The organism is Streptococcus sp. 27098_8_82 (assembly GCF_041431615.1).
Taxonomy (GTDB): Bacteria; Bacillota; Bacilli; order Lactobacillales; family Streptococcaceae; genus Streptococcus; species Streptococcus sanguinis_K.
In genome coordinates, this window is record NZ_JAPVYB010000002.1 from 173015 (window position 1) to 288357 (window position 115343).

Here is a 115343-nt window from a genome sequence, read left to right on the forward strand (position 1 = left end):
TCTCTTAAAACCTTAAATCTTCCAAATCGTCTAACACTAATCAAGTCTTCAAGTCCGACCTGCTGGCTGGGGTTGTCATTAACAGCATAGTTCATTTTCACATGCTTACCAGAAATCAGCTGAGCAGCCTGGTTCCTTGATAACTTAAAGGTGCTGGCTATCAACTTGTCCAAGCGAAGACTAGATGCCAAAATTTCTCTGGTGACAGCCTGCTTCTGCTCTTTCAGCAGCTCTGCAAAGGAAACTTCCTTTAGTTTGACAGGCATCTTTGCAATTTTAGAGACATGATCTATAAAATACTGGGCCAGTCTCTTATCTACAAAGAGCTGAGCACAGTCTCCAACCACAAGAATATCACCAAAGGTCCGTCTTTCAATCCCCAATTGATTGAGCAAGGTCCCCATAATCTGCGAATGACTGATTTTATAAAATTTGCTTGCATAGGAAATTTCCAGCAAGCTCAATTCAAAATCATCCATATTCAGTTGGTAATAAGAAGGCGCCACAAGAACTTTTGCCAGTTCACTTGGAAAATAATCCGAACTAGCAAAGACTTGCACATCATATTGCTTGCCAATATTCTTCAGGATTGAGACCTGATGGGGATTCAGAAAAGACGTTGTTTCAAAGGCATAGGTATCTTGAACCCGCTGAAGCAGCTCCAGACTCCTATCAATAAACTCTCGATCCTCATGCGAAAAATGTTGATATAAATCTTTCATCATAATAACATTAGTAAGACGCTTATTAAATAAAAGACCACACGATTTAAAAGGTTTAAAGCCAGAATTGCAACCCAAACGGTAAAGTCCAGCCCTGCAAACTGCAAGGGAAGACGGCGGAAAAGTTTTAAATACGGTTCTACAATTCGTGTTAGAAACTCTCCGAATTTGGTTTGATAGGCTCCTGGAAACCAAGATAGAAGTGCATAGACAATCAAGGCAATGCTATAAAGATCGAAAAGATTAGAGATGGCACGAATTACAAAATATAACATATCTCTTATCTACTGCGCTTCATATCAAAGTCGAATTCGCTGATTTCAACATCGTTTGGCAGGCGGATATCTTCCACATTTACCACTACATTAATCGGAGTCAGCAAATACATAGTGCTTGCAACTTTTTTTAAATTTCCAGCCAAGACATAACGCGCACCGTCTAAGTAGTCTAAACAGCGACGAGCCTGTACCTCAGTCATATACTGGAAGTCAATCAGGATGCTTTCATTGGCCAAAAGCAGGTCAACAATTTCAGTCGCTTCCTCATATCTCCTCGGATAACGAACATCAATCGTAATCTTCTCATCCGCATTTGCACGGTGCTGAGCCAATTCCTGCTGACGTGCATGCAGTCTGGTAATATTCTCTGTCGAAGATTTCTGTTGTGGCTGTGGTTTAGGCTGTGGCTTGGCCACAGCAACCGGACGAGGAGCTGGCTTGCTCTCTCTGACTGGCTTAGGCTGAACCAATTCAGGCTTCTGCTTAACAGGCGCTGCAGGTCTGCTGACAGTCTGCTCCTGAACCTCAGTCTCATCTCCATCTTCTGTAAAATAATCTATAAATTTATCAAATCTATCTTTTAATGACATATTTCTTTCCTATTTAAAAAATGCTGTACCAATTCTGACATAGGTCGAGCCATGGGCAATTGCTTCAGGATAATCACGGCTCATTCCCATGCTTAATTCAGAAAAGGGCATATTATTTAACTGTTTCTTTTTTAATTCTTTTTGTAGTTGATGAGCCTTTTCAAAAATTTGGTTCAGCTCCTCATGACTAGCTTCAAACGGAGCCATAGTCATCAATCCCACAATTTGAACATTTTCTAATTTTTCAAGTTCAGGCAGGACAACTTCAAGTTCTTTAATCAAAAAGCCATGCTTGCTCTCTTCTTTAGAAATATTCACCTGCAGGAAACATTTAATCACATGTTCAGCTCGTTTGTCAATCTCCTTGGCCAATTTTACAGAATCTAAAGCGTGAAAGTAATCAACATAGTTAATCACATCCTTGACTTTTCTCCTCTGCAAACTGCCGATCAGGTGCCAGGTCAGATTCTCATCTTTCAGAGCATGGTATTTATCTAGAAATTTATCTACCCGATTTTCTCCGATATGCTGAATACCTGTACGAACAAGCTCCTGAGTTGTTTCGCAGCCAACATATTTGGTAACTGCAATGATATTTACTGAATCTTTCAAACGCTGGGCTTGCTCCGCCGCTTGAGCGACGGATTGAAAGACCAACTCTTTATTATTCTGCAAATTCATGATTTAGATTAACGATTTCTGAAGAATGGAGGTGTTTCCAGCTCATCATCATCTTCATTAGTTTCTGCATAGCGCTCCACACGTGCTGACGAACTTGGTTCGGCCTGACGAACAATCGCTTCGCGGCGAAGATCCCAATCACCAAAAGCGGAACCTTTAGGTGCATCCGTTCTTTGACGGCTTGGAGCAGGAATATCAACTGTTTCGGTCATATCAAAGTTTCGTTCAAACTGTCCTGAGCGAACTTCGCGGTTTGGCTCAACTTGCTGCGGACGGCTTGGACTAGTAGGTTGTGGTGTCTGACGAATGCCGCTGACCTTTTCAACCTTGTCCTGACGAACACCAGTAGCTACAACAGTCACGCGGATTTCATCCTTCATGGACTCATCAATAGCAGTACCGAGCCAGATGTTCACACCATGACCTGCTGCTTGGTTGACAATTTCTGAAGCTTCTTCAGCTTCAATCAGTGTCATATCTAAGCCACCAGTAACATTGACAATCACGTCCTCTGCACCATCAATGGTTGTTTCCAAAAGAGGTGAGTAGATAGCTTTGCGAGCAGCTTCGATGACGCGTTCTTCACCGCTACCAACACCAATTCCCATCAAAGCATTACCCTTGTCTGCCATAACTGTTTTCACGTCGGCAAAGTCAAGGTTAATCAGTCCTGGGCTGGTAATCAAGTCAGTAATCCCTTGGACACCTTGGCGAAGAACATTATCTGCTTCACTGAGTGCTTCAAGGAGCGGAGTCTTCTTGTCTACAATTTCAAGCAGGTTGTTATTTGAGATAATCAAGAGTGTATCTACATGCTCGCGAAGTTCGTTGATTCCTTCTACTGCAAAGGTTCCACGCTTGCTTCCTTCAAAACCGAAAGGACGTGTAACTACAGCAACAGTCAGAGCACCAACATTTTTTGCGATACGAGCAATCACTGGAGCAGCTCCTGTCCCAGATCCACCACCCATACCAGCAGTGATGAAGACCATATCTGCTCCTTGCAGAGCTTCGGTCAGGACTTCTTCACTTTCTTCAGCAGCCTTACGGCCTACTTCAGGCTGACCTCCGGCACCAAGTCCGCGAGTCAGCTTTGGACCGAGCTGAATAACTGTTTCAGCTTTGGCACTGCTAAGAGCTTGAACATCTGTATTTGCTGCGATGAATTCAACACCAGCAACACCTTCATCAATCATTCGGTTGATGGCGTTACCGCCACCTCCACCGACACCAATAACTTTAATTACTGCGCCTTGTGCGGCAGCAGCGTCAAATGAAAATGTCATATTCTCTGTATTCTCCTTAATCAAACATTTTGCCAATTAGGTTGCGCATCCGATCTGTAATACCGGTTTTTGGTTCTTGGTTTGGCACATCAGCACTGGCAACTGGAACTTCTTGGACCGGCTCCTCAGGAATCTCATCAGCTGGTTGAGGTTCAAAACGTGGTACTGACTGAGCAGGACGCTCAAAGGATACAGGTCGATGGCGCAGTTGCTCATCACCATGAACAGCAACCTGAGCCAGCATATCCACATCTGTTAAGTTTCCAGCATACTCTGACAGGCTTATAACATGTGCAAAGGCTGGATTGCGAATGCCGATTTGATTTGGCACATAAAGCTTGACATTCACGCCAAACACTTCCTGAGCCAGCTCAACCACTCCTGGAAGAATAGCTGCTCCACCAATAATCACAATGCCGCCTGGCAACTCGAGGAGATGCCTTCTATCCAAATCGCGTTTGATTTGCTCAAAAATATGTTGGATACGAGCAGAAATAATTTCAGCCAGATACTTTTCAGTTACTTCAACCGGCTCAATCTCTCCAATCACTTCTACTTGGAAGGACTCTGTCCCAGCTTCAGGAACATAAGCAGAGCCATAGTTAAACTTGAGACTTTCAGCCAACTTTTGCGAAGTCTTCAAAACCTTGGAGATGTCCTTGGTTACGTAGTCGCCGCCTTCTTGGTATATATTCGTATATTGAAGTTCTTGACCTCGAACAGAAGCTACTGTAGTTTGGCCCCCGCCCATATCAATGACAGTTGCCCCAAACTCACGTTCCCCTTCGTTCAAGATTGACTTAGTCATAGCCAATGGGGAGATAATAACGTTCTCAAGCTGAACTCCCGCGCGCTCAACTGTCTTACGAAGGTTATGCAGGATAGTTCGTGGTCCAGTGTAGAGGAGACCACGCATTTCTAAGCGAATCCCCATCATACCGCGTGGGTCACGAATCCCTTGGAAACCATCCACTACAAACTCTTCTGGGATGAAAGTAATCACTTCGCGATCAGGAGTCATACTCTTAGTCAGAGCAGATCTAACAACATTCTCTACATCTGTATCTGTGATTTCCTTAGAATCACTAGTCACAGGAATCATACCCTGAGTAGGCTCAATCTGTAAGAGATTAGCCGGAAGTCCGACATTAACTAAACCAATTGAAATGCCTGCTTTTTCTTCTGCTTGAGAAATAGCTGTCTTAATGGCAGCAGCAGCAGCCTCAATATCAACAATAATTCCATCTTTAACGCCAGCACTTTTTGCGTTGCTGACTCCAATAACATTCATTTCATCGTTGATGTGCTCTGCCACCAACACTTTAATTGAGCTAGTTCCTATATCTAATCCAGTAAAAAAGCCGTCTCTAGCCATTACACCAGTCCTCTCTATCTTCCATGTTTCCGGTCTATACTAATAACGCTAAAAATTAGAGTTACCCAAGCTTTATTATAACATAAAGAAACTGAAAATGTGCAGTTTTTCTACATATAATTTAGCGATTTTCAGCAGTTCCCGGGTTTTCTGTCGAATTTTGCGGCTCTGCAGGTTCTTGTTCCTGACTTTCTGCCACCTGCTCAGCCGCTTGTTCTGTTGGCTGTCCCGTCGATTCCTCTTCTGCTTTCTGCTTTTCTTCATCAGAAGAAGACGACTCGTTTTGAACTCCTTCAACATAACTAAAAATCCCTGCTTCCATATCTACGACACTAGGTACACCCTCTTCCAGCTGCGATTGGATTCCCTTGTAATATGGCAGTTTCTTAGCAATATGCGAAATTGGTACCAAAATTTTATTGCCATCATGCATTGTCAGCGTAACCAAGTCCGGTGTCACCTTGCTCGGGGTCAGCTGAACTGTCTTAATATTTTTCTTGACCGAAGCCGGTACCTTTTCAATTTGAAGAGCAAATTCTTTAATCAATTTTTTATCTGAAAACTCTATCGAAATATGGGTTTCTGGCAAAGAATCTGCAGCAGTCGGGTCCGAAATAACCTGCCCATTTGTCAGAATAGGATAGTACTGCCCACCCTCATGCAGATAGGCCAGAACTCCGTACTCCTTGACCTTTACCTGAAAAGTAATCGGAAACTGATAAGCCATCTCCAGGTTGTTAATCCAAGGACTAGAAGCTTTCATATTGCGGATATGATTGCCGCCATTGATAAAGGTTGTTAAAGTATAGTCCTTCTCATCAATTTTACTGCTTTTGAGCAGGTCTTCCTGACTGACCATTTGATTCCCTGAAAATTCGATTGTCTTCATGGTCGCCAGTGGCGTCAAAAAATAAACTGACATGATAAAAATCAAGCCGCTGCCCAGCAAAACCGGCAGTGCTCGATAAATATGAACCCTTGAAATATGCACCTTAGCAGCTTCTTTTTCTGCCTTTTTCTGAAGTTTCTCCAGTTTTTTGCGCTCTTTCTCACTCAATTCAGTCTCTAGCTCAGATCCAGATGAGTCATCTTCCAAATATTCTGTTTCTTCCTCTTCATAGGATGAGTCATCTTCTTCCGTCTCTTCAGCTATTTCTTCGCTTTCAATTGAGTCCTCAGCTTCAGCTTCTTTTGCTTCCTCTTCTTCCAGTTTCTTTTGTTTGCTGGCCTCTTCCTGAGCCTTCTTTTCAAGATATTCTTTGTTTCGTTTCTGCCATTCAGAGAGGTGCTCATTTACCTCTTCCTTTGGCTCATCGTGGTTTTTCTTGCTCATTTCTTTCCCTTGTCAATATCCGCTTTCAATAAAGCATAAAATTCATCTACAGACTTGATTTCCTGAGAATTTTTCATAGCTTGATGATAAGAAGCCTGGTTTGCCAAAAGGTCATCAAGTGCTGCCTGTAAATTGCTCATATCCAGCTGTTCCTCTGCCAATTGCTTGGCATATCCCTTTTTCACAAAATAATCAGCATTTTCAATCTGATCGCCGCGGCTGGCTTCCCGTCCCAGAGGAACGATAATGTGCAGCTTAGCCATGGCCAAGAGCTCAAAGATTGTATTGGAACCGCCGCGTGTCACCACTACATCTGCCAAGTCCATCAAAGGCTGGTAGAGTTCGGTCACATAGGCTCTGCGAAAGAGACGTTCAGACAGAACATCCAAACTTGCATCGCCTGTCAGATTGATAACGTTATAACGCTCGGTCAGCGCAGCTTGATTCTGGCTGACAAAGTCATTAAAGACCTTAGCACCAGCAGAACCACCGACAAAAAGCAGAGTAGGCAGCTCTTTATCAAAATACTGACGGATTTCTTCTAGTTCCTGCGGTGGGACTGACTCTTGGTTACCGACCTTGGTCACAGCTCCGACATGCTCAATCTTGGTTAGACTGGAAGGTTGCTCAAAGGTTGCATACATCTTGGTCGCACACTTATAGGCGATTTTATTGGCCAAGCCAATGGATAGATCCGATTCATGAACATAGACGGGCATCCCAGACAGGCGAGCTGCAATCACAGGCGGAACGGACACAAAGCCTCCCTTAGAAAAGAGAGCCTGTGGCCGTACCTTGAGCATGATGCCCAGCGACTGGAAAATGCCCCAGACGACCTTAAAGCCATCCAGCAGATTCTGCCAAGAAAAGTAGCGGCGAAGCTTGCCCGTAGCTACCGAATGGAAGGTCACATCCAATCCTGACTTTTGGATTTCCTGGTACTCAATACCATGCTTATCGCCAATATAATGAACCTGCCAGCCTTCTTTGATAAATTTCGGAATCAGGAGAAGGTTGAGGGTTACATGCCCAACCGTTCCTCCGCCTGTAAATACAATCTTTTTCATCTTAACCTTTTAATTCTTCAAATGCAGCGAGAAACTCATCGCCACGGACTTCAAAATTACTATACATATCCCAGCTGGCATTGGCAGGACTAAGCAAGACAATGTCTCCTGGCTCCGCTTGCGCAAAGGCCTTATGAGCTGCATCCCAGACATCAGTCGCATCTAGATAAGAAACACCAGCCTGATCAGCTGCCCTCTTTACACGCGGAGCTGATTGTCCTAAGATCACCATTTTCTTGAGTCCTTTGAGGTCAGGCACTAACTCGTCAAATTCATTGCCACGGTCCAAGCCACCCACAATCAGAATCACCTTGCTATTGTCAAAACCAGATAAGGCTTTCTGTGTTGCCAAGATATTGGTTGACTTACTGTCATTGTAAAAGGCAACCTCATTTACCTGCCCCACATACTGGAGCCGGTGCTTAACACCCCCAAAAGCTGACAAGACTTCTTTGAGCGTCTGATTGTCAATGCCACGCAGTTTGGCTACTGCAATCGTAGCCAGAGCGTTTTCGACATTGTGGCTGCCAGGAACGCCGATTTCAGCCGCCTGCATAATCGCTTCTCCACGGAAGGCCAAGACATCACCCTCTAAATAGGCACCATCCACCTTTTCAGTTGTTGAAAAAGGGACAACAGTAGCCTGAGTTTGACTAGCCATTTCCTTTGCCCAATCTTGATTGAAATTCAAAACCAGATAATTATCAGCTGTCATGTTTTTCTGGATATTCCACTTGGCAGCTGCATAGTCCTCAACAGAACCGTGATAATCCAAATGAGTCGGCATGAGGTTAGTAATAACAGCTATTTGCGGATGAAAAGCCTCAATCCCCATCAATTGGAAGGAAGACAATTCCATGACCAGCGTATCTTTGCCGCTGGCTGTTTGGGCTACTTGACTAGCAGGAAAGCCGATATTACCAGACAAGAGACCATTTTGACCGCCAGCCGTCAAGACTTGCGCAATCATGGTTGTGGTCGTCGTCTTACCATTTGAACCCGTAATACCAATAATCGGTGCTTCTGAAATTAGATAAGCCAACTCTACTTCAGTGATAACAGGAATCTTCTTTTCAAGAGCTCGAACGACCATGGCATTGTCATAAGGAATACCCGGATTTTTCACCATCAATTCAAAGTCTTCGTCCAATAACTCCAAAGGATGGCCTCCTGTCACCACTTTTATACCTTCTTCTAGCAAGGATTGGGCAGCAGGATTTTCCTCGAAAGGTTTACCGTCGTTAACTGTCACGATAGCTCCTAATTTATCTAAAAGGCGAGCAGCTGACTCACCCGACTTGGCCAATCCTAGGACCAAGACCTTCTTATTGGCAAAATTTGCTATATTTTTCATAAGCAACCTCTTCCATTCATACTTCATTCTATTTTACCTTTTTTTGTGAAAATAAAAAAGACATAGGAGTCTTTTATTTTCGACTGTAAGCAAGTTTTGAAAAAAATGATATGTTTTCATCTATTTGAAATATTTTGTAACATAAACCTATTGTTTTTGTAAAGAAAAAGAGCAAAAACTCAAAAAGTCTGTCCGACTTTCTAAGCCTTTGCTCATTTATTATTCTTCATCAAAATTCTTTTTTGGTTTCTTTGGCGGCTTTAGACGGTTAATGTCCCGCAAAGCCAAGACAGTCACTACGGATAGGCCGAAACCTACAAAATATTCAGCCGGCAACTGGAAAATTTTAAAAATGCCTAAGCCAAATAAGATAATCAAAGCTACAATCAGTAGCACCATGGTCACTGCATTAACAGTCCCTTTAATACTGGATGGAACAGCAAAAATGTAGAAAAAGAGGATTAAAATCCCAATGATAAGATAAACCATTTTGCTGCTCCTTTCCTTTTTGCTTATTCAGCTGCAGCTGATTTTTTCTTTTTATTGGCTTTTTCGCGTTCTTGTTTGTTCAAAATTTGCTTGCGCAGACGAATAGATTCTGGTGTTACTTCCATGTACTCATCGTCGTTCAAGAATTCCAAAGATTCTTCCAAGGTTAAGATACGAGGTGTCTTGATTACTGCTGTCTGATCCTTGGTGGCAGAACGAACGTTGGTCATCTGCTTAGCTTTGGTGATATTAACAGTCAAGTCATTTTCACGAGAGTTTTCACCGATGATCATTCCTTCGTAAACCTCAGTACCTGGGTTAACAAAAATAGTTCCGCGCTCTTCGATAGACATGATAGAGTAGGTCGTTGCCTTACCAGCATCGATGGAAACAAGCGCACCACGGTGACGTCCACCAATTTCACCTGGAATCAATGGCAAGTATTGGTCGAAGGTATGGTTCATGATACCGTAACCACGAGTCATGGATAAGAACTCAGTTGAGTAACCAATCAAGCCACGTGCAGGGACGAGGAAGACCAAACGAGTTTGACCATTACCAGTTGAAATCATATCCAACATTTCGCCCTTACGTTCAGAAAGGCTTTGGATAACAGATCCTTGGTATTCTTCTGGAGTATCAATTTGGACACGCTCAAATGGCTCACATTTGACACCGTCAATCTCTTTCACGATAACTTCTGGACGAGATACTTGCAGCTCATATCCTTCACGGCGCATGGTTTCGATTAGGATTGACAAGTGCAATTCTCCACGACCTGAAACTGTCCACTTGTCTGGTGAATCTGTTGGGTCAACACGAAGGGATACGTCTGTCTGCAATTCTGCTTGCAAGCGTTCTTCAACCTTACGAGAAGTTACCCATTTTCCTTCACGACCAGCAAATGGTGAGTTATTCACCAAGAAGGTCATTTGAAGTGTTGGTTCATCAATGTGAAGGATTGGAAGAGGTTCAACGGCATCTGTCGGTGTAATGGTTTCACCAACAAAGATATCTTCCATACCGGATACGGCAATCAAGTCACCTGCTTTGGCTTCTTGGATCTCACGACGTTCCAAACCAAAGAAACCAAAGAGTTTTGTAACACGGAAGTTTTTCGTTGTTCCGTCTAGTTTAGAAAGGGTAACTTGGTCCCCAACCTTAACAGTCCCTCGGAAGACACGTCCAATACCGATACGACCAACGAAGTCATTGTAGTCCAAGAGTGAGACTTGAAACTGCAAAGGTTCATCAGAGTTGTCCACTGGAGCTGGGATATGGTCTATGATGGTATCAAAGATTGGTGCCATTGTTTTTTCTTGATCAGCAGGATCGTCAGAAAGTGAAGAAGTTCCGTTGATAGCTGAAGCATAAACAACTGGGAAATCAAGCTGGTCATCGTCTGCACCAAGCTCAATGAAGAGTTCCAATACTTCGTCTACTACTTCTGCTGGACGAGCTGATGGTTTGTCGATTTTGTTGACAACAACAATTGGGACAAGATCCTGTTCAAGGGCCTTTTTCAATACGAAACGAGTTTGTGGCATGGTTCCTTCGTAGGCATCTACCACCAAAACAACACCGTCAACCATTTTCATGATACGCTCAACTTCTCCACCGAAGTCCGCGTGTCCTGGTGTATCCATAATGTTGATACGAGTTCCGTTGTAAGCAACGGCTGTATTTTTAGCAAGGATTGTAATACCGCGCTCTTTTTCGATATCGTTTGAGTCCATAGCACGCTCTGCCAACTCTGTACGAGCATCAAGAGTTTCAGATTGCTTCAATAATTCGTCAACGAGGGTTGTTTTCCCATGGTCAACGTGGGCGATAATCGCAATGTTACGGATATCTTCTCTTAATTTTGTCATGATTTCCTCTGAATTTTTAAATTTTATTTCTAACTGAACAATTATACCACAGACGCAGGCAAAAAACACGGCTTTGATAAGTGTAAATGTTTTCATTAAAAAATATGGGAGCTGCATGAGGATTTGCATTTCCCATCCTGAAAATTTATGATATGATTTAGAAAAAAACAAGGAAAACAGATGCGCCTCGACCAACTGCTGGCTGCCAATCATATCAGCCGAAAAAAGATGAAACAAAGCCTTTTGCAAAAACAGATTTTAGTGGATGATAAGCCCGCCTACAAACTCAGCCAAAATGTTGATACCGGCCTGCAGCAGATTACTTTTCAAGGCAAACATGTCAGCGGCACTGCCCACCGTTACTACATGCTGAATAAACCCGCTGGCGCAGTCACAGCCAATCGTGACGCTGAAAAATTGACTGTCCTAGATTTGCTGGATAAGGAGATAGAGAAAGAAAATCTTTACTCTATCGGACGGCTGGATAGAGATACCGAAGGGCTTCTTCTGATTACCGATAATGGTCCTCTGGGATTTCAGCTGCTGCACCCTCAATACCACGTTGAAAAAACTTACTATGTAGAAGTCAATGGACCTTTAACCTCTCAGGATAAAATTACCTTTCAAGAAGGCATTCGCTTTTTAGACGACACCGTCTGTCAGCCTGCCCAGCTTTATATCCTCTCTACCACCTCCAGTCTGAGCCGTGCTAGCGTCAGGATTTCTGAGGGGAAATTCCACCAGATTAAAAAGATGTTTCTGGCAGTTGGTGTCAAGGTCACCTATCTCAAGCGAATTCAATTCGGAGATTTTACATTAGACCCAGACCTAGCAAAAGGCGATTACCGTGCTTTGAACCAAGAAGAATTAGAGATCATTAAAGAGTATTTAGAGAAAAGTCGGTAAAACAAAAAAGCTTTAAAAATAAAGCTTTTTTGTTAGTAGCCTGCTCCGTTCATAAGTACCATGACATTTAGAATCCAAACAATTACGGAAATTACAATCCCTACGATACCCAGAATTTTTTCTGTTTTATAGACTAATTTAGACTCTTTTTGATGTGAATTAGCCAACACCAAACCGATAATACCCAAAATAAGACCTACCAATGGAATGAAAAAACCAAAGATGATAGATAGGATACCTAAAACAAGTGAAGATTTTTTCTTTTCTTGCATGTTCTAAAAACTCCTTAAAATTAATATTAATTTATTATAACATAAGAAACTGGCTTTGTATATATAATGCGACAAATTTTTGATTTATGTTAACTTGCCTTCACCTTACCGTTCCAAGAATCCAACCCATAAGAAAGAATATAGATTTCTTTAAATCCTTGTTTTTTCAGATACAGAGCCGCATTGGTTACGCGCTGACCACGACTATTTTCATAGAGGAGAACAGCCTTGTCCTTGCGAAGTGCACCGACACTATCCTTGAGCTGCTGAGATGGAATATTGCGAGCGCCTAAGATATGCTTCCGGTGAAAATCTGATGGATCCCGCAGATCAACCAACTGACCTTGGCGAATCAAATCTTCAAATTCCCCGTTATCCACGATTTTTGCTGCCTGACGAAGTCGCAAATAATTAAAGCCCATCCAGCCAATTATTCCTAAAAGTACCGCCCACAAAATCCAAATTGTCATCTCAAGTCTCCTTTTTCTTTTCTAAATATTCTAACTCTAAGCGATGTTCTCGTCGCAAGACTGCCTCCGCCTCAAAATAAGCTAGCTTATCCATTAGACCGGCATCGTAAATCCTCTTCAGCTCAATTTTCATCATCTCAATATCGTAAAGGCGCTTGCCCATATAGATAATGATTCCGAAACTTTTAAGAAATTGCTGAACATCATACAGGGTTTTCATGAGCTATATTTTATCAGATTTTCCAGCGCTTTTCAAGATGAAAAAACAGAAAGGAAAGCCTGTTTCCTTTCTGTTTGGCATGGATAATTTTTTTATAAACCTGGTGCTTGACCAATTTCAGCTGTCAGCATCCAGATAGTCTTTTCAAGGTCAGCCTTGGCACCGACAAAGATATCATTGGTTACATCGTCCCCTTCTTGGTCTGTTACATCCAAAGCTTCTTGGTAAAGACCTGTCAGATAGCGGAAAATCTCAATCACACGCGCCAGACTTTCTTCTACATTCTTGCTGAATTCACCAGCTTTTTCTTCAATCTTGCTGTGTTGGATAAATTCTGTCAATGTAGAATAAGGCTTGCCTCCCAGTGTAATCAAGCGCTCGCTGACTTCATCCAAAGTTGTATCCAAAGTTTCCATGTATTCATCCATTTTTGGATGCCAAACCATGAAGCCTGCGCCACGCATATACCAGTGAACTTGGTGAAGAGCGATATGAGCTGTATAAAGATCTGCCACAACTTGATTAAGAATAGCCTTAGTCTTTGGCAAAGCCTTTTGATTGCTGAAAGTTGCTACGTCAGTTGCTGCACCATTTTTTACTTGTGTCATTGTATCTACCTCGTTTTTATTTATAATGATTCTAATCTTTTTAGATTATGGTTTAATTATAATGCTTCTAAATAAGAAAGTCAAGACAAAAGATTCAAAAAAAGACTTTATTAGAAAAGTTGCAAAATTTCAGAATTTTTCTGTTTAAATTTACGAATAAATAAGTATGATTCATCTATACTTATTTATTATTGGCACTGTCTTTGCCTCATTCCTAGGCTTGGTCATAGACCGCTTTCCAGAGCAGTCTATCATCACCCCAGCTAGTCATTGCAATGCCTGCGGGAAAAGGTTGGCACCGCGTGATTTGATTCCTATTTTTTCCCAAGTCATGAACCGGCTTCGTTGCCGCTTCTGCGGAGACAAGATTCCCTTACGCTATTTATTTTTTGAATCTATCTTGGGCGGTCTTTTTCTGGCATCCTCACTTGGCACGATTTCCATCAGTCAACTCCTACTACTCACCATGGGCTTGACCCTAGCCATCTACGATCAAAGAGAGCAGCAATATCCCCTGATGGTCTGGTTGGTTTTTCATCTCTTGCTGATAGTGACAGCGAGCATCAACCTTCTCATGCTCTTCTTTTTAGCCCTAGGACTTCTGGCCTTCTTTTGTAATCTTCGTATTGGAGCTGGCGACTTTCTATTCCTTGCTTCCTGCTCAGCCATTTTCAGTCTGACGGAAATTCTCATTCTTATCCAAATCGCTAGCTTCGCTGGTCTCGCCTGTTTTTGCTTTAAAAAGAAAAAAGACAGGCTGGCATTTGTACCCTGTCTTTTGTTTGGTGTGGTGGTGATTATTTCTTATAAATCCCTACTCTTTTACTGAACTGGAACCCAAAGCTCAACTTCTGCATCCATAGGATTCCCGTTTAAAAGTATTTCTAAGATAATTCCATCTTGGTAAAGGGAACTGCTTTCTTCCTCAAAAAAGTTATCCTCCAATTGGTCAAACAGGAGTCTTGATTTATCCCCACTGGCTGAACTTACTAAATAATCTTTCTCTGGGACGAGAATGCTTTCGTAGTCTGCCACAGCATTCTTTGCCGCAACTCCTGCGTAGTATTGAATACCATCTTTACGAGGAACAATCAAAGCATAGCCTTTTTTGTCTAGAGAATGGGGCATCAATTTCCCCAGCATTCCTTCTTTAAATAACTGAGCGTAGAACGCTGTCTTCTCTTTAGAATAGTGCTGTTCATGAACCGTAGTTCCTTCTATCAAAATACTCCTGCCAATCAGGGTAAACGATGGTTTGGTTTGATGTTTCATTATATGAACTCCTTTCTTTATGGTATAATCATAACAAAAGTAATATGACATCTATCTGTCATATTTAAGGAGAAAATCATGAAAATTGACCGTCAAATGGGAATCATTTCTCATTTAGTAAATCAACGAAAAACAACAGCTAAAGAACTATCAGAACTTTTTAAAGTCAGCACCCGAACTATTATGAGAGATATTGATGATTTATCTCTTGCAGGCATTCCTCTCTATGTAATGAAAGGAAAAAACGGAGGCATTTTTCTTATGGAAGACTTCCAAACTGATAAACCTCCCCTGACCCAATCTGAACGACTTTCAATCGAATCCGGTTTAAAAAGTCGCTATCAAGTTTTGGAAGACACCTCTACTTTCAATGCTATATTGAAATTAAATGCTACCAATACATACTCTGATTTCGAAATTGATTTGTCTCTATCTCAAGGGAACTTGGAAATACGAACTTTGATTTTTAAGTTATTGGAAGCGATCAGAGGTAGAGTAAAAATAAAATTTTCCTATATTAATTCACAAGGACTGGTGAGTCAAAAAAATTGTGAGCCTTACCGTATTGTCTATAAGGACCGGAGTTGGTATATGGATGCCTACGATACTGATAAAGCGCGTTTTTCTGTTTTTAAAGTTGCTAGAATTAGTGAACTTACTCTCTCCGATACTTTTTCAAAAAGACATTTTACACCACTTCCCTATGATGGTGGTACATGGATGAATGAAAACAAAGTACCTGTCATCCTGCATGTCCAGAAAATTGTCCTTGATCGATTTGTGGAACTCTTAGGCTATAATGCCATAAAACCTATTAATAGCGATATTTACGAGATTACTTATCCTTTAAACGACAATGATTGGGGATACAATACCTTGCTTGCTTTTGGAAAATACATCACTGTTATATCTCCTAAGCATTTCTTGAAACATTTCACCAGCTATATAGATACCATTCATAAGCAATATCCAAACTAATATTCAATCACCATCAAAAATCAAACATTTTTTAAAAATGAATTATACGAAAGTTACTTTTTTATGGTGATGAAATTCAAGAACATGGGTCAGGCTCTAGTTCTTATCCAAATCGCTAGTTTCTCTGGCCTCGCCTGCTTCTGCTTTAAAAAGAAAAAAGACAGGCTAGCATTTGTACCTTGTCTTTTGTTTGGTGTGGTGGTGATTATTTCTTATAAGCTGCTGCTTCTTGGATAAAGGCCGCTATACTGGCGTCCTTTTCATGAAGAGCTTTGACAATCTTAGATCCGACAATGACTCCGTCTGAGACTTGATTGAAGCGATCAACATCCTCTAAAGTTGAAACGCCAAAACCTGTCAGCACTGGAATCTCAGCAATATCATGGAGCTTGCTCAAATGCTGGTCCAAATCATTGCGGTAGCTTCCGCTCTTACCCGTTACACCGTTGATGGCTACAGCGTAGATAAAACCTTCTGCCTCCTTAATTAGCTCCTGCTGACGTTCTAGTCCAGTCGTAAGGCTCACTAAAGGAACTAGAGCGATATCTGAATCTTCCAGCAGAGGCAGGATAAAGTCCCTATGCTCGTAGGGCAGATCCGGAATAATCAATCCCTTAACCGGCGTCCTAGCCAAATCCTTGATAAAATCTTTGAGACCGTACTGGAAGATAGGATTGAAGTAGGTCATGATGATGAGAGGCAGCTGAGTGTCCAACTTCTGCAAGCTTGCGATTAAAGACTTGGCCGAAGTATGGTGACCCAGACTTCTCAGACCGGCTTCTTCAATAACCGGCCCATCTGCAACAGGGTCTGAAAATGGCAGGCCGATTTCAATGGCTGACACACCCAAGTTTTCCAAAAATGCGATAGTTTCTGGTAATCCGGCTAAACCTTTCTCGTGATCACCAGCCATAATATAAGGAAGGAAAATTCCCTTGCCTTCTCTTTTGATGGTTTCTAAATGCTGAGTGAGTGTTTTAGTCATGGGCACCTCCTTTTTGAGCCGTTTCTCTTTCCAAGCGTTCCTTTACCTGAACGACATCCTTGTCACCACGGCCGGATAGGCAGACAATCATTGATTTATCTGGTCCCAACTCCTTAGCCAGCTTAACTGCGTAAGCAATAGCGTGGCTAGACTCTAGAGCAGGGATAATCCCTTCAATACGAGACAAAAGCTGGAAGGCTTCCAAGGCTTCTTCATCCGTGACTGGCACATAAGTGGCGCGCTGGATAGCATTAAAATGAGAATGTTCAGGACCGATGCCCGGATAGTCCAGCCCGGCAGAGATAGAGAAAGCTTCCAGAATCTGTCCTTGCTCATCCTGCAAGACATCCATCAAGGCACCGTGCAAAACACCCGGCCGGCCCTTGGTTAAGGTCGCAGCGTGTTCATCTGTATCCACGCCCCGCCCAGCTGCTTCTGTTCCATACATAGCCACTGTACTATCATCTACAAAGGGATAAAAGAGCCCAATAGCATTGGAACCACCGCCAACGCAGGCGACTAAAGCATCTGGCAGGGCACCTGCATTTTGCTCAGCAAACTGGCGCTTAGCCTCACGACCAATCACACTCTGATAGTCGCGGACAATCTCTGGGAAGGGATGGGGTCCCAAGGCCGACCCCATAATATAGTGAGTATCATCGACCTGAGCCACCCAAGCTCGTAAAGCTGCATTGACCGCATCTTTGAGGACTCGAGAGCCATCGGTCACAGACTCCACCTTGGCTCCAAGAAGTTCCATCCGAAAGACATTGAGGGCTTGGCGCTTGACATCTTCTTCGCCCATGTAAATGGTACAGTCCATGTTGAAAAGGGCTGCAGCTGTGGCTGTGGCTACCCCGTGCTGACCCGCACCAGTCTCCGCAATAATTTTCTTCTTGCCCATTCGCTTGGCTAATAGGACCTGACCTAGGGCATTATTGATTTTATGTGCCCCGGTATGGTTGAGGTCTTCCCGCTTCAGATAAATCTTAGCACCGCCAGCATAGGCTGTCAGATTTTTAGCAAAATAGAGAGGATTTTCTCGCCCTACATACTGCTTTAGCAACTCGTCCAGCTCAGCCTGAAAGGCTGGGTCTTTTTTACTCTCACGGTAGGCTTTGTCTAGCTCCAAAACTGCTGTCATCAGCGTTTCGGGAACAAAGCGCCCACCAAACTCACCGTAAAATCCTTCTTGATTGGGTTGATTATATGCCATCTTTCACTCTTTCTATAAATTCTGTTATCTTTTCTAAGTCCTTCTGGCCGTCAGTCTCAACACCGCTTGAGACATCAACTGCGTAAGGAGCGAAGTGCTGAATAGCTTCTCGAACATTTCCTGCATTCAAACCACCGGCGATAAAGAAGGGCTGATGGATTTGACCTTTATCAAAAGCTTGCCAGTCAAAGGTCTGACCACTACCAGCAAGTGGTGCATCAAAGAGCAGGTAGTCCGCTTGTTGGCTGACTCCTTTTAACGCACCCTTGACCTGATAAGCTCGAATAACCGGCCAGCCAACCTGAGTCAGGAGCTCTTCATCAAAATCGCCATGAATCTGCACCAAATCCAGATTTGCCACTGAAATAGCTCCCTGTAGCTCTGCCAAGCTCGGAGAGACGAAAACTCCTACCTTTCGGACAGCAGGCGGCACCAAGGCAGCTAGCTCCTGAGCTTGCTCCAAACTGACCCTCCGACGGCTCTCAGCAAAGACAAATCCAATATAATCTGCACCAGCCTGGCATGCCGTTTCCACAGCGCTAGCCGTTGATAAGCCGCAAATCTTAACCTTTGTCAATTTTCAGCTCCTTGATTTTTTCTGCCACATTCTCAGCCTGCATCAGGGCTGTTCCAACTAAAATCGCATTGAAATAAGGACCTACCAGCTCAGCATCTTCCTTGCTGAAAATAGCGGACTCAGACACGTAAACCCTGTCATCTTTGAAATGGGCAGATAGCTGAAGACTTGTATTGATATCTGTCTCAAAAGTGACTAGATTGCGGTTATTGACACCGATAATCCGAGCTCCTATTCTATGGGCAATTTCCAGCTCCACCAGATTATGGGTTTCGACCAGAACTTCCAAGCCTAAACCTGTCGCAAAATCATAGAGTTCTTGTAGCCGCTTTTCAGACAAGGCAGCCACAATCAGAAGAATAACTGTCGCTCCTGCATTACGAGCGCGAACAATCTGCTTTTCATCAATAATAAAGTCCTTATTGAGGGTCGGAATGGTCACTTGACTGGAAATCTCTCTCAGGTAATCCAGATGTCCTTTGAAGAAAATCTCATCTGTCAGGACCGAAATCATGGCTGCACCGCATCGTTCATAGGTGCGAGCCTGCTCCACAATATCCACACCGAGATTAATATCTCCCAGACTTGGACTGGCTTTTTTGACTTCAGCAATCAGCTGCAGCTCTTGAGGGTGGTTTTTGAGATACTCATAGAGGGAATAGGTCGAGCGCAGGGGCTGCAGTTCTTCATAGGACATAGCTGCGACTTCCTGCTCTTTTTGCTTTAGAATGGTTGGGAGAAATGCTTTGCTCATTTCTGATACTCCTGTAGTTGCTTGAGTTTTTCATAGGCTACGCCACTAGCGATCACTTGGCGGGCCAAAGCTATTCCTTCTTCTATGCTGTCTGATTTCCCATTAGCATAGAAGCCCAATCCCGCATTCAGCACTGTCGTTTCTAGATAGGGGCTGGCTTGATTTTGCAGGACAGATAGCAGAATTTCTGCATTTTCCTTGGCATTGCCTCCACGAATCACTTCAAGAGATATTTCTTCCATGCCAATATCTGATGGCAGAAAGCTGTGCAGGCTGATTTGCCCATCTGCCAGCAGAGCGTACTGGGTTCGGCCATGAAGACCTGCCTCGTCTAGACCATCTGGCCCCGACACGACTACTGCACGCTTGCGGCCCATATTTTTCAAAACTTCTGCTGTGCTCTCTAGCATATCTGGCCGGCTGGTCCCCAAAAGCTGAGTTTCTAGACTCATGGGATGGATGAGCGGACCAGTTAGATTCATGATAGTGGGAATGCCTAAGCTAAGACGTGCTGGCATGATGTATTTCATAGCGGGATGCATATTCTTTGCAAAGAGAAAGACGATACCTGTCTGCTCAAAAACCTTGCCCAAGCTAGCAGCATCCAAGTCTAGATTGATACCCAGAGCTTCTAAGACATCAGCTGAGCCTGACTTAGAAGAAATGGAGCGATTGCCGTGCTTAGCCATCTTAATCCCGCCACCTGCCAGTACAAAAGCTGCCGTAGTCGAAATATTGAAGCTGAAAGACTTGTCTCCACCGGTACCGCAATTGTCCATGGCAGTGCGAATAGTGGTCGGAATCTGCTTAGCGTGGCCTCGCATTACCTGAGCCAAAGCAGTTCGTTCCTCAATCGTCTCCCCCTTCATCTTAAGCCCCAGCAAGAAAGCTACAATTTGGGACTCTGTCACCCGTCCGGTGACAATACGCTCAATCACATCTGTCATCTCAGCGCTGCTTAAATCCTTAAAATCAGCTAGTTTTGCAATAATTTCTTTCATACATCCTCCTTTACTTTACTAAGTCGATAAAATTCTTGATAGACGACAAGCCGTCCGGTGTGCCAATACTTTCTGGATGATACTGAAAACCATAGATAGGCAGGCTCTTGTGCTGGATAGCCATGATCGAGTTATCATCAGCCGCCCGAGCCGTCACTTCAAAGTTCTCCGGCATCTCTTCAACCAAAATCGAATGATAGCGCATGACCGGCTGTCCATCCTCTATCCCTTGATAGATAGGAGATTTTCCCTCAAAGCGCAGAATACTTTGCTTGCCGTGCATGACTTTGGGAGCCAAACCTAGCTTTCCACCAAATACTTCTGCAATGGCTTGGTGTCCCAAGCAAATCCCCAATATCGGCTTTTTACCAGTAAAATCGCGGATAAGCTCTTCCATCCGTCCTGCATCTGCCGGCCAGCCTGGGCCTGGAGACAGAACCAAAGCATCCGCTTCTTCTGCCGCTTGATAAAGGCCTGCATCATCATTTCGCAAGACTTTAACTTCTGCGAAATTGCCGATATACTGGGCTAGATTGTAAGTAAAAGAATCATAATTATCAATTAATAAAATCATTGCATCTCTCCTATCTTGGTCATTGATTTGGCCTTATTGATGGTTTCTTGGTATTCATTAGTAGGGATTGAATCATAAACAATACCCGCTCCAGCTTGAACGTAAGCTCTGCTATTTTTCAAAACCATAGTGCGTATAGCAATGGCAAAATCCATATCCCCTGTCGCAGACAGATAGCCGATAGCCCCCGCATAAACGCCACGCTTTTCCTGCTCCAGCTCATAAATCCGTTTCATGGCTCGAATCTTAGGCGCGCCCGAGACGGTACCAGCTGGCAGGGTTGACTTGAGCGCATCCATAGCTGTCAGTTGAGGCAGAAGCTGACCACGGACCACACTGGTCAGGTGCATGACATAGCGGAAATACTCTACCTCCATGTACTTAGTGACTTCCACGCTGTTATTCTGAGCAATTTTACCAATATCATTACGCCCCAAATCAACTAACATGCGGTGTTCCGCCACTTCCTTCTCGTCAGCCAGCAACTCCTCTGCCAAGGCTTTATCTTCTCTTTCATCCTTCCCACGCGGTCTGGTTCCAGCAATAGGATTGGTCGTAACCTGACCCTGCTTGACAGAGACTAGACTCTCTGGGCTGGCTCCGATAATCTGATAATCTCCGAAGTCATAAAAGTAGAGATAGTTGGAAGGATTGGTCACACGCAGATTGCGATAGTAATCCAGCGGCCTACCAGAATACTCTGCTGAAAAACGCTGACTGAGCACACATTGGAACATATCTCCCCTCCGAATCAAGCTACGCGCTTCTTCCACCATTTTTTCAAAAGCTGTCTGCTCAATGTGACTCTGGAAATTCAAACTGGACAGTTCCAGTGGTGAAAATTCATCTGCCGCAGGCTGCGCTAGCTCAGCCATGATATGCTCCAGACTAGCAGCCAAATCAGCTTCGCTTCTATTACTGTAGAGCGCCTCCTCAAGGATATAGACCTTGTCTTTTTTATGGTCAAAAACCATGTAACTCTCATAGACGAAAAAGTGCATATCCGGCGTCCCAATCACATCAGCTGGAATCTGGCCAATCTCCTCATAGAGGGAAATCATATCGTAGCCGACAAAACCGATGGCTCCGCCTCCAAAAGGCAGGTCTGAATGATGAGCTTTTTTTACTGCCAACTCATGCAGATAGTCCAATGGATCTGCCTCGATAACTTGCCCATTCTTTGTTAAACGGCCATTTTCATAGCGAACTTCAAAGACTGGGTTATAAGCTAGGATAGAAAAGCGAGCTGTCTCGCTATCTCTTGGAATACTTTCCAAAATCACCTTGTGGTCGCCCTGAATCCGCATATAAGCCAGAATCGGCGATAAAATATCAGCTGGTAAAATCTTTTGCATAATGTTTCTTTCTATTTAAATCAGAAGCGTTTAAGGAGGAGCAAGCTGCAAGCCATAACTGCATTTCACAAGAACAGATAGCACCTGTCCACGGTCATAACTTGCTCCAAAACTACAGAAAAACGCCCGCACAGTTCATCCTGTGAGGGCGTATCATCGCGGTGCCACCTCAGTTATGGAGTTTTTAGGCTCCACATCTCATTTACTTATTTACAGTCATTTAGATTCCTTTTAGCAGAAGGCAGCATACTATTTTACAGCAAAGTAAGCTAACAAAATAATAAAAGTTCAACTAAAGGACAAAATGTTGACTCCAACAGCCCATTTCATAACTTCTCCTGCCTGTTCTCAGCAACCACAGACTCTCTGAAAGGAGGGATGTTACTACTCTTCTGCTGGGTATTTTATTTTCGTTTTTCTAGATAGTCGGCAATGGCTGCCACATCCTTGTCTCCACGACCAGATACATTGATAATGATGATTTGATCAGATGACAATTTTGGAGCTCGCTTGATGGCTTCAGCAATGGCATGAGAGCTTTCGATTGCTGGCAAAATTCCTTCCTTTTGCGTCAAGAGAAGCAAAGCGTCCACAGCTTCATCATCTGTCGCTGCCACGTATTCTACTCGGCCGGAATCTTTAAAGAAAGCATGTTCAGGACCAACTCCAGGATAGTCCAAGCCTGCTGAAATCGAGTAAACCGGCGCTATCTGCCCATCTTCAGCAAAGACAGCGTAGGTCTTCATACCGTCCACTACTCCGACGCTTCCCTTGGTCATGGTCGCTGCATGCTGGTCTGTATCAAGACCCCGTCCAGCCGCTTCAACACCAACCAGCTTGACTTCTTCATCCGCCACATACTGAGAGAAAGCGCCGATAGCATTGGAGCCACCGCCTACACAGGCAATGACATAGTCTGGCAAGCGGCCTTCCTTGTCCAAAATCTGCCGGCGAGATTCTTCACTAATCACCTTTTGGAACTCATGGACAATCGTTGGATAGGGGTGAGGACCGACAGCTGAGCCCAAGACATAGAAGGCTTCCAAATCACTCATCCAAGCTCCAAAGGCTGCATCAACTGCATCCTTGAGGGTTTTGGTGCCTGTTTCCACTGCATGAACAGTCGCTCCCATCATTTCCATGCGGAAGACATTAAGGCGCTGGCGCTCTACATCCTCTGCCCCCATGTAAACATCGCACTTCATACCAAACTTAGCTGCGGCTGCTGCAGTTGCCACACCATGCTGACCAGCTCCAGTTTCAGCAATGACTCGAGTCTTGCCCATGCGCTTAGCTAGTAAAATCTGCCCCAAAACATTATTGAGCTTGTGAGAGCCCAGATGATTGAGATCTTCCCGCTTCAGATAAATCTTAGCTCCGCCCAGGTGCTGGGTCAGACTTTCTGCATAGTAGAGCGGAGTCTCCCGACCTGAATAATCCGTCAAATAATGCCGGTATTCATTTAAAAATTCTGGATCATCCTTATACTTCTCAAAAGTCGCTTCCAATTCATCCAGCAAGGCCTGGATAGGCTCTGGTACAAAGGAGCCGCCAAATTGTCCAAAATATCCTTTAGTTTCTGTCATATTAATTGCCTCATTTCTTTATTTTCAAGCAAAACAAAAGCCCACACACAGAAAAAATCTGTGTGAGGGCGTATAATCGCGGTGCCACCTCAATTATGGAGCAAAGTATAGACTGCCTCCATATCTCTGTCTTGTCTAACAACAAGTTGCACTGTAAGGTGTGCTCACCGAATTTTTATTGCTTCAAATTCATTTTTTACATCAGCCCACTTCATAATCCCCCACTACCTGTTTCCACCAACCACAGGCTCCCTGAAAGTAGAAAAATTATTACTTTTCTGATGATTTATTTTATTATAGGCCTTTCCCTTTTTCTTGTCAAGAAAAAATTTAATTTTTTCTTCTAAACCCGAACTTTTTCTTCACTAATCTGTCTTGAAAGCGTCGCCTTGGCGATTTTTCCAATTTTTTTGACCAAGCTGAAAAGCCCGCCAAGCCAGATAACCACCCAAAGTATTGGTCCAGAGATCATCAATCTCAAAGACTCGATTGGCATTGATAAGAAGGTCCAGCAGAATCTGAGTCACTTCGATAGACAGACTCATCCCAAAGCTCAGCCATACAATCTTCTTGGTCTTCCGCAATTTCGGAAAGAGGCAAAGCAATTGAAAGATTAAGGGCGACAGCAAGAAGATATTGGCTAGATTTTGGATAAAGACCTTGACCAGCTGGATCCAAGAAGTAATCTCGCCAATATTGACAAAGGAATTAAAAGGGATTAACAAAACTACTATTCGGCCAAAATACTGGATTCCAGGAGTTTCCATTCCTGGCTCTGGAACCTGAGGAATAAAGCACAGAATGCAAAGCATCAAGAAATAGAGCCAGCTTCCCCCTACCAGCAATTTCCGCCCTTTGGCTGTTAGCTCACCGTCTGAAGTCAGATAGTTCTTAAGGCTGAACATTTTCTACCAATGCTTTCTCGCGATCACGCTTCATAGTATTAGAACGCAGCTGACCGCAGGCTGCATCAATATCTGTACCATGTTCCTGACGAACCACGCAGTTGACTCCGTTTTTCTTGAGGGTATCATAGAAAGCCATCACGCGCTCTTTGGGACTGCGGCTGTATTGGTCGTGCTCGCTAACGGGGTTGTAAGGAATGAGATTGACATAAGATAGCTTCTTAATGTTCTTGAGCAGCTCAGCCAGTTCCTTGGCCTGCTCTACACCGTCATTGACTTCATTGAGCATGATATACTCAAAGGTCACTCGGCGGTTGGTCGTCTCAATATAGTATTCGATAGCTGCAAAAAGCTTTTCGATAGGGAAAGACCGGTTAATCCGCATGATGCTGGTCCGCAGGTCATTATTCGGGGCATGGAGGGATACAGCTAGATTGACCTGCACACCTTCATTGGCAAAGTCACGGATCTTATGAGCCAGGCCTGAGGTCGAAACTGTGATATGGCGGGCACCAATAGCCAAACCTTTATCATCATTGACCGTCCGGACAAACTTGAGCACATTGTCATAGTTATCAAATGGCTCGCCGATTCCCATAACCACGATATGGCTGACCCGCTCATCCTGACCACGCTCGTCAAAATACTTCTGAACCAGCATAATCTGAGCTACAATCTCACCGTTATTGAGGTCGCGTTGCTTTTTTATTAAGCCAGAGGCACAGAAGGTGCAGCCGATATTGCAGCCAACTTGGGTAGTCACACAGACAGAAAGTCCATAGTGCTGGCGCATGAGTACCGTCTCAATCAGCATACCGTCCGGCAGCTCAAAGAGGTACTTGACCGTACCATCAGCTGACTCCTGAACAATGCGCTGTTTAAGCGGATTGACGACAAACTGATCATTTAGCTTGGCAATCAAGTCCTTGGACAGATTGGTCATCTCTTCAAAAGACTGGACCCGCTTGCGGTAGAGCCACTCCCAAATCTGGGCAGCACGGAATTTCTTTTCTCCCTGAGCTTCCGCCCATTCAATCATTTCCTGGCGCGTTAAGCTATAAATAGATGGTTTCATTTTTCTCCTTTATTCTGGCGAATCACAAAATGGCGATTGCTGTCTTTTGGCTTTTTCTGCCTATCTTGCTGGGAATTGTTGCGAGAGCGTTTATTGTCTCTTTTAGAGCGGCTGTCTCGGTCTCGCTCACTTCTGCGATTGCGGTTGCTCCCAGAACGGCTATTGCGAGAACGTTTTGACCGACCTTCTGTCTCTTTCTTGCCATGCGATTTTTTATCAAAGGAAGCACGCTGAGGATTTGGATTTTCCAAGACAAAATAAGCACAGCCATAGCTGCAGTACTCCAGCAAATAGTCTTCTAAGCGGCTAATCTTCTCATCGCTTTCATTAGCCCGCTCGTCCTTGTAAAAACCGCGCAGGCGCAGCTGCTCATTGCCCCAGTCACCAACAATATAGTCAAACTTGGTGAGAATTTCTGAAAAACGCTGATGAAAGGCCGTCAAGTCAAAGCCTTCCTTATAGTTCTCAATCAATTCAAACTCGAATTTTTCTGCAACAATCTTGCTGTCAATCTGTTTAAACTCCGGTCCTGGGAATTTATTATAATTATACAATTCAGGTGAAATATCTTTACGCATACTCTTCCTTTAACAATCTTGGATAGTTTATCTACAACACCTTATTTTATCATAAATCAGCCAGTATTTCGCGGACTTTTCATCAAAAATACCTTTCTGAAAAAAGTCAGACGATTTAAAGTAGAAAAGGCCAGCTGATTTTGTCTGTCTCACAAGAAAAATCTTAGCAAAAGCTAAGATCTTACTTGTTCTTTTTCAGATAGTCAATGGCGTCCTGCAGCGTTTTAACTGGAACAATTTTCATATCCGTTTTAATCTTCTTGGCTGTCTCCAGAGCCGTTTGGTAGTTGTTTTTCCCATTAGGAGAAAGCTTTTTCTCTTCCTCTGTCAGTTCATTGTTCGGTGCAAAGAAGATGTCTGCTCCGCTTTGGGCCGCTGAAACGACTTTCTTATCGATTCCGCCGATTTCGCCAACTTCGCCTTCACGGCTGATGCTGCCGGTCCCTGCAATATCGCGGCCATCACGAAGAGTCGGATCAGCCAACTGGGTATAAATGGCGAGGCTGAACATGAGACCAGCACTGGGACCGCCGATACCCTCAGTTGAAAATGTAATCGGAATACTGCTGCTGACTTCCGTCCGGTCTATCAGACTAATCCCAATCCCGTTCTTACCGTTCTCCAACTTGATGACCTTACCGGTTGCCGATTTCTCCTGACCATCTTCTTGGAAAGTCACCTTGATTTTATCCCCAAGCTTCTGCGAGTTGACATACTTGACCAGTTCCTCAGAGCTTTCAAATGTCTTATCATTGACACCAGTTACCGTATCAGCAATATTGAGAACTCCCTTGAAGGTTGAGTTATCAGCCACCTGTAGGACATAAACTCCCAGATAGTCCATTTTGATCTCTTTACCAGCTGTCGTCAACCCTTGATATTTAGCCATATTTTGTGATGTTTCCATGTAAAACTGGTTGATCCGATTGAACTCCTCATCCGTGGATCCCCCTGTCATATCCTTGGCGGAATAAATATCTGTAAAAGGGGTCAGCCAAGCATAGACCAGATGAGCAAAGGTTGCCTGCTCTACTCCGACCGTCACAAAGTTGTAGGAACCCGCTTCCTTGTCGGCCTTATTATCAACCAGCAAGACCTGCCGAACATCCTCGGCACCACCAGGAACTTCTATATAATAAGGCAGACGAACCCAAAAAGCTGCTATAAAAAAGGCAATAGTGACGCCAATGACCGTCGGCCATAGATACTTCTTAATTCTTTTCATCGTTGATTCTTTCTAATTCTTTGATTACACTTTGGGGCACATAGGCCGCGATATCCTGCTGAAAAGCAATCAGCTCACGAATACGTGATGAACTGATATGCTGATAGACTGGTTTGCTGAGCAAGAAAATCGTCTCCATTTCTCCTGCCAATTCCTGATTGAAAAAGTTCATATTGGCTTCATAGTCTAGATCTTGACTGTTACGGAGACCGCGCACAAAGGCTTGGGTTCCTAGTCTTCTGGCCACTGTCACTGCTAGCTCATTCTGAGAAGTGATGACCTCGACATTTCGCAAATGTTGCAGAGCTTCTTTGACTATCCGTTCTCTGGCTTCAATTGTGAAAAAGCCAGACTTTTCCCGATTATAGAAAATCCCTACATAGAGCTTGTCAAAAAGCCTGCTGGCCCGCTCAATCAGGTCCACATGGCCCTTGGTCATCGGGTCAAAAGACCCTGTGAATAATCCTATCTTATCTGACATACACCGTCACCTTTGAAATTCCATATATCTTCTGCTTCCAAATGCCTAGCCCTGCAATTTCTTCCGGCAATTCCACTTCCTTGTCTGTCTCACAGACTACCAGGACATCTTGACCCAAGAGCTGGCGCTCCTCTAGCTTCTCAAGGTCCTCCACAATCTGCTCCTTGGCATAAGGCGGGTCCAAGAGAACCAAGTCAAAAGACCCTGTCAACATTTCCAAGGCTCGGCCAGACTCCATCTTGAGCAAGTCAAAACGTTCCGGCTCCTTGGTCATCTGAATATTCTCTGAAATAATAGCCTGAGCTCTGCGATCCTTTTCGACTAAGACAGCTTCCTCCATGCCTCGCGAAATAGCTTCAATGGCCAAACCCCCGCTCCCAGCATAAAAATCCAGCACCCGACCGCCGTCAAAATAGGGACCAATCATATTAAAAATCGCCCCCTTGACCTTATCAGTCGTAGGCCTAGTCGTTTTGCCGTCCAAAGTCTTGAGGGGCCTACCCCCATATTTACCTGCAACAACTCTCATAAAAAACATTATAACACACATCTTACAAGAGGCCAATTTTTTGAAAACTTGACAGATTAAAAACAGAAGCACCCCAAATTAGAGACTTCTGTTTTCTTTTAATTTCAGTAAAAAATCAATTAATTCAGGCTGGCAGTCTGCCTTATCCAAGATCAGTCCCATTGACCGACCAACCATAATATAAAAAGTTTCTGGCTTGTCTATAATCGCCATAATATCTTGGTAGTCAAATCTGGCATTGTTATTCCGATTAACGACACGAAAGTCTGTCTCATAGAAGCTAAACTCCTGCTCTATATCATGCCAGAGGGGGTTGCCTCTATAAAACTTTTTAATATGTCGATTCATGGACAGATAGTAAAGAAAAGGAAGGACAGCCACAGTAACAAGAAAAGCTACGCCTGGCAAAGGTTCCCCGATAAAAAAACAGATTGCACCGCATATCAGCACCACTATCTCAGGGAGAATCAGTGAGAAGATTCCATTCTTTTTATACCAAAAATTGGTCCAAGCGAAACGGCGATAAGCTTCTTCTGTCATGATCGTTTTTGCTGTCATAGGAAACATCTCTCTACCTCCTGATTATATTCCTTCCTACAGTTTACCACACTCTTGCTGGAAATAACAATATTCAATAAAGAACTTGCTTTTCTCGATTTCATCTGGTATACTGTGTGTAACTTTTAAAACGTTACATAGGAGGTGTGATATGTTTTCGCATGAAAAATTAAAAAAACGCCGGCTGGAACTTAATCTGACTCAGTCTTCCATTTACCAAGAGCTTGGGATTTCCAGAAAGACTTACTCTGCTTGGGAAAATGGTCTGGCAGAACCCCACGCAAAAAATCTCAGGAGGTTGGCCACCTGTCTCAAGGTCCAAGAGAGCTACTTTGTGGATGAGACCAGCGCGCTCTACACCTACCCTTTACTAACTCTACCACATAAAAAAGAAGTAGACCAACTCGCTAGTCGGCTCTTAGAGAGACAGCGTAAGATTAGCTCCCTTACAGCCTATAAGGTTCTATCCGTTGAGCTGGCTGCAGGTCTCGGTCACAGCTACTATGACAATGAAACAGACTACGAAACTGTCTACTTTGATCAAGATATCCAGCACGACTTTGCATCCTGGGTCTCTGGGGATTCTATGGAGCCTAAGTATCCCAATGGCTCTGTTGCCCTTATGAAACAGACGGGATTCGACTACGATGGGGCAGTCTATGCTCTCATGTGGAATGGCAAGACCTATATCAAAAAAGTCTACCGCGAAGCTGAAGGTCTACGTTTAGAGTCTATCAATCCTGACTACGAGGATCTCTTTGCTCCCTACGAAGACCAGCCTAGCATTGTTGGTATCGTAGTTGGACATTTTCTGCCGATTGAGGTATAAGCTATGGTCCTATTTGATTATTCACGCGAGCCCCGTTCAGATATTGCTTTTGTGGATATGAAAAGTTTTTATGCCTCTTGCGAATGCATTTCCCTCGGCCTTGACCCTTTAAAAACCTCGCTCTGTGTCATGAGCCGAATTGAAAATTCCGCTGGACTGATACTAGCTGCCACCCCTCTCTTTAAAAAGAATTTCGGCAGCCAGAATGTCAGCCGAAGCTATAATCTTCCTTTTGATGTCCACACCCGTAAGTTCAACTATGCTGCTGCCCGCAAGCAGGGACTGCCTATTACAGCAGATTATATACGCTTTATCGAAGACGCTGCTCAAAAGACCTTACTGGTCCCACCTCGGATGAACTACTACATCCAGAAAAACATGGAAATCCAAAAGATTTTCCAGGATTTTGCAGCTCCCGATGACATTTTCCCCTACTCAATCGATGAGGGCTTCCTAGATTTGACAAGCTCTATCAACTACTTCATTCCTAATCAGACGCTGGACCGCAGGACCAAACTGGACCTGCTGGCTGCCCGCATTCAGCAGGCTATATGGAAGAAGACCGGGATTTATGCCTCTATCGGTCTGAGTAACGCCAATCCCCTTCTCGCCAAGCTAGCCTTGGACATTGAAGCCAAACATACAAAAAAAATGCGGGTCAACTGGTCCTACGAGGATGTGCCAAGTAAGGTCTGGACTATTCCAAACATGACTGATTTTTGGGGTATCGGCCACCGAACGGCTACCCGTCTTAAGAAGCTAGGCATCCACTCCATTTATGATTTAGCTCACTTTAACCCCGATATTCTCAAAAAAGAAATGGGGGTTATGGGTCTGCAGCTTTGGTTTCACGCTCACGGCATTGATGAAAGTAATGTTCACAAGCCTTATCAGGTTAAGTCACATGGTCTGGGCAACTCGCAAATTCTCCCCCGAGATTACAGACAACAGGCAGAGATTGAACTCGTTTTCCGAGAAATGGCTGAGCAGGTCGCCATTCGTCTCAGACGCTCTGGTAAGAAATGCCAGCGTGTCTCCATCCATGCCCGTTATTCCAAGCAGGAGCTCCTGCCTTCCATTCATACACAGAAAAAAATTGAGCCCACTAACAACAGCGATCGATTGGCTCAAATCGTCGTTCAGCTCTTTCGTTCCAAATATCAGGGCGGGGCTATCCGACAGATTGGCGTTTTTTACAGTGACTTTGTCGATCAAGGATATGGTCTGATTTCTCTCTTTGACGATCCTCTGCAAATTCAAAAAGAAGAGGAGCTCCAACAGACGATTGACCGCATCAGAGATTGCTTCGGCTTTGCCTCTCTGCTTAAGGGAAATGCCTTGCTGGACTCCTCCCGTGCTATTGCTAGAAGCAAGCTAACCGGTGGCCATTCTGCTGGAGGTTTGGAGGGCTTATCATGACTGACCGCTCTTATCTCCCCTATCAGTCTGCTCGTGACTTTCAGGATCGGGGCATGGCTAAATGGGCTGGCTTTTTCCTCTCTGAGCATAGCACTGCTTTGGCCAAAAAAGAACTAGATATCAGTCGCCTGGCCCAGCTTGACAGACAGGAGAAATTCCAGTTACTCAACCAAGCCTACAGTCATCAAGTTCCCATCAGAATCACCTTTCTTAATCAGGGAAAGCTGACCGACATTACTGCTACCGTCTTTCATCTGGACTGCAAGCAAGTCCTCCTGCAGGAAGGTGACCATTACAAAGGCCTTGCTATCCATCAGATTCTTTCGATACAAGCTTCAGGAGGCGCAGATGACCACTCAAAATGTACATGAGGAACTTCAATTTGACTATTTTTCCCAGAATTACTATCAATTTCAAGAGGATTTTTATCAATTTTCCAATCTTCCCCAGCCTCTGATGGTCATGGAAGATGACATCCTACTCCACATGGCCAGCCGCCAGGTCACTCATTTCAAACTTTCCAAGACCAAAAGTTTGGACAAGAAAGACCATTACTTCCATTTTACCGTCAGTCGTCCAGACCAAGCAAAACGACTCTGTATCTACCACTATCAAGGCCAAACAGAAGATATAAATCAATAAGCTCCCAAACTAAGTTTGGGAGCTTATTGTAGGGAACTGGCCATCTACTAGAATCTTCTCAATTATTTATTGCTTTAAGTCAGGTAAATAACATTAAAGATTTGAGCCAGCTATATTTAAAGCCAAGAAGCGCCATTCTTTTTAGGTTATCTATTCAGTTCATTTGTATAAACTAATTTCATACTAAAAACACCCCAATCGTTAGATTTTCTGTCTAACTTTTGGGGTGAAAGTCAAAGCGAATTATCTTTTCTTTTATTTTTTATCGGTGTCAAGATTTGCAGCTTCAATAACCGGCTGCTCATCTTGTTTTAGCTTGTTAACAGTCATATTAACACCAAGAGCTCCTGCTAGGAGTTGACGAATATCGAAGCCTGCACCTTGCGACACTTGGTCAATACTCTGCATGATATCACCAACCATCTTAGAAGCATTGCCTTCACCATACATAGTGATTTTGTCCACTTTAGTAAGCGGCTCTGCTACAGCACGGGCAATTTCTGGCAGTTTGTCTACAATCATCTCAGTAATGGCTGCTTCTTGCATCTTCTTCATGGCTTCTGCTTTTTTATCCAAACCTTGAGCTTCGGCTTCTAGCTTAAGACGAATCGCTTCCGCTTCAGCACGTCCTTTAGCTTCAATAGCTTCGGCTTCTTGCAGTTGCGCAAACTTTTCAGCCTCGGCTTGAGCCTTGCGAGCTTCGGCTTCTTTTTGTGTTTCAAAGAGCTCCGCCTCAGCTTGACGTTGACGCTCAATCAATTGCGCTTCCGCTGCTTGTTGACGAGAGTATTTCTCCGCTTCAGCCTGTTTGCGGATGTTAGCATCCAGTTCTTGCTCCCGAACCTTAACTTCACGTTCCTTGACTTCAGCTTCTTTCTCTTGCTTCATGATATTAGCTTCGGCAGCCACACGTTCTTGCTCGCGACGCTGCACTTCCGCCTCAATCCCTTTAGCTGCATCAGCCTTAGCTTGCGCAATATCCGCTTCCTGCTTGAGGGCTGCTTGCTTCAGTTTCAACTCATTTTGCTTTTGAGCGATTTCTAAGTCAGCAGCTACGCGCTTATCGTTAGCCAATTTGTCTTGCTCAGCTTCTACTTCCTTGCGCTCACGTTCAGCTTTAGCCTTTGCAATTAGGGCATCTTTTTTGATGGTTTCGACATTTTCGATACCGAGATTATCAATCACACCACCTTCATCAGAGAAAGACTGAACGGTAAAGGCAATGACTTCTAATCCCATCTTAGCCAGATCCGGAGCTACGTTGTCCTGAACTTTTGAGGCAAATTCCTGACGGTCATTGACCATCTTCCGCAACTCCATCTGACCAATTACTTCCCGAAGATTTCCTTCCAAGACATCTTGAACAGAGTTAGAAATATCTGTTGTATTCCAATTAAGAAAGTTTTCTGCTGCACGAGCAATCATTTCATCGGTTGTTCCGATTTTTAGCTTAACAGCTGCATCAGCACGTACATTGATAAAGTCAAGAGTCGGTACCGCTTCGGATGTGCGAACATCTGTTGAGAACTGTTCAATATCCAAATAAGAGCGTTGCTCTACAAAAGGGATCATAAAGCCAGCTTTACCGCGAAGGTGACGCTGTTTACGAAGACCTGTAATTACAACTACTTCGTTAGGGCGTGCGTTAACATAGCCTTTCACTAAAAGTACGACAAGGACAACCAAACCAATAATTACTGGAATCAACCAGGTTGGAAAGAAAAATGTATCCATTAAATCTCCTTCTATAAGACAATTTTCATTGTCTATTTTCTTTTTATACTTAGTATAACAAATTATTTCAAATTCTCAAATTATTTTCAAAATTTTTACAAGATTTATTCATCAAATATTCCTTGCAAACCAGCGAAAGGATTGTTCTTCTCTTTTTGAGCTTCCTGGGCAGCGGCAAATTCCTCTTCCGTCATAACTTGCCAGTCCTGACCTGACAGAAAGCCTTGGCCGGCTTCTTCCTCAGCTGTTAGGATTTTCAGTGGAATATTCATCAGGATATTGTCAGCTACACTCTCGGCTACATTAATCTCGCCATTTTCAATCGGAAGCACCAAGTCCTGATCAATCATATCCTGCGATGCGGCTTGTCCTTCTTCCATGAAAATTTCGTTGACTAGATAAGACTCCTTGAACTCTACAGGCTCCATACTACGACTGGACGTCAAGGTAATGGTATAAGACAAGTCATAATCCAGAAAATAGAGGCCATCTTCATATTGAACCTTTCCTTTGGCTACAATATCCTGAACATCTAAAATCTCAGGATTGCGTTCTTTTAACTCCTCTGCCAAGTCCAGCTTTTTCTCAAAGGCTAGACCATCTGGATTCTTCCGAATTTCTTGAATATGCAACATAAGTTCCTCTTTGCTTTTTTCTTTATATTATATCATGTTTGGGCTCTTCGATGTTATTGAAAATTATTTTGTTATAATAAAATGCAAGGAGGGAAGACAATGGAACATCTAGGACAGGTTTTTAGATTTTTTCGAGAGGCAAGGCACATCTCTTTATCCGAAGCGACTGGCGGAGAATTTTCAAAATCTATGCTCTCTCGCTTTGAAAATGGGCAGAGCGAACTTTCGGCACAGAAATTTTTTAGCGCTCTCAGCGCCATTCACACGGAAACGGAAGAATTTACCGTTGCAGCCGGCATCCAGGATCATCATTCTCATAAGGAACTCTTAAGCCAAATTCAAGACCTGTTGCAAGCCAATCAGCTGGACCTCTTAGAAAAACTTTATCTGAAAAAAGAAAAAGTCACTCAAAAAAGCAAGCGCGCTAATGATTGGGTTGAACGCCTGATTGTAAAGGCCCATCTCTGTGCCCTTAAGGAGTCAGAGAAGGCCAGCCCATGCGAGCTGGATTTCCTGCATGATTACCTCTTTTCAGTTGATATTTGGGGCCGCTACGAACTCAATCTCTTCTCTATCTGTACCCCGGTTTTATCTCTAGACTTGTTTTCCCAATACACCAAAGAAATCCTCTCAAGAAAGGATTTTGCTACCTTATTTGCCAACAACCGCAACACCCTGCACACTACCTTTCTTAATGGCTATCTTCTGGCCATCAGTCAGGAAAATATCACTCAGGCAGACTATTTCCAACAAGTCATTGAGCGAAACTTTTATGAAGAAAATGAGACTTACTTCCGAATTGTCTATCTCTTTGCTCAGGGAGAGTTGATCTGTTTGAAAGGGAAAACAGAAGAGGGGCTCACTCAAATGAAGCAAGCTGTCGATATTTTCCGAATCTTGAACTGTCATCATAGCGCTGACTACTATCAAAAAGCCCTTGATACTGCTTTTCAAAAATATAGCAAATGATGCAAATTTCCACTTTTAAGCTCAGCTATTTTGAGTTGGAAAGTGGTTTTTTGTTCCTACTCGAGCTCCACCTTTCTGATTTAAAAGTTTCTACCCGAAAATCGTTGAATATATGCAATATTTCCTGCAGATTGGATTCTCTATTTTATACTAAAAGCAGAAAGAGCTAGCGCAAGTCACTTTCAGAATTTTACCACTTACTTAATGAGACCTAACCAGTTGCCGAAAAGCCCTTGTTTTTGGCTTTAAACGGTCTATAATGTTCATCAGAAAGAGAAAAAACAAAAGCCAGTTTACAGATGCACCCAATCAGCTTTCATTCATTCTTGCAGTTTAGAAAAGGAGTCTACGATGAAATTATTCTTTAAAAATGGGGTCTATGCCTCACTCAGCCTTTCCCGAATCTTCAACACCTTGGGAGCTTCTATTTTCAATATTGTTTTTGTGGTATTTGCTTCCAGCATGCCCAATCCCAAGTTTGCTATTGCTGTGGCTAATTTTATCGTCCTGGTTCCGACATTCTTTACTATCTTTGCTGGTATCAAAGCTGACAAGACTATCCGTAAAGCTCGTTGGCTGATTCATTTTGGTTATCTTCAAGCCCTGCTCTTTGTTCTTGTTGCCTTCATGACTCGCTCCAGCTCTTATCTAGCCTTTTCAGCCGTCTGCTTGATGAATATTCTTTCAGATATTATCAGCGATTACCGCAGCGGCCTGCAAATGCCGATTTTAAAAAAGAATGTTCCAGAGAAAGACCTTATGGAAGCCTTCTCCTTTACCCAGCTTATCAGCTTTCTCTGTAGCCTGGCCGGACAAGCTTTGGGAGTTTGGCTCCTGACCGTCAGCCAGCAAGACTTTTTCTTAGTTGCTTTGGTTAACGCCTTGACCTTTCTCCTATCCTCCACCATCCTCTACCTAGTCCGCCGCCGATTGACCCATGACCCCGTCGTAATTTCTGAGAAAAACGCTCCTCTGAAAGAAGAATTGAAGAAAATGTACACATCGTCTAAGCTGATCTTTGATCAGGAAGGTTCTAGCAATTTTCTCAAACTGTTGGCTCAAATCCTGATCGTCAACGCTATGGCAGGTTCTCTTATAGCTCTTTATAATCTCTACTTGCTGGATAACCCCATCTTCCAGCTATCCTTTAGTCAGTCTCTCTTGGTTCTTCAGACCACTCTTGTCCTAGCCATGATTGCAGCCAGTCTGACTCCCAACGATTACTTTAGCCGTCTCTCTCTAAATCAACTAACCCTCTGGGCTGCTCTTACAATGATTCTGCTTGCTGTCAGCAATTTCTTGCATCTGCCTGTTTTCGTCGGCATTGCTTTTGGATTTTTACTAGCTTATATCTCCGGCAAGATCAATCCCAAAATCAACACCCTCTTACTGAGCAAATTGCCTTCTGATGTTCTCGCTCAGACTTCCAGCTTTCTGAGTCTGCTCTTTTCTTTCTCTGTCCCCTTTGGTACTATGGTCTTCAGCAGCCTGGCCCTCTGGAATATGAACGCTAGCTGGCTAATCTTCAGCATTATCGGTGTGATTGCTCTGCTCCTATCTATCGAAAAAAAGAAAGATGTTAAAGAAATTTGATAGATTTAATCTTGTTTCTATATTTGTTCTCCTAGAAGACAGCTAAAAACGATAACTTCAAAATAAGAAGTTATCGTTTTTGTCTATTAGAAAGCTAAAGATTAAGTTTCATTTAGCCTATTCTATTGCTTTTAGTTCCAGCCGAAGCGTCTGCCTCTACCATTGCGGTCAAAGTACATCCAACTTCCATCTTCTAGCTGAATCCATTTATTGCGCGCCATTTCTCCTGAATTGGCATCAAAGTAACGGTTAGCACCATTGACATAGACAATCTTACCTTTGACTTGCTTGCCATTTTGGTCGAAGTAAAGGGTTTGTTGGCCAATCTGCTGTAAACCAGTCACTGCTTTGCCAGCCTGATCGAAGTAATACCATTCGTTCTTGGCACCTTCAACAAACTTGTTAGATGCCATTTCTCCTGAGTTGGCATCGAAGTAACGGATAGATTTATCAGCCAGAGTTACTAGCTGTCCTTTGACTTGCTTGCCATCTTGGTCGAAGTAAAGGGTTTGTTGACCAATCTTCTGAAGACCAGTCACTGCTTTACCAGCCTGATCAAAGTAATACCATTCGTTCTTGGCACCTTCTGCAAACTTGCCGACTGCCATTTCTCCGGAATTAGCATCGAAGTAACGGATAGATTTATCAGCCAGAGTTACTACTTTACCTTTGACTTGCTTACCATCTTGGTCGAAGTAAAGGGTTTGTTGGCCAATCTTCTGAAGACCTGTCACTGCTTTACCAGTCTGATCGAAGTAATACCATTCGTTCTTAGATCCTTCTGCAAACTTGCCGACTGCCATTTCTCCTGAGTTAGCATCGAAGTAACGGATACTCTTGTCTGCAAGTGTCACGATTTTACCCTTGACTTGCTTGCCATCTTGGTCGAAGTAAAGGGTTTGTTGGCCAAGTTTTTGAAGACCTGTTACTGCAACACCATCTGCTCCGAAATAGTACCAGTCACTTGGATTATCACCTTGGGCAAAGCGGTTAGCAGCAGCATTACCTGAATCCTTATCAAAGTAACGAAGTTTACCATCTTTGGCACGCGCAATCTTGCCCTTGACTTGGTAGCCGTTTTGGTCGAAGAATTGCTGATTGCCGCCCATGGTTACCAGACCTCTAGCCATGACACCCTTGGCATCAAAGTAACGCCAGTTTTGGCCGTCAGTAGTATAGTAACGGTTGAGAATTTGGGCGCCAGTCTTATCATAGTAGTACTGATTGCCGTTTTCATCTTCACGGAGAGAGTCACGCAGCTGAATACCATTCTTGAGGAAATAAACTTGCTTGCCATCAATTTCATGAGCACCCGTTGCTAGGTAACCTCGTTTATCGAAGTAATACCAATTTCCATTTTCATCTTGGATAAAGGAATTCTTAGCCTCATATCCACTAGTTGAATAGTACTTGAATCCAGTAGTATCTTTGACAAATCCAGTAGAAGCTTTCTTATTGACCAGTTGCTTAGGCAGTACCATCTCACCATTCTTGTTGTTGAGGTATTCGTTGCTAGCCCAATCTTTAAGAACATAGTAAGCCCCGCGACCTAAGATATTGGTACCGTTGAAGTGTTTAGCAGACCACTTGGTAATCTTCTCATCAGTCGTCATCTTTTGACCGTTGGAAATCTGTACTCGTTCAAAGATTTCTGGGTATTTAGCTTTGAGTTCATCCAAGAAGGCTCCACCATACTTGCCTTGATAGTCTGTACCATTCGTTCTAGTATTGGCAACGTAAAGTTTTTCCTTGATTTCTGCGCCTTCACGGTAGGTTCCATAGTTGTTGACACGAGTTGCCGTTACCACTTCTTTACCTGGCAGGTTGTAGATTTGGTCTGGCACCCAGTCCGCAATGGCTTGGATATTGACACTATGAAGAGCACGGAGAGCATTGAGCAGGTCATTTAAAGAACCATATTTATTGTTCTTACTCATTGCCATATCATAGCGGTCTTCAAAGGCATATCCATTCTGGATGATAGAGTCTAGGAAAGTACCGTCTTGGCTAGATACATACTGCGGCGGCAACTCAAATGAAGTCACTCCCCATTCCTTGAAGAGGTTGACATTTTTAGCAATGACTTTATTGGTATACTGGTCATCGCGGGTTGCAAAGTCTTGGAAGTTAGAGAAACCTTCGTAAATCAGCTGAGAATCAAGGGCTGCGCTAGACTCGTAAACCTGACCGCTGGCATTTTTCTGCTTGCTGGCTGCTACACGAGCATCCTGATCTGCCTTAGCACCAACTGGTACCCAAACAGCCAGATAACCAGAAACTTGGACATTGCTGTAGCCTGCGATATCATTCATATCAAAGGTCAAAATACCATTAGCATCTGTCTTCTTCCAGAGCGATTGCGGCACTTCTTCGTCAGTTAGATAGCGGGAAATACCATCTTTGGTCGTCAAGAGTACCGGACGGTAGTATTGATTCTTATGGGCTGCTCCCATATTGACTTGCAGTTTATCCCACTCGTTCAGCTTAAGATTCGGGTTATTAGAAGCAATAACTGCCATCCCTTGGGTACGGGTTTCTGCTGTTCCTTCATCTGTAGCTTCATTGGCACCAGTACCATAACGAACAGAAGTCAAAATACCGTTATAAGACCATTTATCCGCCTCACGAGGCACACCCATATAGGTGACTTTCATGTCCTGACCGCCAGCTACATACTTAATACGAGCCCGTAACAAGGCATCGATAGCGTCGTGGTAAGGAGATTTTTTCTCCATGTATTGACCGTCATCTGTGTAGAGATCACCATAGTAGACCCGAGTGATAGAGTCTTTGTTGGAGAGCATAAGTGCATGGGCAGTTGGGATATTGAACTGCGTATACTTCTTGTCCGCCTTACGCATATCTTCATTGTAAATCTTGAAGGCTTGCTTGAGCTCATCCATGGTAAAGGTCAAACCATCAGTATTTGGATTGATATTTTCCCGAATGATGTCGGCAATAACGGTTTGCACTTCACTGTCATGAGCTCGAACAAAGATATAGTTGGCCATCCGTTCGCCATTTTTCTTTTCAGTAGAACGGTCATTCAGGCTGTTGCTAATCGTTGGCTCAACTCCGCTACGGACAGAAAGCTTACGCATGAACGAATAAAGTAAGGACAGACGAAGCTTATTATCAATCGGTAATTGTGCACCCTTGGTGTCCTTGTTGTAGTCAGGGTCGTTGTCAGACCAAGCTTCCAAGATAGACAGGTGCTTAATAGCCTGCTCTTCACTTTCTCCGACCTTGTAGCGAGACTTGAAGTAATCAGAAGCAATTTGGAGCAAGTCCGCATTGACATTGTCCACCGCATCGACACGGACTCCGTCAAAGTTAGCAGTCGGATCATTGGCTACGATGCTTCCGAAGTTCATCATAAAGTGCAGCCAGTTGAGTTGCTCAGCCTGAACAGCTGGATTAGAGTTGTCAAAGTCGTTGGCTAGCAGGAATTCATAACCACCATTTGACTTGTCAATGAAGTACTTAGGTGTACCAGTTTGGCTGGTAGGTGTGCGGTTCAGGATGCGGTACTTAGAATTAGCATGAGAAGTCTTCTCACTATTGGTATAAAGCAGAGCTCCGCCTTGCAAGTGGTCCTTATTCGTACCAGTTGTTTCAGACTCTGTCTTGATATTCCAGTTTGGCTGAGTTTTGACAAATGCGCCCATCAGTGTTCTCAGCCATTTAGTATCGCCTTCTTTACCGATTCTTTCTTCAATTTTGCGCTGAACCTGCTGAGAAGCACCTGTCAGGATAGCTTGTTCCACTTTGTTTTCAAAAGCTCCTGCTCCCAAACCTTGCTGGTTCATATAGTTGAGATAGCTAACCTGCGTTTGCTTATCAGGCCACCAAGCCATTAAAAGCGGACGCAAGTCAGTCTCTGTAGACTGAGTCCATGTTTTTCCATCCTTGAGGATAGCTTTTGGACGATACCAGCTATCTGCTGTCAAATAGCCATCAACTGTTTCGATGTCCTTGTCCGTTGTACCATGGAAGGCATTCATTCTGGTAAATTCATTGTTAAGACTGCTAGTACCTTGCTGGAATTGATACTCAGCTGAATCAATCAAAGCTCCAGTCTCTGCATCGAAATAAAGAATTTTTCCATTGAGCTCAACAGCGAAATTCTTTTTAACTGTACCGTCGTCCTGAACATAGTATTTCTTACCATCAATGGTCTTGATGTGAGATAAGACATCATCATCATGCTCAGTATTAACAGGCGCCGCTTGGGCTTGAGCAGCAAGCATTCTTTCAGCTATCGCTCCCTGTCTTTGAGCTGGTTCTGGCAAGCGGTCTTTCTTTGCAACCTTTGGATTTGCAACAATTTTGTCTGTAACAGTCTTTTTTGCTTGTTTGTCAGCAGCCTGCTTTTGAACAGTTGCTGGACTTGCTTGTCTATCCTGAGCAATTGCTTCCGTTTTAGCTGATTCTGATGTTGCGTTAGCTGCTTTTGCTTCTTCAGCAACGGCTGCATTTTCTGTAGCTGCTGCTTCTACCTGCTTTGCTGGTTCTTGAGCATCGGTTTCACCTACTGCCTCTGTTGCTTCAGCTGTCTTTTCAATGCTTGCTGGACTTGCTGCGGTAGCTCTGTAAGTTGCTTGGTCCGCAGAAGCTGTTTTTTCTGCTTCCAACTGAGAAGCTGAGTTAGCTTGTACTTGAACTGGCTGCCCTGAGCCACTATCCTGAGCTGCAGTTGGTTCTTGAACTGCCACCTGCTTAACATCATCAGCGTGGACAAGACCTGCTTCGAGACCAAGTACTTTTGGTGCTACGATAAGTGCTAAGGTAGTCACACCGATGGCTACCCAGTTCTTCTTAACTTTATGCATCTTATAATGAATTTTTTTCTCCATCATAAAGCCTCCTTCTGAATTTGGTATAAAGTTATACTCTTATTCTAGTATATTTTTAGAAATGAGTCTATTTTATTTGCACATCTGCAACTGCGAAAGGCAAATTCTTTCAAACTGAGCCTTGAGCTTCTGGGCAACACCGAAGGAATCTAAAAATTCCAAGAAAGATAAGCACTCCTCAATATCACTCAGAGCATAGCTATTCCCAACCTTGTAGGAATAAAGAGCCCTATGATACTTAATCAGCATCCGATCATAAAGATCTGTCTCAGGGATTTTAGAATGGTCAAGATAATTGAGGAATCTCATAGCAACCAGCAAATGATTACTCTCTATGCAGACGCTGATAACATTAAGCAGCATCTTGATAATACGCCGGCGATTCTCCGGTAGATTATTATAAAACTGGGTGCGGTTAATCATCTCACTAGCAAAGGTCTCCAGTGTTTCCAAGGTCAATAGATCCACACTATTAGTAAAGAGCCAGAGCTCATAACGCCCCCACTCCTCAACGGAAAAGAGATAATCGGTCAGAAATTCTACATCTTTCTTGCTAATCTGAAAATCTGGACTGCAGGAAGACAATACTGCTCTAACAACAATTGTATTAAGCCTATAATTCTTCTTCTCAGGGAACTTTTCAGCCAAAGCTTCTGAGCTAGCCAATATACTTTGGAGCTTGACGACATTGTTTTCCTGATAAGCATCAGCTACTTTTTTTGAGAAAAGCGCATCATCTGCCTCAATGTAGTTATGGTAAACATACTGAAATTCGTCTAGAGAAACAGTCATATTCTTTAAGCAGCAATAGAAAGAATCAAGCGTGATACCACTGACTCCCCGCTCAAAACGAGACAGCTGAGCCACTGAAATATCTCCGGCTGCCGCCTCTTTAAGAGACATGTTTTTTGATTCTCTAATGACTTTGAAAATTTTTCCAAATGTTTTCAACATATTGAGCCCTCGGTTTCATATATGCAATAAAATTTTTTACTAATTTTAATATACTAGTAATATATTTCGAATATGTTACAAAAAATTACTTTATATTTCCAAATAATACAAATAGATTAATTTGAAAGATAGAAATACTCAATATAGTGATTTTTTCTGAAAGTTTTATGGTTTTCAAGAAAATATTGATTTTATAAGATTCTCAGAAGGGTTCAACCTGACAACTTGAAAACACTGGCTTTTTTAAATCTAGCCTCCTTACTTATACAAAAATAAACTTGGATGACCTAAGGTTTATAGATGACTGAAATAAAACTGTAACAAAATTTAAACGAATATTTTTTAGACATGAATGAAAGGAAGTAAAATGAAAAGGACTTAGTCCTGGACAATACAGAACTAAATCCATTTACTAGTTATTTGTCTAAGTTTTGGAAATAATTTATTCCCAGCTTTTACATATGTCTCAAGCGCTCCACCCGCTCTGAGATAGGAGGGTGCGTATAGAAAAGTTTCTTCAGTCCGCCTTCTTTTTTGGGATCGCTGATATAGAGAGCTGCGCTGGCATCATCGACATGATGTTCCATAGGCTCGCTGCGATCCAGCTTGAGTAGGGCATTGATCATCCCTTGCGGATTGCGGGTCAGCTCTACACTGGAAGCATCAGCCAGAAACTCCCGCTGACGAGAAATGGCCAACTGCACCAAGGTAGCTGCCAGAGGAGCTAAAACGATAGCAATCAATGATACGATAAGGAGAATAATTCCCAAACCACTATCGTTATCTCGATCATTACTACTGCGCCGTCCGCCACCAAACCACATCATACGACCAGCTAGGCTAGACAACATGGTAATAGCACTGGCCAAAGCTACAGCAATCGTTGAAATTCTGATATCGTAATTGCGAATATGACTGACTTCATGGCCAATCACTCCCTCAAGCTCCTCACGATTCATGATTTGCAAGATACCTGTAGTTGCTGCAACAGCTGCATTTTCAGGCTTAGAGCCAGTCGCAAAAGCATTGGGAGAGGGATCCTCTACGATATAGACACGTGGCATAGGAATCTGAGCGACCATGGCCATATCTTGAACAATATGATAGAGTTCAGGTGCTTCCTGCTCAGAGACCTCGCGAGCTCCGTTCATAGCCATGACCACTTCTGTAGACTGAAAAATCATCACTCCGGCATAAATCGCTCCGATGATCAAGGCTAGCAAGACACCACCAACAGCAGAGCGCAGCCAGAGATAGCCAATAGCTGCTCCAAGGAGAGCCAAGAGTCCGAAAAAAGCGATAAGGAGGAGCCAAGTCCTCCTTTTATTGCTGGCAATTTGATCAAATAGCATCTTAGTCACCTAGTCCAGTGCTGCCAAAGTCAACTTTTGGTACAGCCTTTTCTTCTTCTGGTGTCTTGAGGAAGTCAGCAGCTTTAAAGCCAAAGATTCCTGCAACAATATTGCTTGGGAATGTTTCCAACTTGACATTGTAGTTGCTAGTTACTGAATTATAAAGCTGACGAGAATAAGCAATTTTATTTTCAGTATTGGTCAGTTCTTCCTGCAACTTCAGGTAGTTAGTGTTAGCTTTCAGATCTGGATAGCTTTCAGCTACTGCAAAGATTCCAGAAATCTGACGAGAAAGGGCGTCGCTGGCTTGCATGGCTTCGGCTGGTGAAGCAGCTGAAGCTACCTGGTTGCGCAGTTGGGTTACCTTTTCCAAGGTTGCCTGCTCGTACTTGCCATAGCCTTTGACCGTTTCCAAGAGGTTAGGAATCAAGTCATTACGGCGTTTGAGCTGCACATCGATCTGACTCCAAGCTTCCTGAGTCTGCATGCGGCTTTTAACCAAGGTATTGTAAGCACCAACAACGAAGAATGCTAAAACCGCGACAATAATAAGAATAATAATAAAAGTCATGATATACTCCTTCAATTTTGATTAGACTTATTATATCAAAAAATAGAGGAACTGTCTTTATTCTTGACATTGATTTAGAAAAGATGTACGATAAAGGAAAGAATAAACCGACTGTCGGTCTAATAAAATTTTACTAATAAAAAGGATGCAAGCATGGCTAATAAAAAAGACTTTATCTTAGATACCGCACAAAAGCTTTTTATGGAGCAAGGCTTTGACCAGACCTCTATCTCCCAGATTTTAGAAGCGACTCAAATCGCCCGTGGTACTCTCTACTATTACTTTTCTTCTAAGGAAGAAATTATGGATGCCATCATTGAGCGAACTATTGAACAAGCATTTACGGCTTCTCAAGCCTTTGCCAACAATCGTGAACTAACTGTCCTAGAGCGCTTGTTTGGCAGCATGGCTGCTCTGAATCTTAATCATCAAGAGGGAGAGGAAGTGCTGCTGCATCTCAACCAGCCACAAAATGCGCTCCTGCACGAAAAGACCAATCAAATTCTTCTTGAACGAGCACCCCAGATTCTACTTCCCATCATCCAAGACGGTATCACTGCTGGAGATATGAGGACCGACTATCCCTACGAAAGCTTGGAAATGATTCTTACCTATTCCCTGCAAGCTTTTGGCAGCAGTTTTCAGGCACTACCTCCAGAAAAACAGCAGCAAAAACTACAAGCTTTTCTCTATCTTTTAGAAACTCTTTTTCACAGCCGGCAAGGCTACTTCAATCCCTTTCTATCTTTGATTCAGACTCAAAGCAGCTAGACAGCTAAGCACTAGATTCACTATTTACAATTACTTGACATTGCAAACATAAGGAGGCAACTATGAAACAATCAGGCTTTAGACTCTTTTTATTGATTTGGATTGGAAGCCTCATCTCGGAAATCGGCTCTGGTATGACTTCTTTCGCTTTAGGAGTTTATATCTTCCAGCTGACCGGTTTGGTTTCTGTTTCTTCTTTTGTTACCCTTTGTGCTTTTCTGCCTGGTCTTTTGGTTACTCCTCTAGCTGGAATTCTGGCCGATCGCTATGACCGAAGATTGCTGATGGCTCTGGGAGATGGCTTGTCAGGCTTAGGCGTTCTCTGGATTTACTTTAGTCTGAAGAATCCTGCTTTGATTTTTATCTGTATCGGAGCTGCCATTAGCTCGCTCTTTTCAGCCTTGGTCAATCCGGCCTTTCGAGCTACGATTTCCGACTTGCTGCCTGAGGACCAGTTATCAAAAGCAACTGGTTTGTCCCAGATTAATGGCATTGCCCGCTATCTGATTTCACCAGCCTTGGCTGGAATGATTTTGGCGAGCGGACATATCAGCACGATTCTGTTGCTGGATTTTTCAACTATTTTCGTGACAGTAGCCTGCACCTTGCTAGCCCGACGGGCCATTCATTCGCAAGTTTATAGCAGTGATAGTCGTTTCTGGGCGGATTTCCTTAAAGGTTTTCAAATCGTCTATAGAAAAAAAGGAATCTGGATTTTAGTCCTAGCTGGAACAGGCTTTTCCTTCTTTTTGGGAACAGTCCAAATCCTGTTTTCTCCCTTGGTACTGGCTTTCGCAGACGCTAAAACAGCCGGCTGGGTCATGACCATCTCCAGCAGCGGGATGCTGATAGGAGGCTTGGTTCTGGGGATATTTGCTATCAAAAAACACTTCCATCGTATGCTCTGCCTCTCACTATTTCTACTGGGATTCTTCATGGTTGGGCTGGGAATGAAGGAAAACTTCATCTGGATTTGCAGCTTTGGCTTTCTCCTCTTTGCTGCCCTACCTTTCGCCAATACAGCCATTGACTACCTGGTCCGCATCAATATTAACAAAGCTGACCAAGGCAAGGTCTGGGGGACCATAGGGATTATTTCTCAGCTGGGCTATGTGCTAGCTTATGCCGGCATGGGTTGGGTCGCGGACACTCTTTTCAAGCCCTCACTGACTTACTTTGGCTGGCTGGCAAATTCTGTCGGAAAAATCATCGGTGTCGGAGGAGGCAGAGGCTATGGTCTGCTCTTTATCCTATCCGGTATCTCTATCGGCATTGGTGCTTATCTGCTCTCCCGAGCACGTTCAGTAAAGGAGCTGGAATATGTTTCAACGCTTGATAAAAAATGATTTAAAAGAAAACAAAGTCAGCATGCTAGTCATTGGACTTTTCCTGCTTCTGACTCTGACTCTGAGCTTTGCAGCCACTCGCCTGACCGTTAGTCTCACTAGCTCGATTGAGCGCTTTGTGGAAACAGCTAAAAGTCCTCACCTGCTACAGATGCACAGCGGAAACGTCAACCGAGAACGCCTGCAAAACTTCGTCCAGCAGCATCCGGAAATTGCCTCTTGGCAGCTGACAGACTTTGTCAATGTGGAAGGATCAGCCATCCGCATCAATGAGAAAAACTCACTTCAGGACAGCTCCCAGGATAATGGCTTTTCCAGTCAGAACCAAAACTTTGACTTTCTGCTGGATCAGAATAACCAGCCTGCCCAGCCTCAGCCAGGGCAAGTTTATATCCCCCTTTATTATTACAATAGCGGAAAAATCAAAATCAGCGACAAAATAAGGGTCGGCAAGCTACGGCTAACTGTCCAGGGATTTATCCGAGATGCCCAGATGAATGCCGGTCTAGTCTCCTCCAAACGCTTCCTCATCTCACAGACTGATTTGCAGACTCTGAAAAAAGAAGCATTTGCATCTAATGAGAACCTGATTGCCTTTCGAGTGCATAAGCTTAGCCAGATTTCTACCATCGAGCAAGCCTATAAAAATGCAGAGCTTGAGTCCAATGGACCGCCTATGATTACCTATCCGACGATCAAGATGATTAACGGCTTCAATGATGCTCTAGTCATCCTAGTCATGGGGCTGCTGGTTGTGGCTATCATTGGCATCACCTTTCTCTGCATGCGCTTTGCCCTCTTGACCAAGATTCAAGAAGACCTGCAGCAGATTGCCGTTATGAAGGTGATGGGACTGCCCCAAAGCTTTATCAGCAGGGTCTACCTGACCAAGTATTATTTCTGTCTGGCTCTAGCAACCATCGCTGGATGGGGACTGTCCTTTCTTCTGAGTAGTCCTTTTAAAAAGCAAATGGCACTGTCTATGGGGCAAAGTCCGACGCCCTTCTATAGCTATCTTCTGGAAATGCTAGTGGCTCTACTGCTCTGTCTCTTGGTCTTTTGGCTGACTGCCCGGCCTCTCAGCTCTTTTAAGAAAAAGACCCCCGGCCAAGCTTTAAGATTAGCTTCTTCCAACAGTCTGACCGCGACTCCTTCTACTCCGAAGATGGGTTTACCGTCTATACCCTTCTTAGACAGGCCCTATTTCGCTCTGAAAACGATTCTGAATCATAAAAAACTCTATTTGACTATCTTGCTCATTGTCAGTCTGATTAGCCTGCTTATCCTGCTGCCAGCCAGTCTCTACAGTACTGTGATGGACAAGAATTTCAGTCAGTATCTGGGAGCCGGTCAGGCAGATGTGTTGGTTGATATTTCTCAGACTGAAGATATCGATACCAAGACTGCCCAGCTTCTGAAAGAACTGCAGGCAGACAAGGATATCGCAGAGATTAATCAGTACCAGAGCCAGAATTTCTCCTATCAAGACCAGCAAGGTCAGACCCAGCAGTTGCGGGTAACTCTGGGAAACCATGCGGGATTTCCAGTCAAATACAGCCAAGGCCGCTATCCTAAAAACGAGCATGAAATTGCCCTCTCCAAGCTGCAGGCAGAAGAGCTCAAGCTAAAAGTAGGAGACAGCCTGACCTTGACGGTAGACGGTCAACCCAGAAAATTAAAAGTAGTCGGTATTTACTCAGACCTGACCTACGGCGGCAAGACCGCCAAGGCTGTCTTTGTGACAAAGCAAGCGCAAACACTCAATAGTCTGACGACCATCCACCTTAAAGATGCTAGCAACAAAACTCAAAAAATCAACGAATGGAAAAAACGCTATTCCAATTATAAATTAACTGACGTAGAAGACTTTTTCCATCAGACTTTTGATGACACTCTAGCCATGCTCCGCTTGATTCAGACCAGCGTTTTCTGGACAGGACTCAGCATTGTCTTCATCCTTATGACTCTCTTTGTCTATATGATTTTCACCAAGGACCAAGCTGACTTGGCACTTTATCGGATGCTGGGATTTGGCAGTGAACGACTCAGGAGCCACTACCTGCTCGCTGTCTGCTTCATCTTGATGCTGGCTTTGGCAATAGCCGACCTGCTGCTCCTTAGTCTGGGGCAAGAAGTCTGCAGTCTGCTGCTCAGCAGCTTCGGTATCAGCAAGCTCCAGCTCATCACCAATAAGTCCTTTACTTTTCTATGGACACCGCTGGCTCTGCTTCTTAGCGGACTCACAGCAGCACACATCAGCCTCCGAGCGCTGAACAAGCTGGAAATTGGACGCTATCTCAAGGAACATTGACCTTAAGCAGATAGTTTCCGAGCGCTTAGCATTAATTCTACATCCGAGGAGAAGCCTATGTTATTAGAAGCACATAACCTCAGCAAAAGCTATCAGGAAAATCAGGAGCCCATTCTCCGTGATTTGTCGCTAGAGATTGAAAGCGGCCAATTCATCGCCATCATGGGGCCGTCTGGCTGCGGGAAATCCACTCTTCTCAATCTTCTATCCACCATTGACAAACCTGACCAAGGCCAGATTCTTTACCAGGGACAGGACTTGCTAGCTATGAAAGACAAGGACTTAGACCGCCTTCGTAGAGAGGCTTTCGGCTTTGTCTTCCAGCAGGCAACCTTCCTGAAAAATCTCAATATCCTAGACAATATCTGCCTACCAAGTATCATTGGTAAGAAAGGCAGTGAGCGAAAGGCAGCCTATGAGCGAGCCAAGGAGTTAATGGCTCTGACTGGCATTAAGGACATTGCTCACCGCTCTATCCATCAGGTATCGGGCGGCCAGCTCCAGCGAGCCGGCATCTGCCGGGCTCTCATGAACCAGCCTCGAATCATTTTTGCTGACGAGCCGACAGGAGCGCTCAACTCTCAGGCTGGCCGTCAAGCTATGGAGCTCATGCAGCACTTCCACCAGCAGGGCGCAAGTATTCTCCTAGTGACGCACGATGCCAGCGTAGCTACCTATGCAGACAAGGTCCTGCTCATTTTAGATGGCGAGATAGAGAAAGAAGTTCTCTTTGACCCAGCTGCTAATCAGGATGAGCGGCGCCAGCTGCTCTTGGCGGAGCTCAATCAGATTGGCATATAAGAAAAGAGGCCCTTTGGCAGAATGCCGGGGTCTCCTTTTTGTGATATAATAGGATGAATACAGACAAACAAGGATGAAACTATGACACCGCAAGAATTTTACCAGCTCTTAGCCCAGCAGGGGTTCGAACTGACCGACCGCCAGAAAGACCAGTTTGAGCGTTATTTTGAACTTCTGGTTGAATGGAATGAAAAAATTAATCTGACAGCTATCACCGAGAAAAATGAAGTCTATCTCAAGCATTTCTATGATTCAATAGCGCCCGTTTTGCAAGGCCTGATTAGTAATCAAGAACTTAAGCTGCTGGACATCGGAGCTGGGGCCGGCTTTCCCAGCCTCCCTATGAAAATCATCTGCCCCCAGCTGGATGTGACTATCATTGACTCGCTCAACAAACGAATCAACTTCCTCAAACTGCTGGCAGAGGAGCTCGAGCTGGACAAGGTTCATTTCTACCACGGTCGCGCAGAAGACTTTGCTCAGGACAAGGCTTTTCGAGCTCAATTTGATCTGGTCACTGCCCGTGCGGTTGCTCGGATGCAGGTCCTATCTGAACTGACCATTCCCTATCTGAAAGTTGGCGGCAAGCTCCTTGCACTCAAGGCTTCTAATGCTCCAGAAGAACTGGAAGAAGCAAAAAATGCCCTTAACTTACTCTTTAGCAAGGTTCAAGACAACCTCAGCTATGCCCTGCCAAACGGTGCCCCCCGCTTTATCACAGTGGTTGAAAAGAAGAAAGAAACGCCCAACAAATACCCCCGCAAGGCCGGTATGCCAAATAAAAGACCGTTATAAGAAAAAAATCAGGCAAGGATTGCCTGGTTTTTCTTCGCCATTAGAGAATATTATTTTTTGCTTCATTATAGATTCTAATCTGAGGGGCAACTTGATTAACCACATCTAAAAACTGTAATAGTTCAACATAATTTTGATTAGTATAGCGTCCCAGATGCAGACGAATATCTTTGTTGGCACTCATGGGACTATAATACAAATATAGATGAGGATACTTGACGTACTTGTTCTCTTGAACTTTCTCAATCTTAATAGTCAAATCAGTTAAATCAGAAAGCATAAGAAACTGAAAATAGGTATCATCTCGTATGATTGCATCCTTATAAAGATAAAGAGATAGTTTTTCACGTGAATAGCGAGACTGGTTGTAAATCTTGTAAAACTCCTTCTCTAGCTCCGGATAATGAGAATAAAGCTTCTGATAGCTCTGCAAGCTCTTTTGCCTAGTAATCCAAGCAAGCCAGGTAAAAAGTGCACTCATTAGTAGTAGCAAAGCAGCAAAAATCAAGGATGCCCAAAAGCCAAATTCGTCCGCATGTGGCATATAGAAGAGAAAAATTATACCTCCTAAACCATATAAAACAGGAAATAATAAGTCCTTACGGAATCTACTCTTTATTCTTTCTTCCACCTAGTAGTTATCCTCCTAATATATATTAAACGAAGTTCACACACTTTATCCTACCTCCACGGGTTATAAAAGCGGCCGTGATTGACTGCGAAGAGGGCAAAGCAGAGCAATAGAAAGGCGACTGCCAGTGTCAGTACCAGCATATCTCGTTTGCTTAGAGCTTGATAGGTGTACCAGGTCCGTTTTTTATTTTTTCCGAAACGGCGCAGCTCCATTGCTGTGGCAATGGTATTGATGCGCTCTAGTGAGCTAAAAATCAGCGGAATGATAATCTGCAGATTTCCTTTCACGCGCTGAGTCAGTTTGGCTTTCTTGGATAATTCCTGACCACGCGCTTCCTGAGACATCCTGATTAGGAAGAATTCTTCCTGCAAATCTGGAATATAGCGGAGCGTCAGACTGACCGCGTAAGCAATTTTATAGGAAATACCAAGCTGATGCAGGCTGGAAGCAAACTGACTGGGATGGGTTGTCATGAGGAAAATCACTGCCAGAGGTATGGTCGAAACATACTTGAGCAGGAGATTAAAGAGGTAGAACAGCTCCTGAGCTGTTAGATTATAAGATCCCCATCCGGTCCAGAGGACATCTTTAGTTCCATAGATATCGACACCATACTCAGGCGCGAAAAGATAGACCATCACTAAGTTAAGAGCAGCAAAGGATGCCGCAAAGACTAAAACAAATGAAATGTCTCGGATGCGGATATGGGACAGGCGAAAGAGGCAGAGGGACAGCAGGGCTAGCCCCAGCAAAAAGCGAGTATCATAGCTGATCATAGCTGCTACTGATACCAGAACGAAGAACAGCATCTTGCTGGCACCAGACAGACCATGAAGAAACGTCTCGCCTGCATGGTAGCCGATTAATTTTCGCTGATTAAGCATGCTTGTCCTCCTTTTCTCGCATATAAAACTCGGTCAAAGCCAGAGGATCGGCACCAATCTTCTCAGCCAGAGTAAAGATTGACGTTTCCTTTAGATGAGCCGCCGTAATCAACTCTTGATCTGTCAGCACCTGCGCAGGCGCCTTATCGGCTAAAATCTGACCATCCACCACAACCACTGCCCGATCTGAATAATCTAGCATCAGCTGCATATCGTGGGTAATCATGATAATCGTATGTCCCTGCTGGTTGAGCTCGTCTAGAAAGTCCATCATCTCGGTATAATGGCACTGGTCCTGACCGGCTGTCGGTTCATCCAAGAGGATAATCTCGGGATTCAGCACCAAGATAGACGCAATAGTCACCCGCTTCTTCTGGCCGAAAGACAGGGCCGAAATCGGCCAACTACGGAATTCATAGAGGCCGCACGTTTTAAGAGCCGCATGGATCCGCTCTTCGATTTCCGCTTCTGCCAGTCCGCGCAAGCGCAAGCCTAGAGCCACTTCATCAAAAATCATGGCTGCCGAAATCATCTGATTGGGATTCTGGAGGACATAGCCAATCCGCTCAGCTCGCTCCTTGATGGAGTCTCCTTTGATGTCCTGACCTTTCCACCTATAGCTCCCATCAGTCTCGATAAACTGACAGAGGGCCTTGGCCAGGGTTGACTTACCAGCTCCATTTTTACCAACGATAGCTATCCGCTCACCCTTGAAAATCTTCAGGCTCATATCCTGCAAAATAGGCTTGCCGCCGCTCTGGTAAGCAAAGGAAACGTGCTCCAGTTCCAGCAAGGGCTCCTGAAGCCCTTTGTCAGAGTCAGACCAATCCCTGCCCTCAAAGGTCACATCTGCCAACTGCAGCTGATCCAAGCGGGACAATCCCTCAGTCTTTTCCACATCAATACCCAGTTGGCGCAGAGTAGTAACATAGAGTGGCTCGCGAATACCATTTTCAGCTAGCAGCTGGGTTCTGAGCAGGTCATCTGGCTGTCCATTAAAGAGAATGCGTCCGTCATTGACAAGCACTATTCTGTCTACCGGTCTGTAAAGAACATCTTCCAAGCGGTGCTCGATAATCAGAGTCGTCGTTTCCGTCTCCCGATGAAGCTGGTCAATCAAATCAATGGTATCCTGACCCGACTTGGGATCCAGATTGGCCAAGGGCTCGTCAAAAAGCAGAATAGGACTCTCGTCAATCAAAACCCCAGCCAGACTGACGCGCTGCTTTTGACCGCCTGATAAATCCTGAGGCCGATGCTGCAAAAGCTCCGCTAAATCTAGCTTCTCTGACCAGGTTCGGACTTTTTCGCGCATAAGCGACAGCTCCATCACATCATTTTCCAACGCAAAGGCCAGATCTTCTGCTACACTAAGCCCAATAAACTGGCCATCCGTGTCCTGCAAGACCGTACTGACAAGATTAGACTTATCATAAATACTGGATTCAAAGGCTGGCTGTCCCTTAATCAAGATCTGTCCGCTGGCCTCTCCTTTATAAATGTTGGGGATAATCCCATTGAGACACTGGCCCAGCGTTGACTTACCAGAGCCAGATGGTCCGACAATCAGAACCTTCTCCCCCTCGTAAATAGTCAGATTAATCTGCTTCAGGGTCGGCTCAGACTGAGCCTGATATTGAAAGCTAAAGTCTTCAAATTGGATAATTGGTTTTTTCATCTTATTTCTCTATAGTGCCAGAGCGATTTGAATCGCTAGATTGGCAATCTTATCTTTTTCGTCTAAGTCTGCATGATTGGCCAGGTTGCGCATATCCCAAGCTTCCTCAGACAAGTGGTCGGCTGCATAGAAGAACTGGCAGACGGATATCTCTCGAAAGGCTGCCAAAGCAGCTACAGCTGAGCATTCCATATCCACACAGATGGCTCCCTCGGCCTTTCTCTGGCGGAGCTTAGCAGGCGTCTCACGGTAAATACCGTCTGTCGTCCAGACCTTGCCCTTGCTGTGGGAAATACCACGCTCATCCAGAAAAGCCGTCAAAAAATCTTTCAGGCCAAGATTGACTTCCTGCTCACGGCTAGCTGGCTGATAGTGATAGCTAGTCCCCTCATCTCGCAGGGCCTCCGTCGGGATAATGACGGACGTTTCCTTAATCTCCTCATCCAAGATGCCACAAGTACCGAAAAGCACCAGCTTCTTCATACCAAAAGCAATCAAGTCTTCCAGAATAGCTACACAGGCCGAAGCTCCAACCGGTGCATTGAAGAGAGCCAGTTCCCGTCCATCTGCAAAATACGGATAGATAGGAATTTCAATATTAGCCATGCTAGTTGTCGTAATCAGTTCATGCTCAAAATCAGCCAACATCCGCGCAAAAGTCTCTCTGGCAAAGCAGGAAACAGCCGTCTCCGGAAAACCTTCTATGGATTCATTCAAGTCTTCTGGGTTGATGATGGCCTTGCGACTTTGGTCAAATTCTTCAAGTATCATAGGCTTGCTCTCTTATCCCTTTCTTCCTGATGAAACAGTCAGCAGATCTCCACTGACTTCATCTTACCATTGTATCATAAAAAGGCTGTCTGCTGAACGCTGCCTGCATATTTTCTACATAGGAAAAGCCATAGGCAAGCTCTATAGCTACACGTGAAGTGAATGCTTTATCCAATGTTTTTCCAACAAAAAAGACTGGGAACAACTCCCAATCTTATCTTACATAAGGGCTGTAGCAGCAGTAATCAAGCCAAATACGATGCCCGGCATATTAGCCGCTGCCAAAGGAATATCCCGTTTCTCTTTAAATAGACCATAAATGACCCAGAGAGTACAGTTTAGAGCAGCTACTGAAGGCTGGATAAAGTCACCCTTGTTGCCAGCTAGATTATTCATAATCTGTGGGATATAGGAAACATACATCATAACAGACATAAAAGTAGCCACCCAGCCCAAGATTAGCATGTGTTTTTCTTTCATTTCGTTCTCCTTTTTATAAAACTGACCTCTATTCTATAGCTTCTCTCTGAAATTTTCAAGATATTTTCAACAATGTCATCAAAAAGAAAAGAGTCACAAAATTGTGAGAACTGCTGACAGCCCTAAAAAAGCCGCCTTTTGGCAGCTCTGTTAAGATTCAAAAAGTAGATTTTCCTAGCCTTTAAAACTTCGGTTCTCCATCGGGAAGTTGATCCAAAATGGCTTCCAGTTCCAGCCGATTGAGTGGCTGAATCCGGATCTGACTGGAATCCAGATAGGTGCGGTGAGTGTCCGGAATCTTCTCCAAAAAAGCTTTTAAGTCCTTTGTTGTCAAGTATTTATAGCCCTGCGGACTGCTAGCATCCTCTATCAGGATGTGGAGATGCCATTTCATGTCTTGACTAGCACCGCTCTCAATCATCTCTTTAATCAGGTAACCCTTGGGCATGGGCTGAGTCGGAAGGACTGTGTCCACTCCTTCTGCCAGAACATAAGAGCCCAGATATTTCCCACCCTGATCCTTATAATACTTAGGAGTAGAAAATTGACTCTGAACCTGCTGCATCTCGGCCATCTGCCTGCCAAACTCCTCCACAGGATCTTCAGCTTTGAATAGTTCCAGAAGTTTTTCCTGCGACATGTACAAATCATGAGCATAGCCTTCGAAAACATGCATAGGCGCAGCTGCAACTCTGGCATCGTTCAGGCCATAGAGAATATCCGCTTCAAAATCAATATTAAAAATCCCGTCAGCAGTGTAAGTATTGCCGTATTCATCAACAATATCCTGCTTCATCTTCTGAGCCAAACGACTCATGAAGAGAATGGCCCCTTTCCAGTCACCCACCGTTGATGGTGTCAAGACGCGGACCTGGTAGGTTTCCCGGTCTGACAGATAATAAACTTCAAACCCACGGCCTGCCCCTTCCCAGTAGACAGCCAGAAAAGTTCCGACCTGATCCAAGGATTGATAAGCCTTATCGCCCTTGAGGCCTACGACCTCAAGCCCTTCCACCAAGGAAACCAGAGATAAGGGTGTTTCGACCGCCTTATAGCTAAACAAGCCCTTTCGGTTCTGAATGTAAAAAGAAATACTCATACCATGCTCCTTTCTAACTACAAAAGCCTTTCAGAAAACGAGAAAATGCAAAAACAAAACTCAATACTGGTACAAACTAGATTTTCTCCAAGACTTTTAAAAATAAACTTCATTCGCAAAACGGACTCTGGTATTAGTATAACATTTTTGGAAGAAAAAGACGAAAAAACCTGTATCCATGAAGAGACTTTCCGATTGAAAGCTTCATCAATACAGATTCTAAGAATATATTTGAATTTCATAAAAAGGTAATGAACAAACTTCTAAGAAAGCAAAACTCATTCTGAGCACTTCTTACTTTTTATCCTGCTGCGTCAGCTCCTGATTGTAGGACAAGGCTAGCTTGATCCAGTAAGGCAGTTCCTTTTGTCCTTCGCCATCTAAATCAATATAGCCATGATAAAGCCTACCCTTCATCACTGTGACACTGGCACCATTTTTAGGCAGGACCTGCTTTTCCAGTTCCTTACCGATGCGTACCATGACAAGCTCTTGACTTCTCGAACTCACAGTAACGGTCATCTTACCTCGAACCATAAAAGCCAAGCCACCAAACATCTTCTTCTCTTCTAGCTCTTCTTCAAAAACATGAGGAGGAAGATCAGTAGCTAAAATGGCACGGACTTGCTGGGCTAAGGATTCACTATAAGCCATCCTTCTACCTCATTTCATCACATCCCAGCCGATACCAAAACGGTCAATCAAGCGGCCATAAAACTCTGCGAAAGCTTGTTCCTCTAAAGGATAGAGAATTTGCCCACCTTCAGCAAGCTTGGCAAAGAGCTCATCGGCTTCTTCTCTACTGTCTGGGCTCAGAACTAACCATTGATTGGGCTGATGATTGCTAGGAATAGATAGGTCGTTAAAAATGCCTACATCTTCACCATGCAGGGTTAAGTTTTCCGTATCTAAGGCAATCCAGGCAAGCTTATCCCGTTTTTCTGCAGGAAGGTCAGCTGGATCCATCATCTCACTGGCTCGGACAAGTCCCTTAATCTCTGTCTGAAAAAGGTCAGCATAAAAACGAAAAGCTTCTTCGGCCTGACCATTAAAACTTAAAAACACGTCTAATTTCATTATTGTTCCTCCAATTTTTTATATCTGAGAATAAATCTCTAGTATCAGTTTATCAATTAGGATAAAAATTTTCTTATTCTCAATTGCGCTTGTTTGGCTAGGGAACGCATGATTAAAACTGGAAGATTAACTGTAATAGGTGGATCACTGGGCAAGGGCCTGCGCATGCTGATTTCCTCTTGATAGATGCTATCGCCTGAAAATGTGAGAGGCTCATCACTGCCCCAGCGAAAGTTATGCTTCAAGACATAGTTTTTAGACAGGTGTAAATCCTCCAGCAATTCACAGGCCAAAAGATAGTAGTGACCATCGGGTACATTTTCAAAAGTAAACCGTCTCTCCTGACTCAATGCTACTCCGATAACTGGCTCTTCTTTGGGTATGCGGGTTTTAAAAAGCCCGACACAGCTAATGCGTGGTTCATACCCCTCAGGATAAGATAGCGCCACAGTCAAGCGATTGCCACTTTTACAGTCGGGATCCTGATGCAAGAAAGCTCCCTTCTCATCCAGCTGTTTGATCATAAAATCATAAGCCTTGGTTGATTCCTGATAATATTTTTTAGGCGAAAGTCCAGTATGCCGCTTAAAAGTATTGGAAAAACTGCCTAGACTATCATAACCAGCTTCCATAGAGGTCTCGGTCACATTTTGCCGGCCTTCCACAATTTCCTGAATCCCTTTTTCCATCTTAAGAGCTTCCACATATTGCTTGATAGAAAAGCCCATCTTTTTCTTGAAAGTTCTGGATAGATGGGAAGGACTATAATGGAAATACTGAGCCAAATCGGTCAGACTCAGCTCTTGATCTGTATGCTGACGTAGATAGGCCGCCACTTCTTCCATGATAGCTTTAGACATAGACTTGCTCCTTTCCCATTTATTTAAGCTCATTATATCACATCAAAAAGAAAGGACAAAAAATCAGAACCTGAATAAAGAAAAGCTAAGCTGCAAATAAATAATAAAAAAACTTTAGACACTTGAAACATCTAAAGTTTTTATCTTCACGATTAAATTACTGAGCTACCAGTGTTTCCAAGCTTTCTCCAATAGCAGCCAAACGCTCCACCACTTCTGCCTGGCTCAAGCCGTTTTCAGCCACATAGCGATTGCGAGGGTGAACGCGACATTCGTGAGAACAGCCACGGAGGTACTTGTCTTCATTTTCTTCTGAAGTCAGGATGCGGCGGTTACACTCTGGATTGCCACAGTTGACATAGCGCTCGCAAGGAGTCCCATCAAACCAGTCTTTCCCAATCACAACTGGATTAACATGGTTGATATCAACAGAGATACGCTCATCAAATACATACATCTTGCCGTCCCAAAGCTCCCCTTGAACTTCTGGATCCTTGCCGTAAGTCGCGATACCGCCATGAAGCTGACCGACATCCTTATATCCTTCACGCACCATCCAGCCTGAGAATTTCTCACAGCGAACACCACCAGTACAGTAAACAACCACGCGCTTGTCCATGAACTTCTCTTTGTTATCACGGACCCATTGTGGCAACTCACGGAAGTTGCGGATATCTGGACGAATGGCTCCGCGGAAGTGACCTAAATCGTATTCATAGTCGTTACGAGTGTCCAAGACAACAGTGTCTTCGTCCAAGAGTGCTTCCTTAAATTCCTTAGGTGACAGGTAAGCTCCTGTCGTCTCTAGTGGGTTGATGTCATTGTCAAAATCATTGTCTTCCAAGCCCAAGTGCACAATTTCTTTCTTGTAGCGAACAAACATTTTCTTGAAAGCTTGCTCGTTTTCTTCGTCAATCTTGAACCAAAGGTCTTCCATGCCCGGAAGGCTGTGCACATAATCCATGTATTTTTGAGTGGTTTCATAATCACCAGAAACCGTTCCGTTGATTCCCTCATCTGCCACCAAGATACGGCCTTTCAGACCGATAGATTTACAAAAGGCCAGATGATCAGCTGCAAATTTCTCAGCATTCTCAATCGGAACATATTTGTAGTAAAGTAGGACGCGAATATCTTTTGCCATAAGATTTCAACTCTCTTTTCTCTATAAAATTTTCTGAATTTTTAATTCATCTATTTATTATAACCTGATTGAAAAAACTGGGCAAAATATTTGTTTGAAAAATAGCAGAGCTGGAAAGTTTAAATGAGAAGGATAACTTATCGCTCTTCTTCCAATTGGTCCAAATACTTCTCAAAGCGCTTTTTCTGCCATTTATTTATAAACTCCAAGAAAATATTGACCAGCAGCATAAAGGGAAAGTGAATGACAAACGTAATAAAAATAACAAATAGAAACATGGGGTGAAAAACACTGTTATGATAAATAACATGATTCAAAGGACAAGTCAACGCTCTTCTTCCAACTGATCCAAATACTTCTCAAATCGCTTTTTCTGCCATTTATTTATATACTCCAAGAAAATATTGACTAGCAGCATAAAGGGAAAGTGAATGACAAACGTAATAAAAATAACAAATAGAAACATGGGGTGAAAAACACTGTTATGATAAATAACATGATTCAGTTGGAAATTCTGGCAGGCAATCAAAAGAGTTAGAGACCCCGTCCAAGCTGCTATACCCCAAATAGTCAGACTGAAACTATTGTAATAATTGGCTCCCAGATACTGAGCCCGAAAGAAGAAATATAAGCAGGCGATAATGATCAAAACCAAGAAGGGCTGATAGTTAATGGCTCTAGCATTCATAGCTACAGAACCAGCATATAAGGCTAAACCACCATACAAGAAGAGACTAAAAGCCTCCATACCAGCCTTATTAACCAGCTGCTCTTCCCGCTCGTCCAAGATCTGTCGTTTAATAAGTTTAATTTTCATGACTAGTCCTTTCTCTATTCAATCCAAAACAATTGATCCAGCGTCTTATTGAGACATTTGCAAATCGCTAAGCATAAACTGAGACTGGGATTGTACTTACCTGCCTCAATCAGGCCAATGGTCTGGCGGGTCACTCCGATAGCATCTGCCAAGTCCCCCTGGGTCATATCATGCTCAGCTCGTGCCATTTTTAGTCTAAGATTTTTTGCCATGGTCATCGTCCTTATCATTTTTCTTCTTAGTTGCTATGCCTAAAAGTGCACAACCAATTGTAATATCACTGCCAGCAAAAATAAGAAAAGTCTGATTTTGATTGTTCAGTCCTATAACCAAAAAAATGATACCCAAAACAAGCCAAATAAGTGGTGAATATATATTTTTGATGTATTTCATATCGCTTCTCCCTTCATTTTTATAAGTCTATTATACAATATATTTTAAATAATGCAATATATAAATTACATTTTGTTTTTTATTTTGTACAAAAAAAGACTGGGAATTCTCCCAATCTTTCAATTTTTGATGTAATCAATCCTTTTTCAGACTTCCTGCGCGGGTGCGGGTGCGAGCGTAAGCAGTCAGCAAGACTGTACCGATGACTGCTACTGTCGCAGAATTCACCAGAATTGCTACAATACTTTGAGCAATAACCTTATTGACCGGCTCACCAGATACAATCACGTCACCAATCGGGCCGATTAGCCAAGCGATTGCATTGGCTCCAAACTGAATCAAGTTAAAGCGGATAATATCCTTGACTTCAAATTTGCCATCTTCTACTTGGAAGAATTTTCTAAAGAAACCAACCAATAGACCAAAGACTCCGCTGCCAGCAATCCAGAACCACCAAAGTCCGCCACCACTCATAGCGTCTTTAATGGCATGGCCAATGAAGCCCATCAGGAAACCGACAATTGGTCCAAAGATGACGCTAAAAAGAGCTTGCAGAGGGTATTGGAGCTGGATACTGGTATTGGGTACAGGCGTTGGGATATTGATCATTCCGATGACCACGAATAGGGCAGCTCCAATTCCTGTTGCGACTACGTTTCTGATTGTATTATTTTTCATTTTCTTCTTCCTTAATTTTCAATTCTCTTGATTTCAATATGCCACTGGGCACCGACACCAACATTGTAGGCCTTAGCAAAGGAACCTTGGTTAATCGCTAAGCCAACCCGATAGAGGGAGTTGATATAGAGGATAGGCTGGCCGATGCGGACATCCGCAAAGGACTTGCCATAGGTTACTTGGTTTTGATAGACCAGCATGTCATTATTGTAAATAGTAACTTCAAAGCGGTCGCCAAATTCTGGTTTCAAGGTGCAGAATTCCTCGCGGGTAATAGAGGTCCAGAGAGAGCCGAAGCGAACATCCAGGATATCAATAGCTCCGCTGACATAATTCTCCGCCAGCGTGGTCTCAACTACCTGAATTTCGACAATGTCTTCAACTTTTAGCTCTGGTCCAACTTCTTCAAAGCTGATATGGCCGCTGGCTAGCTTGGCACCTGTATAGGCATAGACATCACGGCCGTGGAAAGTGTAGGAATGCTCCGTATCCTTACGGCGATTTTCCACTTCAGAAATTTCCCGAATGGCCTCAATGCCGACATGCTTCTTGATGAAAGACAGGGTGCCATTGTCAGGCGTGACGATGTACTGGCCCTTTTTAGTCTTGGCTACGACACTCTTACGCTTGGAACCAACGCCCGGATCCACTACTGACACAAAGGTCGTTCCTGCTGGCCAGTAATTAACTGTCTGAAAGAGACGATAGCTTCCCTCAAAGATATTATAAGGGGTGATATCGTGAGTCAGATGATGAATTTTCAGAGTGGGCGACTCTTCTAGCGCTACTCCTATCATGGCTGACACAGCTCCATCTACCAGACCAAAGTCCGACTGGAGTACGAGTAAATTGTTCATGTTTTCTCCTTAGTTATATTTACAATAATATTTAGACTGAAGCTGACTTGGAAAGTCTAGCTTTAAGGATTTTCCTTCCTAACAGGAATCCAAGTAAAGCGCCCAGTAAAATGCTAACTACAAACCAGAGGACTAAGCTAGGTTCTGGCTTAAGCATGACCTGCTCAATATAAGCCTGAGTCTTTCCTCTGGCAAGAAGACTAGCTTCGTACTGCTTGGGTGCCAGCCACATTAGGAAAATAGGACCCGCTGTGCTAAAGCTGAAAACCATAAAAGCCAGCAAGCTTCTAACAGTCTTTTGATAGCCGCCTGACCGAGCTATAAGATCCGCTAAAATACCACAAATCAAACCAGGTAGAAAGGCCCCAAAGCCATGTCGACTAAGCAGAAAGAAGAGACCCAGCAGACAACCTAGGCCGCTGATCAGACCGAAGGTCTTTATTTTCTCAGTATAGAAGATAAACAGAACTCCGCCAAAGAAAGCTGTAAAAGCTGGAGCGTAAAACATATTGCCTGAGCGGTCAAATAAAAGCCCAATCAAGACGCCTAAGATCATGGCTAAAAAATAAAAGAGGTAAAAGAAGCCAGCCTGCTTTAGTTTGTCTTTTCTTATAGAGTATAGCATAAGTCTTCCTTTCCCGCTAGTTAGCTTGACGGTAACTGCCAATCAAATCTTGAATGAGCTCTATATGTGTATAGTAATCAGCAATTTTCACATTCTCATCTCCGCCATGGTCTCGGCTGTTGGCATTTCCAAGTCCGAAAGCTGCCATAGGAACCTCCAAGGCTTCATAGACCGTGTGCATCGGACCAGTTCCAGCTGAAGTCGGCAGTACAGAGACGCCCTCTTGATAATAATCTTTAGCCAGCTCGATAAGATTAAGAATGGATGGTGCGCTCATGTCGCTGCGATAGCTCATCTCTCCCAAGGTATAGGTCAGTTCAACAGCCGGATAGCCATTCTTGTCCAGCTGCTGACGAATCTTGTCTAACACATCCTTTGGCTCCAGACCAGGCACCAGACGAACCTCCATCTTAGCCTGGGCCTCTGAAGGTAAAATAGTTTTAACCCCTTGGCCTTGATAGCCTGATCCGAAACCTTCAATATTTAGAGAAGGCTCAAAGTAAAAGCGACGGAGAAATGCCTTCCGCTCGTCCAATAGAACCGGCAATTTCAAGCCATAGACCTGACTCAACTCTTCAGGAGTCCGCAGGGCATATTCCTCAATTAGGGCCAGCTCTCGTTCATTTGGCTCTTGAATCTGCTCATGAATGCCTTCAACTAGAATGCGGCCGTCTGGACTGCGCAAGCTGGATAAAGCATTGAGCAAATACCAAGAAGCTGAATTGATAACACCACCGAAGCTGGAATGAATGTCTACATCTGCACTTTTGACCGTCATGTCAAAGGTAACAATTCCCTTGTTACCGCCTGAGATTTCTAGCTGTCCAAGATTGTTGCGGCTGCCTTGCTCCCAAACCAGCAAATCCGCTCCTCGCAGGCGTTTGCGATGCTTGGCCAGATATTTATCCAAATCTGTCGAAGCAGACTCTTCTGCCCCTTCCATCATAAAGATGATATTGACTGGCAAATCACCATGCTCTCGAATATACTTGCGAACAGCCGTCAGACGAGCAGTAATGTGCCCCTTGTCATCATCCACTCCTCGCCCATACATAACCCCATAATGAACAGACAATGTAAAAGGATCATTTGTCCATGGCTGGTCATCGTCTGCCGGCACTGTATCGTAGTGGTTGTAGAAAATAATAGTCTTAGCAGCAGGATTTGAAGAAAGAAACTCCGCCAAAATAAATGGAGCAGTATAGCTGTCGTCAATCATGACCTTGGCACCTGCAGCTGTAAAAATCTCTCCTAAATAATTGGCTACTTCCTGAAGACCAACCTGCTGGGCAAAGATTGATTTTTTAGAAATCAAGGTCCGCAGCACTTCAAAATAGTGCTGGGCTACCTCGTCGTTTTCAAATTTCTTGATTTGTTCAGTCTCAGTTGAGAAAGGCATGCGTTACTCCTATTAACAGCAGATAAAGGGCTGGGGAAATCAGCTTCCCCGCCCTTATCGTATTTCTTGTATCAAAGTCTAATCAGCCAAATGCAGACTGGACTTGATGGGATTTCTTACTTGATGTCTTTTGCATCTGGCAGGTAAGAGCCGCCAAAGAATTCTTGTGATAGTTTTTCAAGCGTACCGTCCTCATAGAGTTCCTTGATTCGCTTGTTGACAAATTTTTGCAGGTCTTCCTGACCGCTTGCAATAATCGGATAGACATAAGGCTGCTGGTCGCTTGGAAGTTCAATCACTTCCAGATTATCCAAGCCTTGGTCTTTGATAATAGACTCTACAGTTATGCGCTCAAAAATCTTATAGTCCGTACGGCCGTCATTGAGATTGGCCAAGATTTGCTGAATGGTGCCGTCCGTATAATTGATTTTTGTCGGATTATCGCTATGTTCCTTGTTATAGTCCTCTAGTTGCTGAGCTGTTGAAGTCCCCTGAACAACCTCAGTAGACTTGCCGCCAATGTCATCAAGCGATTTGATTCCCTCACCCTTACGGACAACTAAAACTGTTGGATTTTTCGCATATGGACTAGCATAGAGATATTTGTTAGCCCGTTCCTCGGAATAACTGATATTATTGGCACCGATCTGGTAACGGTCACTGTCCAGACCTGAAAAGATAGAAGCCCACTTGGTCTTATTGAAATTGACTTCATACTTGTCTGAGTCCTTAAAGATAGCACGAAGGACTTCGATATCGTAGCCAGTCAGTTTACCGTCTTTATCCTCGTATGAAAATGGTTTGGTCGTTCCCACTGTTCCGACTTCTACCTTTGTTTTCTCTGTTTTCTTCTCACTTGATGATGAGCAAGCCACCAAGGCACCAAGGGCCAAGACACTGACGGCTGCTAGAGAGAAGTATTTCAAGGTTTTCTTCAGGTTCATATTTCGAATTCCTCCTAAAAAGTCTTTCTTTATCATATCAAATAAGGAGAAACTTGACCATTATATATTTTTTATGGAGGTGATAGCTTTTCTTTATCAGCTTTGAGGCAGTCATTTACTTGACTTTCTGCCTGTAGTACTGCAAGAGAAAGAGGGCACTTTCGACATAGTAAGGAACGGAAACTTTGAAGGCTTCGTCGTCAATGACCATGCTGTCGTGATGGAGGTCAGGAGCATTTTCCGCACCATTTGAGCCGATAAAGGCAAAGACGCCTGGAAGCTTCTCCTGATAAAAGGCAAAATCTTCTCCAGCCGAGGATGGACTGGCAGGCAGGACCTTAGCCAGATTCTGTGAGTGCTCATAGAGCAGATCAGCCAATTCGGGATCATTATAGGTCACTGGCGGTGTATGGTCCCAAGAAATCCTGACTTGAGCACCAAAATTCTCCGCTGTATTCTCTACAATTCGGATAAAGTCTTCCTTGAGACGCTGCTGCAAGGTCGGATTGAAGCTGCGAATCGTCCCTTCAAAAAAGCCCGACTGCGGCAGTACATTCCAGGTTGCTCCTGCTTCGATATGAGTCACAGATAAGACAGCTGCTTCAAAAGGAGACACTGTGCGAGCCACTAGAGCCTGCAGGTTTTGAATCATACTAGTCAAGGTCAATACTGTATCAACCCCCAAATCCGGTCTAGCCGCATGGCTGCTGACACCTTCTACTTCAACCTTGAACTTCTCAACCCCAGCCATCATGGCTCCAGCTTTAAGTGCCAGCTGCCCCGCCTTAAGCTGGGGCATATTGTGAAAGCCGATAATCGCAGACACATTGTCCAGCAAACCAGTCGCAAGTACCTGACTGGCTCCCAGAGAAGTTTCCTCAGCCGGCTGGAAAATCAGACGGATTGTCCCTCTCAAATCTCCTTCCATAGCCTTGAGCAGCTCCGCTGCCCCCAAAAGGCTGGTCTGATGAAAATCATGGCCGCAAGCGTGCATGACGCCTGAATTCTGACTGGCATAAGGTAGACCTGTCCGCTCCAAAATGGGCAGAGCATCGATATCAGCCCTCAGGGCAATAACCGGCTTGCCAGAGCCAATCTCGGCAACCAAGCCCGTTTTCAGACCGGATTCCAAAATCCTAATCTCCAAATCTTCCAGATAGCCTTTTAGAAAAGCCGTCGTTTCAAATTCCTGCCCAGACAGCTCTGGATGCTGATGAAGATAATGCCGCGTTTGCATCAGTTTATCATAAAATTTTTTCATGGCCGACTCCTTTACTCGAATACACCTATCTATCAACCAGTATAGCACAAAGCTGGACGCGGATACAAAAATAGAGAGCAAATAATCAATAATTAGCCCTCTAATTTTGCTATTATGAGATATCGCCTTCGAAAGAAATGACAATGGATTCATAAGAAAAATCACGCTCCAAGACCCATTTGCCATCTGTCTTGACAAATTTCAGCTGATAATCTCGTTCTGGGGTGAGAAGCGGCCGTGAGTCCAATCCAGCCATCATGTCATCAGCATAATTCTTATCTTGTGCTTTATAGAATTCCGAAAGATTCGCATACTCAGAACGATGCTTATCAGAAAACTCTTTACTGTAGTTCAGGATGGTTTTGCTTAGACTGACCGTTCTCGGTTTAATCTTGATCACTATCTCATTCGGCATGTACTGGGCTACTGTATAAGAAATTTCGGAGCGTTTTGCATTATTTTCCACATAGGCATCGATAAAGGCATTGACTTCCTTATCAGTAAAGGGATAGTCATGCAATTTACGTTTGAAGTCTTCAGCAAAAGCTGCTCTAAAATCATTTTTATCTTGCTCCAAATTACCGCCTAAGACAAAATCTTCCTTGCCCTTGGATGACTTTGCCTTGTCTTTGCTTTTGGCGTCTCCACCTAAGAAAACGGCATTCAGATAATCAGAAGCTAATTTCTTTGAATCTTCGATTTGATCAGGATAACTCGAAGGATCAACATTTAGCTTGATTTCTTTGCTTTTCTCATCAGCATCATAAGTTTTCTTCTCATAGTGCAGTTCATATTTTTTATCCTTTTCAACCTTAAATACAAGATAACCAGACAGAGTCTTTCCCTTAGCTAAATCTTCATATTTTAGTATTTTAAAGTTTTCTGCATCATCATAAACTCCGACCGGTTGGATTTTCTCACCTTCTAAATCGTAGAAACCAATGTCTGAGGAGGAAATCATAATTTTTTCATCCGTTTTATTCTTAATTTCCAATGACAAAGCCAAGTATTTTGAATCAGCGGCCCCGTTGCTTGGCAAAATAAACTGGCCGTCCTTAATCTTGATATCTACCTGTCCATTGCTGGCTACTTTCTTGTCCTTCTTCTCCTGACTTTGCTTACTTGTAAGATCCTGATTTGGAGTCGGAAGCAAGGCACAGGCAGTTAAGCTCATTCCTGCTAAAAGCAAGGTTGTGTATTGAAATACTTTTTTCATCATTGTCTCCTTAATAACTTAATAATATGACCTTTCTATTTTACCATACTTAGCTGCGCTGGTAAATACAGTTTGAGGCTTCTCATCACAGAAAAACCTGTAGCTCCAACTACAGGTCAAGTATCTTTAGAATCCATCTACATTCGTATAGATTTTTTGGACATCTTCGTCGTCTTCCAAAACGCTATAAAGTTTTTCAAAGGTTTCGAGGTCTTCACCAGTCAACTCTACTTCAGACTGAGGAATCATTTCCAGCTCGGTTACTTGGAATTCTTGAATGCCAGATTCACGCAGAGCCACGATAGCCTTGTGAAGGTCAGTTGGCACTGTATAGACAGTGATGCTTCCTTCTTCTGCTTCAACATCATCAACATCCACATCCGCTTCCAGCAGCTGTTCAAAGACGCTGTCGGCATCGTCACCCGCAAAGACAATCACGCCTTTATTATCAAAAAGATAAGATACAGAGCCGCTAGCTCCCATATTACCGCCATTTTTACCAAAAGCAGCACGAACATTGGCTGCAGTCCGATTGACATTTGAAGTCAGAGTATCGACAATCAGCATAGAACCGTTTGGCCCAAATCCTTCATAGCGGCCTTCAGTAAAGGTTTCGTCGGTGTTTCCTTTTGCCTTATCAATAGCTTTGTCAATAACATGCTTCGGCACCTGAGCCTGCTTAGCTCGGTCAATAACAAATTTCAAAGCTGTGTTAGACTCTGGATCTGGATCACCTTTTTTAGCCGCTACATAGATTTCTACACCAAACTTAGCATACACTTTTGAGTTTGCGCCGTCTTTGGCCGTTTTCTTTGCCACAATATTGGCCCATTTACGTCCCATTGGAGATTCTCCTTTTGATAAATTACATTTTTAATCTTTCTTATTATAACACAGGGAATCAGAAAAATCACTAAGAAAAAATGATAGCTTTTAGAAGAACCAGCTTGGTTTCTTTAACTTTACACCTATTTCTATTCCATAAAAAATCCAGTCGCCAAAAGAGCAACTGGACGGTACATTCTATTTCCCGAAACCGGCAGGTCTGTCATAACGGACCTTTGCGAAATCCATCAAAAATATCACTGATAATTTTTCACAATAGGCAAATCGGGTTTGCACCTGCTTAAGCAGTCAAAAACATCCTCTATTCTGCCATCCAAAAATGTGACATCTACTCGGATGGACTTGCCATGATAAGGCTTGACATATAGGTAGTCTCTCCGATAGCGCCTGACCCCCAGTCGAAAAGAAGGCTGCCCATCAGAAGTTCTGCCCCAAGCCGGCCGGTAAAAGATGCTTTCTAGCTGATTCCAAGCAAAGCTATGCTCTTTCAAGAAAGCACCTCGCACGCTCAAGCCCCATTCTGTTCCCGCAAGAACAAAGCACTTTTTACTCAGCTTGCGCCCCGCATGGACTATTGCAAAGATTTCGACTATAGCAGTCATGAAAAAAGCAAGTATAAAAGGCAAACTGAACGTGCGTATTCCTGCTCCAGGCATGGCCTTTTCGAAAGAAAATAGTATAAAGTAAGCTAAAATTCCAAAAATAATGCTTAAGGCTAAAAAGACAGATGCCAAGATGACTATAGTCAAATAGAATCCTCTACGATAGCGAAAAGCAAACAATAAAGGCATGACTTTTCCTTTCTTTCTCAGCTAATTCTTTAGAAATAATTCTGCTTATGCTTTACTGAGGCGCTTTAAATTCATCTTCCTCTACCTTATTCCAGTCAGAATATTGAGTATCTGTTTGAACATCCAAACTACCTTCTTCACCCTTATAAGATAGACCTAGCTTAAAGTCTTTTAAGAATAAGGTCTTTTTATCCAAGCGTACTTCTAACTTCTTATCCATATCAGCCTGAGTAACACCTGTTAGCTCTAGTTTGAATTCTTCACCAAAAAGCCCCAGCAAGTCAGCGTTTTTACTGCTTAATTTAAAGATATATTCATCACCGCTTTCCTTTACAGTGACATCATCAGCCATTTGATAAAAGCCATCCATGAGTTTGAAATAATCGGGCTGAACATAATAATCTGCTCCGCTTCCCATTTCTTGCTTAGACCATGTTCCATTTTTAGAAGAACGAGTATACAAAAGTTTATTCTCTCCGCCTGGCATAATCGCTTCTTGATAACTCTCCTGACCGCTCTCTTTTCCATCTATGATTAAATGCCCCTTGGCCAGCTCATCCGTGCTTTTATCATAGAGAAGATCCCCGCTCATCGTTTGAGTTTTATTGGAATCATCTACAGTGATAGATAATTTCACCTTCATTTTCATTGAAGTTAGATCTTCATTCGCAGTTTCTGCTTTCTCCAAGAGTTCTTCAATATCGTCAGAAGAAGTATTCTTCTGGCTCTCACGGGAGCTATTCTCAGTCCCACCTTGATTCTTTTGAGAATGCTTCTGCCCAATCAAGCTACAAGCACCTAAACTAAGCGTCAGTAAAGCTGTAAGTGCCATAAAGGTAATCTTTTTGAATTTCATGAGTCTTCCTCCTTTGAAACATGGATAGGAAAGATAAGCATTCAATCAGCACAGCAATGTTTTATTGACCGAATGCTAGCTTTCATACCTACAGTCAAACCGCTAAAAAGCAAATCATGCTCCTTAGTGAAAACAAATTTATTTGTTTATTATACCATTTTTTATTTACCGTCGCAAACAAAGCAAAAAGGCTGAACATTCAGCCTTACTTGTCTCTCATAATCGGAACCCGTCCAAAATTCTGTTCCCTAAGTGCAGAGTTGCCTAGTTGATAGACCTTATCAGCCTGCTGGGTTAGACCATCCCATGGCTCCTTGCCGATACGGCTGACTAGTTCAACTTTTCCCTTAAGCTGGGACAAATGCTGGCGCCCCTGCTCGGAAAAGCCTAAAATATGAACACCTGACGGAAGCTCTTCTTGCCTAGCTCCGACTAGGATATAGGTCAGCAGACGCCGAACCCTAGCCTTGGTATAGCGCTTGGTTGCTACCTGCTCAACTAGCTCTCCTATGGTCTCACTGCTTTTCAAGGCCACTCTAATCCTGACGGCCAACTCCTGATTGACCTGATAAAAGTCTGTTAAATCCGGACAGGTCACTATCTGGTAACGAAGATAAGGAAAGAGGTCTGCCCAAGTCACCTTTGCTGCCGTCTCGAGCAAGTCATAAGCCGGAGTGAATTTTTTGAGAAAGTCTGGCTGATCCAGATTCTGACGAAGGGCAGTTGCGGAAGCAAATCCCTGATTAGCTGATAAGGAATGATAACCAGCGCCCTGACGTTGAATCGGGTACAACTTTATAGTTTTTCCCGCCACAGCTTTGGCATAGGCCAAGCCCAAGATATGGTTGGGCGTAGAGCCTGAGAAATTGAGCCCTGCAAACTCCTGCCACATAGCCTGAGTCTTCTGGGGATAGGATAGGGAGTCAGGCAGTCCAGCCAGGTAAGCCTCCATCTGCTCTGCCTTTTCACCATAGACCTTGGAAATACTCTCATAGTCCAGCACTTCCTCAGTTCCAAACATTAGATGATCAATGCCCAGTCTCTCTAAGATGTCTACTGCCCCCTTAGCGAAAAAGTCTGCCGCCTGAACGCTGACTAAGAAAGGCAACTCAAGGACCAGATCCGCTCCAGCTTCCAAAGCCATCTGTGCCCGAGTCCACTTGTCCACGATAGCCGGCTCCCCTCGCTGAACAAAATTACCACTCATAGCGATAATTTTCAGACCAGAAGCCTGCTCCAGCAGATATTTGTGCCCATTATGAAAAGGATTAAACTCTGCGATAATACCGGTAACTGTCATCTCATTTCTCCGCCACAAAGAACCAGCGAACGCTCTTGTCAGTCGGCTCCTTGTCCTCAAAGTCCGCATAAACCTTGACATTCTTAAAGCCAGCCTGCTCCAGCAAGATATCATAGGTCAGGATCTCATAGGTCCGCTCCTCATGCACCTCATCATGGCGCGTGAAGCGCCCATCTTCGTCTTGGACAAAGAAGGTCAGCTCATGCACGATGGAATGAGGCGGTTCGTCCGCATAAGAATCCCAGACCATAGCAAAGGTTTCAGCATTTTCATGATAAGAATAGTCTGGAAAAACCTCGTCAATCTGGTAAATCGAGTGCACATCAAAGATAAAGCGGCCCCCTTCATTTAGATGCTGGTAGACTTGAATGAAAACCTGACCGACATCGACTTCGTCTTCCATATAGCAAATCGAGTCCGAATAACAAGTCACCAAATCAAACTGACCGACGCCACTCAAATCCAGCATATTCCCTTGTATAAAGGGAATGTCCAAACCAGTCTCTCTGCTACGCTTTTCTGCCAACTCCAGCATTTCCTGACTCAGATCCAGCCCCGTCACATCAAAACCAGCTTGCTTAAAATAAATAGACTGAATGCCCGTTCCACAGGCCAGCTCCAGCAGCTTTTTCTTATCCTTGGGAAAATGACGCAGGCTGAAATCCGTCCACTTTTCATACAAAGAATCATCCATAATCGCATCGTAAACCGACGCGAAGGTTTCATAAGTTGCCATACTTTTCCTTTCAAAAACAGCCCAGCCAGCAGGCTGACTGAGCCGAATTCTGCTTTCTGCCTAAGGGCAAAAAATCACTTGTTTTTTTCTTCCAATAAGGCTGCAACATCCACACCAGTTGCTTCGTGCCAGAGTTTTTCCAGATTGTAATGCGCCCGCATTTCCTCTGAAAAGACATGGACGACCACGCCGCCCAAGTCTAAGAGCACCCAGCCGCCAGCTGCGTCTCCCTCAACATGGCCAGCAGAAACACCTGCTTCAGCAGCTTTCTCACGGATATTTTCAGCTACTGCATCCAGCTGACGACTGTTCATAGAGCTGACGATGACAAAGTAATCTGTTACAGTAGTCAGACCTTGCAAGTCCAAAGCTACAATATCTTCTGCACGCTTTTCATCGGCCGCCTTCACGACCAGTTCCAATAATTCTTGTTCTTTCATAGTTCCTCTTTAATTAAAAATGTTTTTGTAGTCTAGAACATCCGCAAAACGTCCGTCCCAAATTTTTTGGTAAAAAGTATTTATTTTTTCTGCCGAAGCCTCTTCTCCATCAAAAGTTGTAAAAGCACCTTCTGGAATGACAAGTTTATAATCAAATTCAAATCCAACTTTAACTGATGCATCTACACAATATTCTGTCTGCATTCCACATAAAACTAGACGACCAATATCTTCTTTATCCAAGTAATCCTTCAAATCTGTCTCTTTAAATATACTATTATACTTCTTCTGAAAGACTTTTTCGTCTGATTTTCGATTCAAGAGAGGAGACAGCTGCCAATCTTCCAATGCACTATCTTCTGGATTTTCAATATGCTGAATATAGATAATTTCGGCACCTTTACTCCTAGCCTGATGCTGCAGAAAGGAAATTTTATCCATCATTTTATCAGACTGAAAACCTGTCTCCACTAAGATATTTTGCACATCTATAATGATTAGAGCTGTTTTCATTCTTCTATTTCCTTCAAATATCCTACAAAGGCATTATAAGTCTCCAAGGTCTGCGGATAGATGGGCATTCCTTTGTGAGCCAAATGCTCTACTGTCCTTGCTGTTTCGTAGGACACAGCCTGATTAAGCGACCGTTGAGCCAGCTCTCTAGCCTTATCCACTCCCGGAAAGTCTCGGTTGTGCTCAATGTAGTCAGCTACGTAGACCACCTTGTCCAGCTCAGACATGGTGCTACTCCCCACTGTATGAATCTCGATGGCTCGGAGAATCTCTGCATCTTCGATGCCTAAATCTTCCTGAATCTTGTAAATGCCCACCATGCCATGCCAGATATTATTGCCCCAGTTTTTCAAGTCAGGATCCAGCTGACATTTATCAATCAAGGCCAGAAAATCCTCGTCCGAGACCTTTTTAGCATAGTCATGTAGGAGTCCTGCCAGACCCGCTTTTTCGACGTCAAGACTGAAGCGCTCCGCTAATTCACGGGCAGCCTTTTCCACACCTAGACAATGCCGCAGGCGTTTCTCAGGCATGACAGTTTCCATCTTAGCCAGTAAGGCCTCACGACTCATACTGATATAACTTTCATAGGTCATAGGTAAAGCCCTTCTTTCTCAATATAGTCTAAGACCGGCTGAGGCAGCAGGAAATTAGGAGTCCGTCCCTGAGCCAGAAAATCCCGCACCATACTGGAGGAAATATCCATAAGGGGGACATCCACCCAGATGACAGGGTAAGAAGTCCCCGCCTTGTAGCGCGGTCGTTGAACACCGACAAACTGAACCAGCTCAACCAGCTCATCAATCCGGTACCACTTGGGCAGGTAGTCCACCATATCCGCACCGATGATAAAGTAATAGTCCGTATCTGGATGTTGCTCTGTCAGTAGCTTCATGGTGTCGTAGCTGTAAGAAATTCCCTTGCGCTCCAGCTCAATGGTTTCAATCCCTAGTCCTTCAATGCCCTCAATAGCCAGCTCCAGCATTTTCAGCCGATGCTGCTCATCAATAGTTTCTTTCTTATCCACATGGGGCGGCTCGTACTCTGGCATGAGCAGAACCTGATCCAAGCCCAACTGTTGCCGGACCTGATCCGCCACGACCAAATGAGCATTGTGGACAGGATTGAAATTCCCGCCTAAAATACCAATCTGCTTGCGTTTTTTATCTTTAACTTCTGGTTCTAATTCCACCTTGGTAAAGGGGGTTAGTAATTCAATAGCCATAGGCTGACATCTCCACAGAAATTTTTCCTTAAATTTGCTTGACTTTGACAGAGAGTTTGCGATTTTCCTTTTTGCTGGACTGCTTGTAGAGAATCAAGATCCGGCCAATCTTCTGCACCGTATCCACTCCGATTTCCTCTTCCAGAATCTCAGCAACTTCATGGATATTCTCATCTGTATTCTGCAAGAGCGTAACCTTGATCAGTTCTCGTGCGTCCAGTGCCTGACGGACGCTGGTTTTGATTTGGTCATTGAGTCCATTTTTCCCAATCTGAATGATAGGTTTGAGACTGTGTGCCTGACTGTTGAGAAAGGCGCGTTGTTTTGATGTTAGTGTCATGTTCTTCTATAAGGCCTGAGTCAGTTGGGACTTGCTTGTCTCCCCACTGCTCATGGCCTTTTCCTTCCTTATTTTAAGGGAATTTATTCCCCTTGGTTTCTTGAGTATTAAATAATGGCTTTCCGAGTGACAACCGCCACACCCTTTGGCGCCCAGCCAGCTACTCGGGCAGGACCACTGACTCGAATCCAGCCCAGACCAGAGAAGACGATATCTGTCTTGTCCTTGATGGTAAATTCATGCTTGACCAAGGCTGGAAATTCTTCCCTTTCCTTGCCAACGGGAGGTACTAAGAGACTGCCGACATGCTTGTCATAAAAATCACTAGCACCTTCTAACTTGGTCCGGTGGAGCTTGAGCTCATTGTCAAAATATGCTGTGAAGCCCTGCTTGTCGCCTGCCACAAAATCGAAACGGCCTAGGCCACCCAAAAAGAGGGTTTGATTTGGATTAAGCTGGTAGGTTTTGGGCTTGATTTCCTTTTTGGGACTGATGTATTTGAGATTCTTAGCAGAAAGATAGTGAGCCATCTGGTGACGATGAATAATGCCTGGTGTATCATAGATATGACTGCCATCTGCCAAAGGAATCTCAATTTTATCCAGAGTTGTGCCTGGGAAGCGCGAAGTCGTAATAATATCCTTATCGCCCGTGATTTCCTGAATAATGGCGTTAATCAAAGTGGACTTGCCTACATTAGTCACGCCGACCACATAAACGTCACGTCCCTTGCGGCAATACTCAATCTTGTCAATCAAATCCTTGATGGCCTGCTTGTTCTGAGCAGAAGTCAATACCACATCGACTGGACGCAGGCCTTCTTCGTGAGCCCGCTCCGTCAGCCATTGGGTCACCTTGCTATCCTTGACCGACTTAGGCAGAATGTCCTTTTTATTCCCAACCAAGAGAACATCGTTTCCAGCGACAAAGCGAGGCAGGCCAGGAATGACCGATCCATTAAAGTCAAAAATATCGACAACATTGACGACCAAAGCGTCGCTATCTCCAACCTCATGCAGAAGCCGCAGAAAGTCATCATCCGTCAGCTGGACATCGCTGATTTCATTATAATGGCGCAGGCGGAAACAGCGCTGACAATAGAGTTCACCTGTCTCCAAGCCTTTTTCTAGAGCTGACTGAGGCGTGTAGCCCAGCTTGCCCTTATCTTCTGTCTGAATAGTGGCTCCGCAGCCGATACAGAGAAGTTCTTCCATGCTTAAATTCCTTTTTTGTATTGAATTGGACCGTATTTTTCAGTAATTTTCTTGAGCACGCGGCGTTCACGCGCCCGATTGATCTGGGTCTTGATAGAGTCGTGCTCGACCAGTGGTTTAACCAAAATCGAACGAATTCCGGCCCGATGAGCAGCTCGAATATCCGTCATGAGCTGGTCGCCCACCATCACCACTTCATTTTTTTCAAAATGAAAAAGCTTGAGCGCCCGGTCAATTCCCCAAGTGAAGGGTTTCATCGCCCAGTAGACATAGTCAATGTCAAACTTTTCAACAGCCCGCTTGACCCGTTTTTGGTTATTATTGGACACTACGATAATCCGAATACCCGCGTCCCGCAAATCATGGAGCCACTTCTTCATCTCTGGGGTCCCGTCAGGATTATTCCAAGCAATCAGGGTGTTATCCAAATCCACCAAAACCGCTTTGATCCCCTGTTTTTTCAAACTCTCTACTGTCAAATCATAAACTGCCTCGACCGCAAAGTCCGGCATATAATCTTCAATCGCCACATCTCTCTCCAAAAATTCGTATTCTCATTATTATAGCATAAAATGGGCTTTTTGGCACTTACAGCCTCAAAGATTACAAAAAGGGCAAAAGATGATATAGTAGTGATAGTATAAATGTTCTGGAGGTTTGTATGGCAGAAAAAAACAGGCAGATGCAGGCTGTTTCTCCTCTTTTGCAAAAGATTATCAACTGGTCGTCCGCCATTGGAGCTTTAGGAACGGTGGCTTTTTGCATCTGGGCCTATTTCGCTGGCATCCTCCAGTCCAAGGAAACTCTCTCAGCCTTTATCCAGCAGGCAGGCATCTGGGGACCACCCCTCTTTATCTTTCTGCAGATTCTGCAGACGGTCGTGCCCATTATCCCTGGCGCCCTGACCTCTGTCGCTGGCGTTTTCATCTACGGCCATATCGTCGGCACCATTTATAACTATATCGGCATTGTCATTGGTTGCGCCATTATATTTCACCTGGCGCGCACCTACGGTCCGGCTTTTGTCCAGTCTGTCGTCAGCAAGCGCACCTATGATAAATATATCGGCTGGCTGGATAAGGGCAATCGCTTTGAGCGCTTCTTTATTTTCATGATGATTTGGCCCATCAGTCCAGCCGACTTTCTCTGTATGCTGGCCGCCCTGACCAAGATGACTTTCAAAAAGTACATGCTGATTATCCTTCTCTGCAAGCCCATCACCCTCGTCATCTATACCTACGGACTGACTTATATCATTGATTTTTTCTGGAAAATGGTCTCCAAATAAAAAGAAGTTGAATTGCACCACACCCCAAAAGTTAGACAGAAAAAATCTAACTTTTGGGGGTTTTTTAAATGAAACTAACTTATGAGGATAAAGTTCGAATCTATGAACTAAGAAAACAAGGAATCAGCTTAAAGCGACTTTCAGAAAAATATGGAATGAACCTTTCAAAACTTTTGACATCCCAACCTCTTTCTAAAACTTTACTTATTACAGCACAAACCATAAAGAAAAATCAGCCAGTTTTGACTGATTTTCGTCTCATGATTAAGCAAAGATTTTATTCTGGCGATACCAAAATCTTGATCTGCGCCTTGTCCTGAGTCAGCTCGATAAAGCCTTCTTGCACAATATCCTCTAGCTTAATCTTCTTGGTCACAAGCTTGTCAGCAGAGAAATAGCCCTGCTCCATCAGCTCCAGCACCTTAGGGAAAATATGCCGGTAAGCGATAATGCCCTTAAGCGATTTCTCTTGAATGGCAAATTCATTTGGATTAATGTTAGCTTCTCGTTCCCAGATAGAAACTACCATACATTCTCCAGCCTTGTGGACAGCAGCCAAAGCATGTCCCAGCACAACCGGCACCCCAGTCACTTCATAAGACACATCTGCCCCGCCACCAGTTAAACGCTGAATAGCAGCTACCACGTCTTCGCCTTCTTCTGGTCGCACAATGATGGCCCCAAGCTCCTCAGCCTTGGCTTGGCGCTCTGGAGATAACTCAACACCATAAATCTTAGAGGCACCGGCTGCCCGCAAAGCCTCAACTATCAAGAGCCCGATTGGCCCCAAACCGAAGACCACCGCAGTATCGCCCGTCTTAAGAGCTGACTGACGGACCGCGTAAACAGCCACAGCAGCTGGTTCTGTCAAGGCCGCCTGCTCATAGCTAAGACTGTCTGGAACTTTGTGAACAATGTCTCCGTCCAAAACACAGTATTTGGCAAAACCACCGTCTGCCGCCAAACCGACAAAGTTTAGATTGGGGTCCAGATTATAATCACCGACAAGATTATGCTTAGCCAAAATGGGCTCAACTGTCACCCGATCGCCAACCTTGACTCGTGTCACAGCACTGCCGACCTCAACAATTTCCCCAGCAAACTCATGTCCTAAAGTTACAGGCGCTTTCTGGCCAGAGTAGACATGCTCTGTTTCTGTCGGAATAAAAATCGGTCCGTCCAGATATTCATGCAAGTCAGTTCCACAGATTCCTGTGAACTTGACCTCAATCTTAACCTGATGAGGTTTGACTTCCGGTACATCCACTTCTTCAATACGAACATCTTTAGCTCCATACCAACGCGCAGCATTCATTTTTGCCATAAACATACCTCACTTTATAATTTGTTAGCTTTATTGTAAACCCTTTCAGAAATCTTGTCAAAAGATTAACTACATTTTCAAAAAATAGCATACAAAAAACCAGCATCAGCTGGTCTTAGACTTATTCTGCAATTCTAGCCGTGTAAAAAGGCAGAAGGAACAGGAAGCTAATACAAAGAATCAGGAGAATCACACGGAGCCATCCGCCAAATAGAAGCGCAACCACTAAAGTTACCAAATAAACGGAAAAATTAGTAAAATTAGTTTCAATCAGCAAGGTTTGTCCTGCTTTAACTGTCACTGGATCGGTTTTCATAGGAGCAGATCCCGCACGGACTTCTGCTTCATTGGCTGCGATTGGAAAAACAACCTCTTCTCCGTTTTTGATTGCGCCAACTTTCTGACCATTAATAAAGATTGGAAACTTTCCAATAATTCCAACAAAACCTGTCCCACGTTTCACTTTGATTTCCGACATAAAAGACTCCTTTGTTTTTTTAATTATTTTAACATAACTAATGGCTAAATAAAAGGCTGTTATATTAAAAAACTAGGCTATTAGTTGTCTATAACATAAGAAACATATGGTCGCCTTTATTCCTTATCTCTTAATTTGACTGCTTGATATATGACTTTTACTATTTTCAAATATATAAACATAATAAGGAATATTTGCTGAAACATTCTCACACCCGTCTATAATTACTTTTTTATTCACTAATCACTCCATATCTATCACAATTGAATTCGTAATTACAAGTAATCGTTCTTCGTCAGAGAATTCTAGTATAAGCTCAAAATGACCCTCGCTATTAATTATCACATCAACAGAGGTTGAGCAATCTTTTTTTAATCCATACTTTTCTTTTAAATTATTAAAATATTTACTTGCATCTACAATATTATAATCAATCCGTTTCATACCTGTACCAGAATATTTAGTCATGTAATCAAAAATAGATAATTCTTGGAAAAATTTAGGCTCTAATTTCAGATTAAAAACTTCTAAATCATACTCTTGAGGAACCTCCTTATTATATTGTAATTTTCTGTTATTATAATGAACAAGAAACTCCGTAGTTTGTCCCCCTTGCTCAATTGCATATTCTCCTGTATTATCAGGTTTTAAATAAACACTGCTTGATATCTTACTATTAGCATTTTCATCCATCATAAAAATTTTACTGCTATATAATTTCACATTTGACAAATCTTTTTCTTCTTCTGCTAAAAAGTCAAAAAGTGGCTGAAACTCTTTCTCCAACTCGTACTGTTCTTTTGTGCGATTTTCTGGTATTTTCTCTCTGCAGGCACTCAATCCTATCATTATTAATAATCCACCTAGTAGGAGAATAATTATTTTTGAGGGTCGTTTCATATCTATAGCTCCTATGCTTTTTACATATTTTATTATCCACAACAAAAACCAGCCTCAAGGCTGGTTTTCTACTGATTTCTATAATTTCTCCAACTCTTCATTGAGCAGTTTTTGTGCTACTTGTGGGTTGGCTTGACCCTTAGTAGCCTTCATGAGCTGACCAATCAAGGACTTGGCCGCATTCTTATTGCCGCCCTTATAGTCATTGATGGCTTTTTCATTGTTGGCAAATACTTCTTGGATGATTGGAAGAAGCTGGGCAGGGTCTGAGATTTGAATCAGGCCTGCTTTCTGTACATATTCTTTAGCAGAACCGCCATTTTTGGCCAGATGAACAAAGACCTTCTTAGCAATCTTAGAGGAAATCGTTCCGTCTGCAATCAGAGCAATCATCTCAGTCAGGTTCTCAGGTGTCAGCTCAATATCAGAGATAGTCTTGCCTTCGGCATTGAGGTATTGAGCCACTTCTCCTTGGAGCCAGTTAGAGACAGCCTTGGCGTCAGCGCCTGCCGCAACAGCTGCTTCAAAGAAGTCTGACACAGCCTTGGTCGCGGTCAGCTGCTTGGCATCGTAGTCAGACAGACCGTAGTCGCCCACATACTTAGCCCGGCGCTCTTTTGGAAAGGCAGGCAGACTACTGCGTACTTGCTCAATCCAAGCATCCTCAATCTCAAAGATTGGCAGATCAGGCTCTGGGAAGTAACGGTAGTCCGCTGAACCTTCCTTAACCCGCATGAGCAGAGTTTCGCCAGTTGCTTCGTCATAACGACGGGTTTCCTGACGGATTTGACCACCACTGCGCAGGATTTCAGCCTGGCGTTTTTCCTCAAATGCCAGACCCTTACGGACAAAGTTGAAGGAGTTAAGGTTTTTCAGCTCAGTCTTAGTACCAAACTCTTCCTGTCCGTAAGGACGGATAGAAATATTGGCGTCCACCCGCATGGAGCCCTCTTCCATCTTGACATCCGAAATACCCGTGTACTGGATGATTTCCTTGAGGGCAGTCAGATAGGCATAAGCTTCTTCTGGACTGCGCATATCTGCTTCCGATACAATCTCAATCAGCGGCACCCCTTGACGGTTGAGGTCCACATAAGAGTAACCATCGCTGCCATGGGTATTCTTTCCGGCATCTTCTTCCAAGTGGGCCCGCTCGATACGGATTTTCTTGGTCGTGCCATCTTCTAGCTCAATCTCAATCCAGCCATTGTAGCCAATCGGCTCATCAAACTGAGAAATTTGATAGGCTTTGGGATTGTCCGGATAGAAGTAATTCTTGCGGTCAAAGTGCATCTTCTGGTGAATATCCATGTTCAAAGCCAGAGCAGCCTTGATACCATAGTCGATAACACCCTTGTTCATAACAGGCAGAACACCCGGGAAGGACCAGTCAATGATATTAGTGTTGGCATTTGGATCTTCACCGAAGTGAGCTGGAGCCGGTGAGAAAATTTTTGAATTGGTCTTCAATTCAACATGGACTTCCAGTCCGATAACTGTTTCAAAGTTCATTATTTTTCACCTCCAAAGATAACTGGCTGCTGTTTGTGGTAGTCAGTCGTCGCTTCAAATGCTGCGGCTGCTTGATAGATAGTCGCTTCATCGAAGTGGTTCCCAATCAACTGCAAGCCAACTGGAAGACCATCTGCAAAGCCAGCCGGGATTGAAATGCCCGGTAGGCCAGCCAGATTAACTGGAATGGTCAAAAGGTCAGCCAGATACATGGCCACTGGATCCTGGTTTTGACTGCCCAAGTCATAAGCAACCGTTGGTGCAGTTGGGCCTAAAATCAAATCATATTTTTCAAATACCTTGGCAAAATCCTGCATAATCAAGGTCCGAACCTGACCAGCTTTTTTGAAGTAGGCATCGTAGTAACCAGATGACAAACTGAAAGTTCCCAGCATGATGCGGCGTTTCACCTCTTCACCAAAGCCTTCACTGCGAGATTTGACATAGACATCTTCTAGATTTTCAATGCCTTCTGCGCGGTAGCCATAGCGAATACCATCAAAACGCTGCAGGTTAGAGCTGGCTTCAGAGGAAGCAATGATATAGTAAACAGCCACGCCGTACTTGCTGTGAGGCAGGCTAACTTCTTCAACGATAGCTCCTAGACTTTCCAAGTGCTTCGCTGCTGCCAGAATCGTTTCCTTGACCTTGCTGTCAATTCCCTCACCCATGTATTCCTTAGGCAGGGCAATCTTCATACCCTTGATGTCTTGGCCAATCTTGCTGGTAAAGTCTGGCACTTCCTCTTGTGATGATGTCGAATCCTTAGGATCATTACCAGAAATAACATTCAGAAGTTGAGCATTTTCCTTAACTGTCTGAGAGAAAGGCCCAATCTGGTCTAAAGAAGAACCAAAAGCAATGAGACCAAAACGCGAAACCCGGCCGTAGGTTGGCTTGAGACCAACTACACCGTTAAAGGAAGCCGGCTGACGAATAGAACCACCCGTATCTGAACCCAGTGACAGACGGACCTGACCAGAGGCAACAGCTGTTGCTGAACCACCAGATGATCCACCAGGAACCTTGCTACTGTCCCAAGCATTCTTAGTCGTCTTAAAGTAAGAGTTTTCGCTGGAGCCCCCCATGGCGAACTCGTCCATGTTGGTCTTACCAACGATAATCATGTCCTTACCGTAAAGCTTCTCTACGCTAGTCGCATCGAAAATCGGCTTGTAATTGTAGAGTATCTTAGAAGCAGCCGTCGTCAACATTCCCTTGGTTGAGATATTGTCCTTAACTGCCAGTGGAATGCCGCTCATAAGATTGTCAGCATCAATGCCCTTAGCATCTAGAGCCGCAGCCTGAGCCAAAGCCTCCTCTTCGCTGACAGTAATGAAGCTGTCCACAGCTGCTTCACGTTCTTTGATGTCTGCCAAAGTCGCCTGAGTTAACTCTACCGCAGAAATTTCTTTCTTGACCAGCAAGTCATGCAGTTCTTCAATGGTCTTGTGATTAAAAGTCATTAGGCATCTCCTCCGTCATCTAGGATGGCAGGCACTTTGATGTAGCCCCGCTCTTTTTCAGGTACATTTTGGAAAAGCTCTTCCCGGTTCCAGCCTGGCTGAGCCACATCTTCTCGCATATAGTTGATATTGGCAGCTACATTGGAAGTGAAAGGCACACCCTCTGTGTCCACTTCATTGAGTAATTCGACCATGTCGACAATCTTGGTTAAGGTCGTCGCAAACTCAGCCGTTTCTTCTGGTGAGAAAGCCAGTTTTGACAGCTTAGCAACGTGACTTACTTCTTCTTGAGTAATCTTCATCTCTGATTCCTTTCATAAGATATGTGAGCTTTAGCGACTGAAAATAACAATTTCTAGATGATATCTTTATTTCCAAGCTTCAGCTCACCTTTACTTTGACAAGCTAGGGACGCTCATTTATTTGCCATCCGCTAGCTCTTTTCTTCAGCTTCTTCCTGCCATTCTTCAGGAATTCGCATCATTTCATTTTACCATATTTCAGGCTAATTCTTCAATTCCAAATGCAGTTCTTTGAGCTGTCTTTGGTCAACCAAACTCGGGCTTTCCAGCATAGGATCAAAGCCAGTACCATTTTTCGGAAAAGCAATGACTTGGCGGATATTTTCTTCCCCAGCCAAAATCATAACCAAGCGATCCAAGCCTAGAGCCAAACCGCCGTGTGGTGGGAAGCCGTACTCCAAAGCTTCTAGGAAGAAACCAAAGTCCCGTTCATAGTCTTCTCGGCTCATGCCCAATAGCTCAAACATAGCCTCCTGAGCCTTCCTGTCATGAATCCGCAGACTCCCACCGCCAATTTCATAGCCGTTTAAGACGATGTCGTAAGCCTGGCTGCGGAATTGAGCTGGATCTTGGCCTTCTTCAAAGATTCCCTGGGTGAAAGGATGGTGCATGGCTTGATAGCGGTTTTGGTCTTCATTCCACTCCAGCAGCGGCCAATCCACAACCCAAAGAAAATGAAGCAGACTCGGATCAATCAAGTCTAAAGCTTTTGCGATTTCTATGCGCAGATGTCCCAAAGCTTCCTGAGCCCGACGCTTCTTAGCCATGACTAGCAGAATCAAATCTCCATCCTTGGCCTCAAAACGTGCTAGTAAATCCTGACTCTCAGCCTCAAAGGTGCTAGCCAAATCTCCAACTAACTGGCCATTTTCAACCTTTAGACTGGCGAAACGACTGCAGCCAAATTCCTTCATTTCCTGATAGTAATGACTCAGTTGTTTCTTGCTAAAAGCACTAGCCGCATCTGGCACACAGATCCCCATCACCTCTTCTTGATTATCCAAGGCTTTCTTGATGAGCAGCGAGTCATTGGACTGACACAAATCCGTCAAACTCTTTAGCTCCAGACCAAAGCGTGTATCTGGCTTATCAGAACCAAAGCGGCTCATAGCCTCTTCATAACTGATAGTCGGAAAAGCTTCTGTCAACTCTAAACCATGAGTTTTCTTGACAACAGCCTTGAGCATGGCTTCAACCAGAGCTCGGATTTCTTCTTCGCTTGCAAAACTCAACTCCAAGTCCACCTGGGTAAATTCTGGCTGACGATCGCCCCGCAGGTCTTCGTCACGGAAACAACGAACAATCTGATAATAGCGTTCAAGGCCAGCGCCCATCAATAACTGCTTAAGCATCTGCGGGCTCTGAGGCAGCGCGTAGAATTGGTTTTTAAAGACCTGACTAGGAACTAAAAAGTCTCTAGCCCCTTCTGGTGTTGACTTGGTCAGATAAGGCGTCTCCACTTCCAAAAAGTCCAAACCGTTCAAATATTCCCGAATGGTTGAGGTGACCTGGTGACGAAGTTTGAGGTTATGTGTCATCTTCTCACGGCGCAAGTCCAGGTAGCGGTATTTCTGACGCAGGTCTTCCCCTGTATGAGCATGTTGGTCCAGCTCAAAAGGCAGAGCCTTGCTGCTAGCAATAACCTCAATCTTTTCAGCTCTCAGCTCAACCTGACCAGACTTGATGGACTTATTGACAAAACGCTCTTCCCGCTGAACGACTTGCCCCGTCACTGCAATGACATCCTCTTTGCTAATGTCTTCAAGCTTAGCAAAATCTTCAATCTCACCGCCAACGAAGACCTGAAGCAAGCCCTCGCGGTCCCGCAACTCAATAAAGGCTAGTTTGCCGTGATTGCGGATATTGGCTACCCAGCCAGTCGCGGTCATGGTCTGTCCGACTTGCTCTAAACCATAGTTTCCGATAAAAATTTCTTTCATGTTCTTTCCCTCTCAAATCAATTTGTAGCTCCACCCTGTTGTTCAGGATATTTGAAGCATTCTCCTATCATCTTCACTTGACCTACTGCAAAATAAAAAGCTTTCGTCTCTAAAACAGACGAAAGCCGTGGTACCACTGTTATTCGCCGCCCTAAAAGGCAGCCTCTGAGCTCGTAACGTGAGCGACGTTTGTGCTTAATCACACAAAAGATTACGAAACATGTTCTTCGGTTTTTGCTTTCTTGGTGCTGCTCTCAGCTATCAGCACTCTCTGTGCAAGTCAGCAAGCCTACTCTGCTTCTCTTTTACTCTTAAATTGTATCTATTATAGTCGAACCCAGGACATTTTGCAAGTGGTTTAAGGCAAATTTGTGATTTTCCTCTGACAGAGAAGCTACAGCTGGCTCTACCACCTGAATCTGATAACCAAGATTATAGGCATCAATCGCTGTATGCAAGACGCAAATATCCGTCAAGACCCCTGTCAAAATAACCGTATCTACCTTTCTTTCCCGCAGGCGGATATCTAAATCCGTACCAGAAAAAGCAGAATAATGGCGCTTATCCATCCAAAAGACCCGAGAGTCTGCTTGATGCTTGTCATAAAAATCAGCCAAAGGGCCATAAAGATTGCGACCGCTAGTTCCTATGATGTTATGAGGCGGAAACAGCTTGCTCTCAGGATGAAAGGCATCATTCTCATCATGGGCATCAATGGCAAAGAAGATATAATCTCCTCGGTCAAAAGCTGCCTCAGTCACTTGAGCAATGGCTTCAGAAATTGCCTGAGCTGGCGCTCCTGCTGTCAACTTGCCCTCATCTGCGACAAAATCAACTGTATAATCAATGGAAATCAGTGCTTTAGCCATTAATAGTCCCTCTTTTTAATTTCATCAAAGACATCCGGAATCAGAACTTTCAGATAAGTTCCCTTCATTCCCAGTGAGCGGCTTTCAATAATCCCAGCACTTTCCAGCTTGCGCAAGGCATTAACAATCACTGAGCGGGTAATCCCAATGCGATCAGCAATGACAGATGCAGTCAGCTGGCCTTCATTGCCATTAAGCTCACCTAGAATAGCTGAAACAGCTCTCAGTTCTGAGTAAGACAGGGTATTGACCGCCATGGTCACAGCTGTCCGGCGGCGGATATTTTTCTCATCCTCTTCCCGCTGGAAGTTAAGCAGCTGGATACCAACCACTGTGCTGGCAATCTCAACCAAAATCAGATCATCGTCCGCAAATTCCTTGTCATTACGCCAGATAATCAATGAGCCTAAACGAATCCCTGAAACATGAATGGGAGCAATGGTAGTCAGGCCATCTGGAAAATCATCCTTGGTCTCTACCGGAAAAATCGTCAAATCATGCGTAACCGGCAGATTAGCTTCCGTTTCATAGACCAGATTGGCTTCTTGGACATACTCCTCTGGGAAATTCTTATCTTGGAAAAAAGCTTCTACGCGGTCATTATTGGTCTTATAGCGCATGAAATAGCCTAGAAGACGGCCCTTGCTATTGATAATACAGGCATTGCAGTGGATAATATCAGCCAACTGACGCGTAATAGCATTATAGGGCAAATCTTCCTGCATCTGCTCCTCCGAGCGTTTCAGAATAGACGTAATTTTTCGTGTTTTTTCTAGTAAATCGGCCATATTTTTACCTCATATTTATTAGCTTCATTGTAACATAAAAGCAGTGAAATTTCAATAATTATCTGAAAATTTTTTATTGAAAAACAATTACATACAATTCTATAAAATAAAGAATTTTTCAGGTATATGACTTGATATGTCAAGTTATATTAAACAAAAAACAGTCAAGAATTTGACTGTTTTTGATTACTTTTGTTCTTTCTAATCAAGAGAACGCTTCTTGTAGAACAATTTCATAGCCATGAGCAGAAGCATTTGGCCTGCTAGAAGAAGCCAAGAAGAGTTTTCTCCTGTCTTAGGCAAGGCATGACCTGAAGCAGCTGTCTGCTTATGATTTCCAGAGCTAGCACTTCCAGCATTTCCAGTAGTTCCAAGAGCTGTATGCTGAGGATCTCCTACTTGTCCAGCAAGCGGAGAGCGAGCGAAGCGCTCCTCTGTGTGAGCCAAAACAGATTGGTAATAACGAATATCTTCTTCCTTATTTTGCTCAGCATATGTTTGAGCTAGCAAGTCGTATGTTGCCTTAGCTTGTGCTTGAACTGCAGTTAAAACTGCTACTTTTGCTTCTTGATCTGTTTGGGCTGTAAGAGCTGCTTGGTAAGCAGCCTGAGCTGCGGCTAGTTTAATTTTAGCTTGTTCCAAGTTTTCTTCTGCATTTTCAAGATTTGACAATGACTCTTTAGCCATTTGCAAAGCTGCTTCAGCTTCTGTAACAGCTTTTTCAAGATTAGTCTTTCTTTCTTTTGCTGCATTCAAAGCTGCGTCTAGCTGAGCCAACTTATCTGATTCAGTTTTTAGAGCTTCTTGAGCTGCGGCAACTGTCGCTTGAACAGCAGTCAGAGCTTCTTGGGCCTGAGTTAATTTCTCTGCTTTGGTCTTGTCATCCAAGTTTGAGTTTTGCAGGGCTGCTTGTGCTGCTGCTAAAGCCGCTTGATCAGCTGCCAACTTCTCTTGAGCTGCAGCAAGAGCTGCTTGGGCCTGAGCAGTTGCTGACTCACCTGCTTGAGCTTGGGCCTGAGCCAGTTGCTGATTGGCTTGCTCTAAGGCTGCAGCCTTCCGATTGTAAGTGGTTTGAGCAACTCCCTTAGACGCCAGAGCCAGTTGATTAGCCTTGAAGGCAGCGTCATAGGCAGTTTGAGCCTTAGCTACTTCCTGCGGATCTACTTTTGCTGTTGCAGCTTTGCCTGTAATCGGGCTAGCATTGAAATTCTTTTTGCTGGCATATTTGACCTGATCTTCTGACACCATAGTGAAATGAGCCATAGTGATGTCGCTTTCCATTGAGAAATCAACACCCAGATAGTTTTTCTGGCGACCAGTATTGAGACCAGAGATAGAGGTAGCATGTAGCCATTCATAGCCATTAAACATGAATTCAACAACGGAATCATAGATTCGTCTCTTCATTTCAGCCACACTCATTTGGCCAGCTTTTTCTCTCCAAATATAAGCGTTTTCATAATACTGGAGACCTTTGCTCTCTTGCTCAGCACTTGTGGTCATTAAACCATATTCACGCGCTACGCGGTTAATTGCTTTAGCATCGTGATGGTATTTCTCCATCAAATCCCAGTTCCAGTTGTCTTTGCGATATTCTGTTGCCACCTTATCAGCGAAATCAATTGAAGATGGTGTTACAACTACTTCGCCTGTTCCCATCTGAGCACGCAGCTGGTTGATGAGTTCTGAAGCAAACTGTGAAAGTTCCTGACGAACATTCTGTGGAATATTGTTGGTATCAATCAAAGCTTTACTATCTGTAGGATCTGCTACATAACGATTGAGAGCCTTAGCACTGGCATTAAGTGCAGCCAGTCTATTTTGAATCTCATTAGTTTTTTGCTTTGATAAATTCGGTGCGATTAGCTCTCTCAAGGCTGCAATGTATTCCGGCGTCATAGACACACGGTTTTTATTGCTAGAAGCTTCAGTAGTAATTTTTCCAGCTTGAGCCTTTTGCAAAGCCTGTTGAGCTTGGTTCAAGTCTGACTGTGTCTTCTCAGTCGCAGCAGTTTTTTCCTGCAAGTTCTTTTGAGAAGCATCACGAGCCGTCTTAGCCTGAGTCTGGTTGGTCTGAGCTTTTGCAACCTCAGCTTGCTTCTGACTGTCAGTCTGACGAGCTGTAGCTACTTTTGCTTGCGCTTTTTCAACAGCAGACTGGTCAGCTGCCACCTTGTCTTGGGCTGCTTTCACATTTTTTTCTGCTTTAGCTGTAGCGTCCCCACTTAGGTTGGCCCGAGCTTCCTTCACGTCGTTTTGAGCTTTAGCAAGGCGTCCTTCTTGAGTTTTCGCTTGCTCTTGAGCTTCTTTAGTCTTGGCTGCTTGAGCATCACGCTCAGCTTCAGCCGTCTTAGTTGCTTGGTCAGCTTTAGCCAGTTCTGACTTGTTGCTGTCAACTTGAGCTTTTTGATTGCTCTCTTCTTGCCTAGCTGTTTCAATAGCTTCCGGACCAGCTTTATCAGCTGCCTCCTGTGCCCGGTTAGCTTCAGCTTGTGCTTGCTCGACCTGACTTTGAGCCGCAGCAGTGTTTGCCTGAGCTTGAGCCAAATCAGCTTTCCCTTGTGCAACATTGCTGTCGGCTTCTTGTACAAGAGCCTGAGCAGCATCTACCTGTTCTTTCGAAACAGATTCATCCTTTTGTGTGTTTTCTGCCTGTGGTTGGCTTTGACTAACGGGCGCATCAGAATAAGACTGATTATCAACTAATTGATCAGCCTGAACTCCTTCTGCGAGCACCAAAGACAATGCCGCTGCACTGACAGAAAAAGCACTAAGTGTCTTTTTCATTGTCAATATAATCTCCTCCACTTTTTCATCATTGTTAAAAACATTGACAAACACATTCTACCATGTTTGTCTTCTGGAAGGAAGACGCTAACACATTTTTTTAAGCATTTTTGGACAGATACATAAAAAATGTTGGACAAATTCCTAAAAAATGTCGGTAAAACCGCCTATAATTTTTACCAATCGACCTCAAATTCAATTTTCAGAGCATCTTAATTTTTTTATTTTTACAATTCAAAGACAGCCATAAAACTAAAAAATATGTAAGATTGATAAGAAAAAGGCCGGAACATTGTCCAGCCTTTTTGTAGCATCCGCTTATTAACGGCGATATTGGCGCAAGAAGCGCGTCATTTTTTCTTGGATTTGAGCTAGCTCATCTACTCGAGGCAGATAAACGATGCGGAAATGATCTGGATCCTTCCAGTTAAAGCCTCGTCCATGGACGAGAAGGACTTTTTCCTGCTTGAGGAAATTGAGCACAAACTGCTCATCATCGTCAATATGATACATGTTCCGGTCAATTTTTGGGAAAATATAGAGACCAGCTTTAGGTTTAACAGCTGACAGTCCCGGGATGTCCTGAATAGCCTGATAGATGAAATTACGCTGCTCATAGATACGACCACCTGGCAAAAGCAGCTCATCCACAGACTGATGACCACCAAGCGAGGTTTGGACGACTTGCTGAGCCAAGACATTGGAGCACAGGCGCATGTTGGAGAGCATGTTTAACCCTTCGATATAACCCTTAACATGGTGCTTAGGTCCAGATAATACCATCCAGCCAACACGGAAGCCTGCGATTCGGTGCGACTTAGAAAGACCATTCATACTGACACAGAAGATATCAGGAGCCAGACTAGCCACAGACGTATGGACATTGCCGTCCATCACCATGCGGTCATAAATTTCATCCGCAAAGATAATGAGATTATTTTGGCGAGCAATTTCCACAATTTCCAGCAGCAGTTCCTTAGGATAAAGCGCTCCCGTTGGATTGTTTGGGTTGATGATAATGATAGCCTTGGTATTAGATGTGATTTTTGACTTGATATCGTCAATATCTGGATACCATTCTGCCTGCTCATCACAGACATAATGAACAGCATTCCCACCAGCCAGACTAACTGCAGCCGTCCAGAGTGGATAGTCTGGCATTGGTACCAGCACCTCGTCCCCATCATCCAGCAAGCCCTGCATGGACATGACAATCAGCTCGCTGACACCATTTCCCAGATAAATATCATCAATATCTACATTAGGAAAATTCTTAAGCTGGCAATACTGCATGATAGCCTTACGGGCTGAAAAAATCCCCTTGGAGTCAGAGTAGCCCTCACTGTCACGCGCATTCATAATCAAATCATGAATGACCTCATCAGGAGCGGTAAAACCAAATTCAGCCGGATTTCCAGTATTGAGGCGGAGAATCTTTTCGCCATTGGCCCGCATGCGCATAGCTTCATCCAAAACTGGACCGCGAATATCATAGGCAACATGTTCCAGCTTGCTGGACTTGTCAAATTCTTTCATTCTTATTTTTCCTCTATTCATCAGAATGTTATCATTATACCACCAGAAAAAGCGATTGACAACAATAAAATAAACTCACTTTTCATCTAATTAAAAAGAGAATTATAGGACAAAAAGCCCCATTCTTTTTCTAATCCCTCAAAGTAAAGGAATCTTTTTCGGCTTGCAATTTTCTGACAGCATTTCCATTTTATCTTTACTTTTTTTCTGAAAAGGGTTACAATAGAAACAAGAAAATAGTTGCAAATCACTCGGACGTTATGGACTGATTGATTTTTGGTCAGCCCAATCATTCTGTGAATGATGCGACGTCCTTTGCCGACCATTTTAGAGGAGGTAGCTCTATGACTCAGAAATATGAAAACATTATGGTTGCTGTGGATGGTTCTCACGAATCCGAACTAGCCTTTGAAAAGGGTGTTAACGTAGCTCTCCGAAACGGCTCTCGTCTCACTATCGCCCACGTCATTGATACCCGGGCTTTGCAAAGTGTCTCAACCTTTGATGCAGATGTTTACGAGGACTTACAGGAAGATGCCAAAAAGCTGACAGCTGAGCTGAAAGAAAAGGCTCAAAAATCCGGTATCAAGTATGTTGACATTGTCATTGAGATGGGCAATCCCAAGACTCTCTTGGCTACAGATATCCCAGAAGAGCATAAGGTAGATCTAATCATGGTCGGTGCTACCGGTCTCAATGCCTTTGAACGGCTGCTAGTTGGATCTTCATCTGAATATATCCTGCGCCACGCCAAGGTTGACTTGCTGGTGGTCAGAGACCCAGAAAAAACTTTATAAAAACTAGAGCAGATGACTGCTCTAGTTTTGTTCTTTCTGCTCTATGCTATGCTGGTAGGCCTGAATCTGTCGTTCCAGTTCTTCTTTGATAGCTCCTTCGGGAGCGTATTTTTCTTCCCAGTCATCTGGTTTGAGAATTTTATGGGTGACGGGGTCAAAGTGAGCTTTCCCGTCTGGGAAAATTTTGCCCATATTAGCCCGATGGACAATATCGAACAGCTGCTCTGGATCTACTCCCATCAGGACAAAACTGCCATAAGTAAAATAAAGAGTATCAATCAAGGCATCTACCTGACCGACTAGAGAAACCTCAGCCTGACTCTTAGAGCGAACCTTGTCAGCAGCCTTGTCAAGCGCTTGATGGAGATAGGCTACAGAACTGTTAAAGTCTTCCTCTGAGTTACTAGCTGCTCGCAGAAACTCTACCAGCTCTTCCAGTTTGAAGCCTGCCCGATAGCGAGCGTCCTGAGGCATCCAGGCAATAGGCTCTTCCTGAGTGCTTTCATCCATGACACTATGGAACTCTTTAACCTTATTAAAGTGATGGTCGCTGCTGGTAAAGACCTTTTCCCTCGCTAGGATTCCAAAATGCTCCAGAGCCTTATGAATCCCATCCTGACTATTGCTGCTAGTTGTATGCTTGGCCACTTCCTTGACCGAGCTGGTGCCATTTCCCATAGCAATGGAGAGACCAACTCCTGATAACATTTCCAAGTCATTGTCAGAGTCACCGAAGGCCATGACCTGATGAATGTCAAAGCCATATTCCTTGCCTACTCGGCGAATCCCCTCTAGCTTAGACGTGTCTTTATTGATAATATCGACCGCATAGGGGCTGCTGCGGGTAAATTTCAAATCAGGGAAGTCTGCTTCAATCTTACGGCTTTCTTCTGGACTGGCCAAAATCAAAGCTTGGTAAATCGGTTCCTGAATCAGCTGCAGGAGATCCTTTTCATGCTGGGGCAAGGCCTTGCTGATGACTTTATTAAATCCATGACTGACTGTTCGCGCCATTCGCTTAGGGATGAAGCGGCTAGTCCACTGGGAGAAAGGGCTCATGCCGAAGGACATAATCTTGGAGCCCAGCATAGCCTCAGCCGTTCCCAAGGAAATCTCTTTCCGATGCTTCTTAGCATAGGAGATTAAATCCCGCAAACTCTGCTTGTCAATGGGACTGGCAGAAATCACTCTGTCTCTTGAAAAAATGTACTGGCCATTGTAGGTCACAGCAAAGTCTAAGTCCAATTGCTCCATAAAAGGTTTGACAAAGAAAGGACCGCGGCCAGTTGCCAAACCGACCAATATTCCTTGCTCCTTTAAACTCTGAATAGCCTTTTCTGTAGATTTCAAAACCGTTCGACTGTCATTGACCAGTGTCCCATCAATATCAAAAAAGACGGCCTTTACTTCCATTGATTTTCTCATTCTTTCCTTTTATGATACAATAAATTATAACACAAAAATGACATACAATCACATGAATTGCAGAAAAGAAAAGCTGGAGTAATATCCATGCAACAGAAATGAAAACTCTATGAAAACATAATGTGAGTTTTCAACTCTGCATTATGACTACAAGGAGAAAAAGGATTTATGACAAAAAAAATCTTGGTCCTGCACACAGGAGGAACCATTTCCATGCAGGCTGACGGATCTGGGGCTGTCGTTACCAATGCTGATAACCCTATGAACCATGTGACCGTTCCGCTTGAGGAGATAGAGACGGAAGTCATTGACTTTTTTAACATTCCCAGTCCTCATATCACACCCCAGCACATGCTCAAGCTTTATCAAAAAATCAAAGCCAGTGCTGACCAATTTGACGGAGTGGTCATTACTCATGGGACAGACACTTTAGAAGAGACCGCTTACTTTCTGGATACTATGCAGCTGCCAAAGATTCCGGTCGTTTTGACCGGGGCTATGCGCAGTTCCAATGAGTTGGGGAGCGACGGAGTCTATAACTACCTGACAGCCCTGCGGGTGGCTAGTGATGAAAAAGCCTGTGATAAAGGCGTGCTTGTCGTTATGAATGACGAGGCACATGCTGCTAAGTATGTAACCAAAACCCACACGACCAATGTCAGCACCTTCCAGACGCCGACTCACGGACCACTTGGTTTGATTATGAAGCAGGAAATTCTCTATTTTAAGACAGCGGAGCCTCGAGTCCGCTTTGACTTGAACAGCATTTCTGGTCTGGTGCCCATCATTCCAGCTTATGCTGGTATGAAGACAGAGCTTCTGGACATGCTGGATTTAGACAAGATAGACGGCCTCATCATAGAGGCATTCGGTGCTGGCAACCTCCCCAAGGAAGTAGCTGACAAACTGGCTGATATGATAGCAGCCGGACTGCCAATCGCTCTGGTCTCTCGCTGCTTCAACGGAATTGCTGAGCCAGTCTATGCTTATGAAGGAGGCGGCGTTCAGCTGCACCAGGCTGGTATCTTCTTCGTCAAGGAGCTCAATGCCCAAAAAGCCAGAATCAAACTGCTCATCGCCCTGAATGCTGGACTCAAAGACCAAGAACTCCAAGATTATATGGAAGGATGAGAATAAAATCCCTATTTATTTTCTTTAAATCAAAAAGTGCTAAGTTTGCTTAGCACTTTTTTGACTCTTTCATATTCTAACACTGGGAAAACTTCATTGAATCGCCGGACTTAAAAGATAACCTCAAACAGAGACGCTAGAATTTCAAAAATATAATCACTTACCATAGGTCACCTCCATTTTCTGAGCTTGCTTAAATGTCTTCGGATAGTGGACTTTGATTGTAACTTTCATAGCTTTTACCTCGCTTATCATTCATTCTTTAAGAGCAAAAACGAAACTCTTGGAGTGTTTGACCTCAAGTTTGGTTCCTAATCTTTTTGTTCTTACTTGGATATAAGGATACAGCCCTAAACTTAAGAATCTCTTATAGATTTCTTAGGGAAAGCTTATAGTCAAAGAGTCCGGCAGCAATCCCTATCTACTATTTGAAAGGAACAAGTCTTTTCAATCAAATACAAAAAACTTCACCGATTGGGTGAAGTTTGTGATTTGTTAGGAGATTTATGATGAAAAAATTCTAAATTATTCTTATTCTTTGAGTGGCTCATACCTCGCAAGTCTTCTTGTCTTCAAGCTTTGGTTATAGGATTTTAAGGGATGTTTACTTTGTCATTGGTCCTACCTCTTTCTTTGATTTGACAATAGTATAATCCCTCAAACTTAAAGCCTACTTATAAATATCTTGCAGGAAACTTAATTCAAAGAACCTTTAATCTAGGTAATCTCGCTTGTCCAAATGAAGAGCAATCAAGTGCCAATTAGAATCTATCCGCCAGTTCGGATCAGCTGTAATCTGGCTGGCAACCTTTCTGGCTTCTTCTAAAATCGGATAATCTTCCACGATGTCTGCCACTTGAAACTCAGGAATACCAGACTGCCGAGTGCCAAAGATTTCTCCAGAGCCTCGCATTTTCAGATCCTCCTCAGCCAGCAGGAAACCGTCGGTCGTCTCAGTCATGATTTTCATGCGGCGCTTGCCCGACTCCGTCTTGGGATTGGCAACAAGGACGGCATAAGACTGCTTGCTCCCTCGGCCGACACGGCCTCTTAGCTGATGAAGCTGGCTGAGTCCAAAGCGGTCCGCATCCATGATGACCATCACAGTAGCATTGGGGACGTTGACTCCGACCTCAATGACCGTGGTGGAAACCAGAATGTCAGTCCGTCCTTCCTTGAAGTCCTGCATAATCGCCTCTTTTTCCTCGCTCTTCATCTTGCCATGAAGCAGAGCCACTTGGGCCTGCTGACCAAAATAGGCTGTCAGTTCTTCTTCTAGGGCAATGGCATTCTTAAGATCCAGCGCCTCAGATTCCTCAATCAAGGGAGAAATAAAGTAGACCTGAGCCCCCTTGTGGAGCTCTTTTTTTAGCCAGTCGAGGACGACTTCCAGCTGCTCATGCTTGACCCAGCGAGTGATGATAGGCTTGCGTCCTGCCGGCATCTGGTCAATAATGGACACATCCATATCACCAAAAGCTGTAATGGCAAGGGTTCTGGGAATTGGTGTCGCCGTCATCATGAGGACATCAGGATTGTCTCCCTTTTCCCGTAAAATCCGACGCTGCTCCACCCCAAAGCGATGCTGCTCGTCAATAATGACCAAGCCCAACGCATGGTAACGGACTCCTTCCTGAATCAGGGCATGGGTTCCGACAATCATGTCCACCTGACCGTTTTCAATCGCTGATAATATCGCCCGGCGTTCAGCTGCTTTCATCCCACCAGTTAGCAGGGCCAGCTTCAATTCTGGAAATAGCTGAGCTAGGCTGTCAAAATGCTGCTCAGCCAAAATTTCTGTTGGAACCATCAGAGCTGACTGAAAGCCAGCTGTATAAACAGCATACATAGCTAGACCAGCGACTACTGTCTTTCCGCTTCCCACATCGCCCTGCAGCAGGCGATTCATGTGGCCAGGCGATCGCAAATCCTGCAAAATCTCTGTCAGACTGCGCTCCTGAGCCGAAGTCAGCTCAAAAGGTAAGCTCTGCTTTTTCTCGGCCACAGCATCCGACTGCCAATCAATTTTTAATCCATTGCTAACAGCCTTGGTTTCTCTCTTTAAGACCTGCAGTTGCATTTGGAAATAAAAGAGTTCTTCAAATTTGACCCGCCTCAAAGCTTGCTTGTAATCAGTCAAATCCTTTGGAAAATGCATAGCCCGCACAGCCTCCACTCTGCTCACTAGCTGGTAGCGTTCCAGCAGGGGCAGGGGCAGATTTTCCTCTAAGAGCAAGTCCAAACCTTGGTCAAAAGCAGTCTTAATCAGCTTGACCAAACTAGCCTGACTAATTCCCTGAGCCAGCCGATAGACAGGCTGCAAGTCGTCCTCTACCTGAGCCAGCAATTTCATACCAGTCAGACTAGCCTTGGCTTTGTCCCACTTTCCAAAGACGGCTATATTCGCTCCCACTTCAATCTTGTCCGCCAGATAAGGCTGGTTAAAGAAATTAACTGCCAGAGCGACTTCCCCTTGCTTGATGGTAAAGCGCAGGCGATTGCGTTTGTAGCCATAATACTGGACATTAGCCGGGGTTACGACCTGACCAGAAACAACCGCCTTTTCTCCATCCTCCAAGTCTAGGACATTCTTACTCTTAAAATCCTCATAACGAAAAGGAAAATAAAGCAGTAAATCCTGCAAGGTCTCTAGACCCAACTTGGCAAATTTTTCTGCTGATTTCGGTCCCACACCAGGCAGAACCGTCAAAGGTTGGTGTAAATTCATAATTCCTCTTTTAGTTCTGATACTGCTGCGGATATAAAATCACAGACAGGGGGACCAAGCTAGAACATTATCAAATACTTCAAGCGGTTCCCTGCATTAATCTTCTTAGTCTTTATAGACCCTCGGTACACGGTCGCTAATCAAGCAAACCACCTCATAGTTAATGGTGCCACGCTTTTCTGCCACATCTGTCACCGTAATGGTCTCCGCTCCGCTATTTCCAATCAACACAACCGGCGTGCCAAGGGGATAAGCCTGAGGCAGACGCACTGTAATTTGGTCCATGGAAACTCGGCCGACAATAGGACAGCGCTGACCATCAATCAAGACATCAAAGCCCTGCATATCCCGTGTCCAGCCATCCGCATAACCCAAAGGAATGGTGCCAATCCACTCTTGAGACTGGCTAGTGTAGGTGGCTCCATAGCCAACATCTGCTTCAGCCTCTACTTCCTTGACATGTACCAATTCTGAGACCAGCGACAGAGCTGGCTTGAATTCATAAGGAAGTTCCAAGGCTCTTCCGCTAGGGTTGAGACCATAGATGATGTCCCCCAGCCGAACTGCATTTAGAACGGTCTCGCTGTGCCAGAGAGAGGTAGCAGAATTACTAGCGTGAACGAGAGGAGGAACACTGTCCAGCTCAGATAAGATCTGATGAAAACGAGTCAGCTGGGCTTCAAACTTATGGTGCTCCGCTTCATCTGCCGTTGCAAAGTGGGTAAAAATTCCCTCCGCGACAGCCCCAGCAGCCTGCAAGCGATGGATTGCCTCCTGAGCTTCCTGACTATCTCGAAAACCAATCCGCCCCATACCAGAGTCAATCTTGATATGAAACTTCAATCCTGTTAAGTCTTTTTCCGCAGCTAAAGCTAAATCCAACCACTCCAGACTGGCTACAGTCAGAGAGACCTTTCCCTTTCTAGCCAGCGGGAGCGCAGACAGATTTGATACTCCTAGCACCAGAATTTTTTTGCCAATGCCAGCTGAGCGCAGCTCCAAAGCTTCATCGATATTAGACACACAAAAGCCATCTACAAGGGGCTCAATGTGCCTAGAAACCTCAATAGCTCCGTGGCCATAAGCATTTGCCTTGGCGACAGCCCACTTCTCTGTCGTCTGAGGCAGATGGGTACTCAATTGTCTAATATTAAAAGCAATAGCAGCTAAATCAATCACTGCCTTGCTGGGTCTATGCAGACTAGCTTTCATCATTTTCCTCCAAAATAACGCTGGCTGTAACTAGGCCAGCAGCATGGCTGATCGAAATCCAAACCTTGCCAGCAAAAGGTGAACGGCTGAAAAAAGGTGCTCCCTGACGGTCGTTTAAAATCTCCAAGTCTTGAAACCTGAGCTTACCAATGCCGGTTCCCCAAGCTTTAGAAAAAGCCTCCTTGGCAGCCCAACGACCAGCCAGAAATTCAATTTTCCGCTTACCGGATAACTCCTCAAAACGAGTAAGCTCCGCCTCCGTCAAGACTTTTTTTGCAAAGCGGGCATTTTTCAGATAGGCTCGCTCAATGGCAGGCAGTTCTTCTATGTCAATTCCGTGTCCTTTTATCATATCATTCTCTGGAAAGGCGACAAAACTCAGCTGGGCCGCCAGCTGAGTTCGTCTTCACCCGACAGTTAGTCCTCTTTACAGGTCAAGACTGTCCCTTTCAATTTTCCTTATTTATCTAAAGTGTTGTAAATTTCTTCAATAAGCTGAACTGTATTGTCCCAGCCTAGGCAAGGATCGGTGATGGATTTACCAAAGACTTCCGGTTCATTTTGCCGGCCATCTTCCAGATAAGACTCAATCATAAAACCACGAACCGCTCTCTTAATCTTTTCGTTCCAATCCCGATTCAGCAAGGTCTGACGTACAATCCTAATCTGTTCCAGATATTGCTTGCCAGAGTTATCGTGATTGGTATCGATGACGATGAAAGGATTCTCCAAGCCCATCTTTTCATAGTAGGAAATGGCATCCAGCATATTTTCATAGTAGAAATTTGGAATGTTCTTACCGTATTCATTGGTAGCCCCACGCAGAATAACGTGAGCCAAAGTATTCCCAGAGGTTTCTACTTCCTGGCCATGAAAAAGGAAAGTCTGCTTATTTTGTGCCGCATAGACAGCGTTAAACATAACTCCCAGATTACCAGAAGTTGGATTCTTCATGCCGACTGGAGCGTCAATACCTGATGCCACAAAGCGGTGCTCCTGGTCTTCAACTGAGCGAGCACCCACAGCATGATAGCTTACCAAGTCGTCCACCAGCACAAGATTAGACGGATAGAGCATCTCATCAGCCGTCGTCAGACCAGTCTCTGTAATGACGCGGTAGTGCAGCTGACGAACAGCCTGCAAACCATTGATAAGACTAGGAGCTTTAGAAGTATCTGGCTGGTGAACCAAGCCCTTATAGCCATCCCCATTGGTCCGCGGCTTAGCAGTATAGACGCGCATGACGATAAAAATCTTATCTGCGACCTTCTTCTGCAGCTCTGACAAACGGCGGGCATACTCCAGCACAGCCTCTTCATTGTCTGATGAGCAAGGACCAATCACCAAGAGAATACGCTCGTCTTCCCCACTGAGAATCTCAGCTAGTTCTTGGTCTCGCTTGTTTTTATGAGTCAAGGCCTGACTAGTCAGTCTGGTTCTGGACTTAATCTGCTCAATGTCAATCTTCTGACCTTTTTCAATAAATGCCATACTATTTTCCTAATGTATCATAAATTTCACGAACTAGCTGTTCTGTATTAGCCCAGCCCAGACAAGGGTCAGTAATGGACTTGCCAAAGACTTCCGGATCGTCCTGACGACCGTCTTCCAGATAAGACTCAATCATAAAGCCACGTACTGTAGCCTTAATCTTTTCATTCCAGTCACGGTTAATCAGAGTCTGGCGAACGATACGGACCTGCTCCAGATACTGCTTACCAGAGTTATCATGATTGGTGTCAATGATGATAAAGGGATTTTCTAAGCCCATTTTTTCATACTGGGCAATGGTGTCCAGCAGATTATCATAATAGTAGTTGGGAATATTCTTACCGTATTCATTCAGAGCACCGCGCAAGATTGCATGCGCCAAGGGATTGCCAGATGTTTCTACTTCCTTACCAGCGAATAGGAAACTCTGCTTGTTCTGAGCTGCATAGATGCCGTTAAACATGACATTGAGATTACCAGAAGTCGGATTTTTCAAGCCAGTCGGAAGATCCGCTCCACTAGCTACAAATCGGTGCTGCTGGTCTTCGACCGAGCGAGCTCCTACAGCCATGTAAGAAATCAAATCATCTACCAGAGGCAGATTTTCCGGATAGAGCATCTCATCAGCTGTGGTCATGCCTGTCTCGGAAATAACCCGATAGTGCAAATTGCGGACTGCCTTGATGCCATTAATCAGACTTGGAGCAGCAGTCGCATTAGGCTGATGAATGAGCCCTTTGTAGCCATCTCCGTTCGTCCGAGGCTTGGCAGTATAAACCCGCATGACCATGAAAATACGGTCTTTTACTTCTTCTTGGAGAGCAGATAGACGCTTGGCATACTCTAGCACCGCTTCTTCGTTATCTGAAGAGCAGGGGCCGATAACCAAGAGAATGCGGTCATCTTGACCACGCAGAATTGCTTCCAACTCTCGGTCACGCTTTTCCTTGCGAGCTAACATGTCGCCTTCTAGCTTAGCAAGTTGGCGAACTTCTGCCACATCAATGGGTTGACTAGTTGCTTTAAAGGTCATCTATTCTCCTTCTTTTATGCTTACTTTTTACGGCCGTGACAGTTCTTGAACTTCTTGCCAGAACCACATGGACAAGGGTCATTTCTCTTTACATTGGACAGGTCTACATTCTCGGGCATATTTGGCGCCTTAGCAGAGATATTGCGGGTAGCTGTTGTACTGATAGCCCGCTCTGTCCGAGGACGCTCTTGCTCATGAATCTGTGCTTTCATCATCAGACGAGTCACATCAAACTCAATAGAACCAATCATGTCGTTGAACATACGGAAGCTTTCTGCTTGATATTCGACAACTGGGTTATTTTGTGCATAACCGCGCAGTCCAACAGCATTGCGCAGCTGGTCAAGGGCGTCGATATGGTCAGTCCACTTGCTGTCCACCACGCGCAGAATCAAGACCTTCTGGAATTCACGCACAGCTTCTTCGTCTCGCAGCTTAGCAATCTGACTGTCGTAGACTTCCAATGCACGTTCAAACAGATAATCTTTGATTTCTTGGTCAGACTTGCCTTCCAAATCGCTGTCTGAAATAGAATCTTCTGAAACTAAGTTATACTTAGCAAAGTTTAAAATCGCTTCAATCTTATCATCCTGATCAGAGTGGCTGCTACCATCAACGATACGGTTGATCGTCCGTTTAATCATAGCATGGATTTCAGGACTGAGGTCACGGTCAGCAGTAATGACATCGTGGCGCTCAGCATAGATAATTTCCCGTTGCTCACGCATCACATCATCATATTGCAGGACTTGTTTCCGCGTATCGTAGTTATTTCCTTCGACACGCTTCTGAGCTGCCTCTACCTGACGGGTCAGCATGCCAGACTTGATAACAGAATCTTCGTCACTAAGATTCATTCGATCCAAGAGGGCTTTAATGCGCTCTGAGCCAAAGCGACGCATAAGCTCATCTTCCAGTGACAGGTAGAATTGTGACTCACCTGGATCACCCTGACGGCCTGAACGTCCGCGCAGCTGATTGTCAATCCGGCGACTTTCATGGCGCTCTGTACCAATAACGCAGAGTCCCCCCAGTTCGCGGACACCTTCACCCAACTTGATATCAGTTCCCCGTCCGGCCATATTGGTCGCAATAGTAACCGCACCGCGTTGGCCGGCGTTCATGATAATTTGTGCTTCTTTATAGTGGTTTTTCGCATTAAGAACTTCGTGAGGAACCCCAGCTTCTACCAATTTCTTAGAAATATAATCACTAGTCTCAACCGCAACAGTACCAACCAGAACTGGCTGCCCTTTTTCATGACGTTCTTTAACATCCTGCACAACTGCCTTAAACTTAGACTCAATACTTGGGTAGAGCAGGTCAGAATGGTCAATACGCGCTACCGGACGGTTGGTTGGAATCGGAATAACACGAATGTTATATGTTTCGCGGAACTCTTCTTCCTCCGTCTTAGCTGTACCTGTCATACCGGACAGCTTCTTATACATACGGAAGAGGTTCTGATAAGTAATGGAAGCAGAAGTCTTTGTTTCTTCCTGAATCGGCACACCTTCTTTAGCTTCAATCGCTTGGTGGAGACCGTCAGAGTAACGACGTCCTTCCATTGTCCGACCGGTAAACTGATCGACAATCAGAATTTCCTGATCTTCACTGACCACATAGTCAATGTCAAGGAGCATGATGTAGTTAGCTCGCAGGGCATTGTCGATAAAGTGAGTCAGGGCAACATTTTCAATATCATAGAGATTGTCCAGCTTGAAGTAACTTTCTGCCTTGTCAATACCTGAGTCAGACAAACCAATCGTCTTAGACTGAACATCGATGATGTAGTCGTCCTTATCCAGAGATTTGACATAGTGATCAGCCATATGATAAAGCTGGTTGGTATCTGAAGAAACCGGTCCTGATACAATCAACGGTGTCCGCGCTTCGTCAATCAGGATTGAGTCCACCTCATCGACCAAGGCATAATTGAGTGGGCGCTGCACCATGTTTTCAGCACGAACTACCATGTTATCACGCAGGTAGTCAAAGCCGATCTCAGCATTGGTTGAATAGGTAATGTCGCAAGCATATGCTTCTTTCTTCTCAGATGGAGACTTAGCTGCCAGATTAATACCGACAGAAAGCCCCAGCCAAGAGTAAAGTTCACCCATTTCGGTCGCGTCACGTTCAGTCAGGTATTCATTGACTGTTACAACGTGCACACCTTTTCCTGCAAGGGCATTTAGGTAAACTGGCATTGTCGCTGTCAAGGTTTTTCCTTCACCGGTACGCATCTCTGGAACGTCACCATGATGGAGAACAATCCCTCCCATAACCTGAACCTTATAAGGGAAAAGACCCAACACTCGCTTAGCTCCTTCACGGACAACCGCAAAAGCTTCAAATAAGAGCTGATCTAAAGTTTCACCATCAGCATAGCGTTTCTTGAATTCTTCTGTTTTTGCCTGAAGTTCTTCATCAGACAAGGCCGCCATTTCGTCTTCATAAGCCAAGACTTTGTCAGCCATTTTTTCTAATTTTCTTAATTCACCTTTATCATTTTCAATGATAGTCTTTAAAATATTCGCCATTTTTTTCCTTACTATATAATAATCTTTCTGATTTTTAGAATGTTCTTTTCATTATAGCATGTTTTCCTATATCTTTCAAGAATGAAAAAAGCAAAAAAGCTTCATTAGACTGTACTTACAGAACTGGGAGATGGCAAGATATCTAAGCTAAAAAAGAAAAGGCAGAGGTCTTGCTCTGTCTTTTCGAGTCCAAACAATACAAAGATAAAAAGTGTTCTTTTTGCTAAAGAGACCTTTTTCCGATAGTGTCTAACACTCCTTGGACATTCTACCCCTCTTTTGGCTACTTAAAATCCAGCAAGCGCATGGTGTCTTGGGCAATCATCAATTCTTCATTGGTTGGAAGAATGAGAATTTTAGCCTGCGACTGGGAATTTTGGATAAAGAGCTGTCCTTGCTCGTTAGCTGCCTGATTTAAAGAAAGTCCTAAGCAATTGAGCTTTTGAACGACCAAGCTGCGGATCAAGGCTGAATTCTCCCCGATTCCAGCGGTAAAGACCAAGGCATCCAGACCATCTAAATCTGTGATGTAGCTTGCAATAGTCTGAGCGATACGGTTGACAAACATATTAACTGCTAGACTAGCTTTTTCATCGCCTCTGTCACAAGCCTCCAAAACATCTCTTAAATCATTGCTAAGCTGGGAGATCGCTAGCAGACCGGATTCTTTATTGAGGACATCACTTAATTGCTGAGCTGATAATTTTTCCTGTTCTAGCAGGAAAGGGAGAATCATAGGGTCAATATCACCTGAGCGGGAGCCCATCATCAGGCCAGCCAAGGGGGTGAATCCCATCGAAGTATTGACAGACTGACTATTTTTAATGGCGCAAATACTAGCACCATTGCCCAAATGGCAGTTGATAATCTTCAAATGCTCAGCAGCTTCTCCTTGCCCTTCCCAAATCTCCTTTACCTTTTGAGCAATATACTTGTGACTCGTTCCATGGAAACCATACTTTCTCAAACCGTATTTATGATAGTAATCCCAGGAAAGAGGATAGAGATAATAAGATTCTGAAAGGCTTTGATGAAAGGCCGTATCAAACACAGCCACTTGTCCTGTCTCCGGCAGCGCCTTTTGAAAAGCTCGAATCCCTACCAAGTTGACAGGGTTATGGCTAGGAGCCAAGAAAGACAGCTTCTCAATGATGGATAGCACTTGCTTGTCTATCAAAGCTGAATCATCAAAGGATTCTCCACCATGGGCTACGCGATGACCAACCCCATCTATCTCGTCCAGAGAAGCAATCAGCTTCCGCTCCAAAAGAAAGTTCAGCAGGTAATCCACTGCAAATTGATGCGAAGGAATAGCCAGCAGTTCCTTTTCTTTTTGACCTTCAAATTCAATCTTAAAAATGCCTTCCTTTAAGCCAATCTTTTCAAAAATTCCTTTCACCAAAAGGCTTTCATCAGGCATACTGAGCAGTTGAAATTTTAATGACGAACTGCCCGCATTAATCGCAAAAATTTTTTTAGACATATTTTTCTCCTGAGCAATGAAAACAGTGATTTTTTCAAATAACGTTTTTTGAAAACTGAAATTTTCCATTGCTACTTGTTAGATAAATAAGCTAGCTTCAACTGGTCGGCTAGCTTATTTACTATTTTATATATTACATAGCATTGACTGCCAAGACAGCCAAGACAGCGCCGATAGTCGGTCCTACAATTGGCACCCAAGCATAAGCCCAGTTTGCATCTCCTTTATTCGGAACTGGCAAGAGGGCATAAGCAAGGCGCGGACCGAAGTCCCGAGCTGGGTTGAGGGCAAAACCTGTCGTCGAACCCAAAGACAAGCCGACCGCCATAATGAGGAAGCCAACTAAGAGTGGAGTGAGTCCAGGCGTGATTTCGCCGTGCGTTATCATCAAAAGTGCAAAGATGAAGAAGAAAGTCGCAACGATCTCGCTGAGCAAATTAAATGCTGGATTCTGGATGGCTGGTCCAGTAGCAAATACGCCAACTGAGTTGCCTTCTTCTGCCTTGGTTTGTTTGAAATGGGGATAATAGAAGAGCACTACAATAGCCGCTCCGACAAAAGCCCCTAGAATCTGAGCGATGATATAGCCCACCACTTGTTCCCAAGGGAAGATGCCACCCACCGCAAAGGCAATAGTGACAGCTGGGTTAAGGTGACCGCCAGTATTATAAAATCCTGCCGTATAGACACCCAAGGTCACTGCCAAGCCCCAGCCAAATACAACGGTAAACCAATTGGGAGCGAAACCTTTTGCAAGACTCTTATTAAGACTAATAGACGCTCCGATTCCATTCCCAAAAACCATCAGAACCATGGTGCCTAAAAATTCACCTAGATATTTTTCCATACTCCATACTCCTTCATTTCGAAATACTTTATACTCTCTCCTCTATATTGCTTCTACAGCGCAATATAGAGTCTAAGAAAGTATAAGAGAAATATGCTCGTGAAATAGGAGAAAATCCCTAGCTCCAAAGCATGGATTGCAAGCGGTATTCTCTCCTCTGATATTATTTAATTTGCTAGATTGCTTCTCTACAGTCCTACAGCATACTCAGCAATGGACTGGTCTTCCTCAGAACTTCCTCCGCTGACGCCGATACCGCCAATCATCTCTGACTGGCAATAAACAGGAATGCCACCAGCTAAACTAACAACCTTATTGTCAGTCATCGTTTCCAGCTGATAGAGCCACTGGCCAGGCTGAGTTAAAAGTGCTAAATCCTTGGACTGCATCCTCATGCCAACAGCTGTGTAAGCTTTCTTATAAGCCATATCGTTACTCACTAACAAGGCATTTTCCATACGATAGGTCATCACGACTTGTGCTGCTGGATCAACCACCGTTATCACGACGGCTAGTCCCAGCTCTTCAGCCTTGTGTCTGGCCCTTGTTACCAATTCCCAGGCATCCTGATAGATATTTGTGAAAAGAACAGGCTCTTTATCCAGTAAGGTTTGGCATCTGGCAAGGACTTTTTGGATGATGATGTCCTGAAATTCTGAGTTTCCTTCCCAGCTTGATAGTTCTGGACTGCTGAGCTCGTCTTTCTCTCTATCTCTAGCCATCCATTTCACCTCTTTTCAGTAGTTAGCTCGGCCATCTTTTTGAATCGATCGGAACAAGTCAAAAAGATGTTTCTAACAGGTCAGATTTTTTAAACGGGACTCCCTTGACCAAACGCGCTGCATTTGAGCCAAATAGGCGCAAGACATGGTCTGGTATAGCAGAATAATCTTTGATACGATAGATAAATTTTTCAAGCGGCAAGTTACGATAATGGAGGACTGCATCTCGCCCGTCACAGGCAATCCCTACTAAAAGCTGGGATTGATTTGCAGCCACATGCGCTAGTGATACAGGATCGCTAAGTTCATCTGGGCTGACCAGACTAAATGGGATACCTTCCTCTTCGATACCGTAGCCGATTTGTGCCACCTTATCCGCAGGAGCATCGTCCGTAGCAATAAGCCTAATGGTGGGCTTTCTAGTATAAGCTAATTCCATAGTCGACCCCCCATTTCTCTCTGACATAGGTCAAAATCAGTCCGGTCGCTACTGCATTTCGAGGCCCTACCAAGCCACGCACATTACCTCGACCAGCTACAATGGCATGCTGAGAGAGGGCTTCGGTCACTAGCTGAGGTATTTCAAAGTCCAAAGCTGAGCCACCCACGATGACAACGAAAGGAATGTCTCGAATATTTTGAGTGGGGCTGACACGCTTGAGAGCCCGAACCGCATTGATAACAAAGACTCTTTCCTTGGCTGACTGCCGAACGAGTTTGATTTTCTCGATAGAGTAGTCTCCGTCATCAATAGGAACAAATTCATCATTTTCCTTGACGATGACGACTCTGGCAAACAAATCTCCAGACAGCGGCTTGTCAAAAAATTGAACAGTCCCGTCTTCATGCCGGATATGGAAAAGACTTTCTACCTTAGCCAGAGGATATCGTTTGATGTCCTCTGCAAGATGATGATTTTCCAGTCCCAACTCCGAATTGATCAGCATGGTTACCATATCACCGGCACCAGCTAGATGGACAGCCAAGATTTGACCCCTGCTATCGATAATGGAAGCATCTGTCGAGCCTGCCCCTAAGTCCAAAATAGCCAAGGGGCGATCCGTCCCTGGTGTAGTCAGAGCCCCGAGGATAGCTGATTCAGCTTCTGCTCCACCGATTTCTACGGTAATACCCAGCTCTCGTTCGACTTCTTGGGCAATGATGGACATTTGCAGCTTGTCAGAATTTACCATAGAGGCAATGCCGACAGCCTGCTCCATAGAAAATTCTCCAGCCACACCACCACGCACAGAAATCGGAGCAAAAGTATTGACGGCCAGTAAGTCACGGATATAAATATCGGAAGGCTCTTTCTCGGTCAAGTCAGCCATGGTTTGACGAACCTTCTCCAGCATGCCTCCAACATTGGTGCCTGCTTCTCCAACAACATTGCTAATCTCGCCAGCATAGACGATTTTCTCCATAATCTCATCGGCGCCCTTAGAAATATCCACCTTTAAGGTATGCTCCTTGCCGATAATTTGGATACTACCTGCTGGAATCGTCCGAGCCTGAACGTCACCTGCCGGTGTCTTAATCACGACAGCCGAGCGATTGCCAATGAGGGCACGGGCAATGGGAACGATGCTTTTCGTCTCTTCTGCACTCAAGCCAAAGACCGTAGCAATGCCATAGGGATTGGATAATTGGGAAATTACCTTCCCCTGCTCTACCACTTCAACAGCAGCTTGCATGCCCAAAGGAACCTTGTCAATAAAGAGAATCTCATCCACGATTGGAATCTTTTGGCTAATGCGGTTGTTGACCAGGACCCCATCATCCGCCTGCAGAATGGCAGCGGTAATCTGATAGCCCTTGGCTAGATAGGCATTGATCAGCTGGGCAACCAAGTCAAAATCAATGACCTTCGGCACTACTACAATGTATTTCCCATCAATCGGATGATGAACCAAATCAAGAATATCCACTGTCAGTCCAATCCCCAGACCCAGACCGCCTGGAGTACGGGGATTATGACCAATCATGGTAGACTCAGTAATGACCGTCTCTGTGATGGTTTCCATGGCAACATCGCCGATAACAGGCGTCGCTTCATTGATCCGAATCAAATCAACTTGTCCCAACTCAAGCGGTGTTTGCTCCATCAATTTTCTCAGAGATTGATAAATCCCGTGGACATTTTCCTTGGTCCCCTTGATACCTGTTGTATCCGCAATGGCTGAGGCAAGAAAGTGAATGCTTCCATCATCTTGCACTTCAGCTAAGGCAGACTCGGTCGAAGAATTTCCTATGTCTACTCCAATGATTCGTTTCACATTTTCACCTCCACCAAGATTAGGCTATTTTGAGCAGCATTTATAAAAGAAGTGACAATAATCTTTTTTCAACCCAAAATAGCCTTGGTAAAACCGGATTAGTTGTCACCTTTCAACTTCTTGCGGCGCTCATAATTTTCAGCGGCTTCTCTGACAAAGCCTGCACAGATAACAGCTCCATATTGGTTTTCCAATTCATTGGCAATATCCAATAATTCCTGTTTGGAAGACCGGTAAGGGCGCAGGGCATTGTAGATTTCCAGCACACGCGCATCCGGAACCTTGGTCAGTTCCGCAGCCCGAGAAAAGTTATACTGGATTGCTTCGCGGCCGGCATTCTTAGCAATTTCACCTTGCTTGATCAAAATCTCTGGCTTAATCCGCAAATCCTCCGCTGTTACATAGCCAGACAAGATATTTTCCAGTGTAATATCTTCGAATTTCTTATCCTGACCAACCTTTATCCAGTCTGGGTGTTTTTTAGAAATAGGATAATCAGCCGCTGTCGCTTCATCAGAACTGACAGGACGATTGGCTGCTCCTTGATTAGTTGAGCCGCTGTCGCTTAGCTCGGCTAATATTTGTTTTACTAATGTTTCTACTGATTCACTCATTCTGATTTCTCCTTGTAGACATCATATGCATCAAATCACCTGACATTCATCAGCTGGTTTTCCTCTTTTAACCAGTTTCGTTTCCTTAATATGCAGTAAGGCTGAGTAAGCTTGGTACTTAGGACGAGCCATTTGGTCATTAAGGGTTGGCACCGGATTTGGTGTTTCACCCTTGGCATACTTAGCAGCATTTTTACCAATCAAACGATAGGTTTCAGGAGTTAACAAAGGTGCCTGCGGGAAGAGTTCCAGATTACTGAGCGGTGGCAAATCACGTTGGTGAATAACCGTTGTTCCCTTAGACTGAACACCGATAGAAATGCCAGAACCAGACAAGTGGTCTCCTTCTACCGCTACAAAGGCAACGTCAGAAGAACGATAGACCTTGACAATGCGAGCCTTGAGCCCTTCTTCTTCGATACCAGCCACCAGCTGACGCAGTACTTCCGTATGAGGAATGTCCACCATCGTCTTCACCTGCTGTTCTCCAAAGGCAGGTCCAACTGCAATAACGACTTCATCCGTTGACTGGCTAGGTTTAGCCACACCAACTGTACGGATGACAGCTTTTTCATTGGACACAGGCTTTGTGACAGGCTTTTCGCTTGTTTCAGCAGCTGTTTCGTTGGTATTGACGCTCATCTCTTTCATCACTTCTGCAATAATGGAGCGCAGTAAAGTTTCATTTATCTCTGTCATCTTAGCTCCTCCTATACATCACGCGGGTCAATCGCTTTAGGAATGTCTTTGACTTTTTCCCATTCTTCGCCGACCAGACGATGGCCTGTACCGACACCAACATAGTCATTCGGTGAATTCACCGCTGAAATAACATTCCAATCCCGATCAAAGATAGCAGATGTTTGCAGGAAATCCCCTGCTACACGTTGCTTGAACAAATTGAGCAACTCATTGGCAACTTCTGGGAAGCCATTATTAGCCAAGGCTTTGATCAAATCAGCCCCTTGAACTCCGCGTTCCAGAATACCTTGAGCAGCCTTGATGTCTTCAACCTTATCCCGCTCTGGCATATCTTTAGAGCCATGAGCATAGGTAGCTGCTTCGACTTCTTCGTCAGTAATCGGCGGCAGACCCAAGCCCTTGAAAAGAGCTTGCATAACGCGTGCTGCCTTGTTCCGAACCTTTACAACTTCCTCTTCTCGTACAGGACGAAGACCACCGTCTACCCGCAGGTCACGTTGCAAGACATTGTAGTCGTCAAAATCTTCCGCATCCCAGTTAGATCCGGCAAACATATTGTCATAGTTTGGTGTAGCAGAGTAGCCAGAGTTGATAAAGTCTGTACCTGGCGCAAACTGCATCAAAGTCCGAACAGAGCGACGTAAGTCTGAGTGAGTAAAGGTTTGGTCATTTGATGAAGCACATTCCAAATCCAGCATGCTGGCAATCAAGTTTTCAGCAACGACCGCCCGAATACCACTCGGAACAGCTGCTGGAATACCGATACAGCTTACTGATCCATTCTGAGTTCCTTGAACCCCAGCTGCTTTTGTTACATAGAGACAGCGAGCTTCCAGATAGAGCATGGACTTGCCTTCGGCTTGTCCCATCTGCACTTCAGACCCTGTACCAGAAGTGAAGCGCATCTTAAGTCCACGAGAGGCATAGGCTGAAGCCAGAAAGGCCTTGGACCAAGGTGTATCATCTCCATCAGTGAAGACATCTTCTGTACCATAAACAGAAATGGTCTCAGCATAGGCCGTAAAGCCACGCATACCAAATTCTAGCTCTGTCGCTTCTTCCAAGGAGCACTGAGTCAGTACCCCAGGACGGCCCACTTGGGAGCCAATCATCAGAGACAGAGCATTGAAAGGAGCATAACGCACTACGGCAACCGTTGTTTCCTGTTCTGCAAAACCGCGCAGAGCTCCTTCAGCCGCATCTGCTGCAATCTGAACTGGGTTATCATTGACGTTAGTGACGTGGGCTTGAGTAGCTGTTTGCTTACGGGTCCGCATCTTTTGCAGACACATCATGATTTCCACGACATTCATCTGATTGACTACTTCAATGATTTTAGCCGGAGTCATGGCCTTGGTCAGCTTGATGATTTCTGTCCGAGGCACATTCGGTGTCAATATTTTATTGGCAATCTCTCTTGAGTCCATCTGAATAACTTCTTCAGCTCGACTCAGGTCAATCCCGTAGTTAGCAATGAACTGGTCAATCAGGTCAAATTCTTCTTTTGGTTTGCCGTCTAACTCAACCACTTTCCCATTTTGAATCTTGATACTGGGTTTAGGATCATTGGGGCTTTCCATAGCCACTAAACCTTCTTCAACCCATTCTTTTACAAATCCATCTTGGTTGATAGGGCGTTCGCTTAATACTTCAAAACGTTTGGATCTCATACCGTTTCCTCCCTCTCACTCTTAAATGTAAGATGGCTGTGAGTTGGTTGGCTCGTCACCCATACTGCCTAAAAGTGCCAGTCCAACTTCACGCGCTGAGATAACTGATTGTCTAACTGCTCCAGAATCCCCACTGATAAAGAGGATAGCTTCGTTTGAGTGGCTGGTACCACCATTTCCTGGAGAAGCATAGCCGACAACAGTAACGTTGGCAGCCTTAACAGCTGTATCCGCCATAACAACACCAATAGCTGCAGGTGCTCCGACAATCAAGCCAAAAGCACGGCCGTATTCAGCACCAAAGGCAGTCTGGCAAGCATAGCTAGCACGCGCAGTATATTGGAGTTCAATATGCCCTGCATCATTAGCATAAACATCGCCAAAGGTTCGATCCACTTCCTTCAAGGTTACTTCCACAGCTCGTCTGACATCTGATACATCTTCACCACCGAAGATAATCAAACTTCCGTGTCCAGCACCGCCCTTGGTATCACGAGGCAGTTCGATTTTAACAATTTCTGTATTGGTTGCTTTGACCGCTTCATCTGCGGCCATAATATGAGGACCCGCACCGGTACGAGCACCGACTACACCAATTGAGCGATAGCTCTTTTCTAGCTTCATAGCATCCAGCACCTGCTGGTCCACATTGGCAATGACAAGTCCAATTGTATCGCCTATCGGATTAACACCGACAAATTCTGTAATATTGCATTTGTTTTCCATAAGACAGCTCCTTTCGCTGACATATATTTTGAAGCGCTTACAATTTTAGGGAATAAGGAAATCAGATAAGAGGAGCACTGTAGACATACGCCTCTTTCTGATTCTATTTTTTTACTTTTTTTGGGTCAAAAGAATAGATTATTCTAAGGTTTTCTGTTAGAATGAATATGGTTGTTTTTTAAAAAGGAAAAAATTCTGCATTCTCAAAAAGAGCCTAACCAACTTTTTTAGGAATGCCAAGCTAAGCCTACAAGAAATATACTTGACAGGCCTTTCCCTTCAGAAATAACAATCGCAGAGACAGATAACAGATGATAAACTTTTCGCAGGGGTGCTCATCTTCTATCTGTTTTTTTATTTTCCATCATTACAGAATGGCAGGACAGCAGGCCGCTGTCCTGCCATTCTAGTAAATCTGATAGTTCAATCTTCCGACAAACTAGCCTTGCCAGTCAGCCGGATAGGTCACATAGATAAAGCGGGCCTTATCTCTGACAGAGAACTGAATATCGCTGCCTTTAGGGATAAAGAGTACTTCGCCAGGGCCAGCTGTCATGACTTCGTCACCAACGATAATATCAAGACGCCCTTCAATAACATAGTCCACTTCATCATAGTCCAGATGCCATGGGAAAGTTGTCTTTTCCATGGTCATCAGACCCAAGCCCAATCTTGGGCTTTCGTCTAAGGTCAGCAAGTCTCGTGTATAAACTTGATGGCTCGAATCACCTGTATCCAAGCGATCTTCTGGACGAACATCCAGACCAGGCAGGGCGATAGAAGCTACGCCTGCCTTGCTGACCTTCTTCCCACCATCTTTAGTGGCTAATTCTTCCAATAAAATCTTACGAACCAATGTTTCTAGGTCAGAACGATTAATATCTGCCATACTTCATACCTCCAAGTCTAAGCTTCCTTTTTCGTTAAGAAGAAAGCCAGTAATACCGCTGTGATACCGCCGACAAATTTACCAATCATCATCGGCACAATCATTTCCGGTTTTTGACCAGCTGTGAAGCCTAGGTGATCTCCGATAACGAAGGAAGCAGATACGGCAAAGGCTACGTTGATAATCTTACCGCGTTTGTCCATATCCTTCATCATCTGGAACATGGCAATGTTATTAGCCAGAGAAGCTACCAAACCAGCTGCACCAACTTCGTTCATTCCTAGGGATTTTCCGATAGCAGAAAGCGGTTTGTTAGCTACCTTGGTAAAGACAGCTACCAGACCAAAGGCTCCAGCCAAGGTCACGGCAATCGTTCCGACAACTTCAAAGGCTTCCTTCAGTGTCTCAGCACCTTTTGGATAGAGGCTGATGAGCCATTCATTACCAGTCAGGAGCTGAGCTGCACCAAAAGCCAAACCAAGCGTTGCCAAGATAACAATAATCTGACCAAACACTTCAAAACCTTTAATCATGGCATTAGGTGCCAAAAGCAATCCTATGAAAATCAGAGCAGATACAATGATAATCGGGATAAGATTGACAACCAAGGTTCCAAAAGGCAGACCTGGCACGAAAATTCCTCCGAGGAGACAGCCAATCGGAACAGTTACCAAACCATATAGGATTCCGCGAGCCAAAAGCGGACGGTCATCTTTTTCGATAATACCCAAGGCAACTGGAATCGTAAAGACAATGGTTGGCCCCATCATAGAGCCCAGTACAAAGGCAGCAAAATTTCCTACCGCTGGATCCTGAGCCAAACTGAGAGCCAGAGGAGCTCCTCCCATATCATTGGCAATGAAGGTTGTCGCAAAGATAGACGGGTCAGCTCCCACCAAGCCATACAAAGGCACGACAATTGGTTTCAAGACATCCGCCAAGAGGGGAGCGATTACCATAATCCCAGCCATAGAAAGAGCCAAAGCTCCCATAGCCATGATACCTTCTTCAAATTTTTCACTTAGTCCTAGTTTGCCACCGATACATTTATCCACTGCACCGATCAGCATGAATAGAACCATGATATAAATGATAATTTCATTGATACTCATAACATTACCTTAGTTTCTAATATTCTTCATCACTGTGATAGTCAACCTTGTCAATGATAGCCACAACGACCATATCCACAGGGATATTTGTCTTATTTAGGCTCATCCGAGCAGAACTGCCAGTGGTTACCATTACTTGGTCTCCTTCGCCTGCACCGATGCAGTCGGCCACAATAAGCAGAGCTGGGTCACTTTGATGTTCATTTAGCTGCCGTTCGACCACTAAAAATTTCAAACCATTTAAATTTTCGTCTTTTCTAGTCGCCCAAAGGCTTCCTTTTACTTTACCAACAAACATCTCTACCCACTCCTTTATTCTATGATTTCTATTTTTTGACGTTTTAGATAATCTCTCGCCAAGGCTGTCACAATCATTCCTTTTTCTATTTTAAAGCTTCCATTTTCAGGTAAACCCATTTCTCTCAGCTTTTTCTCTGTCAGCAAAACCGTCTTGCTCGGAGCCTTAGCCTTTTGGCTGACTTCTTCTGCCACCGTCCGTTTCACTTCCGGGCGAGGCTCTTCAGCTTGATTGCTTTCTAGGAGTGCCAAGAGTTGGCCTTCTTTATAAAATTGCAGACCATAGCGGACGAGCTTTTCGCGCTGTCCCTGCAGTTCCTGATACAAGTGCACTTTAGAAGATTGCTTGTACTGCTGAATAGCAAAGGCGCTGTCTGACACTAGAACTTTTTTGCCTTTCAAAAGACTCTTTAAAATGACTGCTTCCTCCACCGCCAAAGGGCAAAGGGATGAGAGTCTTAGAAAAGCATCAAAGCCAAGTGTCTCAACAACAACAATCTCTGCTGTGCAAGAATCTTTTATGACTTGAAAGCCTTCCCCTTCTAATAAGTCAGGAATCTTATCGCCTCCAATGACGTATACTGAGGGTTTCTGAGGCTTTTTCTTCAATTTTTCCATCAGGCGGTCTGTA

117 protein-coding genes, 2 pseudogenes and 1 other annotated feature (2 of these 120 running past the window's edge) are annotated in these 115343 nt (G+C 44.1%); of the genes and pseudogenes, 18 read left to right on the forward strand and 101 right to left on the reverse strand.

Features of this window, described 5'->3' with window-relative positions:
* The 11 genes from O3627_RS04140 to typA form a co-directional block, all read right to left on the reverse strand.
* A protein-coding gene (locus O3627_RS04140) for an RNA-binding protein (RefSeq protein ID WP_125381873.1) crosses the window boundary here: on the reverse strand, positions 1 to 725 show its 5' portion. Its footprint begins 61 nt before the window's first position; only the first 725 of its 786 coding nucleotides appear in the window; the start codon lies at positions 723 to 725; its stop codon lies off the left edge, out of view.
* Positions 722 to 997 (reverse strand): YggT family protein, encoded by a 276-nt coding sequence (locus O3627_RS04145; RefSeq protein ID WP_002896162.1) that lies wholly within the window; start codon positions 995 to 997, stop codon positions 722 to 724. Before O3627_RS04145 ends, O3627_RS04140 begins: the two co-directional genes overlap by 4 nt.
* A gap of 5 nt (positions 998 to 1002) precedes the next feature.
* The gene (locus O3627_RS04150; protein ID WP_125381875.1) at positions 1003 to 1590 is read right to left on the reverse strand and encodes a cell division protein SepF; all 588 of its coding nucleotides are present in this window, start codon (positions 1588 to 1590) and stop codon (positions 1003 to 1005) included.
* Between the two features lie 9 nt (positions 1591 to 1599).
* Positions 1600 to 2271: a YggS family pyridoxal phosphate-dependent enzyme gene (locus O3627_RS04155; RefSeq protein WP_125381877.1), complete on the reverse strand. Its 672-nt coding sequence runs from the start codon at positions 2269 to 2271 to the stop codon at positions 1600 to 1602.
* A gap of 8 nt (positions 2272 to 2279) precedes the next feature.
* A complete protein-coding gene (gene ftsZ / locus O3627_RS04160) occupies positions 2280 to 3557 on the reverse strand; it encodes a cell division protein FtsZ (RefSeq protein WP_011836648.1) in 1278 nt (425 codons plus the stop codon).
* 16 nt (positions 3558 to 3573) lie between these two features.
* Positions 3574 to 4932, reverse strand: a complete 1359-nt coding sequence (gene ftsA / locus O3627_RS04165; RefSeq protein WP_002904044.1) for a cell division protein FtsA — start codon at positions 4930 to 4932, stop codon at positions 3574 to 3576.
* Between the two features lie 121 nt (positions 4933 to 5053).
* Positions 5054 to 6265, reverse strand: a complete 1212-nt coding sequence (locus O3627_RS04170) for a cell division protein FtsQ/DivIB (protein ID WP_125381879.1) — start codon at positions 6263 to 6265, stop codon at positions 5054 to 5056.
* On the reverse strand, positions 6262 to 7332 hold the full coding sequence (locus O3627_RS04175) for a UDP-N-acetylglucosamine--N-acetylmuramyl-(pentapeptide) pyrophosphoryl-undecaprenol N-acetylglucosamine transferase (RefSeq protein ID WP_125381881.1): 1071 nt from the start codon (positions 7330 to 7332) through the stop codon (positions 6262 to 6264). Before O3627_RS04175 ends, O3627_RS04170 begins: the two co-directional genes overlap by 4 nt.
* A gap of 1 nt (position 7333) precedes the next feature.
* On the reverse strand, positions 7334 to 8686 hold the full coding sequence (gene murD / locus O3627_RS04180; protein ID WP_125381883.1) for a UDP-N-acetylmuramoyl-L-alanine--D-glutamate ligase: 1353 nt from the start codon (positions 8684 to 8686) through the stop codon (positions 7334 to 7336).
* A gap of 219 nt (positions 8687 to 8905) precedes the next feature.
* Entirely contained in the window at positions 8906 to 9175 is a 270-nt protein-coding gene (locus O3627_RS04185) for a DUF3165 family protein (protein WP_125401369.1), read from the reverse strand.
* Between the two features lie 23 nt (positions 9176 to 9198).
* The gene (gene typA / locus O3627_RS04190) at positions 9199 to 11046 is read right to left on the reverse strand and encodes a translational GTPase TypA (protein WP_125381887.1); all 1848 of its coding nucleotides are present in this window, start codon (positions 11044 to 11046) and stop codon (positions 9199 to 9201) included.
* Between the two features lie 180 nt (positions 11047 to 11226).
* Between typA and O3627_RS04195 the strand changes: the two genes are divergently transcribed.
* The gene (locus tag O3627_RS04195; protein ID WP_125381889.1) at positions 11227 to 11952 is read left to right on the forward strand and encodes a 16S rRNA pseudouridine(516) synthase; all 726 of its coding nucleotides are present in this window, start codon (positions 11227 to 11229) and stop codon (positions 11950 to 11952) included.
* A gap of 32 nt (positions 11953 to 11984) precedes the next feature.
* Here the strand turns inward: O3627_RS04195 and O3627_RS04200 are convergent, their stop codons facing one another.
* The 4 genes from O3627_RS04200 to O3627_RS04215 all read right to left on the reverse strand — a co-directional run bounded on the left by O3627_RS04200 (position 11985) and on the right by O3627_RS04215 (position 13522).
* Positions 11985 to 12224 (reverse strand): DUF4190 domain-containing protein, encoded by a 240-nt coding sequence (locus O3627_RS04200; RefSeq protein ID WP_125381890.1) that lies wholly within the window; start codon positions 12222 to 12224, stop codon positions 11985 to 11987.
* Positions 12225 to 12313: 89 nt separating this feature from the next.
* Positions 12314 to 12694, reverse strand: coding sequence for a rhodanese-like domain-containing protein (locus O3627_RS04205; protein WP_002900929.1), 381 nt, complete (start codon positions 12692 to 12694; stop codon positions 12314 to 12316).
* 1 nt (position 12695) lies between these two features.
* Positions 12696 to 12914 carry a YqgQ family protein gene (locus O3627_RS04210; protein WP_002898045.1) on the reverse strand — a complete coding sequence of 73 codons (219 nt, stop codon included), beginning with the start codon at positions 12912 to 12914 and terminating at the stop codon, positions 12696 to 12698.
* Between the two features lie 92 nt (positions 12915 to 13006).
* A complete protein-coding gene (locus O3627_RS04215) occupies positions 13007 to 13522 on the reverse strand; it encodes a DNA starvation/stationary phase protection protein (RefSeq protein ID WP_002911956.1) in 516 nt (171 codons plus the stop codon).
* Positions 13523 to 13688: 166 nt separating this feature from the next.
* Here O3627_RS04215 and O3627_RS04220 point away from each other — a divergent pair, with 166 nt between their 5' ends.
* Entirely contained in the window at positions 13689 to 14351 is a 663-nt protein-coding gene (locus O3627_RS04220) for an A24 family peptidase (RefSeq protein ID WP_011836640.1), read from the forward strand.
* Here O3627_RS04220 and O3627_RS04225 read toward each other — a convergent pair.
* A complete protein-coding gene (locus O3627_RS04225) occupies positions 14345 to 14794 on the reverse strand; it encodes an effector binding domain-containing protein (RefSeq protein ID WP_125381892.1) in 450 nt (149 codons plus the stop codon). The genes O3627_RS04220 and O3627_RS04225 overlap by 7 nt on opposite strands.
* Before the next feature lie 78 nt (positions 14795 to 14872).
* Here O3627_RS04225 and O3627_RS04230 point away from each other — a divergent pair, with 78 nt between their 5' ends.
* Positions 14873 to 15772 (forward strand): YafY family protein, encoded by a 900-nt coding sequence (locus tag O3627_RS04230; protein ID WP_002898048.1) that lies wholly within the window; start codon positions 14873 to 14875, stop codon positions 15770 to 15772.
* Positions 15773 to 15977: 205 nt separating this feature from the next.
* Here O3627_RS04230 and trpA read toward each other — a convergent pair whose 3' ends face one another.
* The 15 genes from trpA to O3627_RS04305 all read right to left on the reverse strand — a co-directional run bounded on the left by trpA (position 15978) and on the right by O3627_RS04305 (position 29180).
* The gene (trpA, locus tag O3627_RS04235; RefSeq protein WP_011836638.1) at positions 15978 to 16757 is read right to left on the reverse strand and encodes a tryptophan synthase subunit alpha; all 780 of its coding nucleotides are present in this window, start codon (positions 16755 to 16757) and stop codon (positions 15978 to 15980) included.
* On the reverse strand, positions 16750 to 17973 hold the full coding sequence (trpB, locus tag O3627_RS04240) for a tryptophan synthase subunit beta (RefSeq protein WP_011836637.1): 1224 nt from the start codon (positions 17971 to 17973) through the stop codon (positions 16750 to 16752). The genes trpA and trpB (O3627_RS04240) overlap by 8 nt, the downstream gene beginning before the upstream one ends.
* On the reverse strand, positions 17963 to 18550 hold the full coding sequence (locus O3627_RS04245; protein ID WP_125381895.1) for a phosphoribosylanthranilate isomerase: 588 nt from the start codon (positions 18548 to 18550) through the stop codon (positions 17963 to 17965). Before O3627_RS04245 ends, trpB (O3627_RS04240) begins: the two co-directional genes overlap by 11 nt.
* A complete protein-coding gene (trpC, locus tag O3627_RS04250) occupies positions 18537 to 19304 on the reverse strand; it encodes an indole-3-glycerol phosphate synthase TrpC (protein ID WP_049547439.1) in 768 nt (255 codons plus the stop codon). Before trpC ends, O3627_RS04245 begins: the two co-directional genes overlap by 14 nt.
* Entirely contained in the window at positions 19301 to 20305 is a 1005-nt protein-coding gene (gene trpD / locus O3627_RS04255; RefSeq protein ID WP_002911946.1) for an anthranilate phosphoribosyltransferase, read from the reverse strand. The genes trpC and trpD overlap by 4 nt, the downstream gene beginning before the upstream one ends.
* A 10-nt stretch (positions 20306 to 20315) precedes the next feature.
* Positions 20316 to 20879: an aminodeoxychorismate/anthranilate synthase component II gene (locus tag O3627_RS04260; RefSeq protein ID WP_125350936.1), complete on the reverse strand. Its 564-nt coding sequence runs from the start codon at positions 20877 to 20879 to the stop codon at positions 20316 to 20318.
* Complete coding sequence (trpE, locus tag O3627_RS04265; protein ID WP_125350937.1) at positions 20876 to 22234, reverse strand: anthranilate synthase component I; 1359 nt, start codon at positions 22232 to 22234, stop codon at positions 20876 to 20878. The genes O3627_RS04260 and trpE overlap by 4 nt, the downstream gene beginning before the upstream one ends.
* Before the next feature lie 404 nt (positions 22235 to 22638).
* Positions 22639 to 23820 carry a tryptophan synthase subunit beta gene (gene trpB, locus O3627_RS04270; protein ID WP_011836632.1) on the reverse strand — a complete coding sequence of 394 codons (1182 nt, stop codon included), beginning with the start codon at positions 23818 to 23820 and terminating at the stop codon, positions 22639 to 22641.
* Between the two features lie 61 nt (positions 23821 to 23881).
* Positions 23882 to 24115 (reverse strand) — a binding site (T-box leader).
* Positions 24116 to 24185: 70 nt separating this feature from the next.
* Positions 24186 to 24725, reverse strand: a complete 540-nt coding sequence (locus O3627_RS04275) for a VanZ family protein (protein ID WP_011836631.1) — start codon at positions 24723 to 24725, stop codon at positions 24186 to 24188.
* Positions 24712 to 25800 (reverse strand): 23S rRNA (adenine(2503)-C(2))-methyltransferase RlmN, encoded by a 1089-nt coding sequence (rlmN, locus tag O3627_RS04280; RefSeq protein WP_002911938.1) that lies wholly within the window; start codon positions 25798 to 25800, stop codon positions 24712 to 24714. Before rlmN ends, O3627_RS04275 begins: the two co-directional genes overlap by 14 nt.
* The gene (locus O3627_RS04285; protein ID WP_011836630.1) at positions 25797 to 26378 is read right to left on the reverse strand and encodes a YutD-like domain-containing protein; all 582 of its coding nucleotides are present in this window, start codon (positions 26376 to 26378) and stop codon (positions 25797 to 25799) included. Before O3627_RS04285 ends, rlmN begins: the two co-directional genes overlap by 4 nt.
* Positions 26379 to 26559: 181 nt before the next feature.
* Entirely contained in the window at positions 26560 to 27603 is a 1044-nt protein-coding gene (locus tag O3627_RS04290) for a SepM family pheromone-processing serine protease (protein ID WP_011836629.1), read from the reverse strand.
* Positions 27590 to 28084, reverse strand: coding sequence for a pantetheine-phosphate adenylyltransferase (gene coaD / locus O3627_RS04295; RefSeq protein WP_002921993.1), 495 nt, complete (start codon positions 28082 to 28084; stop codon positions 27590 to 27592). The genes O3627_RS04290 and coaD overlap by 14 nt, the downstream gene beginning before the upstream one ends.
* Complete coding sequence (rsmD, locus tag O3627_RS04300) at positions 28074 to 28622, reverse strand: 16S rRNA (guanine(966)-N(2))-methyltransferase RsmD (RefSeq protein ID WP_002921994.1); 549 nt, start codon at positions 28620 to 28622, stop codon at positions 28074 to 28076. Before rsmD ends, coaD begins: the two co-directional genes overlap by 11 nt.
* 69 nt (positions 28623 to 28691) lie before the next feature.
* Positions 28692 to 29180, reverse strand: coding sequence for a YcxB family protein (locus tag O3627_RS04305; RefSeq protein ID WP_002921995.1), 489 nt, complete (start codon positions 29178 to 29180; stop codon positions 28692 to 28694).
* Between the two features lie 142 nt (positions 29181 to 29322).
* Here O3627_RS04305 and O3627_RS04310 point away from each other — a divergent pair, with 142 nt between their 5' ends.
* Genes O3627_RS04310 through O3627_RS04325 form a run of 4 tightly spaced genes read left to right on the forward strand, consistent with a single transcriptional unit; the run spans position 29323 to position 32061 of the window.
* Positions 29323 to 30000 (forward strand): XRE family transcriptional regulator, encoded by a 678-nt coding sequence (locus O3627_RS04310; protein WP_011836627.1) that lies wholly within the window; start codon positions 29323 to 29325, stop codon positions 29998 to 30000.
* Between the two features lie 3 nt (positions 30001 to 30003).
* A complete protein-coding gene (locus tag O3627_RS04315) occupies positions 30004 to 31419 on the forward strand; it encodes a Y-family DNA polymerase (protein ID WP_125381898.1) in 1416 nt (471 codons plus the stop codon).
* A complete protein-coding gene (locus tag O3627_RS04320; protein ID WP_002898070.1) occupies positions 31416 to 31790 on the forward strand; it encodes a hypothetical protein in 375 nt (124 codons plus the stop codon). The genes O3627_RS04315 and O3627_RS04320 overlap by 4 nt, the downstream gene beginning before the upstream one ends.
* Positions 31768 to 32061 (forward strand): DUF5960 family protein, encoded by a 294-nt coding sequence (locus O3627_RS04325; protein ID WP_002898071.1) that lies wholly within the window; start codon positions 31768 to 31770, stop codon positions 32059 to 32061. Before O3627_RS04320 ends, O3627_RS04325 begins: the two co-directional genes overlap by 23 nt.
* Before the next feature lie 255 nt (positions 32062 to 32316).
* Here O3627_RS04325 and O3627_RS04330 read toward each other — a convergent pair whose 3' ends face one another.
* On the reverse strand, positions 32317 to 33795 hold the full coding sequence (locus O3627_RS04330) for a flotillin family protein (RefSeq protein WP_125381900.1): 1479 nt from the start codon (positions 33793 to 33795) through the stop codon (positions 32317 to 32319).
* A 104-nt stretch (positions 33796 to 33899) separates the two neighbouring features.
* A complete protein-coding gene (locus tag O3627_RS04335) occupies positions 33900 to 34430 on the reverse strand; it encodes a DUF177 domain-containing protein (RefSeq protein ID WP_125381902.1) in 531 nt (176 codons plus the stop codon).
* Between the two features lie 99 nt (positions 34431 to 34529).
* Here O3627_RS04335 and O3627_RS04340 point away from each other — a divergent pair, with 99 nt between their 5' ends.
* Positions 34530 to 35399, forward strand: coding sequence for an Rgg/GadR/MutR family transcriptional regulator (locus O3627_RS04340; RefSeq protein ID WP_125381903.1), 870 nt, complete (start codon positions 34530 to 34532; stop codon positions 35397 to 35399).
* Between the two features lie 351 nt (positions 35400 to 35750).
* Entirely contained in the window at positions 35751 to 36992 is a 1242-nt protein-coding gene (locus O3627_RS04345; protein ID WP_002900962.1) for a hypothetical protein, read from the forward strand.
* A gap of 131 nt (positions 36993 to 37123) precedes the next feature.
* Here O3627_RS04345 and O3627_RS04350 read toward each other — a convergent pair whose 3' ends face one another.
* From O3627_RS04350 to O3627_RS04365, 4 genes are all read right to left on the reverse strand, one after another.
* Positions 37124 to 41851, reverse strand: a complete 4728-nt coding sequence (locus tag O3627_RS04350; protein ID WP_371621296.1) for a glycoside hydrolase family 70 protein — start codon at positions 41849 to 41851, stop codon at positions 37124 to 37126.
* A 69-nt stretch (positions 41852 to 41920) separates the two neighbouring features.
* Complete coding sequence (locus O3627_RS04355; RefSeq protein WP_371621297.1) at positions 41921 to 42802, reverse strand: XRE family transcriptional regulator; 882 nt, start codon at positions 42800 to 42802, stop codon at positions 41921 to 41923.
* A 455-nt stretch (positions 42803 to 43257) separates the two neighbouring features.
* Positions 43258 to 44154: a zinc metalloprotease HtpX gene (gene htpX / locus O3627_RS04360; protein ID WP_011836621.1), complete on the reverse strand. Its 897-nt coding sequence runs from the start codon at positions 44152 to 44154 to the stop codon at positions 43258 to 43260.
* A gap of 1 nt (position 44155) precedes the next feature.
* Positions 44156 to 44725 (reverse strand): LemA family protein, encoded by a 570-nt coding sequence (locus O3627_RS04365; RefSeq protein WP_002898080.1) that lies wholly within the window; start codon positions 44723 to 44725, stop codon positions 44156 to 44158.
* 153 nt (positions 44726 to 44878) lie between these two features.
* Here O3627_RS04365 and O3627_RS04370 point away from each other — a divergent pair, with 153 nt between their 5' ends.
* From O3627_RS04370 to rsmG, 5 genes are all read left to right on the forward strand, one after another.
* The gene (locus O3627_RS04370) at positions 44879 to 45496 is read left to right on the forward strand and encodes a TetR/AcrR family transcriptional regulator (protein ID WP_011836620.1); all 618 of its coding nucleotides are present in this window, start codon (positions 44879 to 44881) and stop codon (positions 45494 to 45496) included.
* A gap of 62 nt (positions 45497 to 45558) precedes the next feature.
* Entirely contained in the window at positions 45559 to 46842 is a 1284-nt protein-coding gene (locus O3627_RS04375; RefSeq protein ID WP_002911922.1) for an MFS transporter, read from the forward strand.
* Positions 46817 to 49153, forward strand: coding sequence for an ABC transporter permease (locus tag O3627_RS04380; protein ID WP_002911921.1), 2337 nt, complete (start codon positions 46817 to 46819; stop codon positions 49151 to 49153). Before O3627_RS04375 ends, O3627_RS04380 begins: the two co-directional genes overlap by 26 nt.
* 57 nt (positions 49154 to 49210) lie before the next feature.
* Positions 49211 to 49954 (forward strand): ABC transporter ATP-binding protein, encoded by a 744-nt coding sequence (locus tag O3627_RS04385; protein ID WP_125357140.1) that lies wholly within the window; start codon positions 49211 to 49213, stop codon positions 49952 to 49954.
* Between the two features lie 81 nt (positions 49955 to 50035).
* Positions 50036 to 50749 (forward strand): 16S rRNA (guanine(527)-N(7))-methyltransferase RsmG, encoded by a 714-nt coding sequence (rsmG, locus tag O3627_RS04390; RefSeq protein ID WP_125357141.1) that lies wholly within the window; start codon positions 50036 to 50038, stop codon positions 50747 to 50749.
* Positions 50750 to 50789: 40 nt separating this feature from the next.
* On the opposite strand, the gene O3627_RS04395 is transcribed toward rsmG, so the two are convergent.
* The 33 genes and pseudogenes from O3627_RS04395 to O3627_RS04555 all read right to left on the reverse strand — a co-directional run bounded on the left by O3627_RS04395 (position 50790) and on the right by O3627_RS04555 (position 76357).
* Positions 50790 to 51380: a hypothetical protein gene (locus tag O3627_RS04395; protein WP_125348360.1), complete on the reverse strand. Its 591-nt coding sequence runs from the start codon at positions 51378 to 51380 to the stop codon at positions 50790 to 50792.
* Between the two features lie 50 nt (positions 51381 to 51430).
* On the reverse strand, positions 51431 to 52267 hold the full coding sequence (locus O3627_RS04400; protein ID WP_125348358.1) for an energy-coupling factor transporter transmembrane protein EcfT: 837 nt from the start codon (positions 52265 to 52267) through the stop codon (positions 51431 to 51433).
* A complete protein-coding gene (locus O3627_RS04405; RefSeq protein ID WP_125381910.1) occupies positions 52260 to 53945 on the reverse strand; it encodes an ABC transporter ATP-binding protein in 1686 nt (561 codons plus the stop codon). The genes O3627_RS04400 and O3627_RS04405 overlap by 8 nt, the downstream gene beginning before the upstream one ends.
* A 9-nt stretch (positions 53946 to 53954) precedes the next feature.
* The gene (locus O3627_RS04410) at positions 53955 to 54716 is read right to left on the reverse strand and encodes a nucleoside phosphorylase (protein WP_125357143.1); all 762 of its coding nucleotides are present in this window, start codon (positions 54714 to 54716) and stop codon (positions 53955 to 53957) included.
* Positions 54717 to 54935: 219 nt separating this feature from the next.
* Entirely contained in the window at positions 54936 to 55196 is a 261-nt protein-coding gene (locus O3627_RS04415) for a SemiSWEET family transporter (protein WP_002898091.1), read from the reverse strand.
* Between the two features lie 181 nt (positions 55197 to 55377).
* Complete coding sequence (locus tag O3627_RS04420; RefSeq protein ID WP_125381911.1) at positions 55378 to 56295, reverse strand: DUF4299 family protein; 918 nt, start codon at positions 56293 to 56295, stop codon at positions 55378 to 55380.
* A 294-nt stretch (positions 56296 to 56589) separates the two neighbouring features.
* Entirely contained in the window at positions 56590 to 56949 is a 360-nt protein-coding gene (locus tag O3627_RS04425; protein WP_023915839.1) for a TfoX/Sxy family protein, read from the reverse strand.
* A gap of 9 nt (positions 56950 to 56958) precedes the next feature.
* On the reverse strand, positions 56959 to 57372 hold the full coding sequence (locus O3627_RS04430; RefSeq protein ID WP_049553430.1) for a VOC family protein: 414 nt from the start codon (positions 57370 to 57372) through the stop codon (positions 56959 to 56961).
* Positions 57373 to 57428: 56 nt separating this feature from the next.
* Positions 57429 to 58232: a helix-turn-helix transcriptional regulator gene (locus tag O3627_RS04435; RefSeq protein WP_125357146.1), complete on the reverse strand. Its 804-nt coding sequence runs from the start codon at positions 58230 to 58232 to the stop codon at positions 57429 to 57431.
* Between the two features lie 157 nt (positions 58233 to 58389).
* Complete coding sequence (locus O3627_RS04440) at positions 58390 to 59376, reverse strand: rhodanese-related sulfurtransferase (RefSeq protein ID WP_060553014.1); 987 nt, start codon at positions 59374 to 59376, stop codon at positions 58390 to 58392.
* 137 nt (positions 59377 to 59513) lie between these two features.
* Positions 59514 to 59693, reverse strand: a pseudogene (locus tag O3627_RS04445) (DUF6773 family protein); the annotation flags it as partial.
* 8 nt (positions 59694 to 59701) lie between these two features.
* Positions 59702 to 60193: a DUF6773 family protein gene (locus O3627_RS04450; RefSeq protein ID WP_125381913.1), complete on the reverse strand. Its 492-nt coding sequence runs from the start codon at positions 60191 to 60193 to the stop codon at positions 59702 to 59704.
* Positions 60194 to 60207: 14 nt separating this feature from the next.
* Positions 60208 to 60405 (reverse strand): helix-turn-helix transcriptional regulator, encoded by a 198-nt coding sequence (locus tag O3627_RS04455; protein ID WP_002896268.1) that lies wholly within the window; start codon positions 60403 to 60405, stop codon positions 60208 to 60210.
* Positions 60389 to 60586: a hypothetical protein gene (locus O3627_RS04460; RefSeq protein WP_125381915.1), complete on the reverse strand. Its 198-nt coding sequence runs from the start codon at positions 60584 to 60586 to the stop codon at positions 60389 to 60391. Before O3627_RS04460 ends, O3627_RS04455 begins: the two co-directional genes overlap by 17 nt.
* Before the next feature lie 135 nt (positions 60587 to 60721).
* Positions 60722 to 61264, reverse strand: a complete 543-nt coding sequence (locus O3627_RS04465; RefSeq protein WP_002907093.1) for an ECF-type riboflavin transporter substrate-binding protein — start codon at positions 61262 to 61264, stop codon at positions 60722 to 60724.
* Positions 61265 to 61275: 11 nt separating this feature from the next.
* Positions 61276 to 62121, reverse strand: a complete 846-nt coding sequence (locus O3627_RS04470) for an S-adenosyl-l-methionine hydroxide adenosyltransferase family protein (RefSeq protein ID WP_002896272.1) — start codon at positions 62119 to 62121, stop codon at positions 61276 to 61278.
* Between the two features lie 31 nt (positions 62122 to 62152).
* Positions 62153 to 62746, reverse strand: coding sequence for an MptD family putative ECF transporter S component (locus O3627_RS04475; RefSeq protein WP_111676255.1), 594 nt, complete (start codon positions 62744 to 62746; stop codon positions 62153 to 62155).
* A 16-nt stretch (positions 62747 to 62762) separates the two neighbouring features.
* The gene (locus O3627_RS04480; RefSeq protein ID WP_125381916.1) at positions 62763 to 64145 is read right to left on the reverse strand and encodes a M20/M25/M40 family metallo-hydrolase; all 1383 of its coding nucleotides are present in this window, start codon (positions 64143 to 64145) and stop codon (positions 62763 to 62765) included.
* Positions 64146 to 64261: 116 nt separating this feature from the next.
* Entirely contained in the window at positions 64262 to 65089 is an 828-nt protein-coding gene (locus tag O3627_RS04485) for an amino acid ABC transporter substrate-binding protein (RefSeq protein WP_125381918.1), read from the reverse strand.
* 115 nt (positions 65090 to 65204) lie between these two features.
* Positions 65205 to 66350, reverse strand: coding sequence for a M20 peptidase aminoacylase family protein (locus tag O3627_RS04490; RefSeq protein WP_125381919.1), 1146 nt, complete (start codon positions 66348 to 66350; stop codon positions 65205 to 65207).
* 112 nt (positions 66351 to 66462) lie between these two features.
* Positions 66463 to 67569 carry a DUF4352 domain-containing protein gene (locus O3627_RS04495; protein ID WP_185756088.1) on the reverse strand — a complete coding sequence of 369 codons (1107 nt, stop codon included), beginning with the start codon at positions 67567 to 67569 and terminating at the stop codon, positions 66463 to 66465.
* A gap of 123 nt (positions 67570 to 67692) precedes the next feature.
* Positions 67693 to 68409 (reverse strand): YebC/PmpR family DNA-binding transcriptional regulator, encoded by a 717-nt coding sequence (locus O3627_RS04500; protein ID WP_061592138.1) that lies wholly within the window; start codon positions 68407 to 68409, stop codon positions 67693 to 67695.
* A 239-nt stretch (positions 68410 to 68648) separates the two neighbouring features.
* A complete protein-coding gene (locus O3627_RS04505; protein WP_185756105.1) occupies positions 68649 to 69014 on the reverse strand; it encodes a hypothetical protein in 366 nt (121 codons plus the stop codon).
* Between the two features lie 241 nt (positions 69015 to 69255).
* Positions 69256 to 70059 carry a DUF6612 family protein gene (locus O3627_RS04510; protein ID WP_125381922.1) on the reverse strand — a complete coding sequence of 268 codons (804 nt, stop codon included), beginning with the start codon at positions 70057 to 70059 and terminating at the stop codon, positions 69256 to 69258.
* Positions 70060 to 70264: 205 nt separating this feature from the next.
* Positions 70265 to 71359, reverse strand: a complete 1095-nt coding sequence (locus tag O3627_RS04515; protein ID WP_048772591.1) for a nucleotidyltransferase — start codon at positions 71357 to 71359, stop codon at positions 70265 to 70267.
* Between the two features lies 1 nt (position 71360).
* A complete protein-coding gene (locus O3627_RS04520; protein ID WP_048772590.1) occupies positions 71361 to 72095 on the reverse strand; it encodes a class I SAM-dependent methyltransferase in 735 nt (244 codons plus the stop codon).
* Between the two features lie 74 nt (positions 72096 to 72169).
* Entirely contained in the window at positions 72170 to 72535 is a 366-nt protein-coding gene (gene rsfS, locus O3627_RS04525) for a ribosome silencing factor (protein WP_045772873.1), read from the reverse strand.
* Between the two features lie 9 nt (positions 72536 to 72544).
* Positions 72545 to 73048, reverse strand: coding sequence for a cysteine hydrolase family protein (locus O3627_RS04530; protein WP_125381924.1), 504 nt, complete (start codon positions 73046 to 73048; stop codon positions 72545 to 72547).
* On the reverse strand, positions 73045 to 73644 hold the full coding sequence (gene yqeK / locus O3627_RS04535; RefSeq protein ID WP_125381926.1) for a bis(5'-nucleosyl)-tetraphosphatase (symmetrical) YqeK: 600 nt from the start codon (positions 73642 to 73644) through the stop codon (positions 73045 to 73047). Before yqeK ends, O3627_RS04530 begins: the two co-directional genes overlap by 4 nt.
* Positions 73641 to 74273 (reverse strand): nicotinate-nucleotide adenylyltransferase, encoded by a 633-nt coding sequence (locus O3627_RS04540; RefSeq protein WP_002907109.1) that lies wholly within the window; start codon positions 74271 to 74273, stop codon positions 73641 to 73643. Before O3627_RS04540 ends, yqeK begins: the two co-directional genes overlap by 4 nt.
* A 28-nt stretch (positions 74274 to 74301) precedes the next feature.
* Positions 74302 to 74613 (reverse strand): ribosome assembly RNA-binding protein YhbY, encoded by a 312-nt coding sequence (gene yhbY / locus O3627_RS04545; RefSeq protein ID WP_002896287.1) that lies wholly within the window; start codon positions 74611 to 74613, stop codon positions 74302 to 74304.
* Between the two features lie 107 nt (positions 74614 to 74720).
* Positions 74721 to 75827, reverse strand: coding sequence for a ribosome biogenesis GTPase YqeH (gene yqeH, locus O3627_RS04550; protein ID WP_048772572.1), 1107 nt, complete (start codon positions 75825 to 75827; stop codon positions 74721 to 74723).
* A gap of 2 nt (positions 75828 to 75829) precedes the next feature.
* The gene (locus tag O3627_RS04555; RefSeq protein WP_032908226.1) at positions 75830 to 76357 is read right to left on the reverse strand and encodes a YqeG family HAD IIIA-type phosphatase; all 528 of its coding nucleotides are present in this window, start codon (positions 76355 to 76357) and stop codon (positions 75830 to 75832) included.
* Positions 76358 to 76488: 131 nt separating this feature from the next.
* Between O3627_RS04555 and O3627_RS04560 the strand changes: the two genes are divergently transcribed.
* Complete coding sequence (locus O3627_RS04560) at positions 76489 to 77115, forward strand: TVP38/TMEM64 family protein (RefSeq protein WP_002901034.1); 627 nt, start codon at positions 76489 to 76491, stop codon at positions 77113 to 77115.
* A gap of 68 nt (positions 77116 to 77183) precedes the next feature.
* Positions 77184 to 77288, forward strand: a pseudogene (locus tag O3627_RS04565) (transposase); the annotation flags it as partial.
* 104 nt (positions 77289 to 77392) lie between these two features.
* Here O3627_RS04565 and O3627_RS04570 read toward each other — a convergent pair.
* The 11 genes from O3627_RS04570 to O3627_RS04620 all read right to left on the reverse strand — a co-directional run bounded on the left by O3627_RS04570 (position 77393) and on the right by O3627_RS04620 (position 91017).
* A complete protein-coding gene (locus O3627_RS04570) occupies positions 77393 to 78439 on the reverse strand; it encodes a 2,3-butanediol dehydrogenase (RefSeq protein ID WP_125381929.1) in 1047 nt (348 codons plus the stop codon).
* A gap of 121 nt (positions 78440 to 78560) precedes the next feature.
* Positions 78561 to 78917: a hypothetical protein gene (locus tag O3627_RS04575; RefSeq protein WP_125381930.1), complete on the reverse strand. Its 357-nt coding sequence runs from the start codon at positions 78915 to 78917 to the stop codon at positions 78561 to 78563.
* Between the two features lie 243 nt (positions 78918 to 79160).
* A complete protein-coding gene (locus O3627_RS04580; protein WP_268689858.1) occupies positions 79161 to 79817 on the reverse strand; it encodes a hypothetical protein in 657 nt (218 codons plus the stop codon).
* A 78-nt stretch (positions 79818 to 79895) separates the two neighbouring features.
* Entirely contained in the window at positions 79896 to 81329 is a 1434-nt protein-coding gene (gene gatB, locus O3627_RS04585; RefSeq protein WP_002907116.1) for an Asp-tRNA(Asn)/Glu-tRNA(Gln) amidotransferase subunit GatB, read from the reverse strand.
* Positions 81329 to 82795 carry an Asp-tRNA(Asn)/Glu-tRNA(Gln) amidotransferase subunit GatA gene (gene gatA, locus O3627_RS04590; RefSeq protein ID WP_125381932.1) on the reverse strand — a complete coding sequence of 489 codons (1467 nt, stop codon included), beginning with the start codon at positions 82793 to 82795 and terminating at the stop codon, positions 81329 to 81331. Before gatA ends, gatB begins: the two co-directional genes overlap by 1 nt.
* Positions 82795 to 83097: an Asp-tRNA(Asn)/Glu-tRNA(Gln) amidotransferase subunit GatC gene (gatC, locus tag O3627_RS04595; RefSeq protein ID WP_002896305.1), complete on the reverse strand. Its 303-nt coding sequence runs from the start codon at positions 83095 to 83097 to the stop codon at positions 82795 to 82797. The genes gatA and gatC overlap by 1 nt, the downstream gene beginning before the upstream one ends.
* A gap of 203 nt (positions 83098 to 83300) precedes the next feature.
* Entirely contained in the window at positions 83301 to 85037 is a 1737-nt protein-coding gene (aspS, locus tag O3627_RS04600; protein ID WP_371621298.1) for an aspartate--tRNA ligase, read from the reverse strand.
* A gap of 311 nt (positions 85038 to 85348) precedes the next feature.
* On the reverse strand, positions 85349 to 85906 hold the full coding sequence (locus O3627_RS04605) for a cysteine hydrolase family protein (RefSeq protein WP_002902541.1): 558 nt from the start codon (positions 85904 to 85906) through the stop codon (positions 85349 to 85351).
* Entirely contained in the window at positions 85906 to 86694 is a 789-nt protein-coding gene (gene codY, locus O3627_RS04610; RefSeq protein WP_002896308.1) for a GTP-sensing pleiotropic transcriptional regulator CodY, read from the reverse strand. Before codY ends, O3627_RS04605 begins: the two co-directional genes overlap by 1 nt.
* A 201-nt stretch (positions 86695 to 86895) precedes the next feature.
* Positions 86896 to 89481, reverse strand: a complete 2586-nt coding sequence (locus O3627_RS04615) for an SEC10/PgrA surface exclusion domain-containing protein (protein WP_371621299.1) — start codon at positions 89479 to 89481, stop codon at positions 86896 to 86898.
* A 321-nt stretch (positions 89482 to 89802) separates the two neighbouring features.
* A complete protein-coding gene (locus O3627_RS04620) occupies positions 89803 to 91017 on the reverse strand; it encodes a pyridoxal phosphate-dependent aminotransferase (RefSeq protein WP_009659361.1) in 1215 nt (404 codons plus the stop codon).
* A 344-nt stretch (positions 91018 to 91361) separates the two neighbouring features.
* On the opposite strand from O3627_RS04620, the gene O3627_RS04625 reads away from it, so the two are divergent.
* On the forward strand, positions 91362 to 91814 hold the full coding sequence (locus tag O3627_RS04625) for a universal stress protein (RefSeq protein ID WP_002896311.1): 453 nt from the start codon (positions 91362 to 91364) through the stop codon (positions 91812 to 91814).
* 21 nt (positions 91815 to 91835) lie between these two features.
* Here the strand turns inward: O3627_RS04625 and O3627_RS04630 are convergent, their stop codons facing one another.
* The gene (locus O3627_RS04630) at positions 91836 to 93227 is read right to left on the reverse strand and encodes a Cof-type HAD-IIB family hydrolase (RefSeq protein WP_343091975.1); all 1392 of its coding nucleotides are present in this window, start codon (positions 93225 to 93227) and stop codon (positions 91836 to 91838) included.
* Between the two features lie 180 nt (positions 93228 to 93407).
* Here O3627_RS04630 and O3627_RS04635 point away from each other — a divergent pair, with 180 nt between their 5' ends.
* A complete protein-coding gene (locus tag O3627_RS04635) occupies positions 93408 to 94370 on the forward strand; it encodes an asparaginase (protein WP_343091946.1) in 963 nt (320 codons plus the stop codon).
* Between the two features lie 712 nt (positions 94371 to 95082).
* Here O3627_RS04635 and recG read toward each other — a convergent pair.
* The 19 genes from recG to O3627_RS04730 all read right to left on the reverse strand — a co-directional run.
* On the reverse strand, positions 95083 to 97098 hold the full coding sequence (gene recG / locus O3627_RS04640; protein WP_343091945.1) for an ATP-dependent DNA helicase RecG: 2016 nt from the start codon (positions 97096 to 97098) through the stop codon (positions 95083 to 95085).
* Positions 97099 to 97203: 105 nt separating this feature from the next.
* Entirely contained in the window at positions 97204 to 98310 is a 1107-nt protein-coding gene (gene alr / locus O3627_RS04645) for an alanine racemase (RefSeq protein ID WP_312022696.1), read from the reverse strand.
* The gene (gene acpS, locus O3627_RS04650) at positions 98300 to 98662 is read right to left on the reverse strand and encodes a holo-ACP synthase (protein WP_125381944.1); all 363 of its coding nucleotides are present in this window, start codon (positions 98660 to 98662) and stop codon (positions 98300 to 98302) included. The genes alr and acpS overlap by 11 nt, the downstream gene beginning before the upstream one ends.
* A gap of 107 nt (positions 98663 to 98769) precedes the next feature.
* Entirely contained in the window at positions 98770 to 99801 is a 1032-nt protein-coding gene (locus O3627_RS04655; RefSeq protein ID WP_343091944.1) for a 3-deoxy-7-phosphoheptulonate synthase, read from the reverse strand.
* 1 nt (position 99802) lies between these two features.
* Positions 99803 to 100834 (reverse strand): 3-deoxy-7-phosphoheptulonate synthase, encoded by a 1032-nt coding sequence (locus O3627_RS04660; RefSeq protein WP_125381947.1) that lies wholly within the window; start codon positions 100832 to 100834, stop codon positions 99803 to 99805.
* 20 nt (positions 100835 to 100854) lie between these two features.
* The gene (gene secA, locus O3627_RS04665) at positions 100855 to 103374 is read right to left on the reverse strand and encodes a preprotein translocase subunit SecA (protein ID WP_002911859.1); all 2520 of its coding nucleotides are present in this window, start codon (positions 103372 to 103374) and stop codon (positions 100855 to 100857) included.
* Positions 103375 to 103657: 283 nt separating this feature from the next.
* Positions 103658 to 104857, reverse strand: a complete 1200-nt coding sequence (locus O3627_RS04670; protein ID WP_075202734.1) for an acetate/propionate family kinase — start codon at positions 104855 to 104857, stop codon at positions 103658 to 103660.
* Between the two features lie 133 nt (positions 104858 to 104990).
* On the reverse strand, positions 104991 to 105704 hold the full coding sequence (locus O3627_RS04675) for an MIP/aquaporin family protein (RefSeq protein WP_002910465.1): 714 nt from the start codon (positions 105702 to 105704) through the stop codon (positions 104991 to 104993).
* A gap of 188 nt (positions 105705 to 105892) precedes the next feature.
* Positions 105893 to 106426 (reverse strand): heme-binding protein, encoded by a 534-nt coding sequence (locus O3627_RS04680; RefSeq protein WP_048774151.1) that lies wholly within the window; start codon positions 106424 to 106426, stop codon positions 105893 to 105895.
* Between the two features lie 58 nt (positions 106427 to 106484).
* Positions 106485 to 106865, reverse strand: coding sequence for a glycerol dehydratase reactivase beta/small subunit family protein (locus O3627_RS04685; protein ID WP_125381949.1), 381 nt, complete (start codon positions 106863 to 106865; stop codon positions 106485 to 106487).
* Positions 106846 to 108702, reverse strand: coding sequence for a diol dehydratase reactivase subunit alpha (locus O3627_RS04690; RefSeq protein WP_125352172.1), 1857 nt, complete (start codon positions 108700 to 108702; stop codon positions 106846 to 106848). Before O3627_RS04690 ends, O3627_RS04685 begins: the two co-directional genes overlap by 20 nt.
* A gap of 98 nt (positions 108703 to 108800) precedes the next feature.
* On the reverse strand, positions 108801 to 109316 hold the full coding sequence (locus tag O3627_RS04695; protein WP_002903911.1) for a diol dehydratase small subunit: 516 nt from the start codon (positions 109314 to 109316) through the stop codon (positions 108801 to 108803).
* A 30-nt stretch (positions 109317 to 109346) separates the two neighbouring features.
* The gene (locus tag O3627_RS04700; protein ID WP_002898192.1) at positions 109347 to 110015 is read right to left on the reverse strand and encodes a propanediol/glycerol family dehydratase medium subunit; all 669 of its coding nucleotides are present in this window, start codon (positions 110013 to 110015) and stop codon (positions 109347 to 109349) included.
* An 11-nt stretch (positions 110016 to 110026) separates the two neighbouring features.
* Positions 110027 to 111688 (reverse strand): propanediol/glycerol family dehydratase large subunit, encoded by a 1662-nt coding sequence (locus O3627_RS04705; protein ID WP_002896348.1) that lies wholly within the window; start codon positions 111686 to 111688, stop codon positions 110027 to 110029.
* 21 nt (positions 111689 to 111709) lie between these two features.
* The gene (pduB, locus tag O3627_RS04710; RefSeq protein WP_260425614.1) at positions 111710 to 112441 is read right to left on the reverse strand and encodes a propanediol utilization microcompartment protein PduB; all 732 of its coding nucleotides are present in this window, start codon (positions 112439 to 112441) and stop codon (positions 111710 to 111712) included.
* Between the two features lie 412 nt (positions 112442 to 112853).
* A complete protein-coding gene (locus O3627_RS04715) occupies positions 112854 to 113303 on the reverse strand; it encodes a cupin domain-containing protein (RefSeq protein WP_002898196.1) in 450 nt (149 codons plus the stop codon).
* Positions 113304 to 113320: 17 nt separating this feature from the next.
* Positions 113321 to 114415, reverse strand: coding sequence for an ethanolamine utilization protein EutH (locus tag O3627_RS04720; protein WP_002896353.1), 1095 nt, complete (start codon positions 114413 to 114415; stop codon positions 113321 to 113323).
* A 16-nt stretch (positions 114416 to 114431) separates the two neighbouring features.
* Complete coding sequence (locus O3627_RS04725) at positions 114432 to 114713, reverse strand: EutN/CcmL family microcompartment protein (protein ID WP_002896356.1); 282 nt, start codon at positions 114711 to 114713, stop codon at positions 114432 to 114434.
* 14 nt (positions 114714 to 114727) lie between these two features.
* Positions 114728 to 115343: the 3' portion of an ethanolamine utilization protein gene (locus O3627_RS04730; RefSeq protein WP_125381950.1), read on the reverse strand. It continues 32 nt past the right edge of the window; only the last 616 of its 648 coding nucleotides appear in the window; the start codon falls outside the window, past its right edge; the stop codon is at positions 114728 to 114730.

Excerpts from the sequence above, each read along its gene's own strand:
- coaD (WP_002921993.1), bottom strand. The coding sequence starts at position 28,084 with ATGTCAGATAAGATAGGATTATTCACAGGGTCTTTTGACCCGATGACC.
- O3627_RS04680 (WP_048774151.1), bottom strand. The coding sequence starts at position 106,426 with ATGGCTAGAGATAGAGAGAAAGACGAGCTCAGCAGTCCAGAACTATCA.
- rsmD (WP_002921994.1), bottom strand. The coding sequence starts at position 28,622 with ATGTTTTTTATGAGAGTTGTTGCAGGTAAATATGGGGGTAGGCCCCTC.
- O3627_RS04320 (WP_002898070.1), top strand. The coding sequence starts at position 31,416 with ATGACTGACCGCTCTTATCTCCCCTATCAGTCTGCTCGTGACTTTCAG.
- O3627_RS04675 (WP_002910465.1), bottom strand. The coding sequence starts at position 105,704 with ATGGAAAAATATCTAGGTGAATTTTTAGGCACCATGGTTCTGATGGTT.
- O3627_RS04700 (WP_002898192.1), bottom strand. The coding sequence starts at position 110,015 with ATGACAGAGATAAATGAAACTTTACTGCGCTCCATTATTGCAGAAGTG.
- O3627_RS04330 (WP_125381900.1), bottom strand. The coding sequence starts at position 33,795 with ATGGATACATTTTTCTTTCCAACCTGGTTGATTCCAGTAATTATTGGT.
- O3627_RS04225 (WP_125381892.1), bottom strand. The coding sequence starts at position 14,794 with ATGAAACATCAAACCAAACCATCGTTTACCCTGATTGGCAGGAGTATT.
- O3627_RS04520 (WP_048772590.1), bottom strand. The coding sequence starts at position 72,095 with ATGGCAACTTATGAAACCTTCGCGTCGGTTTACGATGCGATTATGGAT.
- O3627_RS04215 (WP_002911956.1), bottom strand. The coding sequence starts at position 13,522 with ATGACACAAGTAAAAAATGGTGCAGCAACTGACGTAGCAACTTTCAGC.
- O3627_RS04210 (WP_002898045.1), bottom strand. The coding sequence starts at position 12,914 with ATGAAAACCCTGTATGATGTTCAGCAATTTCTTAAAAGTTTCGGAATC.
- O3627_RS04500 (WP_061592138.1), bottom strand. The coding sequence starts at position 68,409 with ATGGGACGTAAATGGGCCAATATTGTGGCAAAGAAAACGGCCAAAGAC.
- O3627_RS04380 (WP_002911921.1), top strand. The coding sequence starts at position 46,817 with ATGTTTCAACGCTTGATAAAAAATGATTTAAAAGAAAACAAAGTCAGC.
- O3627_RS04515 (WP_048772591.1), bottom strand. The coding sequence starts at position 71,359 with ATGACAGTTACCGGTATTATCGCAGAGTTTAATCCTTTTCATAATGGG.
- O3627_RS04435 (WP_125357146.1), bottom strand. The coding sequence starts at position 58,232 with ATGTCTAAAGCTATCATGGAAGAAGTGGCGGCCTATCTACGTCAGCAT.
- O3627_RS04170 (WP_125381879.1), bottom strand. The coding sequence starts at position 6,265 with ATGAGCAAGAAAAACCACGATGAGCCAAAGGAAGAGGTAAATGAGCAC.
- typA (WP_125381887.1), bottom strand. The coding sequence starts at position 11,046 with ATGACAAAATTAAGAGAAGATATCCGTAACATTGCGATTATCGCCCAC.
- O3627_RS04145 (WP_002896162.1), bottom strand. The coding sequence starts at position 997 with ATGTTATATTTTGTAATTCGTGCCATCTCTAATCTTTTCGATCTTTAT.
- O3627_RS04475 (WP_111676255.1), bottom strand. The coding sequence starts at position 62,746 with ATGCTATACTCTATAAGAAAAGACAAACTAAAGCAGGCTGGCTTCTTT.
- O3627_RS04400 (WP_125348358.1), bottom strand. The coding sequence starts at position 52,267 with ATGCTTAATCAGCGAAAATTAATCGGCTACCATGCAGGCGAGACGTTT.
- O3627_RS04625 (WP_002896311.1), top strand. The coding sequence starts at position 91,362 with ATGACTCAGAAATATGAAAACATTATGGTTGCTGTGGATGGTTCTCAC.
- O3627_RS04685 (WP_125381949.1), bottom strand. The coding sequence starts at position 106,865 with ATGGAATTAGCTTATACTAGAAAGCCCACCATTAGGCTTATTGCTACG.
- O3627_RS04340 (WP_125381903.1), top strand. The coding sequence starts at position 34,530 with ATGGAACATCTAGGACAGGTTTTTAGATTTTTTCGAGAGGCAAGGCAC.
- O3627_RS04305 (WP_002921995.1), bottom strand. The coding sequence starts at position 29,180 with ATGTTTCCTATGACAGCAAAAACGATCATGACAGAAGAAGCTTATCGC.
- O3627_RS04530 (WP_125381924.1), bottom strand. The coding sequence starts at position 73,048 with ATGAAAACAGCTCTAATCATTATAGATGTGCAAAATATCTTAGTGGAG.
- O3627_RS04410 (WP_125357143.1), bottom strand. The coding sequence starts at position 54,716 with ATGATACTTGAAGAATTTGACCAAAGTCGCAAGGCCATCATCAACCCA.
- O3627_RS04695 (WP_002903911.1), bottom strand. The coding sequence starts at position 109,316 with ATGAGTGAATCAGTAGAAACATTAGTAAAACAAATATTAGCCGAGCTA.
- rsfS (WP_045772873.1), bottom strand. The coding sequence starts at position 72,535 with ATGAAAGAACAAGAATTATTGGAACTGGTCGTGAAGGCGGCCGATGAA.
- O3627_RS04420 (WP_125381911.1), bottom strand. The coding sequence starts at position 56,295 with ATGAGTATTTCTTTTTACATTCAGAACCGAAAGGGCTTGTTTAGCTAT.
- aspS (WP_371621298.1), bottom strand. The coding sequence starts at position 85,037 with ATGAAAGAAATTTTTATCGGAAACTATGGTTTAGAGCAAGTCGGACAG.
- ftsZ (WP_011836648.1), bottom strand. The coding sequence starts at position 3,557 with ATGACATTTTCATTTGACGCTGCTGCCGCACAAGGCGCAGTAATTAAA.
- yqeK (WP_125381926.1), bottom strand. The coding sequence starts at position 73,644 with ATGACCTATGAAAGTTATATCAGTATGAGTCGTGAGGCCTTACTGGCT.
- O3627_RS04705 (WP_002896348.1), bottom strand. The coding sequence starts at position 111,688 with ATGAGATCCAAACGTTTTGAAGTATTAAGCGAACGCCCTATCAACCAA.
- yhbY (WP_002896287.1), bottom strand. The coding sequence starts at position 74,613 with ATGACACTAACATCAAAACAACGCGCCTTTCTCAACAGTCAGGCACAC.
- O3627_RS04575 (WP_125381930.1), bottom strand. The coding sequence starts at position 78,917 with ATGTCGGAAATCAAAGTGAAACGTGGGACAGGTTTTGTTGGAATTATT.
- O3627_RS04495 (WP_185756088.1), bottom strand. The coding sequence starts at position 67,569 with ATGATGAAAAAAGTATTTCAATACACAACCTTGCTTTTAGCAGGAATG.
- O3627_RS04405 (WP_125381910.1), bottom strand. The coding sequence starts at position 53,945 with ATGAAAAAACCAATTATCCAATTTGAAGACTTTAGCTTTCAATATCAG.
- O3627_RS04615 (WP_371621299.1), bottom strand. The coding sequence starts at position 89,481 with ATGAAAAAGACACTTAGTGCTTTTTCTGTCAGTGCAGCGGCATTGTCT.
- O3627_RS04580 (WP_268689858.1), bottom strand. The coding sequence starts at position 79,817 with ATGAAACGACCCTCAAAAATAATTATTCTCCTACTAGGTGGATTATTA.
- O3627_RS04150 (WP_125381875.1), bottom strand. The coding sequence starts at position 1,590 with ATGTCATTAAAAGATAGATTTGATAAATTTATAGATTATTTTACAGAA.
- O3627_RS04605 (WP_002902541.1), bottom strand. The coding sequence starts at position 85,906 with ATGGCTAAAGCACTGATTTCCATTGATTATACAGTTGATTTTGTCGCA.
- O3627_RS04715 (WP_002898196.1), bottom strand. The coding sequence starts at position 113,303 with ATGGCAGATATTAATCGTTCTGACCTAGAAACATTGGTTCGTAAGATT.
- trpA (WP_011836638.1), bottom strand. The coding sequence starts at position 16,757 with ATGACTAAAACACTCACTCAGCATTTAGAAACCATCAAAAGAGAAGGC.
- O3627_RS04670 (WP_075202734.1), bottom strand. The coding sequence starts at position 104,857 with ATGTCTAAAAAAATTTTTGCGATTAATGCGGGCAGTTCGTCATTAAAA.
- O3627_RS04185 (WP_125401369.1), bottom strand. The coding sequence starts at position 9,175 with ATGGTTTATCTTATCATTGGGATTTTAATCCTCTTTTTCTACATTTTT.
- O3627_RS04440 (WP_060553014.1), bottom strand. The coding sequence starts at position 59,376 with ATGGCAAAAGATATTCGCGTCCTACTTTACTACAAATATGTTCCGATT.
- yqeH (WP_048772572.1), bottom strand. The coding sequence starts at position 75,827 with ATGGAAGAACTTCTCTGTATCGGCTGCGGAGCCACTATTCAGACAGAA.
- O3627_RS04220 (WP_011836640.1), top strand. The coding sequence starts at position 13,689 with ATGATTCATCTATACTTATTTATTATTGGCACTGTCTTTGCCTCATTC.
- alr (WP_312022696.1), bottom strand. The coding sequence starts at position 98,310 with ATGAAAGCTAGTCTGCATAGACCCAGCAAGGCAGTGATTGATTTAGCT.
- O3627_RS04335 (WP_125381902.1), bottom strand. The coding sequence starts at position 34,430 with ATGTTGCATATTCAAGAAATTCGGAAGAATCCAGATGGTCTAGCCTTT.
- O3627_RS04630 (WP_343091975.1), bottom strand. The coding sequence starts at position 93,227 with ATGGAAGTAAAGGCCGTCTTTTTTGATATTGATGGGACACTGGTCAAT.
- O3627_RS04510 (WP_125381922.1), bottom strand. The coding sequence starts at position 70,059 with ATGAAATTCAAAAAGATTACCTTTATGGCACTTACAGCTTTACTGACG.
- O3627_RS04655 (WP_343091944.1), bottom strand. The coding sequence starts at position 99,801 with ATGGCATTTATTGAAAAAGGTCAGAAGATTGACATTGAGCAGATTAAG.
- O3627_RS04635 (WP_343091946.1), top strand. The coding sequence starts at position 93,408 with ATGACAAAAAAAATCTTGGTCCTGCACACAGGAGGAACCATTTCCATG.
- rsmG (WP_125357141.1), top strand. The coding sequence starts at position 50,036 with ATGACACCGCAAGAATTTTACCAGCTCTTAGCCCAGCAGGGGTTCGAA.
- O3627_RS04570 (WP_125381929.1), bottom strand. The coding sequence starts at position 78,439 with ATGGCAAAAATGAATGCTGCGCGTTGGTATGGAGCTAAAGATGTTCGT.
- O3627_RS04425 (WP_023915839.1), bottom strand. The coding sequence starts at position 56,949 with ATGGCTTATAGTGAATCCTTAGCCCAGCAAGTCCGTGCCATTTTAGCT.
- O3627_RS04285 (WP_011836630.1), bottom strand. The coding sequence starts at position 26,378 with ATGCGTAAAGATATTTCACCTGAATTGTATAATTATAATAAATTCCCA.
- O3627_RS04560 (WP_002901034.1), top strand. The coding sequence starts at position 76,489 with ATGGCAGAAAAAAACAGGCAGATGCAGGCTGTTTCTCCTCTTTTGCAA.
- O3627_RS04455 (WP_002896268.1), bottom strand. The coding sequence starts at position 60,405 with ATGGCAAAAAATCTTAGACTAAAAATGGCACGAGCTGAGCATGATATG.
- O3627_RS04230 (WP_002898048.1), top strand. The coding sequence starts at position 14,873 with ATGAAAATTGACCGTCAAATGGGAATCATTTCTCATTTAGTAAATCAA.
- ftsA (WP_002904044.1), bottom strand. The coding sequence starts at position 4,932 with ATGGCTAGAGACGGCTTTTTTACTGGATTAGATATAGGAACTAGCTCA.
- O3627_RS04660 (WP_125381947.1), bottom strand. The coding sequence starts at position 100,834 with ATGACCTTTAAAGCAACTAGTCAACCCATTGATGTGGCAGAAGTTCGC.
- O3627_RS04260 (WP_125350936.1), bottom strand. The coding sequence starts at position 20,879 with ATGATTTTATTAATTGATAATTATGATTCTTTTACTTACAATCTAGCC.
- O3627_RS04485 (WP_125381918.1), bottom strand. The coding sequence starts at position 65,089 with ATGAACCTGAAGAAAACCTTGAAATACTTCTCTCTAGCAGCCGTCAGT.
- gatC (WP_002896305.1), bottom strand. The coding sequence starts at position 83,097 with ATGAAGATTACTCAAGAAGAAGTAAGTCACGTTGCTAAGCTGTCAAAA.
- O3627_RS04490 (WP_125381919.1), bottom strand. The coding sequence starts at position 66,350 with ATGAAAAAATTTTATGATAAACTGATGCAAACGCGGCATTATCTTCAT.
- O3627_RS04460 (WP_125381915.1), bottom strand. The coding sequence starts at position 60,586 with ATGAAATACATCAAAAATATATATTCACCACTTATTTGGCTTGTTTTG.
- O3627_RS04430 (WP_049553430.1), bottom strand. The coding sequence starts at position 57,372 with ATGAAATTAGACGTGTTTTTAAGTTTTAATGGTCAGGCCGAAGAAGCT.
- O3627_RS04375 (WP_002911922.1), top strand. The coding sequence starts at position 45,559 with ATGAAACAATCAGGCTTTAGACTCTTTTTATTGATTTGGATTGGAAGC.
- O3627_RS04205 (WP_002900929.1), bottom strand. The coding sequence starts at position 12,694 with ATGACAATTTGGATTTTGTGGGCGGTACTTTTAGGAATAATTGGCTGG.
- O3627_RS04155 (WP_125381877.1), bottom strand. The coding sequence starts at position 2,271 with ATGAATTTGCAGAATAATAAAGAGTTGGTCTTTCAATCCGTCGCTCAA.
- htpX (WP_011836621.1), bottom strand. The coding sequence starts at position 44,154 with ATGCTATTTGATCAAATTGCCAGCAATAAAAGGAGGACTTGGCTCCTC.
- O3627_RS04345 (WP_002900962.1), top strand. The coding sequence starts at position 35,751 with ATGAAATTATTCTTTAAAAATGGGGTCTATGCCTCACTCAGCCTTTCC.
- trpE (WP_125350937.1), bottom strand. The coding sequence starts at position 22,234 with ATGCAAAAGATTTTACCAGCTGATATTTTATCGCCGATTCTGGCTTAT.
- murD (WP_125381883.1), bottom strand. The coding sequence starts at position 8,686 with ATGAAAAATATAGCAAATTTTGCCAATAAGAAGGTCTTGGTCCTAGGA.
- O3627_RS04325 (WP_002898071.1), top strand. The coding sequence starts at position 31,768 with ATGACCACTCAAAATGTACATGAGGAACTTCAATTTGACTATTTTTCC.
- O3627_RS04620 (WP_009659361.1), bottom strand. The coding sequence starts at position 91,017 with ATGAAAGAATTTGACAAGTCCAGCAAGCTGGAACATGTTGCCTATGAT.
- O3627_RS04480 (WP_125381916.1), bottom strand. The coding sequence starts at position 64,145 with ATGCCTTTCTCAACTGAGACTGAACAAATCAAGAAATTTGAAAACGAC.
- O3627_RS04175 (WP_125381881.1), bottom strand. The coding sequence starts at position 7,332 with ATGAAAAAGATTGTATTTACAGGCGGAGGAACGGTTGGGCATGTAACC.
- gatB (WP_002907116.1), bottom strand. The coding sequence starts at position 81,329 with ATGAACTTTGAAACAGTTATCGGACTGGAAGTCCATGTTGAATTGAAG.
- trpB (WP_011836637.1), bottom strand. The coding sequence starts at position 17,973 with ATGGCATATAATCAACCCAATCAAGAAGGATTTTACGGTGAGTTTGGT.
- O3627_RS04195 (WP_125381889.1), top strand. The coding sequence starts at position 11,227 with ATGCGCCTCGACCAACTGCTGGCTGCCAATCATATCAGCCGAAAAAAG.
- trpB (WP_011836632.1), bottom strand. The coding sequence starts at position 23,820 with ATGACAGAAACTAAAGGATATTTTGGACAATTTGGCGGCTCCTTTGTA.
- O3627_RS04450 (WP_125381913.1), bottom strand. The coding sequence starts at position 60,193 with ATGAAAATTAAACTTATTAAACGACAGATCTTGGACGAGCGGGAAGAG.
- O3627_RS04505 (WP_185756105.1), bottom strand. The coding sequence starts at position 69,014 with ATGACTGCTATAGTCGAAATCTTTGCAATAGTCCATGCGGGGCGCAAG.
- trpC (WP_049547439.1), bottom strand. The coding sequence starts at position 19,304 with ATGAGCAAAGCATTTCTCCCAACCATTCTAAAGCAAAAAGAGCAGGAA.
- O3627_RS04540 (WP_002907109.1), bottom strand. The coding sequence starts at position 74,273 with ATGGCTATTGAATTACTAACCCCCTTTACCAAGGTGGAATTAGAACCA.
- gatA (WP_125381932.1), bottom strand. The coding sequence starts at position 82,795 with ATGACTTTTAATCACAAGACCATTGAAGAACTGCATGACTTGCTGGTC.
- O3627_RS04275 (WP_011836631.1), bottom strand. The coding sequence starts at position 24,725 with ATGTTCAGCCTTAAGAACTATCTGACTTCAGACGGTGAGCTAACAGCC.
- O3627_RS04385 (WP_125357140.1), top strand. The coding sequence starts at position 49,211 with ATGTTATTAGAAGCACATAACCTCAGCAAAAGCTATCAGGAAAATCAG.
- secA (WP_002911859.1), bottom strand. The coding sequence starts at position 103,374 with ATGGCGAATATTTTAAAGACTATCATTGAAAATGATAAAGGTGAATTA.
- trpD (WP_002911946.1), bottom strand. The coding sequence starts at position 20,305 with ATGAAAGAAATTATTGCAAAACTAGCTGATTTTAAGGATTTAAGCAGC.
- O3627_RS04415 (WP_002898091.1), bottom strand. The coding sequence starts at position 55,196 with ATGAAAGAAAAACACATGCTAATCTTGGGCTGGGTGGCTACTTTTATG.
- O3627_RS04370 (WP_011836620.1), top strand. The coding sequence starts at position 44,879 with ATGGCTAATAAAAAAGACTTTATCTTAGATACCGCACAAAAGCTTTTT.
- O3627_RS04350 (WP_371621296.1), bottom strand. The coding sequence starts at position 41,851 with ATGATGGAGAAAAAAATTCATTATAAGATGCATAAAGTTAAGAAGAAC.
- O3627_RS04200 (WP_125381890.1), bottom strand. The coding sequence starts at position 12,224 with ATGCAAGAAAAGAAAAAATCTTCACTTGTTTTAGGTATCCTATCTATC.
- O3627_RS04290 (WP_011836629.1), bottom strand. The coding sequence starts at position 27,603 with ATGAAAAGAATTAAGAAGTATCTATGGCCGACGGTCATTGGCGTCACT.
- O3627_RS04310 (WP_011836627.1), top strand. The coding sequence starts at position 29,323 with ATGTTTTCGCATGAAAAATTAAAAAAACGCCGGCTGGAACTTAATCTG.
- codY (WP_002896308.1), bottom strand. The coding sequence starts at position 86,694 with ATGGCCGATTTACTAGAAAAAACACGAAAAATTACGTCTATTCTGAAA.
- O3627_RS04315 (WP_125381898.1), top strand. The coding sequence starts at position 30,004 with ATGGTCCTATTTGATTATTCACGCGAGCCCCGTTCAGATATTGCTTTT.
- O3627_RS04465 (WP_002907093.1), bottom strand. The coding sequence starts at position 61,264 with ATGAAAAATAATACAATCAGAAACGTAGTCGCAACAGGAATTGGAGCT.
- O3627_RS04355 (WP_371621297.1), bottom strand. The coding sequence starts at position 42,802 with ATGTTGAAAACATTTGGAAAAATTTTCAAAGTCATTAGAGAATCAAAA.
- O3627_RS04725 (WP_002896356.1), bottom strand. The coding sequence starts at position 114,713 with ATGTTTGTTGGTAAAGTAAAAGGAAGCCTTTGGGCGACTAGAAAAGAC.
- acpS (WP_125381944.1), bottom strand. The coding sequence starts at position 98,662 with ATGATAAAAGGACACGGAATTGACATAGAAGAACTGCCTGCCATTGAG.
- recG (WP_343091945.1), bottom strand. The coding sequence starts at position 97,098 with ATGAATTTACACCAACCTTTGACGGTTCTGCCTGGTGTGGGACCGAAA.
- rlmN (WP_002911938.1), bottom strand. The coding sequence starts at position 25,800 with ATGAAACCATCTATTTATAGCTTAACGCGCCAGGAAATGATTGAATGG.
- O3627_RS04365 (WP_002898080.1), bottom strand. The coding sequence starts at position 44,725 with ATGACTTTTATTATTATTCTTATTATTGTCGCGGTTTTAGCATTCTTC.
- O3627_RS04470 (WP_002896272.1), bottom strand. The coding sequence starts at position 62,121 with ATGAACAATTTACTCGTACTCCAGTCGGACTTTGGTCTGGTAGATGGA.
- O3627_RS04720 (WP_002896353.1), bottom strand. The coding sequence starts at position 114,415 with ATGAGTATCAATGAAATTATCATTTATATCATGGTTCTATTCATGCTG.